Below are 115,343 nucleotides of genomic sequence, written 5' to 3' on the forward strand. Positions count from 1 at the left end.
CTGGGCGTACTGCTCGAACTCCTCGCCGACTTCCACGGCGTCGACGCCGACGCACTCGCCGAGGCGGCGCTGCCCGTGGTGCGCGAGGCGATCGGCCGGGGGATTCTGTACGAGGCGACGTGACTCAGGCCGGGAAGGTCGCGTCCAGCGCCGCGGCGAGATCCGCGATGAGATCGTCGGCGTCTTCCAGCCCGACGGAGAACCGCAGATGTCCCCACTCGCGGAACGGTTCGGGGTAGGCCGCGACCCGTGGGCCGTCGGTGCCGACATGGACGATGAGTGACTCGTCGTGTCCCAACGACACCGCCGAGGTGATCGTCGTCAGCGCCGCGACGAATCGGTTCTGGGTGGCCGGATCGCCGCGCACCGCGAACGCGATCATGGCCCCGAAGCCGCGGCCGCCGAACTGTCGTGCCGCGAGGTCGTGTTCGGGATGCGACGCCAGACCCGGGTACCGCACGTAGGTGATGCGCGGGTCGTCGTCGAGGAAGGCCGCGACCCGCTCGGCATTGCGTTGATGCTGGGCGAACCGGAGCGGCAGGGTGATCGCGCCGCGGGCGATCAGCCATGCGTTGAACGGCGAGATGACGCCGCCGACGTCGACCATCGCCTGTTCCCGGATCTGCGACATGAGCTCCGACCGGCCGAGCACGGCACCGCCCATGGCGTCGCCGTGCCCGTTGATGTACTTGGTCAGCGAATGGACGACGAGGTCCGCGCCGTCGGCGAGCGGACGGTACAGAGTGGGCGGCGTGAAGGTGGCGTCGACGAGCAGCAGGGCCTCGGCGTCGGCGGCGATCTGCGCCAGCGCGCCGATGTCGGCGACCTTCGTCGTCGGATTGGCGATCGTCTCGGCGATCAGCATGCGGGTGCCGGGGCGCAGGGCGGCCCGGGTGGCGTCGAGATCGCCGACATCGACGAAGGTCGCCTCGATCCCGTACTTGGTCGGCAGCAGTTCCGACCAGAGCTTCCAGGTGGCCTCGTAGGTGGTGTCGGACACCACCACGTGGTCCCCGGCGGACAGGAATGTGAAGAACACCGCGTGCAGCGCGGCCACGCCCGAGGCCAGGACGACGGCGTCGTCGGCCTCCTCCAGCGCGGCCAACTTGTTCTGCAGCGCAACCTGATTGGCGCCGGTGTTGCGTGTGTAGAACAGTTGCTCGGTGCCCGACCAGCTCATCGCCTCGGGTTCGGGCGGGAGGTGATACGAGTTCGCCATCGTGATCGGCGTCCGCACCGACGGGCCCGACGAGTCGTTCCCGGCGTGCACGCTGCGTGTCATCTCACCCGTCACGGATGAACTCCCATCGGCTCGGTCGCACGTGTCCCGGCCGGTGCTGTTCCGGCCCGGACTGGCCCGTCTCGTTCTGGCCCGTCTCCGGCTGTCCCGGTCCGGTCGACGCCGGGCAGGTCGTCGACGACCGGTCCGGGTTCCCGGGTGACGTCCGAGCTCTCCGGGGTGGGGACGCCGGGCTCGGGGCCGAGGACGATGTCGGGTCGATGCGGACGCACGAGCCGGACCATCCGCAGCGGTAGTTTGTGCAGTTTGTCGACGTGCGCGAAGTACCGGAACTCGGCCCACCCCCAGCAGGCGGCGAACACCAGGAGCGCGACGGCGTCCATCGTGACGGTGTTCCAGGGGCGGTGTGCGATGTGGATCGGCACCACGACGAGGGCAATCGCCTGGATGACGTAGGAGTCGAGACTGCGGGTGCCGGCCATGACCAGTGGACGCAGCCAGTCGTGATGCCACCACCTGAGCAACAGTCGGAAGATCCCGTAGACGGCCGGGATGGCCAGATAGGCGCCGATCGCGCGGGCCGGGCGGAAGTCGAGTTTGTCGGCGACCGCCGGTTCGAGATGGGCCCACGGCCCGTAGTCGATGCCGAAGTGGAAGAACAGTGCCACCGCGAGCGCGACGGCGACGATCGCGATGATCCAGCGGTCGACGAACTCCGGCACACGCCACTGCGACCAGTTCCAGCCGATCACCAGTGCCGGGACGAACATGATCTGCCAGCCGGCGACGTTCTGGATGTGCGGTGCCGCCTGGTAGGCGCTCAGATAGAACCAGTCGGGGGAGTGGACCAGCGAGATCAGGTACAGGGCGATCGAACCGGCGAGCACCCAGCGCCACCAGCCCTGACGCAGGAGGGAGAACAGCCCGAACGCGGAGATGAGCAAGACCATGTACAGCAGCAGGATGTTGCCCCCGCTGGGCAGATAGTCCATGGTCAGCGCCAGGCGCAGGCCGTCACCCCACCCGTCGACCGGCAGCAGGAGCGTTAGCCATCGGTGACCGGCCAGGGCGGCCGCGACCGCGACGAGGGCGATCGCCAGCTGGCACAGATAGAGGACGACGATCCGCTTGGCAAGACGCTTGTAGGCGAAGGCCAGCCCATGGCGAGCGACCCACCGTTGATAGACCAGACCCAGCACGACGCCCGAGAGCATCACGAACGCGGACATGCCGTCGACGTACGGAAAGGCGTGGGTCGGGGTGGCCAGCACGGACTCATGCGCGAAGTGCGCGGTGATCATGCTCCAGATGGCCACCCCGCGGGTGGCATCGATGGCCAGGTCTCGTTTCATTGACTTGCACGATAGACAGCGCCGCGGCCCGGGGGCATCCCGGGCCGCGGCGAGTCGTGAAGAGAGATCCGCTCAGGTGTAGAGGTCGGCGATCGCTTCCTTGTGCGCGTCGTGGATGACGTTGCGCTTGAGCTTCATGGTCGGGGTGAGCTCACCGGTGTCGATGGTGAAATCGGTGTCCAGGATCGAGAACTTCTTGATCGCCTCGGCGTTGGAGACCTTGGTGTTCGCCTCCTTCACCGCGGCGTCGATCTCGGCCTTGAGATCGGCGTTGTCGACGAGGTCCGAGATCGGGGTGTCGGCGGGCAGGTCATGACGGTCCAACCAACCGGGCACGGCCTCGGGGTCGATCGTGATCAGCGCGGCGATGAACGGCTTGTTGTCGCCGACGACGAGGCACTGGCTCACCATCGGGTGCGCCCGGATGGTGTCCTCGAGCTGCGCCGGCGAGACGTTCTTGCCGCCCGCGGTGACGATCAGTTCCTTCTTGCGGCCGGTGATGAAGAGGTAGCCGTCGTCGAGGGTGCCGATGTCACCGGTGTGGAACCACCCGTCGCGGATCGCGTCGTCGGTGGCGGCCTGGTTCTTCCAGTACCCACCGAACACGACCGGCCCCTTGAGCAGGACCTCGCCGTCCTCGGCGATGGCGACGGTGACGCCGGGGATCGGGCGTCCGACCGAACCGACCTTCTGGTTCTCCTCGTTGTTGGCCGTCACCGCGGCCGTGGTCTCCGACAGTCCGTAGCCCTCGTACACCGGGATGCCGACGCCGCGGAAGAAGTGGCCGAGGCGCGCACCGAGCGGAGCGCCACCGGAGATCGCTCCCTCGCACTGGCCGCCGAGGGCGTCGCGCAGCTTTCCGTACACGAGCTTGTCGAAGACGGCGTGCCGGAGCTTCAGGCCGAGGCCGACCTTGCCGGCCGCCGTCGCCTTGCTGTATTCGATCGCCGTGTCGGTGGCCTTGTCGAAGATCGACCCCTTGCCGCCGTCGTAGGCCTTCTGCTTGGCCGAGTTGTACACCTTCTCGAACACGCGCGGCACCGACAGCACGTAGTTCGGCTTGAACACGCCCAGGTCCGCGACGAGGTTCGTCAGGTCGTTGGTGTGGCCGAGGATCACGCCGTTCTCGACGCAGCCGACGGCGACGACGCGGGCGAAGATGTGCGCCAGCGGCAGGAAGAGCAGCGTCGACTTGCCCTCCCGCATACCGGCGCCGACCGCGTCGCGGGTCGCGGCCGTCTCGGCGAGGAAATTCGCGTGCGTCAGGACGACGCCCTTCGGCCGTCCGGTGGTGCCCGAGGTGTAGATCAGCGTGGCGGCATCCGACGACAACGCATTCGCCTGACGCTGGTCGAGGTCCGCGTCGGCGGTCTTCGCGCCGCGCTTGGTGACCGTGGGGAGCGCGTGGTCGTCGATGACCAGGGTCTCCTTGAGGGTGGGCGTCTCGTCGATGACCCGGAGATGGCGGGTGTAGTGCTCATGGTTCTCGACGAACAGGAGCTTGGCGCCGGAGTCCTCGAGAATCCACTGGACCTGGTCGGGGGCGGACGTCTCGTAGATCGCGACGGTGCACGCCCCGGCGCGCCAGATCGCGTAGTCCAGCACGGTCCACTCGTAGCGCGTCGACGACAGGATCGCGACGCGGTCGCCGGCCTGCACACCCGAGGCGATCAGACCCTTCGCGACCGCGTCCACCTCGTCGGTGAAGTGCTTGGCGGTGACGTTGACCCACTGGTTGTGCGAGCGCTTGCGGAAGAGCGGCATCGTGGGGCGCTCCGCGCGGTAGCGCAGGATCGTGTCGACGGTCGTCGCCTTGTCGTCGATCGTCAGATCGGACGGGGTGGCGTACTGCTGCTGCATGGCACTCCTGAGACGAGAGAACAAATGGACATTCCGGACATCGGTGTGCGTGTGACCGGGACCGATGGCCGGATGAGTGGCACTGACAGTACCAGTATTCGTTAGATGCATCACACCGGTGACCGAACGTGGCTCGTGCCCTGCTCAGGGGGCTGATGCGACCCCGCCCGGGCGTGATGCCGACTTTCTGGTGGACGGCCATTACAGTTGAGGGCGATGAATGAGACTTCCGCCGCATGAGTACCTCGAATCACGGCGAGCACGACGCCCCCGCCGACCCGCAGGTCGGCTCGTTCGACGACCTCGAGATCGACCCGCGGGTACGCGCGGCCATCACCGACGTCGGCTATGAAACCCCGTCGCCCATCCAGGCGGCGACCATCCCGCCGCTCATGGACGGACGCGATGTCGTCGGCCTCGCGCAGACCGGTACCGGCAAGACCGCCGCGTTCGCCATCCCGATCCTGTCCCGCCTCGACACCTCCGCGCGTACCCCGCAGGCGCTGATCCTCGCGCCGACGCGAGAGCTGGCACTGCAGGTCTCCGAGGCCTTCGGCAAGTATTCGGCGCACATGCCCGAGGTGAAGGTGCTGCCGATCTACGGCGGGCAGTCCTACGGCGTCCAACTCGCGGGTCTGCGTCGCGGCGCGCAGGTCATCGTCGGCACACCCGGTCGGGTCATCGACCACCTCGATCGCAAGACCCTCGACATCTCCGGTCTGGAGTTCCTGGTCCTCGACGAAGCCGACGAGATGCTGACGATGGGCTTCGCCGAGGACGTCGAGCGCATCCTCGCCGAGACCCCGGACACCAAGCAGGTCGCGCTGTTCTCGGCGACCATGCCCAGTGCCATCCGGCGCCTCGCGCAGAAGTACCTGAACTCGCCGCAGGAGATCACGGTCAAGTCCAAGACCGCGACCGCGCAGAACATCACGCAGCGCTATCTCCAGGTTTCCCACCAGCGCAAGCTGGACGCGCTGACACGCTTCCTCGAGGTCGAGACCTTCGACGCGATGATCGTGTTCGTCCGCACCAAGCAGGCGACGGAAGAACTCGCCGAGAAGCTGCGCTCGCGCGGGTTCTCCGCGGTCGCCATCAACGGCGACCTCGCGCAGGCGCAGCGGGAACGGACCATCAACCAGCTGAAGAACGGCTCGATCGACATCCTCGTCGCGACCGATGTCGCGGCCCGCGGGCTCGACGTCGACCGCATCTCGCATGTCGTGAACTACGACATCCCGCACGACACCGAGTCCTACGTGCACCGCATCGGCCGTACCGGGCGCGCCGGCCGCTCGGGCAACGCGCTGCTGTTCGTCTCGCCGCGCGAACGCCACCTGCTGCGTGCGATCGAGCGCGCCACGCGGCAGACGCTGACCGAGATCGGCCTGCCCAGCGTGGACGATGTCAACGCACAGCGGGTCGCGAAGTTCGCCGACTCGATCACCCAGAACCTGTCCTCGGACAACCTGGATCTGTTCCGCGGGCTGATCGAGAACTACGCGCGGGACAACGACGTCGCGATGGCCGACATCGCGGCCGCGCTGGCGCTCGAGACACGAGACGGCGGTTTCCTGATGACGCCGGACCCGCCGCAGTCGGAGAAGCGCCCCGAGCGTGAGCGTGCTCCGCGGCGCCCGGGCGCGAGCTTCGCGACGTACCGCATCGCCGTCGGCCGCAAGCACAAGGTGTCGCCCGGTGCGATCGTCGGTGCCATCGCCAACGAGGGCGGCCTGACCCGTGCCGACTTCGGCAACATCAGCATCCGCGACGACTTCAGCCTCGTCGAGCTTCCCGATGATCTCGACAATGAGACCCTCTCGTCGCTGCGGCATACCAAGATCGGGAAGAACCCGATCGACATCCGCAAGGACATGGGCGCACCGCGCACGCGCGGGGGCGCCAAGCGCGGAGCCGGCGGGCACGGCGGCGGGCGGGACGGTCGTCGTGGCGACAATTGGGGTAAGCGTCCGTCCCCGCGTGTCGCGGGCCGCGGTCGCCATTCCTGACCCTGACGGTTCCGCTGCGGCTCGTCTAGCAGAGGGAGCGCATGAATGCGCCCTTCTGAGAGCTGTGTGAGAAAACTTGTCAATTCGAGATCGTTCCGTAACCTGGTCGACGGGGGTCATTCACGCCACGGCCGTCACCCGATGGCCGTCGCGAACGCATGAACACGGACAAATTCGAGCAACAGGATTGGTGAGTCACCGGTGTCAGTGGTGAATTCGATTTCGGCAGTCGAGGCAATGAATCACAGCCGCGAGGGGAACGCGGTCGTCGTCGACGCACGGCCCCAGGTGGTCCGGCATCAGGGGAGTCTGCCCGGTGCCCTCGTGGTTGACCCGACCGAGGTGCCGAAGCGGTTCACCCCGACTCCGTCGGGCACCTTCCCGGTGATCCGCGACCGCGACACCGAGATCGCCGTGGTGTCGGTCCGTTCGGAGGCCCCGCGGATCGCCGAACAGATCGCCGAGTGCGGATACACCAACGTGCGCTATGTCGACGGCGGATACCGCGCGCTGCGTTCGAGTTCCGTCGGCTGACCGGCCCGGTGTCGGGAATCCGGCCGACCCGCGCGGCGGCACGGAGTTCCTCTGACCAGCGTCTTGTAGCGTAGGAGTCGCCGGCGACGAGAGGAACACATCGGTATGCAGGATGACACGCGCGAGACGTTGCGCGATCAGGTCACCCGACTGATGACGTTTCTGGCCGATCTCGTCCGGTCTCGCTCCGGTGACGTCCACGACATCTCCGACCACCCCGGCCATGTCTGGGTCGGTCCGTCCACCGCCGTCGCCGTACGGTCGAACGCGGTGCCGGGCCAGGTCGTGGTGGAGGTCGGCCCGGACGATCCCGACGCCGCTCGGGCCGGCGCGGTCCACGCCGAACTCGCCGCGTTGGTCGACGCGCTCGGCGCGGAGCCCGAAGAACTCGAACTCGTCATCGCGTCCGCACTGGTCACGGTGCGGGACGCAACAGACGCGGACGCCGACCCGATGGTCCGCGAACACCTCCTCAGTCAGGTTCTGGTCGCCGACCGCGACGCGGACGACACGATCCGGTTGACGCTCGGGGCGGGCTCGTCTCCCGCGGTTCGCGACACTCATCTGCTCGCTGCTCTCGACGGTCTCGATCTCGCGGGTGCTGTCGGGATCCGCGGCAAGCTGTCCGCGCAGACCTCGGTGCTGTCGCCGAAGACCGCCGAGCTGACGGGCGAATGGCGCGAGGCGATCGAGGTCGACGCCGAGCGTGTGTCGTTGACGGTGGAGAGTCGGCCCGCGGTGGTCCTCCGTCGCCGCGGGGTGGAGAGTTCCCTCGCGTTCTACGACGCCATCATCGACGACCTGCGGGACGAGGAGTCGGAGGTACCGGTCGGGCTGACCCAGCTCGTCCGCCCGATCGAGGCTCCCGACCGTCTCGCCGCCCTCCGCGCCCCCGGCGTCCTCGATCCAGCGGACCTGGTCGCCGATGCGCTGTTCCCGTTGCCGTCCAATGCCGAACAGCGCGATGTGCTCGCCCGGCTCGGGTCCGACACCGGTGTGGTGGTCGAGGGTCCGCCCGGAACCGGCAAGACCCACACCATCGCCAACGTGACCTCGGCCTTGCTGGCGAAAGGACAGCGCGTCCTGGTCGTCAGCGAGAAAGCCCATGCGCTCCACGTGCTCCGGGACATGCTGCCGCCCGCTCTGCGGGCGCTCACCGTGTCGATCGCCGACGTGTCCCAGGACAGTTCCGAGGGCATCGTCGATGCGGTGACCGAGCTCGCCGAACGCAAGGCGTCGTTCACGCCGGGGGTCGCCGACGCGGAGATCGCCGACCTGGCCGCGCGCCGCGATCACGCTCTGCGACAACGGGATCAGCTGCTCCGCGAACTCTGGGAACTGCGTGCGGAAGAGACCGAGGTCCACGAATGGGTCGCGGGGGACTATCGGGGATCCCCGGCGGAGATCGTCCGCCGGGTGCGGGCGGACGCCGCCGCGTTCGACTGGATGCCCGGGCCGGTCCACGGCGCGGTGCCCCCGCTGGACTCGGCCGAGTTCGTCCGGCTGGCGGACCTGCTCGCGAGCACCGGTGGCTCCGGATCGCGTCTCGCGCAACGGTTCGTCGACCTCGACCACCACCTGCCCGAGCCGGGGGAGATGGACTCCGTCTGCACCCGGATCGCCGCGCGGCCCCGCGAGCCGATGGCCGGCGCCGGGACGCTGCTGTCCGTGCTCGACGGGGTCGACAGTGACCGGTTGGTCCGGATCAAGGACATCTGCGACGAACTCGCCGTCGCCTCCGGCGAGGTGGCGTCGTACCCGGAGCCGATCGTCGACATGGCGGATCGGCTGCTCGCCGGACGCGCCGCGCACCTCTGGTCGCGGGTGACGACGCTGTCACCGGTCATCGCCGAGGCCGCTCGTCGGGACCGTGACCTGGGCGCGCACGCGGTCGTCGTCGACGGGGCGCGGCCCGGCGACGCCGCGTTGTTCGACGCCGCCGCCGACTTCCTGCGGGACGGCGGTCAGTGGCGGGGACGGTTGCGGCGTTCGCCCGAGCAGCGCGCGGTCGAGGAGTCGCCGGTGCGGGCCACCGTGGACGGGCGGCCTCCTCGCGACGAGGCCTCGTTGCGCCGGGTCGCCGATCACCTCACCGTCATCGACGCGGTACATCAGGTGCATCGCATCCTGGCGGACCTGCACGTCCCGGTGGACGCGTCGGGGTCGCGGTCGGCGCAGCTCGACCACCTCGTCCGCCTGGACAACCAACTGGCGTGGATCTCGAGGCTGCTCACCGGCCGGGAGCATCTCGTCCGTGAACTCGAGGCGATCAGCCCCGGCGGCCCGAGACCACGTACCGTCGCCGAGGCAGCCGAGGTGGCCCATCAGGCGCGATCGGTGGCGGCCGCCAACGACGCGGTCCTCGCCGAACAGGAACTCGCCGACCGCGTGTACGGCCTGACGACCGAACTCGAACAGGGGCCGTCGCCGGAGGGTGACGCGCTGCTCTCGGCACTCGCCACGGCCGACCCGGTCGCGATCCGAGACGCGCGGCGCGCGTTCGCGGCCGCCGCAGCCGAGGCCGACGAGCAGAATGCCCTGGAGCTTCTCGGGCTCCGATTGCGCAGCCGGGCACCCGAACTCGCGAAGACGATGTGGTCGAGCGCGCAGGACCCGATCTGGACCGAACGCGCCCGGGACATGGGCGCGGCGTGGGCGTGGCGGTTCGCCCACACCTGGGCGGAGGAACGCAGCGATCCGTTTGCCGAGGACCGGCTGCAGTCCGACCTCGACGCCGTCGAGGTCGACATCGCGGCCCTCACCACCCGGCTCGCCTCTGCGCGCGCCGTCCGCGAGGTGCTGGCGCGCACCACGGCCGGCGAGTTGCAGGCCGTGCAGTCCTACCGCGACCACATGATCAACCTGGGCAAGGGATCGGGCAAACATGCCAATCGTTTCCGACGCGCGGCGCGCGAGGCCATGGCCGAGGCGCGCAACGCCGTGCCCGCCTGGATCATGTCGATCAGCCAGGTGGCCGAGACCCTCCCACCGCGCCGCAACTCCTTCGACGTCGTCATCGTCGACGAGGCGTCCCAGGCCGACATCACCAGTGCGTTCCTTCTCTGGCTGGCCCCGCGCGTGATCGTCGTCGGTGACGACAAGCAGTGCGCGCCCGTCGGTCTCAGCGGCACCAGCCTCGATTCCGCGTTCGCCGAACTCGATGCCACGCTGCCCGACCTCCCGACATACCTACGCGACGGGTTGACGCCGCGGTCCAGCCTGTTCTCGTTGTTGCGCAGCCGTTTCGGCAACGTCGTGGGACTGCGGGAACACTTCCGGTCCATGCCCGAGATCATCGAGTTCTCGTCGCGCCAGTTCTACGGGTCCGCGCCGCTGATCCCGGTGCGCCAGTACGGTTCCGACCGGCTCGAACCATTGCGGACGGTCGCGGTCGACGGAACGGCCACCGGGACCGGCAACGGCATCAGCAACGAGGCCGAGGCGGCCGCCATCGTCGACGCCCTCCGGGGGTGTCTGGCCGATCCGGCATACGACGATCTGGACTTCGGTGTGATCGCGTTGCAGGGCGTCAAGCAGGTGGAGACGATCGAGAAGGCGCTGCGCGCCGCGATCGACACCGAGACCTGGCGCTCGCGTCGTATCCGCGTCGGCTCACCCCCGGACTTCCAGGGAGACGAGCGGCGCGTGGTCTTCCTGTCGATGGTCGTCTCGGACGCCGGTGCGATCTCCGCGCTGACCCGCGCGGAGTCCCAACGCCGGGTCAACGTGGCGGCCACCCGGGCCATGGACCAGTTGTGGCTGTTCCATTCGATCGGACTCGACGAGTTGCGCCCCAACGACCTTCGTGCCTCGCTGCTGTCCTATGTGTCCGCCAACGAGGGTCCGTCGATCGGGGCCATGCCGTCCGACGTGCCCGACGATCGACGCGTGAGCCCGTTCGACAACCTCCTCGAACAGCGCGTGTTCAACCGTCTCGCGGCGCTCGGCTATCACGTGACCCCGAAGGTCACGGTCAACAACCGGATCGTCGACCTGGTCGTGTTGGGGGCCGATGCGCGCATGGCCGTCGAGTGTGATGCCGACGAGTTCGCCGGGACCGGGCAGCAGGCTCGGTCGGATCTGGAGCGCGAGCGTGAATTGCGCCGTTGCGGTTGGGAATTCGTCCGCGTGCGCGAGTCGGAGTTCGAACTCGATCCCGACCGCGTGCTCGATCATGTCGCCGCCGTGCTCGACGAGCGCGGGTGCAAGCCGGGGTCGCTCGTCGCGGTTCAGACGACGGACGACGTCGGGAGATGGCAGCCGATCGACCTCACCGCGGGGGAGTGACGCCGCACCTCGTCAGCCGAGTGACGCGAGCAACGCCGGCAGACCGACGGCGGCGGGCATCCGCAGACTGTGGGTCACGATGTCGGACAGCGCGGACGGCGACGGGTTGAACTCGATGACCGGGATGCCCGCACGCACCGCGCGTTCGGGTAGCGCGGCTGCCGGGTAGACGATCCCGCTGGTGCCCACGACGAGCACCACCTCGGCCGCACGGAACGCCTGATCCGCTCGCTGCCAATCCGATTCGGGCAGTGCTTCGCCGAACCACACGATGCCGGGCCGTACCCTCCCGCCGCAGCGCGGACACGTGGGCGGGTCGACGCGCGGGTCATCCGGCGCGGTACCGGTGTCGCCGGGATCGGGGAATGCGCCGGGGCCGTCGTACGGGGTCCCACAGACCGAACACCGGGGGGCGAACAGGCTGCCGTGCAGGTGGCTGACGACGTCGCCGCCGGCCCTCTCGTGGAGATCGTCGACATTCTGCGTCACGATCATGACGGTGCGGCTCGTGGCGAGTTCGGCGAGCGCGCGGTGGCCCGCATTGGGCTGCGCGGCAAGCACTTCGCGGGCGCGCCAGCGGTACCACCCCCAGACCAGTGCGGGGTCGCGCGCCCACGCTTCCGGGGTGGCGAGTTCGGCGGGATCGAACTTCTCCCACAAACCGGTCTGGGCGTCCCGGAAGGTGGCGATGCCGCTCTCGGCCGACATACCCGCGCCGCTGAACACCGTGATCCACTCCGCGCGACGCACGAGGTCGGCCACCGCGTCCGGAATCCGGGTCCCGGCCCCGGTGTCCGGGTCGGGCTCGCCGGCGAAGGTCATCCGACGGACTCGATCCCGGCGCGCACCGCAGCCGCGGTCTCGTCGGGGTCGGGGTCGCGGCGGACGAGGAAGCCCTTGGCGAAACTCAGCTTGTCCCCGTCGTGTCTGGGGACGACGTGCAGGTGGGTGTGGAAGACGGTCTGGAAGGCCGCGCGGCCGTCGTTCAGTGCCAGGTTGACCCCGTCGGCGGACACCGGTCCGGTCTTCATCGCGGTGGCGACTCGTTGGCCGGCGCGGAAGAGAGCGGCGCCGAGGGTGGGGTCGAGGTCGTCGAGCCCGGAGGAGTGGACCCGGGGCACGAGGAGGGTGTGCCCGCGGGTCACGGGCCGGATGTCGAGGAACCCGAGGACGTCGTCGTCGGAGTAGACGATGCGACCCGGGGAGGTGCCCGCGATGATGGCGCAGAAGATGCAACTGCTCATGCGGCCGACTCTAGTGGGGTGTCTCGATGGCACTCGGCCTGCGGCTCGGCTGGACCGCGACGCGCAGTGGTGCCCCACATCACATAACGGTTTGATAACGGTTGACCGAGCGAGAGTTCGGGCGCACGCGTACCCCTGGGTATGTTGCCTGGCCTGGCGGTTTTCCGACGCTTCCCATGGTGGTTGACACGGTGCCGAAAGTTACCCGCGCGGTTACTGGTCGGTATACCGACAGGTCACCGACAAACATGAGGGTTCCCTCACTTTCGTGTGTCATCATAGGTGTCATGTTCACGCCGACGCCGGCTCCGGACAAAACCGGTGCGCGCCAATGTTGTTGTGCGGCAGGCGTGTTCCTTTGTTGTACCAGCTAGTTCGATCCGGCGGTGTCGCCACCGCGGCCGGTCGTGCGCGACGGCGGCGAGACCGATCACGTCAGCGCACGGAAAGGCCGCTGCCGACAGCGTTTCTCGCGCCGCCGCGACTCGCAGACCAACCGCACAACACCCATAGACATCTACTGCACCGCACCTACGCACTCCGCAAATCCACACTCTGAGACCGACCACCACAGAGGAGTATCCGTGACCGTCGACCAGTTCCGCTCCGGCTCGCAGGGCGCCGCCAACGCAGAACGGCCCACCACCACGCTCATCGAGCGGCTCACGCAGGGCGAGCCCTACGCGATCAGCTTCGGCGGGCAGGGCGGCGCATGGCTGCCCACACTGACCGAGCTGGTCGTCGACGCCGACCTGGAACACCGGGTCGCCACCATCGTCGATTCCGCCGAACGGCTCGTCGAGCCGGTTGCCGACGAACTCGTCGTGGCACGGGTGTCCGGATTCCACCCGCTCACCTGGGTGCACGCGCACGACGCAGGCGAAGACGTGCCCGCCGAGGCCACTCTCGCCGACTTCACCCTCTCGGGTCCGGGTGTGCTGCTCACCCAGCTCGCCGCCGTGGAGGCACTCCGCAAGCAGGGCCTGGACACCGCCGTGCTCCCGCCGAAGGCCGTGGTCGGGCATTCCCAGGGCTCGCTGGCCACCGATGCGGTGGGCGCCGACGGCCGGATCGCCGAGTCCGGTCAGGGCCTGCTGCTGGCCGTCGCGCACCTCATCGGCGCCGCCGGTTCGTTGACCGCGCGTCGCCGCGGGCTGGGCGTCACCACCGACGGCACGCCGATGCTCGCACTGACCAACGTCAGCCCGGCTCGCGTCGACGAGATCCTGGCGCAGTACCGCGCCGGCCTGTCCGACAACGATCTGACGACCGCCCCGGTGGTCGCCATCAAGAACAGCCGCACCGCCGTCGTGCTGTCCGGGGCACCGCGGCACCTCGCCGCGTTCGCCGCCCTCTGTGAGCGGGTCGCCGCGACCGAGGCCGACGAGCGCAAGCGCAAGCGCACCGGCGGGGCGCCGTTCGCGCCGAAGTTCGACCACCTGCAGGTGTCGGTGGCCTTCCACCACCCGGCGATGGCCGAGGCTGTAGAGCTGGTCGGCCAGTGGGCCGACCGCTGCGGCATCGACCGTGACCTCGCCACCCGCCACGCCCACGACATCCTCGTCGGGCACGTCGACTGGGTCGCCTCGGTCGACTCGATCGTCGCCGGCGGCGCCAAGTGGGTCCTGGACTTCGGTCCCGGGGACATCGCGACCCGTCTCACCGCATCACTGGTCCGCGGGCAGGGTGTCGGCCTGGTGCCCGCCGCGCTGCGCGTCGGACAGCGCAACCTGTTCAGCCCCGGCGGCGTGCCCGAGGTCGCGACCCCGTGGTCGCAGTTCGCGCCGACCCTCGTCGAGCTGCCCGACGGCCGTACCGTCGTCGAGACCTCCTTCACCCGCCTCACGGGACGTTCGCCGATGCTGCTCGCCGGCATGACGCCGACGACCGTCGACCCGGCCATCGTCGCCGCCGCGGCCAACGCCGGACACTGGGCCGAGCTGGCCGGTGGCGGTCAGGTCACCGAGGAGATCTTCGCGCGCAACATCGCCACGCTCACCGATCTGCTCGAGCCGGGACGCGAGGCGCAGTTCAACGCGTTGTTCCTCGACCCCTACCTGTGGAAGCTGCAGCTCGGCGGCAAGCGCATCGTGCAGAAGGCCCGCGCGCAGGGAGCCCCGCTCGACGGCGTCATCGTCTCGGCGGGCATACCCGAACTCGAGGACGCGGTCGCGCTCGTCGACGAGTTCGTCGAGGCCGGACTCCGGTTCGTCGCCTTCAAACCCGGCACCGTGGAGCAGATCCGGTCCGTCGTGCGCATCGCGGCCGAGGTTCCGCATCACCCGATCATCGTGCAGATCGAGGGCGGCCGCGCCGGTGGCCACCACTCGTGGGAAGACCTCGACGACCTGCTGCTCGCGACCTACGGCGAGCTCCGCGCCCGCCCGAACGTCGTGATCTGCGTCGGCGGTGGCATCGGCACGCCCGAGCGCGCCAGTGAATACCTCACCGGCAGCTGGTCGGCCGGCTACGGCTACCCGACGATGCCGCTCGACGGCATCCTCATCGGCACCGCCGCCATGGCGGCCAAGGAAGCGACGACGACCCCCGAGGTCAAGCAGCTCCTCGTCGACACCGCCGGCATCGACGAGTGGATCGGTGCCGGTCACGCCACCGCCGGAATGGCCTCCGGCCGTTCGCAGCTCGGCGCCGACATCCACGAGGTCGACAACACCGCGTCGCGCTGCGGCCGGTTGCTCGACGAGGTCGCCGGTGACGCCGACGCCGTGGCCGCCCGCCGCGACGAGATCATCGCCGCGATGGCCGACACCGCGAAGCCGTACTTCGGCGACGTCGCCACCATGACCTACCGCGAGTGGCTCGACCGGTACGCCGCGCTGGCCGTCGGTGACGCTCGGGGCGAGCAGGCCCCGTGGGCCGACATCACCTGGCAGCAGCGCTTCGTGGAGATGCTGCAGCGCACCGAGGCGCGCATGCACCCGCAGGACTCCGGGCCCATCCCGACGATGTTCGCCGAGGTCACCGCCGCCGCCGATGCGTATGCCGCAATCGACGCGCTCGGCAGCGTGTACCCCGAGATCGACACCGACATCCTGCATCCCGCGGACGTCGCGTTCTTCCTGGAGCTGTGCCGCACCCCGGGCAAGCCCGTCAACTTCGTGCCGGTGATCGACAAGGACGTACGCCGCTGGTGGCGCAGTGACTCCCTGTGGCAGGCCCACGATCCGCGCTACGGCGCCGACGCGGTCTGCGTCATCCCGGGGCCGGTCGCCGTCGCGGGCATCACCCGCGTCGACGAGCCCGTGGGTGAACTGCTCGATCGGTTCGAGGCCCGTGTCGCGTCCGATCTGCAGGCCTCCGGGGAGCGCCCGGTCGCCGTCGCCTCCCGGCACCGGGCCGGGCTGGCCGAGGAAGCCGGCGTGCTGACCTCGGTGCTGGAGTCCGACGACGTCAGCTGGGCCGGCCGGATCGTGGCGAGCCCGATCGCGCTGCTCGGCGATCGCGACGCCTGGACCGTGGTCGGACCCGAGCGGGCCGAACACGCCGTCAGCGGCGCCGTCCTGGAGCAGGTCTCCGCCGACTCCGACGCCACCCGTTTCGACCTCGTCGTCCCCATCTCGGGCGCTTCCGTGCGTATCCCGCTGCTGGCCGGCGAGAGCCTGCGCGACGGTGGTTCGCCGCTGGTGGGCCTCGACGACGCGTCGACCGCGATGCGCGAGATCCTTACCGTGGCCGCCGGCGGCAGCCTGGCCGAGGTGACCGATGGCGTGTCGGTCACGACCGTCTCCTGGCAGCCGGACTCGGTCGCCGATCACGCTGCGGTGACCGGGTTCTCCCTGCCGCCGCACCTGCGTCCGACCACCCCGACCGACCCGTTCGGTTTCGCCGTGCCCGACACCCTGGTCGGCGCGTGCTGGCCGAGCGTGTTCAGCGTCATCGGCGCCGCCCGCACCGATTCCGGTGACCCGGTCGTCGAGGGTCTGCTCGACCTGGTCCACCTCGATCACGCGATCGCGCCGGCCGGCGAGATCCCCGCCACCGCGGCCGACCTGACCGTCACCGCGCGGACCGGCGCGGTCCGGGATGCCGACGTCGGTCGTGTCGTCGAGGTCACGGTGGAGATCGCCGGACCAGCCGGCCCGGTCGCGACGCTCGAGGAGCGTTTCGCGATCCGTGGACGTCTGGGCGCCGCCGAGCTCACCGACCCGGCCCGGGCCGGCGGTGCACCCGCCGCCGAACAGTCGGCCACCCGCAAGCTGCTCCGGACGGCCACCATCACCGCGCCGAACCGGATGACCGGTTTCGCCGTCGTGTCCGGTGACCGCAACCCCATCCACACCGACGCCGCAGCCGCCAAGCTGGCCGGTCTCGGCGACCCGATCGTCCACGGGATGTGGCTGTCGGCCGCCGCGCAGCAGGTCGTCACCGCGACCGACGCGAAGAATCCGACGCCGTCGCCGCGTCCGCTGATCGGCTGGACCGCACGCTATCTCGGCATGGTCCGGCTCGGTGACCGCATCTCGGTGCGCGTCGACCGCGTGGGTCTCGACAACGGCCGCGAGGTCGTCGAGGTCAGCGCCAAGGTCGGCGACAACCTCGTGATGAGCGCGACCGGCCTGCTCGCCGCGCCGCGGACCGTCTACGCGTTCCCCGGCCAGGGCATCCAGAGCAAGGGCATGGGACTCGACGCCCGCTCGCGGTCGAAGGCCGCCCGCAAGATCTGGGATCGTGCCGACAAGCACACCCGTGCGGCGTTGGGCTTCTCGATCCTCGCCGTCGTCCGCGACAACCCGACGACGCTCGTCGCCAACGGGACCACCTATAACCACCCCGACGGCGTGCTGTACCTGACGCAGTTCACCCAGGTCGCCATGGCGACGCTCGGTGTCGCGCAGATCGCCGAGCTCAAGGAGTCCGGTGGCTTCGTCGAGGGTGCCATCACGTGTGGCCACTCGGTCGGTGAGTACAACGCGCTCGCCGCATGCGCCGGCGTCCTCCCGCTCGAGGCCGTCCTCGAAGTCGTGTTCCAGCGCGGCGAGGCCATGCATCACCTCGTCCCGCGAGATGAGCAGGGGCGCAGTGACTATCGGATGGCCGCCATCCGGCCGAGCCAGTTCGGTCTGGCCGACGCCGAGGTCACCGACTTCGTGTCCGGCGTGGGCGCCGCGGGCGGCGAGTTCCTCGAGGTCGTCAACCTCAACCTCCTCGGCTCGCAGTACGCGATCGCCGGCACGGTTCGCGGTCTCGAACTGCTCGAGGCCGAGATCGACCGGCGGCGTGCGGAGTTCGGGGGCAAGCGCGCGTTCATCCTGATCCCGGGCATCGACGTCCCGTTCCACTCGAGCGTGCTGCGCGCCGGGGTCCCGGAGTTCCGCGGTAAGCTCGCCGAGCTGCTGCCCGCCGACATCGACATCGACATCCTGATCGGTCGGTACATCCCCAACCTGGTGCCGCGCCTGTTTAACCTCGGACGCGACTTCGTGGAGGAGATCGCGGCGCTGGTGCCGTCGGATCCGCTGAACGAGGTCCTCGCCGACTGGGACGCCTGGGAGGCGACCCCGAACGAACTGGCCCGGGTGATCCTGATCGAGCTGCTCGCCTGGCAGTTCGCCAGCCCGGTGCGGTGGATCGAGACCCAGGAACTGCTGTTCAGCGGTCCCGAGCGGAACGGGCTGGGAGTCCAGCGCTTCGTCGAGATCGGTCTGAAGGGCGCCCCGACGCTGTCGGGTCTGGCCACCAACACCCTCAAGCTCGACGACTACGCCGCGGCCACCACCGAGGTGCTCAACGTCGAGCGCGACACCGACACGATCCTGGCCAAGGACGCCGGGCACGAGCCCGACGAGGACGAGCTCGACGTTCCCGCAGCGGCCGAGACGTCGGCGGCGGACGCGGCTCCGGCCGCCGCGGCGGCGCCCGCGCCTGCTGCTCCCGCGGCACCGGCGGCACCCGCCGCCGGCCCGCGTCCCGACGACATCGCGTTCACGCCGTCGGATGCGGTGAAGTCCGTGATCGCGCTGTGGACCAAGATGCGCGTCGACCAGATCGGGTCCGCGGACACGATCGAGGCGCTCTGCGACGGTGTGTCGTCGCGTCGTAACCAGCTGCTCCTCGACATCGGCGGCGAGCTCGGACTCGGCGCCATCGACGGTGCCGCCGAAGCCGACATGACCGCGCTGTCGTCGACCGTGGAGACCCTCGCCCGTGGCTACCGGCCGCTGGGTGCGGTGCTCACCGATGCGGTCAGCGACCAGTTCCGCAAGGTGCTCGGCCCGCTGGGTAAGCGCCAGAACTACATCACCGACCGCGTGTCGGGTGTGTGGCAGCTGGGTCCGGGGTGGGGTCTGCACACCACCGTCGCGCTGGCGCTGGGCACCAGGGACGGCGCGTCCGTCCGCGGCGAGGCGCTGGGCAATCTGCTCGACGGCCCGCTGACGAACACCGATTCCCTCGACGCCCTCATCGACAAGGCCGTGTCCGCGGTGGGTGCGGTCAAGGGCATCCCGGTCGGCAAGCCGGCCGCCGAATCCGGTGGTGGCGCAACGGTCGACGCCGCGGCGCTGGGAGAGTTCACCGAGCAGATCACCGGCCGGTCCGGCGCGCTGGCCTCGGCCGCGTACACCCTGCTGGACAAGCTCGGACTCGCCGAGGTCGCCGATCTCGCCGAGGCCGCGGCCGACCCGAACGCCGAGCTCGCCGAGCTGGTCAGCGCCGAACTCGGGTCGGACTGGGCCCGTACGGTGGCGCCGGCCTTCGACGCGGCCAAGGTCGTCCTCATCGACGACCGGTGGGCAACCGCCCGTGAGGATCTCGTCCGACTCTGGCTGACCGACGAGCAGGACCTCGACGCCGACTTCGACACCATCGTCGGCGGGTTCGCCGGAGCCGGTGACACCGTCGCCGACCACGCCACCTGGTGGCAGGGCAAGGCCCTCGCGAACGGAAACGCCGTGCACGGCCGCGTCTTCGGCGCGATCGCGCACGCTGCGGAGAATCCCGAGAAGGGTGCCTACAGCCGCGAGATCGCCGTGGTGACCGGTGCCAGCAAGGGTTCGATCGCCGCCGGCGTGGTCGCCGGGCTGCTGGCCGGCGGCGCGACCGTGGTCGCCACGACGTCGCGCCTGAACTCCGACCGTCTCGCCTTCTACAAGAAGCTGTACCGCGAGAACGCCCGGGCCGGTGCCGCGCTGTGGATCGCCCCGGCGAACATGGCGTCGTACGCCGATGTCGACGACCTCGTCGGCTGGCTCGCGGGGGAGCAGACGGAGAACCTCGGTGGCACAACGGCAGTGGTGAAGCCGGCGATGAAGCCGACGCTGCTGTTCCCGTTCGCCGCACCTCGGGTCGCCGGTGATCTCACCGACGCCGGCGGTCGCGCCGAGCTGGAGATGAAGGTGCTCCTCTGGTCGGTGGAGCGGCTCATCGGCGGTCTCGCCGATGTCCATTCCGATCACGACATCGCCGCCCGCGTGCACGTCGTGTTGCCCGGTTCGCCGAACCGCGGCATGTTCGGCGGCGACGGTGCCTACGGCGAGAGCAAGGCCTCGCTCGACGCGCTCGTACAGCGCTGGTCGGCCGAGGAGTCCTGGGGTTCCAAGACGACGCTCGCCCACGCACTGATCGGCTGGGTGCGCGGCACCGGGCTGATGGGTCACAACGACGGGATGGTCGACGCGGTCGAGGCGGCGGGTGTGCGCACCTGGAGCACCGACGAGATGGCGGCGAACCTGCTCACCCTGTGCCGCCCCGAGCAGCGGTCGGCCGCGGTGAGTGCGCCGATCCTGGCCGACTTCACCGGCGGCCTGGACAGCTCGACCGACCTCAAGGCGCTCGCGGCCACCGCGGCGGCGGCCGCCGAGGAGTCCGCGGACACCGACGAGGAGTCGGCGACGACCGTCGCGGCGCTGCCGGCACCGGCGCGCGCCCCGAAGGCGATGCGTCCGCAGTGGCCGTCGATCGACGCCCGACCCGAGGACCTCGTGGTCATCGTGGGTGCCGGCGAGCTCGGTCCCTTCGGTTCGGCCCGCACCCGCTTCGAGATGGAGGTCGACGAGAAGCTGTCGGCCGCAGGCGTTCTCGAGCTTGCCTGGAACACCGGACTGGTGCACTGGGATTCGGCGCCGAAGCCGGGCTGGTACGACACCGCGTCCGGAGACCCGGTGCCGGAGAGCGAGATCGCCGAGCGGTACCACGACGAGGTCGTCGCCCGCTGCGGTATCCGCCGCTACGCCGACGACGGGGCGATGGTCGACAACACCTCTCCGCTGCTGACCTCGGTCTTCGTCGACGAGGACCTGACCTTCACGGTCAACTCCGAGGCCGAGGCGCGAGCATTCGCCAGTGCCAACCCGGAGAAGACCCGGGTCACGCAGAACGCCGACGGTGACTGGCAGGTCACCCGGTTGGCGGGCACCGAGATCCGCGTTCCGCGCCAGTTCGCGCTGACCCGGACCGTGGGCGGGCAGATCCCGACCGGTTTCGACCCGACCCGCTGGGGCGTCAGCCCCGACATGGTCGAGTCGATCGACCGGGTCGCCCTGTGGAACCTGGTGGCCACGGTCGACGCCTTCCTGTCGTCGGGCTTCACGCCGAGCGAACTGATGCGCTGGGTGCACCCCGGTCTGGTCGCCAACACACAGGGCACCGGTATGGGCGGCATGACCTCCATGCGCGACCTGTACGTCAACACCCTGCTGGGCGAGGCCAACGCCAACGACATCCTGCAGGAGGCCCTGCCGAACATCGTTGCGGCACACGTGGTCCAGTCGTATGTCGGTAGCTACGGCGCGATGATCCACCCGGTGGCGGCATGTGCGACCGCAGCTGTGTCGGTCGAGGAGGGCGTCGACAAGATCCGCCTCGGCAAGGCGCTGTTCGCGGTGGCGGGCGGCTTCGACGACCTGGGTATCGAGGGCATCGTCGGCTTCGGCGCGATGTCGGCGACCGCCGACTCGGCGAAGATGACCGCGCGCGGCATCGACGATCGCCGGTTCTCGCGTGCCAACGATCGCCGACGCGGCGGGTTCGTCGAGTCGGCCGGCGGCGGCACGATCCTGCTCGCCCGCGGTGATGTCGCGGCCGAGATGGGTCTGCCGGTGCTCGGTGTGGTCGCGTGGGCGCAGAGCTTCGGCGACGGTGTGCACACCTCGATCCCGGCTCCGGGTCTCGGTGCCCTGGGCGCGGCTCGCGGGTCGCTGTCCTCGCCGCTGGCACGTGCGCTCGGTTCGCTCGGCGTCAGCGCCGACGACGTGGCGGTCGTGTCCAAGCACGACACCTCCACCAAGGCGAACGATCCGAACGAGTCCGAACTGCACGAGCGGCTCGCGGCGGCCATCGGCCGCGGCAAGGGCGCACCGCTGTTCGTGGTGTCGCAGAAGTCGCTGACCGGTCACGCCAAGGGCGGCGCGGCGGCCTTCCAGCTCATCGGCCTGTGTCAGATCCTGCGTGACGGCGTGATCCCGCCCAACCGCAGCCTCGACTGTGTCGACGACAAGATGGCGGAGTACCCGCACCTGGTGTGGCCGCGGGAGACGCTGCAGCTCGGCGAGCGGTTCCCGCTCAAGGCCGGCCTGCTGACCAGCCTCGGCTTCGGTCACGTGTCCGGACTGATCGCGGTGGTGCACCCGGAGGCGTTCATCGCCTCGCTGAACCCGGCGGAGCGCGACGCCTACCGTCAGCGCGCCGACGAGCGGACCCGCCAGGGCAGTCAGCGCTTCCTGCAGTCGATCTGCGGTGGCGAGCCGGCCTACCAGCGTCCGCCGAACCGTCGCTTCGACGAGTCGGTCGACGAGCACGACGCCGAGGCGGGCATGCTCCTCGACCCGCAGACCCGTCTGGACGGCGCCGACGTCTACGTCGCCGGTGAGCCGGTGGCGGGTGGTCGGTGACACCCGGTGAGGCGAATGGCGCGAGCGACTCCCAAGGGATGAGCGTTCTCGGTGTGGGCATCGACATCGTGTCGATCCCGGAGTTCGGCGAGCAGCTCCGGCAGCCGGGTACGACGTTCGCCGACCGGTTCACGGTCGGCGAACGTCGGGACTCGGCCGCCGGGACCGGCGACGACGCCCGGCATCTGGCCGCCCGCTGGGCGGCCAAGGAGGCGGTCGTGAAGGCGTGGTCGGTGAGCCGCTTCTCGCGGTCGCCGCTGCTGCCGCTGATCCGACACAGCGACATCGAGGTCGTGACCGACACGTGGGGCCGCCCGGCCATCCGGCTGTCGGGCGAGATCGGCGAGCATCTGCGCGACACGACCGTCCATGTGTCGCTGACCCACGACGGGGACACCGCTGCGGCGGTGGCCATCCTCGAGGGCAGGTAGCCCAGCACGGCCCTCAGACCGTCGTCGACTCCTCGAGCAGCAGATAGCCCGCGAGCATCCGCTTGAGTTCGGCGACGGTCTCGTCGTGGTCGTGGCCGTCCTGTACAGAGAAGCTCAGGAGTGAGTAGGCCGTGTGGACGAGCACCTGGGACATCATCTCGCGGCGTTCGCGCTGCGACGGCGTGAGCGGCGCGATGATCCGCGCGACCTGTTCGGCGAGCACCCGCTCGTTCAGCGATGCCGTGGCGCGGGTCGCCGGCGTCGACTGGACGGCCAGCCAGACCGCCCGCCGCGACGGGTCGGTGCGCCAGAGGGCCGCCAGGTGGTCGAGGAACTTCTCGAGCAGGCTGGGCCACTCCAGGGACGGCACCTCCGAGGAGAACGCCGTGAGTTCCTCGCGGACGTCGACGGTGTCCTGCCGGTCCAGTTCACACACGATGACGTACTTGTTCGCGAAGTACTGGTACAGGGTCCCGATCGGCACCTCGGCCCGCGTCGCGATCTCCTCGCAGGTCAGCGATTCGAACCCGACGTCGATCAACAGCTCGCGGGCCGATTCGAGCATCGCCTGGAACTTGCGCTTGCTGCGTTCCTGAGTGGGCCGCTTGCGCGGCACCAGCGGTTCGGCGGACTCGGGCATCGGTGCCGGCTCAGACGGACAGGTCGCGGCGCAGCTTGGCGACGTGTCCGGTGGCCCGGACGTTGTACTGCGCGAGTTCGATCGTGCCGTCGGCGTCGACCAGGAACGTCGACCGGATGACGCCGGTGACGGTCTTGCCGTACATCTTCTTCTCCCCGAATGCGCCCCACTCGGTGAGCACCTTCTTCTCCGGGTCGCTGAGCAACGGGAACGTCAGGCCCTCGGCCTCGACGAACTTCGCCAGCTTCGCGGGCTTGTCGGGGGAGATGCCGAGGACCGCGATCCCGGCCTCGTTCAGCTCGCCGAGGTTGTCGCGGAAATCGCACGCCTGCTTGGTGCACCCCGGGGTGGCCGCTGCGGGATAGAAGTAGACGACGACCTTGCGGCCGGCGTAGTCCGACAACGAGACCGGGTCGCCGTTCGCGTCGGGCAGCGTGAACGACGGCGCCGTGTCGCCCACGGACAGTCGGGTGGTGGTCTCAGCCATGAGAGCCAGGCTAGTGCATGGCGACATGCCCGGATGCCGGGATGTCGTAGCATCGAGACGCTGCCATCTGGCGGTTCGTCCCCGGCGCCGAGAGGTCGTGCGGCGGCCGGGAAGTGAGAAGACCAACGAGAAGCGCCGGAAGGATGCAACGTGGCCGGAGATACCGAACGTATCGAGCAGGACATCGCCAAGGCCCGTGAGGACCTCGCCAGTACGCTCGACGCGCTGGCCGAGCGTGCCAACCCCCAGCGGCTCGCCGACGACGCCAAGTCGAAGGCTCTCGCGACACTGCAGACGCCTGCGGTGAAGTACGCACTCGCCGGGGTCGGCGCCCTGGTCCTGCTCGTCGTCGTCCGCAAGGTCGCCTCGAGATGACCCGCTGATCCAGCAATCGGCGGCGCGAGCTCGCCCGCACGGGCCCGTCGAACGGCAGAAGCCGCTCCGACCAGGCGATTTCACTTCTGCCGCGGGGGTCCTGTAAGGTTCCATCTCGCACCGCCAAGCGCCATTAGCTCAATTGGCAGAGCAGCTGACTCTTAATCAGCGGGTTCGGGGTTCGAGTCCCTGATGGCGCACAGAGTACTCAAGACGCCTCGCATCGAGCGAGGCGTCTTGTGGCGTCTCAGACGGTTTCGACCGCGGCCGGTGGTCGATGAACGGCAGGTGAACGTTCGGCGTTTCGGGTGCGCAACACGCCGCTCGAATGGATGACGGCCGAAGCGTTCGGTCCGATTTCTCGTACACTGGTCCGCGACATCGGGGTTCGGAATGTCCGTTTCGGATTCGGGGTGTGCAGTGTTCTCAAGGTTGCGGGGCAGCGTGACCGACCGGTTCGGGGTCGGGGCGTCGACAGGCGGGAGTGAGATGGGGATCGGTCGTACTCGGCGGATGCCGCTGATCGTCAGCGGTGTGATGTTGGCAATCGTCGCGCTGGTGACGTCGTGCACGCAGGAGGCGTCGTACTCCGACAACGTCAGCAGTTCGAGTCTCTTCGACGACCTGCTCAAGCCGGGTCTCGAGATCACCGAGTGGGCCGAACGTCCCCTGAACGACAACGCCGTCGGCGTGCAGCCGGGTGCGCCCATTAAGGTGAAGACCAGTGAGGGCACCATCAGCCGGGTGCTGATCAAGAAGTCCGACGGCACCCCCGTCAAGGGCACCCTCGCCGACAACGACACGGTGTGGGTCAGCAACGAGGCCCTCGGCTACAACCGCACCTACACCCTGGAGACCGACGCGGTGGGCATCGGTGGTGCGGTCACCAAGAAGGTCACCTTCACCACGAGCAGCCCCAACAACCTGACGCAGGCGTATCTGACACCGAGTCCCGGCGAGACCGTCGGTATCGGACAGCCGGTCGCGGTGAAGTTCGACGAACCGATCGCGGATCGTCGTGCGGCGCAGCGCGCCATCCGGATCACCACCGACCCTCCGGTCGAGGGCGCCTTCTACTGGATCAGCCCGAGCGAGGTCCGGTGGCGGCCGGCGGAGTACTGGAAGCCGGGCACCAAGGTGCGGGTCGCGGTCAACACCTACGGCATCGACCTGGGTGACGGACTCTTCGGCCAGGAGAACGTGCGGACCAACTTCACCGTCGGACGCTCGATGATCGTCACGGCCGACGACAACACCAAGCAGGTCGTCTTCGAACGCGACGGCAAGGTCATCCGGACCATGCCGACGTCGATGGGCAAGGCCGGCGACGAGACCGACAACGGCATCTACCTGGTCTCGGACAAGCACGACCACATCATCATGGACTCGTCGACCTACGGCGTGCCGGTCAACTCGTCGAACGGTTACCGCACCCCGGTCGACTACGCGACCCGGATGTCCTACAGCGGCATCTTCTTCCACTCCGCACCATGGTCGGTGTGGGCGCAGGGCAACACCAATACGAGTCACGGCTGCCTGAACCTGAGTCCGGAGAACGCTCTCTGGGTCATGGAGAACACCCTCCGCGGCGACCCGGTCATCGTGAAGAACACCACGGGCGGAACATTGTCAGGCACCGATGGTCTCGGCGACTGGAACATCCCATGGTCGGTGTGGCGCAAGGGCAACGCCGACAACGCCTGACGCTCAGCACGCCTTAGGACGCCACCGAACCGCAGCGCGGTCGGTGGCGTCCGTGCGTCAGCGGGACCCGACGCGGAACGTGCGACTCGTCCCAGAGACGGGCCTCGTCGACCCGTTCGCATCGCGGCGGTCCCCGAAGTAGCGGATGCGGTACATCCCGGACGCGTCCGTCGGCGACCGCCAGGTGATCGTGATCCGCGACGTGTCGGTGCTGCCGGCCGGGCGCGCCCACCGGAACTCCGTGGACCAGTCGTTGTCGTCGGCGACCGTCGTCCACTCGCTGCCGGTACGCCGCTGCACCTCGAGATAGGTCCGGCCGTGCCGGAAGTCGTTGTTGGGATGCGCGCCGACGAACTGCACGGTCACGATCGAACCGGGGCGGTACGTGGCGTCGGGTTCACGCAGGACGTCGCCGTAGCGTCGGCCCGGTATCGGACGGTCGGCGGGGACCGGGGGCACCAGGTCGGGTTGCAGTCCGGACTTGTCGACCGGCGCCGGACCACGGCCGATCCGGCGTCCGGACGACATGGCCGCGGCGAGCGCGGCGAACTCTTGCAGGTAGGCGGACAGGGTGTATCGCCCGAATTGGGTCTCGCCGCCTTCGTAGTGCTGCAGGTCGTATTCCTCGGGCGTCGTGACGTACTGGGTGTAGGCGTTCGCGAACCCCTGCACGAGGACGTTGTCGACGTCGGTCCGCAGTTCGTCGGCGACCACCTGACGCAGCCGCAGGCCCGCGACGACGGTGACCTCGGCGGGTACGGCGACGAGCACGAGTTCGCCGATGCGCATGAGCTGCAGCGGCACCACCGACGGGATCCAGCCCGAGGGCGGCAGCAGACCGAGCGGGAACGCGATCAGCTTGGGCGCCTGCATGTCTCGCATCCACGGCGCGATCGGCGGGACGCGGTCTCCGCCGAGCGCGGTGACGAGGGGATTGGTCATGCCCTCGACGAGGAAGGGGAGCGGTTTCTCGTAGTTGTCCTCGCTGCTCGTGGCCACTGCGCCGGCACCCATCATCGCGGGGGTGGTCGACGCCGGTCGGCCGTCGGGTGTGTAGGTACCGGAGATCCGGACCGCCGACATGTCGACGTACCGCACGATGGAGTCGACGCCGCCCCGGGTCATCGGCCGGGCCGCCTCGAAACCCCGTCGCCCGGCGACGTACTGACGCTCGCCGATGAGTTCGCAGTTGCGTCTGTTGTCCGATGTCGGTCCGCGCGGATCGAACTGCGCGAGTGCGAGATTGGGCGTCATGTCGCCGGAGTTGGTCTGTGGGAACGCGGCCACGAACCCGGGCTGGGTGCGGTCCCACAGGTGGCTCGCGTAGCCCTTGTTGTCGCCGGCGATGAGGACGTTGCGGTCGGTGAGAGACGTGCCGTGTGTCGGGAACCAGGTGATGGCACCGACATCCCGGCCGCCGGAGGTGTCGTGCTGCCGCAGTCGTAGCACCGTGACCTGCGGGTCGATCGCATCGGGGAAGTGCCGCTTGTCGGCCGTCGGGTTCGCGTCGAAGGCGACCCGGGATCGATTCCGGCTGGCGTCGTGCAGTTCCTCGCGGCCGATCGTGACGCTGCCGGGCGCGAGATTCTCGTGCGCGCGAACGATCGCGGCGAACATGCCGTCGATCTCGGCGTCGTAGGAGTTCTTCTTGAACCCGAACGCGGCGAGCGAATACGCGTAGTCCCAGGACGTGCCACCGCAGGAGGCGTGCGTGTGCTGTGCGTTCAGATTCACGTTCGATTCGGTGTACAAGGAGCCGAATCGGTTGCGCAGTCTGGCCATCAGGCCCATGTGGTGCGACTGGAACAGGCACGCGAGGTCGGCGGTCAGGAAGACGACGCGCCGCCCGGTGGCGGGATCGACGATGATGTAGGCCCGCGCCCAGCAACGCTGCAGGAGCCCGGCCGCGACCTGCTCTGGATTCGAATACCCCATCATGCCCTGGCCGACGACCGCGCCGGTGACATCTCCGATGCCGCAGCCGACGAGGTAACTCGTCGACTCGGAGGGCGACGCGCCGGCCGGGGCAGCGGACAGGCCGGAGCCGAGCCCGGCCGCGGCGGCGGTCGCGGCGGCACCGGCCATCAACTGTCTGCGCGTGAGGTCCACGTGCCGTCCTTCCGGGCGTCGGACGACACCGGCAGACGTGCGATGTCATCGCGGCACACACCCTGACGGCGCGGCCGTGTGGTCGAGATCAGTTCAGGCGTCGAACTCAGTCGTTGTCGTCGCCGCCCGGGATCCCGATGATGAACCCGATCCCGATGATGATGCACGAGATCAGGGCAACGGCAGGCATGACCCAGTAGGAAGGCATGTGGTGAACGTTACTGCGAGGCATGCCCATGCGCCCGGCTTCGAGGACTTTCGGGGACGAAGGTCCCCGGTGGTGTCGAGGCCGAAGTCTGCCGGTCAGACATCCAGCCCGGACAGGGCGTCGGCGAGATAGTCGTCCTCGGCGCCGTTGCCGGGTAGTTCGAGCGCGCGGCGGTACGCGATCGCCGCGCCGCGGTCGTCGCCCAGTTCGCTCAGCGTGAGGGCGCGGGCGATGTGAAAGGGCCGGAACCGGTCGAGCTGTGTGTCCGACTGCAACTGATCGAGCATCGCGATACCGCGCGCCGGGCCGTACGCGCGTCCGACGGCGACTGCGCGACCGACGCGCACGACGGGTCCGGGATCGTGCACTTCGAGTAGTCGGTACAGGACGGCGATCTGGGTCCAGTCGGTCTCGTCCGCGGTGGCTGCCTCGGCGTGCACGGCCGCGATCGCCGCCTGAATCGTGTACAGGCCGGCGCCTGCTTGTGCCGCAGCGTGTTCGGCAAGCGCGATGCCCTCGCCGACGAGCGCCTGGTCCCAGAGCCGGCGGTCCTGGTCATCCAGCGGAACCGGTCGGCCGTCGGAGTCGAGCCGAGCCGGCCGGCGGGACTGGGTGAGCAACAGAAGGGCGAGCAGTCCGGTCGTCTCGGCGTTGGGGAGCAGTGCGCGCAAGGTCCGCGCGAGGGCGACGGCCTCGTCGGTGAGGTCGTCGCGGATGTGCGCGTCCCCGGTGGAGCGCGCGAACCCCTCGGAGAACAGCAGGTAGATGACCCGCAGGACCCCGCCGAGCCGACGCGGGAGATCGCCCTCGCGCGGCGGCGCGAACGGAACACCCAGCGCGCCGATCCGCTTCTTGGCGCGCACGATTCGCTGCTGGGTCGTCGGTACCGGGATCAGCAGCGCATGCGCGACCTCCGCGGTGGTCAGCCCGGCGACGAACCGAAGGGTGAGCGCGATCCGGTCCTCGGCGCGTAGCACGGGATGGGTGCAGGCGAAGAACATGCCGAGGCGTTCGTCCGGCAACCCCGGTGGCGGCTCCTCAGCCGGGTCTGCGAACTCCGCAGGCGTGGAGGCACGTTCGGTCTCGGTGTGCAGGCGGGCCAGTTTCCCGGCGAGGACGGACTCACGCCGCACCACGTCGAGCGCCTTGCGTTTGGCCGTCGTCGTCAGCCATGCCTCCGGTGAATCCGGGACTCCGGTACGCGACCAGGTGATCAGGGCCTGCGCGATCGCGTCCTGCAACGCGTCCTCCGCGAGGTCGAGATCGCCGAACTTCTTCGTGAGCGTGGCGAGTACACGAGAACGGACGTCGCGATCGACGGCCGACACCGCCCGGCGGGCCACGGACCCTGCGGAATCCGTGGCCGCCGAACGGTGTGAATTGTTCGTCATCGCTCAGTACGGTGCGAGCGGCCGAATCTCGACATGGCCGCCGGGTGCCGAACCGGGGCTGCGGCGGGCCCACTCGATCGCCTCGTCGACATCGGCGACGTCGATGACATAGACCCCGCCGACGAACTCCCGGACTTCCGCGAACGGCCCGGACGACGCGACCACCCGCTCGCCGCTGTCGTCGGTGTGCACCACCGCGCGCTCGTCCTCCAGCGCGAAGGAGTTGACGACGACACCGGCTTTGGTGATCTCCTCGTCGAAGGCGAAGAACTCTTCGGGGCTGGCGCCACCGTCCTCACCACAGGCCGGATCGTTGACATGTCCCATGAGCAGCAATGCGTACTTCATCGTTCCTCCAGTCTCGGCCGACTGATGTGGCCATGATGCCGAACCGGATCGGTCCGACACCATGGTGACGTACGGCGATTCCGGATATCGACAGCGCTGCGAAAAGAGATTCGGGACATGAGACGTAGCGCGCGAACGACGTCAACGACATGGTCCTGTGGGAGCAGACAAACGCCGAATGAGATTGACGAACAACTCGGTCGAGGAACCCACACCGGGCGACGGCGCGGACTACGATCCACAGATCGACACCGCAGCCGACGACGCACCGCCCACCCTTCCGCCCCCGGGCGAGCCGTCCTCTACTCATTCCGGAGGCGCCCCGCTCGGCGGCCCCACCCACGAAGACGCCGCCCAACTCGAACAGGTGCTCAACGACGACTTCGAGTTCGATCTGACCGGCGATGAGCTAGAAGCGGTCAGACGCTGGCAGGGTACGGACCGCTTCTACCAGCGCGTACAGATGCGGATGCGCGAACAACTTGGGGAGTTCGACGACGACGAAGCCGATCACGTGGGGTTCACGGACCCCGGCAGCGCCCCGGTGCTCCTGCGAGTGCTAGCCACACGAGGAACACGAGCCCTGTGGGTGCCACCGGTGGGCCACCCGGAGCTTGCGAATCAGCGAGAACTCCTGCTTGGAGCGTCCGCGCTGTACATTGTGGGTGTACAGGCCACTGAAGAAGGACTGACCGAAGTGACCGTGGAAGTGAGGTGAGCGTGATGTCCAAGGAACGACTCTGGGACGATTCCGCGTTCACCCCTGTCGGACGAACCCCGCAGCCTCCCGCCTCACTGGACGCGCTCCTCGCCGACCTCGGCCTGGGACGCGCCGACGAGCGCGAACGCCGCCACGCTCTGAGTGACTGGCTCGCGAACCATGAACCGTCGAAGCGCCTCGTCCGAAGTTTCGAGCGTCGCGGGTACGGCGACCTCATAAGCGGCTGAGACCTTCTCCCACGCGCGCAACCCAGCGGGTGCGTGCGTCGAACGTCGATGTTGGGGATACCGTGCGGCAGCTACGGCGGCCATCACCCAGACGCTGGTCCACCGGGTGCCGGGAATCTTAGAACCAGGCCCACGTGTGGTGTCATCCGGATCGCTCTGATGCACAGCGTGTTGCATCACGGCCACGAAAAAGCCCCGCCTGCGGATCGCAGACCGGGGCTTCGTCGGGGTGGATGACGGGACTCGAACCCGCGACAGCCAGGATCACAACCTGGTGCTCTACCAACTGAACTACATCCACCATCGGCGTCGGAAACCTGGGCGTCAGCGCCGGGTCTCAGAGCCATCAACACTCTAGCGGGTCGGTGCCGCAGAACTCCAATCGGTTACCCGACCTGCGTGTTCAGGCGGGGCCGAGGTCCTTGACGATCTCGGCGAGGGCATCGGTGTCCGGGCCGGGGGCGGGCACGAACGCCGCGGCGCGGTAGTAGCGGAGTTCCCGGATCGACTCGCGGATGTCCGCGAGGGCCCGGTGCGCGAGCCCCTTCTCGGGCTGGCCGAAATAGACCTTGGGGTACCAGCGCCGGCACAATTCCTTGATCGAGCTGACGTCGACCATGCGGTAGTGCAGGTAGGCGTCGAGTTCGGGCATGTCCCGCGTGATGAATCCACGGTCGGTACCGATCGAGTTGCCCGCGAGGGGGACCGCGCCGGCGGTGGTCACATGCTTGCGGATGTAGTCGAGCACCAGCTTCTCGGCTTCGGCGAGGGTGACGGTGGACGCCCGCACCTCCTCGGTGAGACCCGAGGCCGCATGCATCTTGGTCACCACGTCGGGCATCGACGCCAGCGACTCGTCGTCGGCGTGGATCACGACATCGACACCGTCGCCGAGGATGTTGAGGTCGCCGTCGGTCACCAGGGCCGCGATCTCGATGAGTTTGTCCGACTCGAGTCGGAGTCCGGTCATCTCGCAGTCGATCCACACCAGTTTGTCCTGCACCCGACAACCTTAGCCAACCTCGCGCGCGAATCCGCGGGACATCGGCCCCCGAGGTCTATCGTGTGCTCGTGACCGAAGCCTCCAGTCCGGCGCAGCACATCGCCGCCGGATACGCGTTCAGCACCGCCGCACTCGAACTGGGCGCCGTCTCGGTGGCGGGGCAGGTGGATCCCGCGGCGAAGGTCCGAATCCCGCTGTCGATGATGAACCGGCACGGTCTCGTTGCCGGCGCGACCGGGACGGGAAAGACCAAGACGCTGCAGCTCATCGCCGAGCAACTGTCGAGCAACGGCGTTCCTGTCGTCATGGCCGACATCAAGGGCGACCTGTCCGGACTCAGCCGAGCGGGCGTGGGCAACGACAAGATCGCCGAACGCTCCCACCAGACCGGCGACGACTGGCAACCGGCAGCGCACCCGGTCGAGTTCGTCTCGCTGGGTGCGGAGGGAATCGGGGTACCGATCCGTGCGACCATCACCTCGTTCGGGCCGATCCTGCTCAGTAAGGTGTTGGGGCTCAACGCCACCCAGGAGTCGACGCTGGGCCTCATCTTCCACTGGGCGGACAAGAAGGCCTTGCCGCTTCTCGATCTGAAGGATCTGCGGTCGGTCATCGCCTTCCTCACCAGCGACGAGGGCAAGGCCGAACTGAAGGGGATCGGCGGGGTGTCGCGGCAGACCGCCGGCGTGATCCTGCGGGCGCTGTCGAATCTCGAGGCCGACGGCGGTGACACGTTCTTCGGCGAACCCGAGATCGATCCCGCCGACCTCATCCGGACGGCGCCCGACGGACGCGGCATCATCACGTTGTTCGAGCTCGGTACCCAGGCGGCCCGCCCCGCGCTCTTCTCGACCTTCCTCATGTGGATTCTGGCCGATCTGTTCGAGTTCCTGCCGGAGGTGGGCGACCTCGACAAACCGAAGCTGGTCTTCATCTTCGACGAATCGCATCTGCTGTTCGACGACGCGTCGAAAGCCTTCGTGGACCAGGTCGTGCAGACGGTGAAACTGATCCGGTCGAAGGGCGTCGGCGTGTTCTTCTGCTCCCAGCTGCCGACGGACATCCCGAAAGAAGTGTTGTCCCAGCTGGGTGCCCGGATCCAGCACGCGCTGCGCGCCTTCACCCCCGACGACCAGAAGGCGCTGCGTACGACGGTCAAGACCTACCCCGTGTCGGAGGTCTACGACCTCGAGCAGGTGCTGACCTCTCTCGGTACGGGCGAGGCGGTCGTGACCGTGCTGTCCGAGCGCGGTGCGCCGACCCCGGTGGCGTGGACGGTGGTCCGAGCGCCCCGGTCGGCGATGGAGGCGATCGGCGCCGACGCTGTCACCTCGGCGGCGAAAGCCGGGCCGTTGTACGCGAAGTACGGCACGCCCATCGACCGCGAGTCGGCGTACGAGATCCTGGCCGCCAACACCCTCGCACCGGGGGAGCCCGCCGACGCACCGGCACCCGTGCCGCCGACGCCGGCCCCGGAGCCGATGCCGGAGGAGCCAGGGCTCCTGACCGAGGTGCTCACGAGCAAGCCGATGCAGAGTTTCCTGCGATCGGCGGCGAGCGCGGCCGGACGTGAATTCAGTCGCGCGATCTTCGGCACGGGGCGTCGCCGGCGGCGCTGAACGGCGCCCGGACGACTCCTACTCCGCGCTGAACTTGCGGTAGAACCCACCGACGATCGGGGCCACCACCCCGCGCGGTGTGTACCCGCCGGCCACCGACATCGCCTTGGACAGGGTGCCTGGCACGACGCGCATCTTGTTGTGCGCCAAGGCATCCAAGCTCATCTCGGCGACCTTGGCCGAGGAGTGCCACAGGAAGTCCGGGACGACCTTGTCGACGATGGACGCCTCGTCCGGGGTGGGAGTGTGCGTACGCACCGGGCCGGGCGCGAGCAGGGTGACGTGCACGCCCTGCCCGCACACCTCGCCGCGCAGGGACTCGCTGAAGCTGTTCACGAAGGCTTTCGATGCCGCGTACGTCGCGTTGTTGGGAATCGGCATGTTTCCGGCGGCCGACCCGACCATCAGGATGCCGCCCGAGCCGCGCCTGACCATGTGCGGGAGCACCGCCAGGGTGAGGTCGTGGACCGCGTTGACGTTGAGCCGAACCTGCGCGCGTTCGTAGTCGGCGTCGAGGTCGGCGACCGGCCCGAAGGTCGCGATGCCCGCGTTGTTGCAGAGGATCGAGATCTCGCGGCCCGCGAACTCGGCGGCGAGCACTTCCACCTTCGTCGGGTCCGACAGGTCGACCGCGCGGACCTCGACCGAGACCTCGTGTGCCGTGCGGAGTTCGCCGGCTAGTTCCTCGAGAAGGTCGCCCCGACGGGCGACGAGGATGACCGAATGACCCCGGGCGGCCAGCGCGCGTGCGAGTTCCCGTCCGATCCCGGACGAGGCCCCGGTGACGACGGCACGGGCGGTGGCGGAGGGCGGCGGTACCGGCATGTCGCAATGGTAGCCGCCGCCTCTCGCGCCGAGACCGAGCGTCAGTCGATGCCGGCGGCGACCTCGGTGCCCTGCCGGATCGCGCGCTTGGCGTCGAGCTCGCCGGCGTAATCGGCCCCGCCGATCACATGCGTCGTGACCCCGGCCAGCGTCAACGGATCGACCAGATCGCGTACCGACTCCTGGCCCGCGCAGATCACCACGTTGTCGACCTCGAGCACGCGGGTGTCGGTGACGTTGCCCTCGTCGTCGCGGAAGCTCAGATGCAGCCCCTGGTCGTCGATCTTGTCGTAGGTGGCGCCGCTGATCTGCTCGACGCCCTTCATCTTCATCGTCGCGCGATGGACCCAGCCGGTGGTCTTGCCGAGGGACTTGCCCTGCTTACCGACCTTGCGCTGGACCAGGTAGACCTGACGCACCGGCGGAAGCGGCCGCGGCTTGGTGACGAAGCCGGGCTTCTCCGGATCCTCCGTCACGCCCCATTCCTGTTCCCACTCTTTGAGATTCATCGTCGGCGACTCGTCGGTGGTGAGGAACTCGCTGACGTCGAAACCGATGCCGCCGGCACCGATCACGGCCACGCGCTTGCCGATCTCCCGATGTCCGAGCACGGCGTCGGCGTACGACATCGCCATCGGGTGATCGACGCCGGGGAAGCTCGGGATGCGCGGCACGACGCCGGTCGCGACGATCACGTCGTCGAACTTCTCGGCGATGATCTGCTCGGCGTCGGCGCGGGTGTTCAGCCGGACCTCGATACCGAGCACCTCGATCTGACGGGTGAAGTAGCGGATCGTCTCGCTGAACTCCTCCTTGCCGGGAATGCGTGCGGCGATGGAGAACTGGCCGCCGATGGAGTCGCCGCCCTCGAACAGGGTGACCTTGTGGCCGCGCTTGGCGCCGGCGACGGCGGACGACAGGCCGGCCGGGCCCGCGCCGATCACGGCGAGGCGCTTGGCCTTTCGTGTCGGACCCAGGATGAGCGTGGTCTCGCGTCCCGCGATGGGGTTCACCAGGCACGACACGTGTTTGCCCACGAAGGCGTGGTCAAGGCAGGCCTGGTTGCAGCCGATGCAGGTGTTGATCTCGTCGGAACGACCCTCGCGGGCCTTGTTCGCCAGGTGGGGATCGGCAAGGAACGGCCGGGCCATCTGGATGGCGTCGACGCGTCCGTTCGCGAGGATCTCCTCGCCGAGTTCCGGGGTGTTGATGCGGTTGGCCGCGATCAGCGGGATCGAGACCTCGTCGCGGAGCCGTTCGGTGAACTTCACAAATGCCCCGCGCGGCACCGAGGTGACGATGGTGGGAACCTGGGCCTCGTGCCAGCCGATGTCGGTGTTGATGGCGTCGACGCCGTACTGCTCGGCCTTGCGAGCCATCAGCGCGACCTCGTCCCAGGTCTGTCCCTTGCGGATCAGGTCGGCGATCGACTGACGCAGGATCACCGGGTAGTCGCGGGGGACCTGACGGCGGATCTCCTTGATGACCTCGACCAGGAAACGCTGGCGGTTCTCGGTGTTGCCGCCCCATTTGTCGGTGCGGTCGTTGGTGTGAGGGCAGAGGAACTGGTTGATGAGGTAGCCCTCGCCGCCCATGATCTCGATGGCGTCGTAGCCGGCCTTGCGTGCCAGCTTGGCGGACTGCCCGAACGACCTGATGACGTGGCGGATGATCGGCTCGGTCATCTTCAGATGCTTGAAGGGGTGTATCGGCGACGGATCGGTGCCGGGAGCGACCTTGAACGGCGTGTATCCGTAGCGGCCGGCGTGGATCAGCTGCATCGCGATCTTGCCGCCTTCGTCGTGCACGGCCTTGGTCACGCGCTTGTGGCGGGTCATGTCGACGACGTTGGTCATCTTGCCGCCGGCGAAGGCGAGCAAACCCGTCCGGCTGGTGCCGAAGCCGCCGGTGATAATCAGTCCCGCACCGCCTTTGGCGCGTTCGGCGAAGTACGCGGCCAGCTTGTCGGTGTCCCAGAACCGGTCCTCGAGACCGGTGTGCATCGAACCCATGACCAGTCGGTTCTCGATGGTCATGCCGCCGATCTGCAGGGGCGTGAACAGGTGCGGATAGTGCTGGTTCGGTTGTGCCGTCGGGGCTGACATGGCGCGACCTTTCATCTCGGTGAACCTGGGTGGACGGATTTGGCGGTTTCGAAGGTGTTGCGGGACTGGCTAACTCAGCTCTCGGTCAATTCCCGTTCGAGTCCGTGGATGACCTCGTCGCACCATTCGATGTATCCCTGCTCCTGGCGGATGCCGCCGCGGAGGACGAGGTACTGGTGCAGCTTGCGGCCGGTGAGCGTGTCGGGATCGGGGTAGTAGTCGGCCTGGAAGCCGGTGTAGAGCTTCAGTTGCGCGAGGTGCTCGTCGCGGTGGGCCTTGAGTTCGCCGACGATGGCGGCGAGGTCGCCGAACTCCGCGGCCCGCAGCTTCACGCCGATGTCGCTGCGGAGCGGTTGCAGTGGGGTCGGACTCATCGCCCAGTCGGCCAGGGCGTCGCGCCCGGCATCGGAGATCGTGTAGACCTTCTTGTCCGGACGACCGTCCTGACTGATCGACTCGACGCTGACCAGTTCGTCGTCGAGGAGCTTCTTCAGCGTCCGGTAGATCTGCTGATGCGTGGCCGACCAGAAGTAGCCGATGCTGCGGTCGAATTGCTGACCGATCTCATAGCCCGTTCCCGGTCGCTCGGCCAGCGACACCAGAATCGCGTGTTCGAGCGCCATGAGAGCAAGCTAACACTGCAACAACGCACTATGCAACAAGGTATATATGAGTCGAGTTGCATATCGGCGGCGGCGACGCCGACCGAGGAAGACCCGAAGTGAGGCGTCGTCAGCATCCGTGCCGCACACTGTTCGGCATGGGTGAACCGGAGACGAGGTCTCGGAATCTGCTGTCCTGGAAGCTGACCGACAACGCGGTCGTGGCACCGGAGGAACGGCTGACCTGGCCGCGGACGGTCAGCATCGGTCTGCAGCATGTGGTCGCCATGTTCGGCGCGACCTTCCTCGTCCCGGTGCTGACCGGATTCCCGCCGTCGACGACGCTGTTCTTCTCCGGCGTCGGCACGATTCTGTTCCTGCTGATCACCCGCAACCGCCTGCCCAGTTACCTGGGTTCGAGTTTCGCCATCATCGCGCCGGTGACAGCCGCCGTCGCCTCCGACGGGGCGTCGTCGGCGCTCGGGGGACTCGTGGCGGTCGGCGCACTGCTCGTCGTCATCGGGCTCATCAGTCATTTCGCGGGTGTGCGATGGATCGAGACCCTGATGCCACCTGTCGTGACCGGCGCGATCGTCGCCTTGATCGGGCTCAATCTGGCGCCGGCGGCCAAGAACAACTTCGTCGCCGATCCCGTCCTGGCGACGATCGTGCTGGTGCTGCTGGTGGCCTCCGCGGTGCTGTTCCGCGGGCTGCTCGGTCGCCTGGCGATCTTCCTGAGCGTCGTGGCCGGATATGTCCTCGCGCTGATCCTCGACCGGATCGACAGCGACAACGACTACATCGACACCTCCGCCATCGGCGACGCTGCCTGGATCGGACTGCCCGACTTCCAGACGCCCACGTTCGACCTGGGTGTCCTGCCGTTGTTCCTGCCCGTGGTGCTGGTGCTCGTCGTCGAGAACATCGGCCACGTGAAGTCGGTCGCGATGATGACCGGCAAGGACTACGACGCGACCATGGGTCGGGCGCTGGCCGCGGACGGCGTGGCCACGATGCTGGCCGGCAGCGGCGGTGGGTCGGCCACGACGACCTACGCCGAGAACATCGGTGTGATGTCGGCGACCAAGGTGTACTCGACGGCGGCCTACTGGGTGGCCGGCGGCGCGGCGATCCTGCTCGGACTGTCGCCCAAGGTCGGCGCCGTGATCGCCGCGATCCCCCCTGGCGTGCTCGGCGGTGTCACGACCGCGCTCTACGGTCTGGTCGGTGTCATCGGCGTCCAGATCTGGGTGACCAACAAGGTCGACTTCTCCAAGCCGATAAACCAGTTCACCGCGGCGATCCCACTCATCATCGGCATTGCCGACTACACCTGGCAGGTCGGCGACCTCGTGTTCGCCGGCATCTCGCTGGGCTCGGTCGCGGCACTGGTCATCTATCACTCCATGCGCCTCATCGGCGGGTGGCGGGGGACGGTGGACGTCGGCCGGACGGGCACTCACCACGGCGACGCATAGGTGTCCGACCGACGAACCTCAACTCGACTGATGGACTTCGATCGAGGTCCAGGAGTCGAGTTGAGGTTCGCAGGTGGACGGTCGCGAGGGGACCGGGATGGAACAGACGACTACTCGGAAGCCTGGCGTGTGTTCGAGTCGCGGCTCACCACGGCAGCCGTAGCGGGATGTCGGGAATCGGCCCCGGCAGGTCGATGTCCCCGTCGGCGCGATCGTTGACGAGATAGAGCCACCACAGGGGAGCGGGTGCGCCGACCGGTGGCGGGAGTTCGGCGACGTCGGGCTTGCGAGGGACGTAGAGGTCGGGTTCGGCGCCGACGATGACCTTCACCATGTTCTGGAAGGCCGTGGATTCCGTGTCGTTCCAATAAGCACCGTGGGTGACCAGACCCCCGTCGACTGTGCGCTCGTCGAGCTCGACTGTGCCGGTGTCGAGCCTGATCACGCCGGGCGCGGTGTCGGGGTCGTGGCCGTGCGGGTTCCCGGGAAAGGACTGGACGTAGTGGATCGGGTCGCCCGGGAAGGTCAGCGAGTATCGATCCACGCCGTCGGGATGCGGCGTGTCGTAGATGCCGGTGCCCGCCGACGACGCGTAGATGACGCGGTCGGGGGACAGGCCGAGTTGTTCGGCCGATCCCACGACCGACCCGCCGTAGCTGTGACCGATGTAGGTGGTGGTCGCACCGGGAGCGAGGTGCACGATCTCGGCGTCGAGTTCGGAACCGAACAACTCCAGGCGGTGCGCCATGGCTACGGCGAAGCTCGGACTCGCCGCCGCGCGGAGGTCGGGCGGGAGGTCGCCGTCGAGGTAGAGGAACACCGGTCCGCCGGTGCGTGCCGCGAGTTCGGCTGCGGCCGTGCGGTTGTGGCCGACCACGGTGTCGAGGTTCGTGCCGGTCCCGGGCACGTAAATCGCCGTGTTAGGAGCACCGGGCCGCAGCGACCCGATCATCTCGACGATTCGTCCGCGCGGAGTGTTGACGAAGGTGATGAAGGTCCGCTCGACGAGTCCGTCGTCGCCGCGGGGTGTCTCGTCGGCGATCGGGTCGGGGCGGGGCTCGAGGAGTCCGCGCAGGGTCCGAGCTCTTCGGCCGTGCCCGCGGCCGGCCGACATCTCGTCGAGAAGTGCGTTGCGGATGTTGATTTCGTTGGCCTGGGCGCGGATCGCGAACGGGACACCCGGTAGGTTCCCGATGACATGCGGGTCGGCCTGCACCAGACGTCGGACGTCGTCGGCACCCATCTGTTCGATGACGTCGCGGACCTGGGTCGGCGTGAGCGTCTCCAGCATGCGGACGGCCTGATCCGCGTCCATCTCGGCGCCCCCGGGCAGTGTGACGTCGGGTTGACCCGCCGTCATCGACGCGAGGTCGGCCGCGAACGTCTCGAGTCGTGCACCGTAGCGCTCGTCGAGGGCGTCGACGGTGTCGAGAGCCTCGGCGATGGATTCCGCGAGAAGGGCGGCCTGACCGTCGAAGTCACGCTCAGGATGGGTCACCTCGCCGTCGTCGAAGACGGTGAAGCCCAGCCCCTCTGCTCCCCGGACGACACCAAGTGCGAAGTCGCGGGCGTAGCCGAGGTCGGCGGCGGCATCGGTGGCCTCGTCGGCGATCATCTGCACCACGTTGCGGACCTCGCCGGCATGATCGTGTTCCGCCCAGATGGCCTGGTGCGCAGCATCATGCGTGGCGCCCGACCACGTCGAGGCGTCGTCGAAGGCACGCACCGCGCGACCGATGCCGGTGTCGATGCACTCGGCCAGCGTCGAGGCAGCGGACCCGGTGGCGGCGATCGACTGCGGATCCCACGCGCGCAACTGCGAGAGGGTGGGTCGCATCAGCGGTTCCGAAGCGAGCGGAACCGGGTGCCCGACCGCGCGTCGGCGTCTGCCGTCGTCGCGTCGAACGTCCGCAGCATCAGGCTCATCGTCGTCAGGCGTTCACCGATGGAGTCCACCGCCGACCGTGCGGGTCCGATCGTGGCGGCGAGGGCACGCACGACGCGACTCGAGGGTCCGAGCGCCGCGCCGACGGCCTCGACATCCGCGGCGTGGATCGCGATCGCGGCGGCCCGCCAGGTGCGCGCGATGCCCTCGACCTCGGCGGGATCGACACCGAACAGCGATGTCTCTGAGTGATTGTGGGTTCGCCGGCCAGGTGACAGCGGCGGGAAACCGGACAAGGAGCGGGGGAGCGTCATGATCCTCCAGGGAGTCGCGACCCACCGAGGTGTGGGGCAGGACTATGACGCACGGCGTGCCCTGAACGGTTCCCGATCCACTTCGAGCGGTCGGCGACAGGCACATGACGTGCCCCCGGCAGGACTCGAACCTGCGACCTAGGGATTAGAAGGCCCTTGCTCTATCCACCTGAGCTACGGAGGCTGACCGGCGAGCGTGACGTGGCGCACGAGCGGCCGGGCAGAGAGAGTCTACGACACCGTCGTCGCTATGCCGTGCGCCACGGCGGGCCACGTCGAATTGGGATCACGTCAGTGGCCGGTCCTACAGTTGGAGGATGACCCGCACGTCGACGCCCGCCTCCGCGGAGCAGCATCGCGACGCGATGAACGAACCGCGCGGCGTCGTCACCGCGATCCTGTGGGCATCGGGTTGGCTCGCCGCGATCGTCGCCGTCGCCGTCACCGCGATCTCCGCGGCGTCGGCGCTCCGGTTGACCGGTGTGCCCGATCCGGGGCCGCTGACCACCTACGGCGCACCTGCTCTGACCGCGATCGGCGAGTTCGCCGCGGCGATCGCGCTCGGGTCGGCCGTGTTCGCCGCGTTCTTCGTGCCGCCCCAGGCGAGCGGCGTCCTCGACGTCGGGGGTTACCGCGCCATCCGGATCGCGGCGGCGAGCGCGCTGACGTGGTCGGTCTCCGCTCTGCTGTCGATGCCGTTCTCGGCGTCGGAGGTCAGTGGGGCGCCGCTGGCGGAGGCGATCCGCCCGGCGAACCTGCTGACCGCCTACGGCCAGGTCGCGGAGGTGCGCACCTGGTTCTGGACCGCGGTGTTCGCACTGGTCGCGGCCATCATCGCCCGGATGACCCTGCACTGGGGTCCGACCATCGCGGTCATCGCGTTCTCCGTGTTCAGCCTGATGCCGTCCGCGCTCGCGGGCCACTCCTCGTCGGGTGGCAACCACGACGTCGCCACCAACAGCCTGATCCTGCACATCATCGGCGCGACCCTGTGGCTCGGCGGTCTCGCCGCGGTCGTGGTCTACGCCCTCGCCGACGGACGATGGCGTGCCCTGGCGGTGCGCCGGTTCTCGCGCGTCGCGTTCTGGTGCATCCTCGTCGTGGGGGCCAGCGGTGTCGTCAACGCCCTGGTGCGGGTGCCGCTCGGCGACCTGTTCACCGACACCTACGGCCGTCTGGTCGTGGCCAAGGTGGTGGCCCTGGTCGTGCTCGGCGGACTCGGCGCGTGGCATCGTCGTGTCACCATCGCCCAACTGGACGCCGACGACAAGCCGTCGCTGTTCGTCCGCTTCGGACTGGTCGAACTCGCCGTGTTCGCCGCGACCTTCGGCCTGGCCGTCGGCCTGAGCCGTACGCCGCCTCCACTCGTGGACACCACCCAGATCTCGGCGACCGAGAACGCGATCGGTTACGACCTCGACGGGCCGCCGACGTTCGTCCGCCTTCTCACCGAGTGGCGCTTCGACCTGATCTTCGGGCTCGCGGCGATCGTGCTCGCCGTCGTGTATCTCCGGGGAGTCATCCGCCTGAGGCGCCGGGGTGATGCCTGGCCGGTCGGTCGCACCGTCGCGTGGCTCCTCGGGTGTCTGCTGCTGTTGCTGGCGACGTCATCGGGATTGGGCCGCTACGCCCCGGCGATGTTCAGCATCCACATGATCGCGCACATGCTGCTGTCGATGATGGTGCCGGTCCTGCTGGTGCTTGGTGGCCCGGTCACGCTCGCCCTGCGGGCACTGCCGCCGGCCGGTCGGGGCAATCCGCCGGGCCCGCGCGAGTGGATTCAGCTGGGCGTGCACTCGGCGCCGTCCCGGATCCTGACGCATCCGCTGATCGCCGCGGTCATGTTCGTCGGCAGCTTCTACGTTCTCTATCTCGGCGGTCTGTACGAGTCCGTGGTTCAGTACCACGCGGCGCACCTGTTGATGAATCTGCACTTCCTGATCAGCGGCTACATCTTCTACTGGCTGGTGATCGGCATCGACCCGGCCCCGCGTCAGGTGTCACCCGTGGCAAAGCTGGGCCTCGTGATGGCCTCGATCCCGTTCCACGCGTTCTTCGGCATCGCCCTCATGATGACGACCGCGGTCATCGCCGAGACCTACTACCGCGGGCTCAATCTCCCGTGGAACTACGGCCTCTTCGACGACCAACGTGTCGGGGGCGGAATAGCCTGGGCCGCAGGCGAGATCCCCCTGGTGGTGGTCCTGCTCGCGCTGTTCGTGCAGTGGCAGCGCAGCGATACGAAGCTGGCGCGACGCTTCGACCGCAACGCGGACCGCGACCACGACGCGGACCTCGGCAGCTACAACGAGATGTTGAAGGAACTCAACAAGCGCGGTTGAGCGGCAACAGGTCTCAGCCGGACCCCGTCGACACCGTGCATACCGACGACCCGGCCTGGATCAAGGCGCCGGTGTGCAGGGGATCGAAGCCGAAATCGGCAGCGGTGCGGCCGGTCGCAGTGATCAGCTCTGGGGGACACCGGAAGCTCGTCACGAGTTCGCCTGCGGCGGCAAGCTGGTCGACGATGGCCACGGTGAACTCGTTGATCGCGGTCCGGACCGGACCGAGATCGGACGTCGCAGGTGGAGCAGTCTGCCCAGGCAGCCGCCACTGCGCAAACAGTCCGCGTTGGACGGTCTTGCTAGCCTCGATCTGATTGCGGAACACACCGCGTACGTAGGCGGGGTCGAGACCGCGGTCGGTGGCCAGCTGCGACACGGTGTCGAGGACCACCTGTTCGCGCGCCGGGTCGTCGATGGCCGCGCCGGACGCCCATTTCGTCGCGGCGACGGTGTCAGCCAGTGCGAGCCGGCCCGCGATCGCCTCGGTCAGACCGGTCAATGTCGGCGAAGCGACCGGCGCAGCGCCTGCGAGGGGCGGGGCAACCAGCATTGTTGCCGCTGAGATGAGACCTACCAGGAGCCTTCGGATGCGCACCCTGCGAAGTGTATGGGCGGCGAGCGTCAGGTGCATCGCGATCTGTGGGTAACCCGTCGAGTTCTCCACAGTCGTGCGGCCTCGACGGTTGACGGCCCCGCTGCGGGTGATGCTGGTGCGGCCACACCTTCCCGTGGCCGACAACCGTAGGAGACGACCATGTTTGAGACGTACACGACCGTCATCGGAACCGTAGTGTCCGATCCCCGTCGGCGGCAGACGACCACCGGGGAGGACGTGATCTCCTTCCGCGTGGCGTGCACCTCGCGGCGGATCGACAAGAACACCGGCGAGTGGTCGGACGGACCCACGTTGTACCTGACGGTCAGCTGCTGGCGGCGCCTGCTGACCGGGGTCGGCCTGGCGATCGCCAAGGGTCGACCGGTGATCGCGCACGGTCAGATCAAGACCAACGAGTACCCGTCGGCGGACGGCTCACGTCGCTCCGATCTCGAGATGACGGCCGTGGCCGTCGGACTCGACCTGAGTCGCTGCGTCGTCACTTATCGGGGCACGCCCGCCCAGGGGCGCGCGGCCGACGCGCCGGTCGTCGCAACCGCGCCCGAGACCCGCGAGTCGGCGGCGTGAACGCACGATCGTGGGGTTGAGCCGATTACGACTCAGTCCGAACGGTTCCGGACCAGTCGCCAGTGGTTCTTGCCGTCGGCACGACGATAGGCGAGTTCGTCGAGGACGTTGATCGCGATGGCCAGGCCGCGGCCACGCTCGGCGAAGTCGTCGGGCAGGTTCACGGCGTCGAGATCGACGCGGGCGGGACTGCCGTCGTCGGAGTAGCGGGCTTCGATCCGGTCCGGTGCGACCTCCAGCTCGAGGCGCAGGGTGACGGTTGCGCCGTCCCCGGCGTGTTCGATGATGTTGGCGCCGATCTCGGCCACGGCGAGCTCGAACTGCATCGCGTCCATGTCGTCGATGGGGCACTCCGCGAGGAGATCGGCGAGGAGTGCGTGGATGTGGTCCATGGTCTCGAGCGAGGTGATCTCCTCGAGGGTGCGGGTCGCGGTGTTCTCGGTCATCGCCGGGTCCTCGATCTCTGGGTGAGTGGGACGGGTCCCGTCAGGCCCCGTCGAAGGCGTCGTCGGCCGACGGGTGGACGCGCAGAACGCGATTGAGATTGGTCAACTCCAGGACGGTGACCACCTGCGGCGTCGGGGCCGCGATCCGGAGGTCGCCGCCGGCCTGGCGTGCCACCTTCAACCCGGAGACGAGTGCGCCCAGGCCCGAGGAATCGATGAAGTCGGTGCCGGACAGGTCGACGACGATCCGGGCCGAACCGGACCCGACCAACTCGTGCAACTGGTCTCGGAGTCGCGGGGCGACAACCATGTTGAGCCGGCCCTCGGGCCGGATCGCCACGGCGCCGCCGTCGACGCTACGTGTTGCGAAATTCGCCATCACTGCCCTTCCTCATCGGGACCGCGGTACCGCACCGCGGTGATGACAACGCTCAGGATCACCAGATCGAACACTACCCAGAACAGGTTCACGCCGACGCCGAGAACGGAGACGGCGCCCCGGTACAGCTGCACGACACCGATGACCGAGGCCACCACGAGCAACGCCATCGCGATCAGCTGTGGCCGAACGATGTGCCAGGGCAACGCATCCTGCGACTGCTTGGTCTTCGGGGTCACCGCGAAACCGAGTGGACGGTTCATGTAGACGTTGCGAAATGCGGTGGTGCACGCCTTGATCCAGACGGGGAACAGAGCGAGGCTGTACTGCTGGCCGCGCCACGTCGGCGTGCCTCGTGCCACCACCAGGAACAGTATCTGGTTGACCACCAGGAACGGGATCAGCCGCAGGAAGAAGTCCCAGCTGTAGGCCTCGACCGGCAGGATGCCCAGCACCAGGTAGACCACCGGTGCCGCGATGTAGGCGATGGCCGCGAAACCGGCGAGGTAGCTCCACATCGTCGCCCAGTACATGAGTCGCTGGGTGAGGGTGAGGCCCTTCTGTACCAGCGGGTTCTCCCGCAGCATCACCTGGATCGTGCCCTGCGCCCACCTAAGCCGTTGCGTCACCATGGTTTTCAGGTCCTCCGGCGCCAGGCCGAAGGCAAGATTCTCGTGATGGTAGGCGGAGTTCCAGCCGAGGGCGTGCAACCGCATACAGGTCGCCATGTCCTCGGTCACCGAGATGGTGGCCAGGGGCAGCATGGGCTGGGCCTCGTCGGATCGCCCGACGTCGACCGCCGCGACCATGGCGCGGATGGATTCGATGGCGCCGAGCGGCGACCACTCGCGCTCGGCGAGGACCGCGAGTGCGTCGTAGTCGACGGCGCCGGCACCGGCTTCCTGCTCGCTCAGCTCGGTGAGCGCCTCGATGGCCTCGAGGTCGGCGCGCATGGCCTCGACGTCGGCGTCGACGAGCCCGCGTGCCGCCTCGTCGACGCGCGCCTGGAAGCGATAGGTGATCTCGGCCAGTGGCTCTTTCTTCTTCAGCTGCGCGCGAGCGTCTTTCACGGCCTCGTCGACGGCGTCGAGCGCGGCCGAGGCGGTGGGGTTGTCTTTCCCGACCTGCTTGCGCGTCGACTTGAGGACAGAACGCGCGGTGCGCAGGGCGCGATCGATGCCGTCGGAGACGGCGGAGACGTACTGGGTGATGCCGAGCTGCATCAGCGCCTCCCGGCGCAGCACGGCGTTGGATCCGCAGAAGAACGCGGCGTTCCACCCGTCCTTGCCCTGCTGGATCGGCCCGTAGAACAGCGGAGCCTGGCTGCCGAGCGGGTCCCCGGGCGGCACGTTCACGAAATACTGCGGCGTCTGGACGAGGGCCATCTTGTCGTCGTGGAAGTAGCCGAGCGTGCGGTCGAGGATCTGCGGTTCGGGGATCTGATCGGCGTCGAGGATGAGGAGGAACTCGCCGTCGGTCTGCATCAGGGCGTTGTTCAGGTTGCCGGCCTTGGCGTGTCGTGGTTTGTCGAGCCAGTTCGACGATCGCGTGATGTACCCGATGCCTGCCTGGGCCGCGGCCTCGGCGAGCTCGGGTCGATCACCGTCGTCGAGGATCCACGTGGTGTGCGGGTAGGTGATCGCCTTCGCCGCGACGGCGGTCTTCATCACCAGATCCAGGGGTTCGTTGTAGGTGGTGATGAAGACGTCGACGGTGGCGCCCTCGGGCGGGGGAGGCGGGTCGGGGCGATGCTGCAGTCGCCACATCGTCAGCCCGAACAGCAATGAGTCGATCAGGCTGTACGTTTCGGCGACGACCAGGGGAACCGCGATCCACCAGGCGTCCCAGTTCACCGACGCCAGCCAGCGCCACACGATGTAGTTGATCCCGAGGATCGCGGCGGCGACGATCAGCAGTCGCAGCCATGGCGACGGAGCCGTGCGCGCGAGGGTGGCCTCCTCGACGCTCTCGCTCATCCGGCGTCGTCTCGACAAATGGCCACGACGGTCACATCGTCGATCGGCGGCCGTGAGGCGACCAGTTCGCTCACCATCGAGCACACCTCCGACGGGGTCGAGGTGTCGGCGAAGAGTGCCCGCAACGCCGACTCGTCACCAGACGGTAGGAGGTCGAGCAACCCGTCGGAGGTGATGACGACCATGTCCCCGGGATCGAGGTGGGCCCGGGCGGAGTCCCAGGTGTCGTCGCGCAGGATGCCGATCGGCAGACCGCCCCCGGGGAGCGACTCCACATCTCCGGCGGCCCGGCGGACGATCGACAGGCCATGGCCGGCGTCCACGTACTCGAGCTGCCCCTCGTCGGTGTGCAGGCGTGCATGGAACGCGGTCGCGAACGTCTCGGTGCCGGCGAAGTCGTCGGCGAGCTGATCGGCCACCGTCCCGACCACCTTCGCGAGGTCGGCGTCGGCCGCACCATGTCCGGCGGCGTCGAGTGCGCGGGATGCGGCTCGGATCGCCGACCGGACCGTCGCCGTGAGGATCGCCGCGCCGAGTCCCTTCCCCATGACGTCGGCGACGGTGAACACCAGGCCGTCGCTCCAGGGGTAGTGATCGTAGAAGTCCCCGCCGACGGCGAAGGCGGGCAGGCACATCGCCGCGATCGACCATCCGGGGACGACTCCGAGGGGCGGCGGCAGCAATTGACGCTGCACCAGTGCCGCGCGTTCCAGGTCGTCGCTGTTCGCGATCTCCCGCTGCGCCCATGCGGCGAGCTCGCGGAACGCCGCCTCCTGATCGGTGGTGAGTTCCCGCGGCCGGGTGTCATAGAGACAGAAGGTCCCCACGGGATGTCCGCCGGGGCCGTACAGCGGATATCCCGCGTAGAAGCGGATTCCGTCGTCGGCGGCGATCTGCGGGATCGCGGCGAAGGCCGGGACCTTCGAGACGTCGGGGATGATCAGCGCCGGATCGTCGGGGTGGTCATAGGCGCGCGCGACCGTCACCTGGCAGACCGTCTGTTCCCGCGGCAGGTTCTGCAGCTCGATGCCGTCGACCGCCTTGAACCACTGCCGGTCTCGGTCGAGTAGCGACACCGTCGACATCGGTACGCCGAACACGGCTTTCGCCATCCGGGTGATCTGCGCGAACCGATCCTCCGGGGGCGAGTCGAGGACGTTCAACTGCTGCATCGAATGCAGTCGTGCCTCTTCGATGTCGGCATCGATGTGCGCGTCCACCAGGGTCACCTCAGTCCCGCTTTCTCGAGTGCGTGCGCCATCGCGGCGCCCGCTGCTGCCGTGCTGCCCAATCTCCAGTCCGCTTCTTTGTCGTGGTCGAACCAGACAAAGCCGGTAACGTCGTCGGCGTCGTCGAGGTAGGTCACCAGGTCGGCGATCCAGTCGGCTTTGGAACCACCGGCTTCTGTCGACCCGACCTCTGTGACGAGTATCGGTTTCTCGGAGGACAAGTTACGAAGCTGTGCAAACGAATCGGCGAACAACTCCGCCGGCGGAGTCCATCGGTGGCCGGGCACCGCGCCCCAGTTGTAGCCGTCGATCCCCAGGACGTCGACGTAGGTGTCGCCCGGGTACCAGCGTGACAGCGGAGCGTCGTCGGAAAGGGGGACATTCGGGGCCCACACCCACTTCACGTTGGTCGCGTTCTTGGACGCGAAGAGGTCGTGGACATGGCGCCACGCGGCGATGTACAGCTCGGGGGAGGTCCCGCCGGCGGGGCTCCACGGGTACCAGTCGCCGTTCGGCTCGTGCGCGAACCGGAGGTAGACGATCCCGCCCCAGGCGACGAGTTCGTCGGCCCAGCGGTACAGGTAGTCGTCGTGGGCTCCGGCCACGATCGACGACATCGTGAACGCGCCCCAGTCGTAGTCGTCACCGCCGAGGTGGCGCCACGGCTCCCAGGTGACCACCGGTTCGGCACCCGAGGCGACCACGGCGTCGAGTGCGGCGATCGGGGGGATCGCGGTGAAGTCCTCGAAGAACAGGTTGACGGTCGGCCGGACCCCGACGAGGTCGGTGACCGCGGCGACCTCGGCCGGGCGGAGCGGGCCGCTCGGGGTGCTGACACCGAACCGCAGGCAGTCCCCGGCCGGGCCGTGCAGGGGAGAGATGGTCGGCGGACACTCGCGCGGCGCCGGCTCGCAGGCGACGACGCCCATCGACCCGACCATGACACCCAGGACCACGGACACGATCGTCCATCTGGGTACCGCACCCATCGACCGCTCCCATCGCCTCGCCGCCGCACACCGGCACGGCGCTCACCCATTCCCCCGTTCTCGTCCCCACGACATTCTCTCGGCAAACCTGCCCACCCGCGCGTCAACCGCGAAAGACGGTGCACCGAACCGGCGCAGACGCACCGGACCGTCGCCCGGCATGCGACGGCGACTAGGCTTGTCCCCATTGTGTGTGCGCCCGGGCGCACACCCCCCGCGTCCGCGGCAGACAGATCACACGGCATCGAGCAGGTCCGAAGGAGTTTTCACGTGGCTGAGTTCATCTACACGATGAAGAAGGTTCGCAAGGCGCACGGCGACAAGGTCATCCTCGACGACGTCACCATGTCCTTCTACCCGGGCGCCAAGATCGGCGTCGTGGGACCCAACGGCGCGGGCAAGTCGTCGATCCTGAAGATCATGGCCGGCCTGGACCAGCCGTCGAACGGCGAGGCGTTCCTCGACCCCGACGCAACCGTCGGCATCCTCCTGCAGGAGCCGCCCCTCAACGAGGAGAAGACGGTCAAGGAGAACGTCGAGGAGGGCATGGGTGAGATCAAGGTCAAGCTCGACCGCTTCAACGAGATCGCCGAACAGCTCGCGACGGACTACTCCGACGAGCTGATGGAAGAGATGGGCAAGCTCCAGGAGGACCTGGACAACAACGACGCCTGGGACCTCGACTCCCAGCTCGAGCAGGCGATGGATGCGCTGCGCTGCCCGCCGGCCGATTCGCCGGTCACCCACCTGTCCGGTGGTGAACGTCGCCGCGTCGCACTGTGCAAACTGCTGCTGCAGAAGCCCGACCTCCTGCTGCTCGACGAGCCGACAAACCACCTCGACGCCGAGTCGGTGCTGTGGCTGGAGCAGTTCCTCGCGAACTACTCGGGAGCAGTGCTGGCCGTGACCCACGACCGGTACTTCCTCGATCACGTCGCGCAGTGGATCTGTGAGGTCGACCGCGGCAAGCTGCACCCCTACGAGGGCAACTACTCGACCTACCTGGAGAAGAAGGCCGAGCGTCTCGAGGTCCAGGGCAAGAAGGACCAGAAGCTGCAGAAGCGGCTCAAGGAAGAGCTCGCCTGGGTCCGCTCCGGCGCCAAGGCCCGCCAGACCAAGAACAAGGCCCGCCTCGCACGCTACGAGGAGATGGCGGCCGAAGCGGAGAAGACCCGCAAGCTCGACTTCGAGGAGATCCAGATCCCGACGCCGCCGCGCCTGGGCGACGTCGTGGTCGAGGTCTCGCACCTGGACAAGGGCTTCGAGGGCCGGGTTCTCATCAAGGACCTGTCGTTCACCCTGCCGCGCAACGGCATCGTCGGTGTGATCGGTCCGAACGGCGTCGGCAAGACGACCCTGTTCAAGACGATCGTCGGCCTCGAGCAGCCCGATTCGGGCACGGTGAAGGTCGGCGAGACGGTCAAGCTGAGTTACGTCGACCAGAGCCGCGCCAACATCGACCCCAAGAAGACGGTGTGGGAGGTCGTCTCCGACGGGCTCGACTACATCGAGGTCGGCCAGAACGAGATGCCCTCGCGCGCCTACGTCAGCGCCTTCGGGTTCAAGGGCCCTGACCAGCAGAAGCGCTCGGAGGTGCTCTCCGGTGGTGAGCGCAACCGCCTGAACCTCGCGCTCACCCTGAAAGAGGGCGGCAACCTGATCCTTCTCGACGAGCCGACCAACGACCTCGACGTCGAGACCCTGGGCTCGCTGGAGAACGCGCTGGAGCAGTTCCCCGGGTGTGCCGTGGTCATCAGCCACGACCGCTGGTTCCTCGACCGCACCTGTACCCACATCCTGGCGTGGGAAGGCAACGTCGAAGAGGGGCAGTGGTTCTGGTTCGAGGGCAACTTCGAGGCCTACGAGGCCAACAAAGTGGATCGCCTCGGCGCCGACGCCGCCCGCCCGCACCGGGTCACGCACCGCAAACTGACTCGCGATTAATCCCGGTTCCGCCCGGCGCGGGTGACTAGCATCGGCAGATGTGACGTCACTCGTTCCGGACGCGGTGGACCACTACTTCAGGTCGCGGACCGACGGGTCGGCAGGTGAGTCGGCCGCCGACCGGGTGCGCAGACATCTCGATGACGCGCGGGTCCGCCGCCGCGGAGAGGCGCTCGTCGGAGTGACCGCGGGCGAGGGCGGCACCGTCGAGATCCTCGTCGTCAACGACGACATGCCGATGCTCGTCGAAGCCGTCCTGGCCACGGTCGAGGCGCACGACCTCACCGTCGATCGCATGGACCACCCGGTGATACCCGTTCAGCGGGACCCCGACGGCACACTCGTCGCCGTCGACTCCGGCGAGACGACCCCGGAGTCCTGGATCGCGGTCTGCGGCCTCGCACGTCACCCGGGCATCGATCCTGAACCGCTGCGCGACGACCTCCGCGAGGTCGTCTCGCGGGTCATCGACGTCGACGCCGATGCGTCGGCGATGCGCTCTCGGATGGCCGAGTGCGCCGCCGGGATGGCCGAGGCGCCGCTGCCGGGGGCCGGAGTCTCCGACGCCGACCGTGGTGAGTACGCCGCACTGCTCGAGTGGTTCGCCGGCAACCACTTCCACCCGCTGGGCCATGTGCGGGTGGGCGGGGACGGGCCCGCCGGGGACGCCGCCCGTCTCGGTGTGTGGCGAACCGACTCCGTCAGCCGCGACTTCCCGTCGGTGACTGATCGTCCGCTGGTCCCGCGGGTCAGCCGGGTGTTCGTGGCGACCGGCATCCAGCGCACCAATTTCCCTGTGCTCGTGCAGGTTCCGACGTTCGATGCGAATGGCGAACACGACGGCGAGCATCGTTTCCTGGGTACCCTCACCTCCGCCGGCAATCATCAGGCGGTGCTCGACGTCCCGGTCCTGCGCGCCAAGGTGCACGACGTCCTCGCGCAGGCGGGCGTCGAGGAGGATTCCTTCGCCGGTCAGTCCATGATCGAGCTGCTGCAGAACTATCCGCTGGTGGAGATGTTCTCGTCCACCGAGGACGAGCTCGAACGCCGCCTGACCGAGATGCTGGACGCGGTGGCGACGCGGTCGCTGCGGCTGTTCCTGCGCACCAACTTCGACGGACGCACCGCCGTCGCCCTCATCTACCTGCCCCGGGACCGCTACAACACGTCCACCCGTCTCGCCCTCGAGCGCGCGCTCGTCGCCGAGGTGGACGGGACCGGGCTGGAGTACACGGCGCGTGTCAGCGAGATGCCGTTGGCACTGTTGCAGGTGCTGGTCTGTATCGACCCGACGACGGCGGCCGAACTCGGCTCGGTCGACACCGGATCACCGGCCCACGCACGCGTGCAGGCGGCGCTGGTCGCCGCCATCCGCGGTTGGGACGAGCGGGTGCGCGAACTGGCTGTCGCAGAAGACGTCCCGGCACTCGACGGCGGCCCGGACGTGCTGCTGCGCCAGTTGTCCTCGTTGTCGGAGGACTACAAGGAGCTCCGCGAGCCGCATGCGGCCCTCGCCGACCTCATCCGCGTCGTCGGTCTGGAACCGGGTGAGATCGACGTGACCCTCGACGCCGCCGAGACGGCGACCGACGGGCGCGAGCCGGACCGGTGGATCTTCACGCTGTACCTCTGCGGTGCGTCGGCGACACTGACCGATGTCCTGCCGGTGTTGCACAGTCTCGGTCTCGATGTCCTCGAGGAGCACCCGTACGAGATCCATCGGCTCGACGACACCGTCTGCTGGGCCTACGAATTCAGCGTCCAACTCGCGGCCGGGATGACCGTCGACCTCGACCACGCCGACGACCTCGCCGATCGGTTCACCGAGGCGTTCCGCCGGATCTGGCTCGCCGGTGCGGACGTCGACGCCTACAACGAACTCGTCATCAGGTCGGGCCTGGACTGGCGGTCGGCGGCGATGCTGCGCGCCTACGGGCAGTACCTGCGCCAATGCGGGTTCTCGTACAGTTCGGCCCACGTCGCCAGCGTCCTCGGCCAACACCTCGCCATCACCCGCGGCCTCGTCGACCTGTTCGTCGCGTCGTTCGATCCCGACACCGCCGACGAACAGCGCCGAAAGCGGGTACGCGACAAGCTCGACGAGGAGATCGGACTCGTGTTGGGCCTCGATGCCGACCGCATCGTCTCCGCGTTCGCGGCGGTGCTGTCGGCGACCGACCGCACGAACTACTTCGTCGACGGCGGGTCGTCGGACTCCGATCACTGTCCGGTCATCTCGTTCAAACTCCGTCCGCGCGACATCCCGCAGACCCCTAAACCCCGTCCGCTGCACGAGATCTTCGTCTACTCACCGCGCGTAGAGGGGGTGCACCTCCGATTCGGCTCGGTCGCCCGTGGCGGCCTGCGCTGGTCGGACCGCCGGGAGGATTTCCGCACCGAGATCCTCGGCCTGGTCAAGGCGCAGGCGGTGAAGAACGCGGTGATCGTGCCGCTCGGCGCCAAGGGCGGTTTCGTGGTCAAACAGCCGCCGCCGCCGACCGGTTACGCCGCGCGGGACCGGGAGGCGCAGCGGGAGGAAGGGATCGCGTGCTACCGGCAGTTCATCGCCGGCCTGCTCGACGTGACCGACAACATCGACCTCGCGACCGGGGAGGTCATCCCCGCCCGCGGGGTCGTCCGGCTCGACTCCGACGACACCTACCTGGTGGTGGCGGCCGACAAGGGCACCGCCTCGTTCTCCGACATCGCCAACGACGTGTCGAAGTCGTACGGGTTCTGGCTCGGCGACGCCTTCGCCTCCGGCGGGTCGGCCGGGTACGACCACAAGGCCATGGGTATCACTGCCCGGGGCGCGTGGGAGTCGGTCAAGCGGCATTTCCGCGAGATGGGGACCGACACGCAGTCGCAGGACTTCACCGTCGTCGGGATCGGCGACATGAGCGGCGACGTGTTCGGCAACGGGATGCTGCTCAGCGAGCATATCCGGCTCGTCGCCGCGTTCGATCACCGGCACATCTTCGTCGACCCCGATCCGGAGGCGGCGGCGTCGTTCACCGAACGGAAGCGGTTGTTCGGCCTCCCGCGGTCGTCGTGGGCGGACTACGACACCGACCTCATCAGTGCCGGCGGCGGGGTGTGGGAGCGCGACCGCAAGTCGATCCCGATCACCCCCGAGATGGTGGACGCGCTGGGCATGGAAGACGGCACGACAGAACTCTCACCACCCGAATTGATACGCGCGATCCTGCTCGCTCCGGTCGACCTCCTGTGGAACGGCGGCATCGGGACCTACGTGAAGGCGTCGACCGAATCACATGCGAGTGTCGGCGACAAGTCCAACGACGCGATCCGCGTCGACGGAAACGAGTTGCGTGCCAGGGTGATCGGAGAGGGCGGCAACCTCGGGGTCACCGAACGCGGGCGCATCGAGTTCGACCTCGCCGGGGGCCGGATCAACACCGACGCCCTCGACAACTCGGCCGGGGTCGACTGTTCCGACCACGAGGTGAACATCAAGATCCTGCTCGACGCGGCGGTCTCGGCGGGCGGCCTCGACGCCGACGAACGCGACCCCCTACTGGAGTCGATGACCGACGAGGTCGCCGAACTCGTTCTCGCCGACAACATCTCGCAGAACTCCGAGCTCGGATTCTGCCGCACATTCGAGCTGCTGCGAGTGGAGGTGCACGCCCGCATGCTCGAACACCTCGCCGCCAAACGGGGCGTCGACCTACGCCTGGAAGCGCTGCCCGAGCCGCGCGAGCTGCGCAAGCGGGTCGGCAGTGAGCTCCACCGCGGTCTCACGTCGCCCGAGTTCGCCACGCTCATGGCGCACGTCAAGCTCGAGTCCAAATCCGACCTGCTCGCCACCGACCTCCCCGACAACGACGTGTTCGCACCCCGCGTCGCGCGCTACTTCCCGGACGCGGTGCGCACCGAGCATTCCGACGCGATCAGCGGACACCGGTTGCGGCGTCAGATCGTGGCGACGACCCTCGTCAACGACGTGATCGACCACGCCGGGATGACCCACCTGTTCCGGTTGAGCGAGGGGAGCAGCTGCAGTACCGAGGAGGGCGTCCGCGCGTATGTGGTGTCCAACAAGGTCTTCGGCATGAACGAGGTGTTCGAGGGCATTCGGCATGCACCGGCTCCGGTCGAGGCCGTCGACGAGATGATGCTGTACGCGCGCCGTCTGCTGTTCCGCGCCTCGCGGTGGCTGCTCGCCTTCCGGCCGCAACCATTGGCCATGGCCGCCGAGATCACCCGCTACGGCGAGCGGGTGGCAGCACTGTCCGAGGTCATCGACGACTGGTACGGGCCGAGTTCGGCACGCGATGTCGCCGAGCGCGCCGACACCTACATCGAGCACGGCGTTCCCGAGGACCTCGCCCACACCGTCGCGGCTAGCCTGCACCGCTTCTGTCTGCTCGACATCATCGACGCGGCCGAGATCGCCGACCGGGACGCCGGCGAGGTCGGCGACCTCTACTTCGGGGTGATGGAGCACTTCGGTCTCGAACAGCTGCTCACGGCGGTGTCGGGACTCGAATTCGGCGATCGATGGCATGCGCTGGCCCGGTTGGCAGTGCGTGACGACATGCACGGTGCGCTCCGTGCGCTGACCCTGCGGATCCTGGAGGTCAGCGAACCCGGGGAGAGCACGGCCGACAAGATCGCCGAGTGGGAGTCCTCGCGGTCGAACCGGCTGAGCCGGGTACGTAGCGTGCTCCGGGAGATCGAGGAGACCGGGACCGCGGACCTGGCCACGCTCTCCGTCGCGGCCCGGCAGCTGCGGAGCGTGATCCGCTGATGCGCAGGCGACGGCTGCCGTCGTCGAATCCGTCGCAGTCAGGTGTGCCGAGCGCCTAGCCTGAGCACATGACCCGAACCGCACCGCGCATCTGCCCGCTCTGCGAGGCCACCTGCGGTCTGACCCTCACCATCGGCCGGGACCGCACGACCGGCGGCGAGATCGTCACCGCCGCGCGCGGTGACGCCGACGACGTGTTCAGTGCCGGCTACCTGTGTCCGAAGGGTGCGAGTTTCGCCCAGCTCGACAACGATCCCGATCGTCTCGACCGTCCGCTCATCCGGCGCGATGGTCGGCTCGTCGAAACCGATTGGGACACAGCGCTCACCGCTGCGGTCGACGGGCTGCGCGAGGTGATCTCGACCTCCGGCGGCGAGTCGATCGGCTTCTACCTCGGCAATCCGTCCGCGCACACCGTCGCCGGCACGATGTACGCGCCCTTGCTCATCCGGGCACTCGGTACCCGCAACGTGTTCAGCGCCAGCACCCTCGACCAGATGCCGAAGCAGGCGGCCACCGGTTACCTCGTCGGTCATGCGGGGACTTTTGCCGTCCCGGACCTCGACCGCACCGATCATCTCGTGATCATCGGAGCGAACCCGGTGGTCTCCAACGGCAGTGTGACCACCGCCGCCGACTTCCCCGGGAAACTGACCGCGCTGCGCCGCCGGGGCGGGCGCCTGACCGTCATCGACCCGGCACGCACCCGCACGGCGAAGTTGGCGGACACCCACATCGCGCCGCGGCCCGGAACGGATGCGGCGCTGCTGTGCGCGGTGGTGCAGTGCCTGTTCGACGAGGACCTCGTCGCCGCCGACCTCGGCGGGATCGCCACGCATGTCACCGGCGTGGAGGCGCTGCGCGACGAGCTGAGCGGTTTCACTCCCGAACGGGTCGCCTCGTTCTGTGGTGTGGCGGCCGCCGACATCCGGGCTCTCGCCCGGTCGATCGCCGCGTCGGAATCGGCCGCCGTCTACGGCCGGATGGGCACCACCACAGTGCAATTCGGGACCATCGGCAGTTGGCTCATCGACGTGGTGAACATCCTCACCGGCAACTTCGACCGGCCCGGGGGAGTGATGTTCCCGCTCGCACCGACCGCTCCGTCGCCCCGCCCGGCCCGTGCGGGCCGGGGGTTCCGTACCGGGCGGTGGCGCAGCCGGGTTTCCGGTCACGCGGAGGTCGGCGGTGAGCTCCCCGCCGTCGCGATGGCCGAGGAGTTCGAGACGCCCGGCGAGGGGCGGTTGCGGGCGCTGGTGACGGTGTCGGGTAACCCCGTCCTGTCCGCGCCGAACGGCGCACGACTGGGACGCGCACTCGACGACGCACAGTTCGTGGTCTGCGTCGACCCCTATCTGAACGAGACGACGCGGCACGCACACGTCGTGCTGCCGCCGCCGCGCCCGTCGCAGAGTCCGCATTTCGATGCCATCCTGAACAACCTGGCGGTCCGGGCCACCGCCCGCTACTCGCCGCCCGTGTTACCGCTGCCGGCAGGCCGTCCCGACGAGATCGAGATCGTGTGCCGGCTGATCATGGGCCTGTCCGGGGCCGGGGTCGACGCCGACCCGGGGCTCGTCGACGAACAGGTCATCGCGGCGACTCTGTCGAAGGAGGTCGCCGACCCCTATTCGCCCGTTGCCGGCCGTGACGTCGCCTCGCTCGTCGCGAAGTTGCCCGACGCGCCCGGGCACCAGCGTCGGCTGGACATGCTGTTCCGCCTCGGGGCGTACGGCGACGCCTTCGGCGCGCGCAACGGCCTCACGTTCGCGGATGTGCTGGCCGCGCCGCACGGCATCGACCTGGGGCCGATGCGGCCGCGCCTGCCCGGGGTGCTCCGCACGGCATCCGGCAAGATCGAACTCGCTCCCGACCCGCTCATCGGCGACCTCGCACGCCTGAGCGCAGCGGTGGACGCCGGGGGCGACCCGGCGCCGGCCGCCGACGGCAGCCTGCTGCTGGTCGGCCGCCGCCACCTGCGTTCGAACAACAGCTGGATGCACAATCTCCCGGCCCTCACCGGCGGTACCAATCGCTGCACCCTGCTCATGCATCCCGACGATGCCGACCGACTCGGCATCTCCGACGTCGCCAAGGTCCGTGGTGCGGGCGGTTCGCTGACCGTTCCCGTCGAGATCACCACCGACATCCGGCCCGGGGTCGCGTCGCTGCCGCACGGGTGGGGTCATGATGTCGACGGCATCAGACTGGGCGTCGCTGCCGCCGAGCCGGGTGCGAACGTGAACGACCTGAACGACGGCGCCCTGCTGGACCCGCTCTCGGGGACCGTCGTCCTCAACGGTCTGCCGGTGGAGATCGCGCCTGCTTGACCGGGTCGGGTAGTGCGTAGGGTTGGGCCGGGGTGGCCGCGCTGGCCGCCCGCCGACACCGATCTGACAGGGGATGACGCACGTGCTCAACGAGGACGCCGGGACCACGACCGCTGACGGATACCTGGTCAAGGTGCCGGTGCGCTGGTCGGACATGGATGTCTACGCGCACATCAACCACGCCCGGATGGTGACGTTGCTCGAAGAGGCGCGCATTCCCTGGCTCTTCTACGACGGCCGACCGACCGCGCCCCTGCGCGACGGCTGCCTCGTCGCCGACCTACACGTGAGATATCAAGCGCAGCTGCGTCATTCCGAGGGACCGATCGAGGTCACCATGTTCGTCGAACGCCTGCGGGCCGTCGACTTCACCGTCGGCTACGAAGTGCGCGCGGCGGGTGCCGACCCCGCCTCTCGCCCCGCCGTGGTCGCCAGCACACAGCTCGTCGCCTTCGACGTGGCGGCCCAGCGCATCGCCCGGCTCACCCCGGAACAGAAGGTCTACCTCGCCGGATTCCGCCGCCCTGCCGGGGAATCGGCCACACGCGGCGGGCCGAGTTGATGGAGCGGTTCATCGAGTTCGCGTCCTCGGACCGATCGAACGCCCTCGCGTTCCTCTCGCACGCAGTACGTCTCGACGATGCCGCCGTCGTCCGGGTGGTCGCGCGTTCGGACGGTCTGGTGGCCTTGTGGGCACATACCGGGTTCGACGTCCTCGCCACCCGGTCGGTGACCGGACGAATCGCGCCGACCGACATCGTGTGCGACGCTTCGACACTGCGTGCGACCGTCGAATCGGCCGGCCCGGGCACCGCGGTCGATCCCGGCTTCTCACTCGACAGTGCCTGGCGCGGAGCGCTTCCCGCTGCGGTCGGGTTCCGGCACATCGACGACGTACCCGCCCGCAGCGTGGTCGAACTGTCCCGAGAAGGCGCCCGGGTGGCGCGCGAGGAGGGGAGCGGGCACGGTCCCGCAACGGGTCTGCTCGATCAGGATGTCCTCGAGGTCACGTCGGAGGAGGGTGCGCTGCGGGCCGCGGTGAGCATGCGATCGGTCTTCGCCCTGACCGGCATGGGATTCATCCGCGACGCGGACGGACGAGCGGTCACCGAGACCTCCGACACCGGGGCGATCGCAGCCGACGAACCGGTACGAATCCGGATGTCGGCGGCGTGGATTCGGATCGATGCACGCTTCGGCTCGGTGTATCAGCGCCGGCACCGCGATCTCGCGGTCACCGTCCTGAACTAAACGGTGTGTCTCACGATGATCTCTCTTGTCGCCTGAGCTCCAGCCATGGTGATTCGCACTGGCCGCCACGCAGACACGATTATCTCGAAGTCGGAGGCCTGTCAGTACGTCGTGGTTCGATTTGTAGGACGTCCGGGACTTGGAAATGTGATGTATCGGGTCTTCGGTGACAGTTCTGAATCAGGACTTCGGTGACAGTTGGTGTGTCAGGACTTCGGTGACGGTCCGGTCTTCTTGGTGGGACGTGGGCCGCGCGGTCGGCTGTTGCCGACGTAGGTGATGCCGGGAGCGGGCCGGGGGTGTTCGACAATGACTTCTTGTTCGGTGCTGGCGATGACGATTACGTCCTCGTCGATGCCGACGAGGACCTGGTCGAAGGCGTGGTCCACATCGACCATGTAGGTGACTGAGTCCACGCTGATGGTGCCGGAAGTGCTGACAGTTCGTACCAGGACGCCCTCGGGCAGATCGGCGGGTGGGCGCGGCGCCGGCCGCGGGCGCGGTGTAGGTCGGTCGAACACTGACCCACCGGCTATCGGGTGTGGCGCATCGGCTTTCGGTGTGGCTTGCCACGCGGCCAGTGGTGTGACCCGCCCCGGCAGGCCCTGGTGAGGCCGTTGGGTGTTGTAGATGTGATCGAACGCGTCAACCTGGGCCTGCAACTCGGCCAGGGTGTCAGCCAATGGCTGCTTGTCCAGATACCGGAACAGCGTCTGATGGAATCGCTCGTTCTTTCCCTGCGTGGTCGGCTTGTAGGGCTTGCCGGTGATCGTTTCCACCCCGAGCACGCGGACGTGCTCGACGAGCTGGCCGAGACGTCCGCGCCGGGAGGGGTTGAGCGCGGGCCCATTGTCGGTGAGGAGTCGTTGAGGTACTCCGTGGGCGCTCACTGCTTTGTCGAACACGGCGATCGCAGCCTCAGCGGTTTCACCGTCGGCCACATGTGAGCCCACGGCGTAGCGCGAGTGATCGTCGATGAGCTGCAGGATGACGCACCTGCGGCCACCGGTCAGGACGTACTCGGTGCCATCGAGTTGCCAGCACGCATTCGGCGCCGGGTAGACGAACCGCCGCCACGCCGAGCGGGGCTTCTTCTTCGGCTCACGGCGAGCGACACCGGCTTCGCGGAAGATCCGGGCCAGCGAGGCCGTCGAAGGCACCTGCGTCAACCCCATCGACTGCATCTTGTCGTGCACGCTGATCGGCCCGTGATCCAGACCGGATGCTTCCAACGCGGCGCGCACGGCCACCGCCTGCGCTTTGACCTCCTCATTGAGCGCTGACGGGCTCGATTTCGGGCGGCGGGTACGGGGTTCCAGGACCGCCGCCGGCCCATCCACTCGTGCTCGTTTACGCAACTCGTAGAACGACTTCCGCGAAATCCCGTGTTCGGCGCAGAATGTCGAGACCGCTCCGCGGGGTGCATCATCAGGCCACTGCGAGATCGCCAGCCGCACGACAGGATCGATAGGTTCGTTAACTGCCACCGCCTGAGCGTCGAGTGCTCGCAGCGTGAACCGAAGACCAGGGTGCCGGCTTGGCTGCAGCCCATCGGGCATGTCACACCCGCTGAACGGAATCGACGCCTTGTCGCTTGCATTGACGTATGTCAATATTGACGAGTGTCGAATAAGAATCTTCTGCTGCCACCGGGCCGCGGCCTCAGTGGTGACCAGACCGGGGCCCTCACCCCACTGTTGAAGGCGCTTGCGGATCCGGTTCGGTTGCGGTTGTTGTCGGAGGTTGCCGCGCATCCGGGAGGCGAAGCCTGCGTGTGCGACATTTCCGGACCCTTCGAGTTGTCGCAGCCGACGATCTCACATCACCTGAAGGTGCTGCGCGAAGCGGGCTTGGTGACCAGTGAGCGCCGCGCGACGTGGGTGTACTACCGGGTGAACGCTGAAGCGCTGCAGCAACTGTCGGATCTGCTGGGCGATCTCGCTACGGTCGTGGGGGAAACACGCTCGTGTGAGGCCGACCGGTGACCGCCCCTGACACCGCGGTCGCGGGCAAGCTGTCGACGCTGGACCGGTTTCTGCCGGTGTGGATCGGCGCAGCGATGGTCGCCGGACTGCTGCTCGGGCGTATTGTTCCAGGCCTGGGTGACACGTTGGCCGCGGTCGAGGTCGATGGCATCTCGCTGCCGATCGCTCTCGGGTTGCTGATCATGATGTATCCGGTGCTGGCCAAGGTGCGCTACGACAAGCTGGACTCGGTCACCGGCGACCGCCGCCTGCTCCTCGGGTCGCTTCTGCTGAATTGGGTCCTTGGCCCGGCGTTGATGTTCGCGCTGGCCTGGCTGCTGCTCCCGGACTTGCCGGAGTACCGGACCGGACTGATCATCGTCGGGCTGGCCCGATGTATCGCGATGGTCATCATCTGGAACGACCTGGCGTGCGGTGACCGCGAAGCCGCTGCCGTCCTGGTCGCCCTGAACTCGGTGTTTCAGGTGGTGATGTTCGCCGTGCTCGGGTGGTTCTACCTCTCGGTGCTGCCCGGCTGGCTCGGCCTGGAACAGACGACCATCGACGCCTCGCCCTGGCAGATCGCGAAGTCGGTGCTGATTTTCCTCGGCATCCCTTTGGTCGCAGGCTATCTGACCCGCCGGATTGGTGAACGCACCAAGGGTCGTGAGTGGTACGAGTCGTCGTTCTTGCCGCGCCTGGGGCCGTGGGCGCTCTACGGATTGTTGTTCACGATCGTCATCCTGTTCGCGTTGCAGGGTGAGCAGATCACCTCGCAGCCCTGGGATGTCGTGCGGATCGCTCTGCCGCTGCTGATCTACTTTGCGGTGATGTGGGGCGGTGGGTTCGCGCTCGGCGCCGCGATGGGTTTGGGGTATGCGCGCACCACCACGCTGGCATTCACTGCCGCGGGCAACAACTTCGAACTCGCCATCGCGGTTGCGATCGCCACCTACGGTGCGACCTCCGGGCAGGCCCTGGCCGGGGTCATCGGACCGCTCATCGAGGTTCCCGTCCTCGTGGCCTTGGTCTATGTGTCCCTCGCGTTGCGGAAGCGCCTCACCGGCCCGACCGCCGCTGCCAGTTCCAGCCCAGACGGGGTGAAGGAGACCGCTCGCGATGTCTGAGTACATGTTGGACGAACGTCTGAGGCGCGGTGAACACCGCGCCCAACCTGAACTGTTGATGCCCCATACCGTGCTTGCCCGCACGGCCGCTGACCTGGCCGCAAAGTACGAGGGGGTGGTGTCTCGGCAGACGGTCGAACGCTGTGTCTTCGAGTCGTACACCGCGTTACGGCGCACCTCGCGGGTGCATGCGCACCTGACGACTCTCGCCGGCCGGTTCGCTGCCGATCGGTTACGCGCCCTGGCCCAGGCCGAGGGTTCAGTGCCCAAGGATGTGCCCGAGGTGTTGTTCATCTGCGTGCAGAACGCCGGGCGCTCGCAGATGGCTGCCGGACTGCTAACCCATCACGCCGCCGGGCGAGTGCATGTGCGCTCGGCCGGATCGGTGCCGGCTCATTCGATCAACCCGACCGTCGTGGAGGCGATGTCTGAGATCGGTGTCGATCTGGGGACCGAGTACCCCAAGCCGCTCACCGACGATGTGGTCGCCGCCGCTGACGTGGTGGTATCGATGGGTTGCGGCGACGCGTGCCCGATCTATCTCGGCAAGCGTTACCTGGACTGGACGGTCTCTGATCCGCAGGGCCGCCCCCTCAACGAGGTTCGCGCGATCCGCGACGATCTCGATACCCGAGTTCGCGAGCTCTTGGTCGAGCTCGCGACCGAACGTGTGTGACTTTCCCGAGCTTCCACCATCCCCGAAAGGGCTTGTCTGTCATGTCTTCCTCTCGACCCAGCGTGCTGTTCGTGTGCGTCCACAACGCGGGCCGCTCGCAGATGGCCGCCGGTTTCCTCACCGCACTCGGCCACGACAGCGTCGAGGTCCGCTCCGCCGGATCCACACCCGCCGACTCGATCAACCCTGCTGCCATCGAGGCGATGGCTGAAGTTGGTATCGACATCTCTGACCAGTCACCCAAGATCCTCACCCCCGACGCCGTCGAATCCTCCGACGTCGTGATCACCATGGGCTGTGGCGATGCGTGCCCGGTATTCCCCGGCATCAGCTACCGCGACTGGGCCCTCGACGACCCAGCAGGTCAAGGCATTGACGCGGTCCGCCCGATCCGCGACCAGATCCGCAGGCTCGTCGAGGATCTGCTCGACGAACTCGCACCCGCCGACCAGCAGGCCGGCCGATGAACACGCCACCGCAGGTGCTGTTCGTGTGCGTGTCCAACCGCGGAAAATCGGTGATGGCCGAATATCTCACGCCCACGGTCACCCACGAGATCGCAGCATCATCGGCTGGAACCAGTGCGAAGATCGGCGGGCAGGTCAACGAACTGTCTGCCCAGGTGCTCGCCGAAGTCGGCGCCGATGTCGCCGGCCACCAGCCGCGGCAACTGACCGACGAACTGATGCAGGCTGCGGATCTCGTCGTGGTGGTCGGCACCGCCGAGGTCACGCCCCCGCCTGGTGTGGTCCTCGAAGTGTGGGACACCGATGAGCCCTCGCAGCGGGGCATCGACGGCGTCGAGCGGATGCGGCTGATCCGCGACGACATCACTCACCGCATTCGCGCTCTCGCCGACCGACTCACGCGGTAGGCGAGAACGCGACCCGCGGCTCGTCAGCAGCAGGCTGTGCGTGCCTCGGCCGGGTTGGCGGCGCTGCCGCCGCAGCACACCGAACCCGGTTCGGTGTCCTCAGTGGTGGTCTGTTCCAACAGTTTCGGGCTGGTCCCGAACGTGTCGGAATCAGCGAGCACGGTGTAGACCTCCCACTTCTCCTGCGCCGGGCCGGTCACCCACACCTTGTCCTGCGTCGCGAAACAACAGGTCGAGTTGATCTCCTCCTGGGTGAACAGGCCCTCCCCGGACAGCCGGGCGATCTCGGCGTGCACCTTCTCGCTGGATTCGACCTCGACACCGAGGTGGTTGATGGTGCCGCCCTGGCCCGGATTCTCCAGCAGCACCAGCTTCAACGGCGGCTCGACGACTGCGAAGTTGGCGTATCCCGGCTTGCGTTTGGCCGGGGTGGTGTTGAACAGCTTGGAGTAGAACTCGATTGCGGTATCGAGATCATCAACATTGAGCGCGAGCTGCATACGGGACATGGCCATCACCTTCACCTGTGAGACATATATCGAACTACGGTCACCCTGCAGGGTGCCTACCTTTTCGACATATGTCAAGTGACAGGGTATGGTCGGGGCATGCCGAAGACGTTGCCGATGGTCGACATCAGTGCCCCGATCTGCTGCGCCCCGGTATCGGCAGCCCCGCTCGATGACGACACCGCGCTCGAGATCGCGTTGCGGCTCAAGGCTCTTGCCGATCCCGTGCGCATCAAGCTCGTGTCGATCCTGCTCGCCGACACCGGTGACGGAATCTGCACCTGCGATCTCGCGACCGCGGTCGGCCTCACCGAGGCGACGACCAGCCATCACCTGGGTCAGCTCCGTAAGGCCGGCATGGTGAGCCCTGACCGCCGAGGAATGAACGTCTACTACCGCGCACAACCCGACTCGCTAGAAGCACTGCGCAACGTCCTCAGCGCCACCACCGGGTGCTGCTGAACCGGTGCAGACGTTGACGTCGCGGCATTCCACTAGCACCGCCAGAGCCCTGGACTGACGGGCGGGCTGAGGAAGTCACGACCACATAGCTTGCGTCAGGTCAGTCTCTCGCATAGGCGAGCGCGCACCCACCACCCTTGTGCACAACCGGACCGAGCCCACCAACAGTGCGGTGCCGCGACAGGCGGACATTGCACAGATGATCGGCTCCTCGACTGTCGTTCACAGCGAAGTGTCACCACCAAGACCACTCACACTGTCACCGATGTCCTGATGCGGAAGTGTCACCGATGTCCTGCGAGATAACATCCGGGACTTGGAAAAATCAAGCCTTGACTCGAACATATTTTCGAGTACGATGGTGTCATGTCATCGGGGGCGGGGGCCGGATCCACGGCGGTGGACCCATCACAGGAGTCCGTCGAACCGCGCTTTCGTCCCGACCATGAACTCTCCGCATCCGAACTCGTCGAGGTCCTCAACCACTGCGCGGGCTTGGCGGCAGCGTCCGCGCATCGAATGATGGTCGTTGCCAGCCTCATTCACGATGAACGCGAGATGGATTACGCGCAGCGCCGCGCCGAGACGCACAGCGGCGAACTCGACTCCATCGAAGCCTTCGAGCACCTATCAGCGCGAGTGGCCGCCGGCGAGAACCCCTACGAGCAGTTCGGGCCCAACGGTCTCGAACAAGCCATCGCCGAAGTCGGCGCCACCCTCACCGTGACACCGGCCGAGGCGAAAGACCTCATCGAGGCCGGCGACGCACTGCGCTACCGACTCTCCTTCACCGGGCACGCACTGGCGTGCGGTCGAATCGACAAGCGCCGCTTCCTCATCGCTCTCAAGCGCACCGATCTCATCACCGACGACGAAGAGATGCAGACCGTCGACGCCCATCTCGCCGAAGCGATCTTCGCCCGCCCACCGATGTCGACGGCCCGGTTCACCGCCATGGTCGATTCGATCGTCGCCAAGTGGGCACCCGACGCGATCCGCCGACGCAAGGAGCGAGTGAAGTCCGACCGCAAGGTGACGGTCACCCCCGATCGGTTCACGCCGGGGCAGTCCCGGATCTCCGGGACGCTGCCCGATGCTGATGCCGCCGAGTTCGACGCCCGCCTGACGGCGATGGCCACCGCGGTCCACGCCGGTGACCCTCGAAAGTTGGCCAATCGCCGGGTCGATGCCCTCAAAGCACTTTCGCGCGGCGAAGCCGCCATCACCTGCCTATGCGACGACTGTCGACCTGCCGCAACCGAACCCGACACAGCACCAGATTTCGACCCAGCGACAGTGGATACCGCCGAGCCGCCTGCACCAGCTGCTGAGATGGTGGATGCGGACACCTTCGTCGACCCGTCAGCCCCCGACACCGCTGCCGATGACCCGGCCGCGCCGACCGACTCGGCGTCGGACTCGCTGGCGCCGCGCGCGACCTTTCACATCGTGGTGAACCTGTCGACCCTGATCGGTCTCGACGACGATCCCGCGTTCCTCGACCGCCATGGCATCATCGACGCCGACACCGCGCGAGAACTCCTCGCCGAAGCGCGACGCACCTACATCCATCCCGCACCGACCCCCGCCGCGCCACTGGCATCGGCTCCCGAGGCAGACAGTTCGACAACGCGGTACACCCCGTCGAAGAAGCTGCAGGCGCTGGTGCGTGCCGGCGAACTGTGCTGCACCTTCCCCGGCTGCAACGCCCCGGTCTGGCAGATCGACCTCGACCACACCGAACCCTTCGATCACACCGACCCGCGGCGCGGTGGCCCGACCGATGCGCGCAACCTCAAACCGCTGTGCCGCTTCCATCACCGCATCAAGACCTTCACCAGCTGGCAGGACCACCAAGACGAATCCCGCACCGCCTGGTTCACCACACCCACCGGGCACATGTTCGTCGGCAACGCCTTCAGCGGACGCGACCTGTTCAACAAGCTCTTCCCCAGACGATCACCCGATCACCCCGCCCGCGACAGACTCACCAAGCAGCGCGACAACGACTTCCGACGCCACCAACGCGCCGAGAAGCGCTGGAACGACGCCAACCCGCCGCCCTTCTAGCAGCGTTTCACGATTGTCTTGCTTGCTATCGACGGCGGTGAGGTGCCTGCGTGCCCCTCACGTGGTCCGCGGCCGGCTGCCCGAGTTCAGTCACACCAGCCAGGCCGCTGCGTCCGGCGCCAGCATCCCGTCGACGAGAGGTGAACTGACGAGCAGCAATTCGCCGGGCGGAAGGGGCACCGGCTCATCGCCGGCGTTCAGCGCACAGACCAGCTGACCCTCGGAACGACGGAACGCCAGGCATCCCTCCGGCGCGCCGTACCACTCGAGGTGCTCACCGGTGAACTCCGGACGGGTCACCCTCAGGTCGAGGGCTGCGCGGTACAGCGACAGCATCGACCCCACGTCCTCGAGCTGGGCTTCGACAGTGAGCGCGCGCCACGAATCCGGGATCGGCAGCCAGGTCTCGGACGTCGCACTGAATCCGAAGGGCGGCTCGGTCCCCTCCCAGGGGATCGGGACGCGGCAGCCGTCCCGCCCGCGTTCGGTGCGTCCGGACCGTTCCCACACCGGGTCCTGGAGTGCGTCGTCGGGCAGGTCGTCGACGTTCGGCAGTCCCAGTTCGCTGCCGTTGTAGAGGAAAACCGTTCCGGGCAGCGCCATTTCGACGACGAGCATCGCTCTTGCGCGCCTCGTGCCGCGCTCGAGGTCGAGTGCCCCGGTCTCCGGGTCGGCGACGGCGTATCGCGTGACCTCGCGGGCGACATCGTGATTGGACAGCGTCCACGTCGGAGTACCGGACACCGACAACACCGCGTCGAGTGAGTTCTCGATGGCCTCCCTGATCGCACCGGATTCGAACGGCGCCTTGGCGAGCCGGAAGTTGAACCCGAGGTGCAGTTCGTCGGGACGCAGGTACTCGGCGAATCGCTCGTTGTCGCTGACCCAGATCTCACCGACGTTGGCTGCCCCGGGATACTCGTCGAGGACCTTGCGGATCTTGCGGTGGATCTCGTGCACCGCATAGTTGTTGAAACGAGGGTCGTCGTCGGAGTTCTGCAGCAATTTGGTCGCCGACAGATCCATGTCGGGCAGGTCCGCGGGTTTGGCCATGCCGTGCGCGACGTCGATGCGGAAGCCGTCGACACCCCGATCCAGCCAGAAGCGCAGCGTCTTCTCGAGATCGGCGAAGACGTCCGGGTTCTCCCAGTTCAGGTCCGGCTGCTCCTTGGCGAAGATGTGCAGGTACCACTGTCCCGGCGAGCCGTCGGCCTCGGTGACCCGGGTCCAGGCAGGTCCGCCGAAGATGCTGTGCCAGTTGTTCGGCGGCTCGTCGCCGTCGTCACCGAGGCCGTCCCGGAAGATGTACCGCTCGCGTTCGGGACTGCCGGGGGCCGCGGCCAGCGCGGCCTGGAACCACTCGTGCTGGTCACTCGTGTGGTTGGGGACGAGGTCCATCGTCACCCGGATGTCGCGTTCGTGGGCCTCGGCGATGAGCTCGTCGAAGACGTCGAGGTCGCCGAAGAGGGGATCGACGTCCCGGGGATCGGAGACGTCGTAACCGTGATCTGCCATGGGAGAGGCCATGATCGGACTGAGCCAGATCGCATCGATCCCGAGGAGTTCGAGATAGCCGAGTTTGTCGATGACACCGGCGAGATCGCCGACGCCGTCACCGCTGACATCGGAGAACGAGCGCGGATAGATCTGATAGAACACCGCGGACTTCCACCACGTGGTGTCAGCCGGATCCAGCTGCGACACAACGGGTGGTGCGACCGGTGCGTCGGCGGCGACGACGGCCTCGCCGGCAGCCGGCTCCTCGAGCGCATCGACGTCGGACTCGATCGCGCCGTCGTCGAACGCGACGTCGGACTCGATCGCGCCGTCGTCGAACGCGACGTCGGACTCGATCGCGCCGTCGTCGAACGCGACGTCGTCGGGCTGACCCCCGTCGGATGGCTCGGCGGGGACGACCTCTGGTGTCTCATCGCTCACCGTGGTCATTGTGCCCTACCTGAGTTTTCTCGGAGAAATCCAGGTCAGTCGGCGAGTCGGGCGGCGTGTCGGGACAGAAAACGCTCTCAGATGGGTGAATTCATCATCGATTGCGCAGCCATCTCCATGTAGTCGATCAGCGCCTGGCGGTGGGGTGCGTCGAGCGTGTCGTCGTCGATGGAGGCGATTGCGGTGTGCATACAGCGCAGCCACGCGTCCCGCTCGATGGGACCGACGCGGAAGGGGTTGTGACGCATGCGGAGTCGGGGGTGGCCGCGCTCATCGGAGTAGGTTCGCGGGCCGCCCCAGTACTGTTCGAGGAACATCCGCATCCGACGCTCGGCCGGACCCAGGTCCTCCTCGGGATACAGCGGGCGCAGCACCTCGTCGCGCGCCACCTCGCGATAGAACACAGCCGTGAGTCGCCGGAACGTCTCGGCACCGCCGACCTCGTCGTAGAAGGTCCGCGCGGGGGTTGCCGGCGCCGGTGCGGTCGGAGGGGATGTGTTGGGTTCGCCAGTCACCCTCGCCATTGTCCTCACCCGGGCGCGGTGTCTCAACGTCGACGCCGGGTCGGCCCCGTGAGCTGGCCGGACACCGTGAAACAGCTGTCACGGGGACCGCCACCGTGGTGGACTTGTGCTCGGCGGGGTGGCGGGAGGCGAGATGACGCACAGATCACACGCGAAGACGGGACGCGGGCAGATCCGTCCCGCTCCCGGCGCCGGGGCCTGGACACGCCGCCGGGTGCTGCTCCTCAACGCCACGTACGAGCCGCTGACGGCCGTGACGGTCCGGCGTGCGGTCGTCCTCATCCTCCGTGATCGCGCCGATCTGGTGCACGCCGACGAACAGGGCGAGGCGGTGCACTCCGTGGGTGGTGCGGTCCCGGTTCCGACCGTGATCCGCCTCCGCAGATACGTCCACGTGCCGTACCGGGCGACCGTGCCGATGACCCGGGCCGCTCTGATGCGTCGTGACCTGAACGGGTGCGGCTACTGCGGTGCACGGGCGACGACGATCGACCACGTGGTCCCGCGGAGTCGGGGCGGGACGCACACCTGGGAGAACTGCGTGGCGTGCTGTGCCTCGTGCAATCACCGGAAGGCGGATCGTCTGCTCGGGGAGCTGGGGTGGACGCTGCGGACGGTTCCGACCGTGCCGAAGGGCAGGCACTGGCGTGTGCTGGCCACCATCAAGGACATCGATCCGGCGTGGCTGCAGTACCTCGATGCCGGCGCCGCGTGAGGGGCATGATCCGGTCGCACGGGGTCGCCTCACACGTCTACGACGCGCTGTAGGCCCCCGTGGGCCGGGCGGCGGCCAGTGGGTTAGATTGATCAACGATGACCTGCGCCGACAACCGGGCGGGTCCGGCGCGACCATCGAAAGGGTGACATGGACGTCGACAGCCTGATCGTCCCCATCGGAGTGCCAGTCACGATTCTCACGGTGCTTGCTGTTCTGCTCTGTGTTGTCGCGATGGTGTTCTCCTCCGGGGTCAAGTACCCGAAGGTCGAGGAATACACCCTCGACCAGCAGTGGGAACACGCACCGCTTCTCTTCAGTGCCACCGACATCGAACCGATGGCACTTCCGCGGCATGCGGAACCCGGCGACGTCGATGGGAGCTCGGCCAGTGGCAAATGGTGAGGTTACGCACGCAAATGTGAGCGCCGAGGTCGCGGCCCGGTCGGCCGCCGAACTGCCGCTGGGCGCCGTCTTCACCAACAGCGGTCGCATTTCCGCGGCACGCTACCCGGCCGACGCTCCGACGACGCCGCCGTTCAGCAAGAAGGATCTGATCGCGCTCGACGAGACGCTCAAGGCCGCCAGCGAGAAGGCCCTCGTGCGCTTCTCGGTCTACATCGGCGACCTCGACGGTGAGCTGGAGACCAGCGCCCGTGCGATCCTCGCGAAATCGCCCGAGCCCGCGTACGGCACCCTCATCGCCGTCTCGCCGAACTCGCGTGACGTGGTCATCGTCTCCGGCAACAAGGTGTCCACCCGCGTGAACGATCGCGTCGCGGCTCTCGGTGTCACCGCCGCGGTCACCGGCTTCCGCCAGGGCAATCTGATCGACGGGCTGATCGCCTCGCTGCGCGTGATGGCCACCGCCGCCGCCGGCGGCTGATCGCTCGCACACCCCGGACGTACGAAAGGCCGCCCCACCATTCCGGTGGGGCGGCCTTCGTCGTCGCGGGTCGTCAGTGGGTGAGGACCTTCTCGTGGGCTCCGCGACCGGTGGGGTCGTCGTCGAGTTCGTCGTCGACCATGTTGCTCTCGTCGAACGGATCCCGGCCGGACAGCACGTCGTCGATGCGCTGCTTGTCGATGGTGCTGGTCCACGAGCCGACGAGCAGCGTCGCGACCGCGTTGCCGGAGAAGTTGGTGACCGCGCGGGCCTCCGACATGAACCGGTCGATGCCGACGATGAGGCCGACGCCGTCGAGCATGTCGGGGCGATGGGCCTGCAATCCGCCGGCGAGGGTGGCCAAGCCCGCACCGCTGACGCCGGCGGCGCCCTTGGACGCGATGATCATGAACGCGAGCAGGCCGATCTGCTCACCGACCGACAGTGGGTCGCCCATCGCGTCGGCGATGAAAATCGACGCCATCGTGAGGTAGATGGCGGTGCCGTCGAGGTTGAACGAGTACCCGGTCGGCACCACGACGCCGACAGTGGTCTTCTCCACGCCGAGGTGCTCCATCTTCGCGATCAGGCGAGGCAGCGCGGACTCCGAGGACGACGTCGCGAAGATCAGGATGTACTCGCGGGTGAGGTACTTGACGAGTTTGAAGATCGAGACGCCCGACACGGTGCGCAGCAGCACTCCGAGCACGCCGAACACGAACACCAGGCAGGTCAGATAGAACGCGAGCATCAGCGTCAGCAGCTGCTGGACCGCGGCCCAGCCGGTCTGTCCCACGACGCTGGCGATGGCGCCGAACGCGCCGATCGGGGCCACCCAGAGCACCATGGTGAGCACCTTGAAGACGAGCTTCTGGAAGTAGGAGACCGCGGTGAGGATCGGTTCGCCGGTGCGGCCCATCGCCTGGATCGCGAACCCCACGAGCAGCGCGACGAACAGCGCCTGCAAGACGCTGCCCTCGGTCAGCGCGGACAGCATCGATTCCGGGATGATGCCCTGGATGAAGTCGAGGGTTCCGCCGGACTCGTGTGCGTCCTCGGCGAGTTCCTGGCCCTTGCCCGACACCGAATCGATGTTCAGGCCGTCGCCCGGCTGGATGATGTTGCCGACGACCAGGCCGATGGCCAGCGCGACCGTCGACATAGCCAGGAAGTAGACGAACGCGAGTCCGCCGACCTTGCCGACCGTCGCCGCCTTGCGAACCGGCCGATGCCCAACACGATCGTGCAGAAGATGACCGGGGCGATCATCATCTTGATGAGGCTGACGAACATGGTCCCCAGCACTCCGAGGTCCTTGCCGACGCCCGGCGCGACGAGCCCGACCACGACGCCCGCGATCACCGCGATGATGACACCGATGTACAGCCAATGGGTGCGGTCGCGCTTCGCCTTGGATGGCGTGACGGCCGTATCGTCGGGCGTGGTCGCGATGGGATCGGAACCGTCCCCGGCCGGTGAGTCGCCGGACCTGCCTCGAATGTTCATCGGTGATTCTCTCCTCGTACACCTCGGACAACAGTGATGAGGATTGTGGCCCGATGTGGTGACGCGGGTCACGATTGTGTTCATTACGTTCATATTCAGCACGTCCGGAGTCCTCACTTCGGACAGGAACGAGGTCGGCAGGGATGCGGTGGTACCCGCGCACGCTCGCCGGACAGGTCGCCGCGCTCGCATTGGCGGTCTTCGCGGTGGTCGTCGTCGCCGAGAGCGTTCTGGCGGCCGTCGACGCCCGCATCGACGCGGACCGCGCGGCCCGGGCCGAGGTGACAGCGGTGGCCGTCAGCCTGGCGGAGTCGCCGTCGACCGTCGCCGCCCTCACATCTCCGGATCCCAGCGCGGTGCTGCAGCCGGTCACCGAGCGGGTGCGCGCGGCAACCGGGATCGCGTTCATCACCGTGCTGGCGCCCGACCGGACCCGCTACACCCACACCGACCCTGCGCGAATCGGCGAGCCGTATCTGGGGAGCATCGACGCGGCACTGCGCGGGCAGACCGTGACCGAGAACTACACCGGCACGCTGGGCCCGTCGATCCGGACGATCGTCCCCGTCCGTGATGCCGACGGCCGGGTGGTGGGGATGGTCGCCGCCGGGATCACCCAGCGCTCGCTGACGTCGGCGTGGCGTGGCCAGCTGCCGATGATCGCCCTCGCCGCGTTCGCGGCACTGCTCACCGCCGTCGGCGGCGTGTGGTGGATCCGGCGACGACTGCTGCGACAGACCGGTGGACTCGCGCCCGACGAGTTACGGCTGATGTACGACCACCACGATGCCGTGTTGCGCTCCGTGCGTGAGGGATTGGTCGTCGTAGAAAACGGACGACCGGCGCTCGTCAACTCCGAGGCGCACCGCCTGCTCGAGATCGGACCCGACACGGCCCCCGCGGACCTGCCCGCCTTCCTCACCGACGGTGACGAGGAGACAGACGTGACCTACGCCGACCGCGGCCGGGTGCTGCTGGTGAGTCGTTCCCCGGTGGCCGGCCGACGCGCGTCGTCGGTGGTCACCATCCGTGACCGCACCGAGCTCTCGGAGGCGATGGGCGAACTCGACTCGATGACGCGGCTCGCCGAGGCCCTCCGATCGCAGGCGCACGAGGCCGCCAACCGGTTGCACACGATCGTCGCCCTCGTGGAGATGGGCCGGCCCGACGAGGCGATCCGGCTGGCGACGACCGAGTTCGAGCTCTCCCAGCACCTCATCGACCGGATGACCCAGGCGGTGGCCGAGCCCGCGCTTGTCGCCCTCCTGCTGGGGAAGACGGCGCAGGCGGCCGAACGCGGGATTGCGCTGTCCCTGACCGAGGAATCGCAGGTGAGTGACGCCGCCACCGGGCTCCTCACGCCCGGTGAGATGATCACGGTCGTGGGCAACCTGATCGACAACGCCCTGGACGCCTGCGACCCCGCGGACCCGTGGGTGGAGGTGACGGTCGTCGGGGACGACCGCGTGCTCGACATCGTCGTCGCCGACAGCGGCAGCGGCATGGATGCCGACCTGCTCGCACTGGCGACCACTCGGGGTTACTCGACGAAGCCCGGAGGTGACGCCGCCGGGCGCGGCCTCGGTCTCGCCCTCGTCGCCCAGGTCGTCGCCCGTCGGCACGGGACGATGAGCGCCGAGAACACCTACGGCTCGGTCATCTCGGTACGCGTGCGCGACGACGCGGGGGAGCGCGGACGATGATCCGCGTCCTGATCGTCGAGGACGAACCCGTGATCGCCGAGGCGCATCGCGATTATCTCGTCCGGCTGGGCGGATTCGAGGTCGTCGGTGCCGTGTCCACCGCGCAGGAGGCGCTGCGGATGGCCACCGCCGGACCGGTGGATCTGGTGCTGCTCGACCTGGGTCTGCCCGACGCACGTGGCGTGGACCTCGCCTCGGCGCTGTCGGGTGTCCGCCCGGCGCCCGACGTCATCGCGATCACCGCCCAGCGCGACCTCGCCACCGTCCGGAGCGCGATGTCGCGCGGGGTGCTGCTCTACCTGCTGAAACCCTTCACCTTCGCCGCGTTCCGGGAGAAGATCGAGCAGTACCTGCGCTACCGCGAAGCCCTCACCGGCGACGCCGACGCGGTCAGTCAGCGCGACGTCGACCGGGCGCTCGCCGAGCTGCGCACGAGCGACACCCGTCGATCGGCGAAGAAGGGCGCTGCGCCGCAGACCGAGGACGCGGTCAGCCGGGCGGTCCGTGACAGCCCCGACGGGCTGACCGCCTCGGAAGTGGCGCGCGCCCTCGGATCGTCGCGGGTCACCGCCTGGCGCTACCTCGAGCGGCTCGCCGACGACCACGTACTCGAACGCGATACCGAGTACGGCTCGGCGGGCCGCCCGCAGGTGCGCTACCGGTGGCGACGGCGCTGAACCCGGCGTCCGCGGGGTTCAGCTCTCCTGCGCGTCGTAGGCGCGCGCCCGCAGCGAGCGGGCGACGCCGTCGCGGCCCTCGGAGATCAGCCGCTTAAGCGCGGACGGATGGTCCCCGGACAGGAAGTCCTCGGCGAGGTCGAGGGCCTGCTGCGACATCGCCCAACTCGGGTACAGGCCGATGACGACGGTCTGCGCGACCTCGCTCGACCGGCGTGCCCACACCTTCGGGACCGCCTCGAAGTACTTCTCCACGTAGGGCTCGAGGAGTTCGCCCTGGCCGGGACGGGCGAATCCGCCGATCATCGTGCGGGTGTACACGTTCGACAGCGTGTCGTCCTCGGTGGCGCGAGTCCAGGTGTCCGCCTTGGCCTCTGCCAGCGGACGCGCCGCCCGCGCCAGCGCCGCCGAACGCGTGCCGGTGGCGGTGTTGTCCCGCTCGGCCTCGGCGTCGATGACCGGGGTCGACTCCGGATCGGTGTCGATCGCCCCGGCGGTGGCCAGCGCGGTCACCAGCTTCCACCGCAGGTCCGTGTCGACGGCGAGACCCTCGAGCCCGTGGTCGGCGGGATCCGCGCCCTCGAGCAGCGCCCGGGCCACCTCGGTCTGGTCGTCGTTGATCCGGCCGCCGAGCCAGGTGTTGACGAACGCCAGCTGATGGTCGGAACCCGGCTCGGCCGCGCGGGCGAGTTCGAGCGTGCGCGAGCTGAATCCGGGACGGCCCGTGGTGGCCGCCCACTCCGGGTCGGCATAGGATTCGATGGCGGTCGTCGCCTGCAGCAGAACTCGTTGCACCACACCGATTTCCGACTCCCCGGCGATGCCCTGCCGAACGAGTTCGACGAAGTCACGGGCACGCATCTCGGCCTGACGGGTCATCTCCCACGCCGCCGACCAGACCAGGGTGCGCGGCATCGGATCGCTGATGTCGCCGATCCGGGCGGTCGCCGTCGCCAGCGACTCCGGATCGAGCCGGACCGAGGCGTAGGTGAGGTCACCGTCGTTGAGCAGCACCAGATCTCCACGATGCACACCGACGAGGTCGGCGACGTCGGTGCGCTCGCCCTCGATGTCGAGTTCGACACTGTGCGTCTGCTCGATGGCACCGGATCCGTTATCGGCGTAGACACCGACGCGCAGTCGGTGTACCCGGGTCTCGCCGGCGCCCGGGGCGGCGCCGTCCTGGACGATGGTGAACCGCGTGAAGGCGCCGGAGTCGTCGACCTCGAAGTCGGGCCGGATGACGTTGATGCCCGTGGTGCGCAACCACTGGTCGCCCCAGTCCGACAGGTCCCGGCCCGACGACTTCTCCAATGCGCCGAGGAGATCGGCGAAGGTGGCGTTGCCGAACTGGTGCGCGGCGAAGTAGCTGCGCAAACCGGCGAGGAAGTCTTCGAGGCCCACGTACGCGACGAGCTGCTTGAGGACCGACGCGCCCTTCGCATAGGTGATGCCGTCGAAGTTGACCTCGACGGCCGCGATGTCGGGGATGTCGGCCGCGACCGGGTGGGTCGAGGGCAGCTGGTCCTGCCGGTAGGCCCAGGACTTCTCGACGTTGGCGAATGTCGTCCAGGCGCTGGCGTATTCGGTCGCCTCGGCCTGGCACAGCACGGACGCGAAGGTCGCGAACGACTCGTTGAGCCACAGATCATCCCACCACTGCATGGTGACCAGGTCGCCGAACCACATGTGGGCCATCTCGTGCAGGACGGTCTCGGCGCGACGCTCGTAGAGGTACTTGGTCACGCGGGACCGGAAGACGTAGTCCTCGAGGAAGGTCACGGCGCCGGCGTTCTCCATCGCGCCGGCATTGAACTCGGGGACGAACAGCTGGTCGTATTTGCCGAAGGCGTACGGGATCCCGAAGTTCTGGTGGTAGAAGCCGAAGCCCTGTTTGGTCTCGGTGAACAGGCGCTCGGCGTCCATGTGCTCGGCGAGCGATGCGCGGCAGTAGATGCCGAGCGGGATGTCACCGTGCTCGTCGGAGTAGACGTCGGTCCACTCCGCATACGGCCCCGCGATGAGCGCGACGAGGTAGGTGCTCATCGGTACTGTTTCCCGGAAGCGGTGCACCACAGCGGATGTGGAGCCGTCCGGTTCGCCAGGGGCCTCCGCGTGCGCGGCGTTGGAGATGACCTTCCAGTCCGCGGGAGCGGTGACGGTCACCGTGTAGGTCGCCTTGAGATCGGGCTGATCGAAGCAGGCGAACATCCGCTTGGCGTCGGCCGTCTCGAACTGTGAGTACAGGTACACCGAATTGTCGGACTGGTCGACGAACCGGTGCAATCCTTCGCCGGTGTTGGAGTACGCGCAGTCGGCGACCACGGTGAGCGTGTTGTCGGCGGCGAGGCCCGGCAACGGGATTCCGACCGACTCGTCGAATCCGGACACGTCGAGATCGACACCGTTGAGGGTCGCCGAGATCAGGGTGGGTGCGACGAGGTCGACGAACGTCTCGCTGCCCTCCGTCGCGGTGAACCGCACCGTCGTCGTGGATCGGAAGGTCGTGGTCCCGGGAGCGCCGGAACCATCGGTGAGGTCGAGCTCGATCTGGTAGTTCGACACGTCGAGAATCGCTGCGCGGTCGCGGGCCTGGTCTCTGGTGAGGTTCGGAGCAGTCACGCAGGCCAGCTTATCCAGGTCAGGACTCCGGCGGTGCTCCACGCAGTCCGGCGGGGTTCAGGATCGCCCGTGCGATCGTCTCGAGTTCGGCGGCGACCCCGGGCCGGGACCGCAGCTGCGGCGACTCGATGATCTCGCACGTGTAGCCGAACAACGCCTGGGCGAGCGCATTCGCGTCGGCCGCGGTCAGCAGTGGGTTACGGGACCGGATCGCGTCGATCCATTCGGCCCGGTAATCCATCTGCGCGTTCCGGAGCTGCGTCTGCTCGGTGTCCGGCAGATACATGAGGTCACTGGTGAAGACGGGCATGATGCGGCCGTGGACGTCGAGTGCGTACTCGACGAATACGCGGATGAGCACGTCGAGCGGGTCGTCGGAACCGGCGCGGCTCAACGCATGGGCGGTGACGTAGAGGATGCCCTGCACGCCGCGCCACAGAACGGCCAGCAGGAGATCGGATTTGCCCGACACCTCCTGATAGAGCGTCGCGATCGAGACGTCGGCCGTGCGGGCGATCTCGTCGATCCGGACGTCGGGGAACCCCCGCTCGGAGAACAACTGGGTGGCGGCGTCGAGAATGCGCTCGCGACGGGAGGCGGGGCGACGGTGCGCGGGCGCGCGCTCGGCATCGGGGTCCGGCTCCGGTGGCCCCGGCAGCCGGCACGCGAGGATGGAGTCCGCCACGGCGCGCTGGACCTCCATGAGGCGGGCGGGCGACAACGAGCCCCGCATCTCGGAGGTGTTGGAGTACACGCTGAGTGCAGCGGCACCCAGCATCGCCGCCTCCGACGGCACGACGTCGGGACGCGCCGCGGCGATGAGTGAGGCGAAGTGTTCGCTCAGCTGGCCGAAATAGCTTCTCATCACATCGAGTTCGGCCGGCTGCAGATGGCGTTGCTCGCGACGCCACAGCGTCGACACGTCCCGATGGGCGGTGAGGTCACCGAGCCCGTCGAGCAGAAGTGCGAGCTGCTCGACCGGCGAGCGGCCGTGCTCCTCGGCGTCGGCCATGAGTGTCGCGACGAGCTCCACCTGCGTCGTCAGCGCTTGCGAGAGGATGTCGTGTTTGCCGGGGAAATGTCGGTACACCGCCGGCCCGGTGAGACCGACCGCGGCGCCGATCTGCTCGATGCTGACGTTTCGGAATCCCGCGTCCTGGAACAGTCTTGTGGCGGCCCGGACGATCTGTGCCGAGCGCTGTCCGAGAGACCGGGGTTCGAGCGGCCGGAGACGCGCGACCACCCGGGCGGGTTCTTCCGGATCGGACGGTGGCGACGACGGCATCCCGGGTCCTCTTCCTCGGCGGTTCTTGCACCATCTCACACCGTGCCCGGACCGGGCCCCGCGAATCCACAGCGACGGCGACTGCTCCGCGCATCGGGAACAGTTCGAACCGCCGGGGTGTTGAGCCGTCCGACGGCGCCACCGGCCGATCGTCGGCGGCACGTGTTCAATGTCGACTCTCGAGAGGATGTTCCATGTCAGAGCAGGCCCAGCCCACCGATCGCGTCGATTTCTGGTTCGACCCGCTCTGCCCGTGGTGCTGGATCACCTCACGCTGGATCCTCGAGGCCGAGAAGGTCCGGCCGATCGAGGTCAACTTCCACATCATGAGCCTCGCCGTCCTCAACGAGGGCAAGGACATCCCCGAGGAGTACCGCGAGGGCCTCAAGCACGCCTGGCGTCCGGTCCGGGTCATCGCCGCCGCCGCGGCGCAGAAGGGTGACGAGATCCTGGCGCCGCTCTACACGGCGATGGGGACCCGCATCCACAACCAGGGCATCAAGGATTTCGACGAGGTCATCGCGGGCGCGCTCGAGGAGGTCGGCCTCGACGCCTCACTCGCCGAGGCCGCCGACGGTACCGAGTTCGACGAGGTCATCCGCGAGAGCCACCACGGCGGAATGGACAAGGTGGGCGACGATGTCGGGACGCCTACCATCCACGTCAACGACGTCGCCTTCTTCGGCCCCGTGTTGTCGCGGATCCCGCGTGGTGAGGACGCCGGGACGGTGTGGGACGGTGCGCGCGCACTCGCGTCCTACCCCCACTTCTTCGAGCTCAAGCGGACGCGCAACGAGGATCCGCAGTTCGACTGATCGGGTTCGGTTGCGCGACAGCGGTTCCGTACGTCAGAAGCGTGGTGGCGGTTCGATGCCGTTGGGCAGTCCGTCGGGCGCGAGCGTCGCCGGATGGGGAGGCGGCGGCACCGCCACCACGTTTCCGCTCCCGACGCCCCGGACGATCTGGCTCGGACGCAGCAGCATCGCCCCCGCGCGGGTCCGGTCGCGAAGTGCGGCTGCCCGCCAGGTCAGCACCGGATGCGACGACATCGCGTTGGTCAGAAAGGTGAAGAACCCGCGCTCGTGGGTCGCCCGGTCGGCGAACTGGTCGAAGTCCACCGCCGAGAGCATGTACTTGCCGGCGGCCAGGACACCCATCGCCCCGGGCGCCCCACCGGGTCTGGCGTAGTACCCGTAGTTGTCCGCGCTGTACTCCTGCGCGCGGGACAGGGCGGCGCCGAGCACCGGGATGTTCATGCCGACGATCGTCGACAGCTGTCGCCAGTACGAGGTGTGCCCGGCGGCGATGTGCCCGACCTCGTGGCCGATGATGAACTCGAGCGCCTGCGGGTCCCGGGCGGCGCCGCCCACCTCGAACAGGTCGGAGTACACGACGACGAATCGCCGGAACCCGTGCCCGGAGGCGAATGCGTTGATCGCTCCGTTGCCGAGGACGACGTAGGCATCCGGCACGTACTCCAGTCCGAAGCGGGCTGCGGCTTCGACGACCATCCGGTGTCCGGCGGGGAACTGGGTCGGCGTCATCTGTACGCCGTTGACCCGCGGTGATGCATAGGTCAGGCCGCGGATCACGAACAGCAGGAGCGGAAACAGCAACGCGCCCAACAGGAGTTGATCGAGGGTGCCCAGCGCCACGAGGACGATGATCGCCGCGTACCCGAGCACCGTCGCGAGGATCACCAGCACGAGGGTGGGGATCTCCCAGGGGTGCAGCCGCGGCCGCGCGGCGTAGTGCGCCGGGCGCAGCCACCGTCGACCGGGATCGGCCGGCGCGGGTGGCGGCGGGTCGGCGACACCGGGCACGTTGGGGATCGGCGCCCCGGAGGCGGGTGTGCCGGCGGCCGGCTCGCGGGGGACGGGCAGGGGCGTGTCCACGCCCTCAATCTATAGTGACGCCATGCGTGTCTACCTCGGTGCCGACCATGCCGGATTCGAACTCAAGAACCAGATCGCAGACCACCTCCAGGCCACCGGCCACGAGGTCGTGGACTGCGGTGCCCACGAGATGGACCCCGCCGACGACTACCCGGCGTTCTGCATCGCCGCCGCGGCCAAGACCGTCGCCGACCCCGGCAGCCTTGGAATCGTCCTCGGCGGCAGCGGCAACGGCGAACAGATCGCCGCGAACAAGGTCCCCGGCGCGCGCTGCGCACTCGCCTGGAGCGTCGAGACCGCCCAGCTCGCCCGTCAGCACAACAACGCACAGCTCATCGGCATCGGCGGCCGGATGCACAGCACCGCCGAGGCGCTGGCCATCGTCGACGCGTTCCTGGCCACCCCGTGGTCGGAAGAGGCGCGGCACCAGCGGCGCATCGACATCCTCGCGGAGTACGAGCGCACCGGCGAGGCTCCCGAGGTGCCGGGGGCCCCGGCCCAGTAGGTCTCGGCCGAGTCCGTGCCCGAGGGCCACACTCTCCATCGACTGGCCCGCCGGCAGCAGCGACTGTTCGGCGGGCAGCGGGTTCGCGTCAGCAGCCCGCAGGGTCGCTTCGCCGACGGTGCAGCGATGGTGGACGGACTCACCTTCCACGCGGCCGAGGCCTGGGGCAAGCATCTCGTCCATCGTTACCGGGACGGGCGTGCCGAACGAATGGTGCACATCCACCTCGGGCTGTACGGCTCGTTCACCGAACTCGCGGTGCCCGTGCCGGAACCGGTCGGGCAGGTTCGACTCCGCATCGAGACCGAGACCGCCGGAACGGACCTTCGGGGTCCGACGGCGTGTGAGATCTACCACCCCGCCGATCTCGAGGCGTTGGTCGCCCGACTCGGTCCGGATCCGCTGAGACGCGACGCCGACCCCGGCTGGGCATGGTCGGCGATCTCGCGGTCCGCGCGGCCCGTCGGCGCCCTGCTGATGGACCAGAAGGTCATCGCCGGGATCGGCAACGTGTATCGCGCCGAGATCCTCTTCCGCGCGGGCATCGATCCGATGAGACCCGGAAAGCGTGTTCTCCGAGACGAATTCGACGCTCTGTGGTCCGACCTGGTGACTCTCATGAAGATCGGCGTGCGTCGTGGACGCATTCACGTGATCCGGCCCGAAGACGATTCCGGGGCGCCGTCCTACGCCCCGAACCGTCCGCGGACCTACGTGTACCGGCGGGCGGGCGAGCCATGCCGGATCTGCCGGACACCCGTCCTGATCGCCGATCTGGAGGCCCGAAAACTGTATTGGTGTCCCGTCTGCCAGACCTGACAGGTTACTGCCCGGTCGGTGTGGATAGCCGAACCTTAGTAGCATGTGCGGAGCCGTGAGGTTCTTACTCATGCGAACGGTCGGGGAGACAAGAGGGGGCAGTGTGACAATCAGCGAAAGCATCCGGTCTCATGCCGGACTGATCTCGCGGGGCGAGGTGTCCCCACTCCGAGACGTACCTTTCCACGGCGCGGCCGACGCGCCGATCACCCGTCGTGTGCTGGCCGGTGGGGACCTTTTCCCGGAGGCCGAGAAACGCGTCGTGGCACATGAGATGCGGGCCGTCTCGGCGGCTTCACGTGACTACTGCGAGCCGCACGTGCACGACTGCCCGGAGATCAACATCCTGCTGTCGCTCGACCGTCTGGTCTACGAGATCACGCTCGGGGACGAGGTCTATGAGGTCGAGGCGCCCGCGAGCATCTACATACCGGCCGGCCTGGTGCACAGCGCCAATGTGATCGAGGGCAGCGGTTTCTTCGTGGCGATCATCGAGACCGCCGACTACGTCGCCAAACCGCCACCGGCGCAAGCGTCCTGATCGGTCACGGCTGCGAGGTGTGGGCCGCGGCGCCGTGACACGGTCGAGGTGGGAATCTCAGGGAGCCCTCAGCGCTCCTGCGGGCGGTTCACACATCCGGGACCCACCATGGGTGAGGTGCAGCATGTCAAAACCCCGCCACGGCCCGGCGGGACACCGCCGATCACTGTCTTCGTGGTCGGCGGGACGGGGGAGTCGTATCCCGGTGACCCACGGACCGAGGTGTCCGGGCTCCTCACCGGAGTGGCCGACGAACTCGATGACCGCTTCGACTGTCGGTGGATCGGATACCCCGCGAGCTATGGTCCCGCCCCGCGTCCGGGCGGGATGAGTTTCGTCGAGAGCGTCGGGATCGGTGCGGGCCGACTGCGGGCGGCCATCCGCGCCACGGCAGGACCGGTCGCGCTGGTGGGTTACTCGCAGGGGGCCGTGGTCATCCGATCCGCGGTCGCCGATCTGGCGACCGGAGATGCCGAGAGTGCGTCCGACCTGGACCGGGTGCTCGGTGTCGGGCTGGTCGCCGACCCGCACCAGCCGCCGGGCGTGGTGCCCGGTTGCGACGGGTGGGGAGTCGCCGGCCCGGGAGCGGATCTACCGACCGGGCTGCCCGTGTACTGGGTGGGCGCGTCCCAGGATGTGATCTGCAACGCCGACGCGGACTCGCTTGTCCGCGACGTCGCCGACCTCACCGGCTCGATGACGCTGGCCGGGCTCGGCCGATGGGGGAGGAGTGCGTGGGATGTGTTGCGCGCCAACGACTTGCAGAACGCACGGCGGACGTCGGTCCGGCCGGCGCAGTGGCGGCGCGACCCCGGGCGGATGCTGGCGGCGTGGCGTGAGGTCAGGTGCTACCTCCCGTCGCGCATCCGGGTGGGTGGTGTGTGGCTGACCAACGCCGTGGGTGGCCGGCACACGTCGTATCGGAGCGACCCCTATCGGCGGACCTCGGTCACCGATCCGGCGTCCACCGGTTGTCAGGTCATCGCCCAGTGGCTTCAGGTCCAGGCGACGTTCGCCGACCAGGCCGCCACCTGGTCACACGACAGAGGGCCGGTCACCTGACGGTGACCGGCCCTCGTAGTCTGCTCGAGACTAGGTGTTCTGATACTTCCCACCGATGGTGTTGCGCACCACGATCGGGGTGTTGCGGGGAACGTTGTCGTAGACCCACTTGGCGTGATCGTTGGTGACGTTGATGCAGCCGTGGCTCACGTTGCTGCGACCCTGCTGATTGACCGACCAGGGGGCGCCGTGGATGAAGATGCCGTCCCACGACATCCGGGTCGCGTACTCGACGTAGGTGCGGTAGCCCTCGGCGGAGTCGACCGGGACGCCGTACGTGGACGAGTCCATGTACATGTCGCGGTACTTCTCCTTGGTGTAGTACACGCCGTTCGAGGTGGGGTTCTTGTCCGAACCCATCGAGATCGGCATCGTCCGGACGACCTTGCCGTTGTGCCACCAGGTGATGGTGTGGGTGTTGTCGTCGGCCAGGGCGATGTAACCGGTCTCGGTCTTGACGTTCGGGATGACCGGCCCGGCCGGCTTCTCCTCGGTCGTCGACGGCGGCGGCTGCGGAGCTTCGGGGGTGGTCGGCGCCGGCGGGGTCGGCAGACCGGGGACCGCGGGGATCTCGACCGGCGGCAGGCCGGGGATCACGGTGACCGGGACGGCGTTGGCGACGCCGGGAAGTGCGAGGGTCATGGCCAGGACGCCGAAGACGACAGCCGCGAGTCGTCGAGCCGAACGGCGGCGCGAGGCGCGCGGGGTCGGCAGGTGAGAGTTCAACACAGGTCGTACCTTCGGTTCGATGGTTCGTTCGCGCATCGGCCTGAGCGCGGAACCATCGTTACACAACCGTTGCCTTGGGTCCAAGGAGCGGGTCACGCCGAATGACGCCGCCATCGCGAACCCTCAGTACGACGTGGCAAAACCCGAGGTAGCGTCGTTGTCGACACCGCGTGTGACGGTCGTCACATTCGAGGTCGCGCATACGCAGCGGGTTCCGGCGTGGACTCATTGTGGCCGCTGGACCCTCGTATGCAACAGGATCGTTTGTCCCACTGGGGACTGCTCGTTCGGGGCGCCGTGTTCCCGCTCAGGCGGGTTGTGGATGTTCGGTGCGAAGGTGTTGCGCAGGTTGCGAACACGCCTCGTCCCGGCAGACGAGCATCACGTCGACGCGACCGATGCCGGCCTCGGACTCGGTCACGTCTCGGCGGACGTACAGGGGTGCGCCGCAGGATCCGCACCGGCGTTGGGTTTTCGTGTGGCTGGAGGACATGGGTCAACGGTACGCCAGGTGTGGCGTGGATCACAGGACGAGTCCGGACCGGCGGGATGTGGTCCGGTTGGGTGACTTGGGCGGGGGTCTGTGACATCGCCGACCCGAATCGCATGTGGTTCGCAGACAGCGGAGGAACGTGAGGGAAACGCCAGGCCAGTTCGCGCCCTGCCCACCACCGATCGTCTCGACCGGCCCCGGCGATTCGTCGGCACCCGGGCACCCGGAGGAGGAGGCGACTCCCGAGATCGTCTACGAGTACGCGCCCCTGCCGTTGCCGTGGAACAAGCCGTCGGAGCCGCCCAACTAGGCGCACGGAGTAGCCCGGACCGACGAAAAAGGCTCGGAGATAGTGTCTCCGAGCCGGTGGAGCGGGTGACGGGAATCGAACCCGCGTAGCTAGTTTGGAAGACTAGGGCTCTACCATTGAGCTACACCCGCGTTGCTCGCGGTGACCGTCGAGATCCCGGCGTCGCGTGCGATGAGTGACTGTACCGGCAGCGGCGCCGGAACCGAAATCGGGGTGGATGCGACGAGGTGGCATCCGACGGACGACCATCGGTTCCGGCGTCGCCGCGGCACCCGTGCGCGGGCCCGGCCGCGGTGGCACGTACTATCTCTTGTTGGCCCTGATGCGCGGTCGCCCTCCGGGGTTCCCTCGCGTGTTCGGACCCCGGGATGTGGCGCAGCTTGGTAGCGCATCCGCTTTGGGAGCGGAGGGTCGCAGGTTCAAATCCTGTCATCCCGACTTGATCGATGTGGCCCGACCGGTCACCCGGTGCACGGCCCGCGAACGACCGAACTTCCACCACCGTAGATATAAGGAGTATTCAGGCGTGAAGAGCACTGTCGAGCAACTCACCCCGACCCGGGTCAAGCTCAACGTCGAGGTCCCGTTCGAGGAGCTGTCGGCAGACTTCGACCGGGCCTACCGGTCGTTGGCCCAGCAGATCCGGATCCCCGGATTCCGTCCGGGCAAGGCGCCCGCGAAGCTGATCGAGGCCCGTGTCGGCCGCGATTCGATTCTCGCGCAGGTCGTGAACGACGCCATCCCGGCCAAGTACTCCGAGGCCGTCGCCGAGACCGAGACCAAGGCCATCGGCCAGCCCGAGATCGACCTGTCCGAGCTGAAGTACGGCGAGTCGGTCACCTTCACGGCCGAGGTCGACGTCCGTCCCGAGATCACCCTGCCCGACTACTCGACCCTGTCGGTCGAGGTCGACGCGATCGAGGTCGACGAGGCGGCGGTCGACGAGCAGCTCGAAGGCCTGCGCGCCCGCTTCGGCACCCTCAAGGGCGTCGAGCGCGGCGTGGAGAACGGCGACTTCGTGTCGATCGACCTGGCCGCGACCGTCGACGGCGAGGCCGTCGAGGAGGCCACCACGGAGGGGCTGTCCCATGAGGTCGGCTCCGGCCAGCTCATCGACGGACTCGACGAGGCGCTCATCGGCCTGAAGGCCGGCGAGGACAAAGAGTTCACGACCAAGCTCGTCGCCGGCGATCACGCGGGCGAGGAGGCCCTCGTGAAGGTGACCGTGCAGTCGGTCAAGGAGCGCGAGCTGCCCGAGGTCGACGATGAGTTCGCCCAGATGGCCAGCGAGTTCGACACCGTCGAGGAGCTGCGCGCCAGCCTCGCCGAGCGGGTCGAGCAGTCCGCGAAGCTGGAGCAGGCCAACAAGATCCGCGACGCGGTGCTCGACAAGCTCCTCGAGACCGTCGAGATCCCGCTGCCGGAGAAGGTCGTCGACGAAGAGGTCGAGGGTCAGCAGCACCAGGTCATCCACGCGCTCGGACACGACGACGAGCAGGTCGCCAAATTCCTCGAGGCGCAGGGTAAGACCCGCGAGGAGTGGGATGCCGAGTCCCGTGCTGAGGCGGAGAAGTCGGTCAAGCAGCAGCTGCTGCTCGACGCGATCGCCGATCAGCAGGACACCGAGGTCAGCCAGGACGAGCTGACCCAGCAGATCATCTTCACCGCCCAGCGCTACGGCATGCAGCCGCAGGAGTTCATCCAGCAGCTGACGCAGGCCAACCAGGTCGGTGCGGTCTACGCCGACGTCCGGCGCGGCAAGTCGCTGGCGAGCATCGTCGGCGACGTGACCGTCACCGACACCAAGGGCGCCACCGTCGACACCGCCGAGTACTTCGGCGGCAATGACGACGCCGACGAGTCCGCTGCGGACGAGTCCGACTCCGACAACTGATCGGGCTCCCGCGGTCCAGCACAGCCCGCACGTTTCCTCCGCGATCGCCGGTCCTCGAAGTACGAGGGCCGGCGATCGCCGTCGGTCCACCATCACGCACGGGCCGTTCACGGTGCCGAAGGCCGTTCTGCTCTCAGCGAAGAGGCGTGTCCTCGGGAGTGTCCGCGGGTGTCGATTGGTTAGTGTCGGTGAGGACGTCATCAGAGAAGCATTCGATGTGCGTGCGCGTCACCCGCGGGTGACGCGCAGGTCATGACAACAAGGCAAAGGTAGGAACCCGTGAGTGAGCCGACCATCCACACACCCACGATGAGTTCGGGTGTGGCTGGGTTGAACCTGACCGATTCGGTGTTCGAGCGTCTGCTGCGCGAGCGCATCATCTTCCTGGGCACCCAGGTCGACGACGACATCGCGAACCGGCTGTGCGCGCAGATCCTGCTGCTCTCGGCCGAGGACCCGCAGAAGGACATCCACCTCTACATCAATTCGCCCGGTGGGTCGGTGACCGCCGGAATGGCGATCTTCGACACCATGCAGCTCGCGGAATGCGACGTCGCGACGTACGCGATGGGTATGGCGGCGTCGATGGGGCAGTTCCTGCTCGCCGCCGGCGCCAAGGGCAAGCGACATGCACTGCCGCACGCGCGCATCATGATGCATCAGCCGTCCGCCGGCATCGGTGGTACCGCGGCCGACATCGCCATCCAGGCAGAGCAATTCGCGCTCACCAAGAAGGAGATGAACCGGCTCAACGCCGAGTTCAGCGGTCAGCCGCTCGAGAAGATCGAGGCCGACGCCGACCGCGACAAGTGGTTCACCGCGGAAGAGGCCAAGGAGTACGGCTTCGTCGACAAGGTGATCGCGCGCCCGGGTCGGTGAGACCCCGGTCCGACGACCGCTCCCGTACCCACCGCCGAGCCACCTCTACCCAATGGAGCAACAGATGACCAACTCCCTTTCCTTCGACGGCATGCCCGCCGAGGTCGCCGCCGGCATCCCCGCGTCGGCCCTGGCGCTGAAGAACATCGAAGCGCGGTACATCCTGCCGTCGTTCATCGAGCACACCCCGAACGGCCAGCGACAGTACGACCCGTACGCGAAGCTGTTCGAAGAGCGGATCGTGTTCGTCGGCACGCCGATCGACCAGGTCGTGTCCAACGACGTCATGGCGCAGCTGCTCGTCCTCGAATCGCAGGACCCCGACCGCGACATCACCATGTACATCAACTCGCCCGGTGGCAGCGTGCCCGACATGCTCGCCATTTACGACACGATGCAGTACGTGCACTGTGACATCGTGACCGTCTGCCTCGGTGAGGCGGCCTCGGCGGCGGCGATCCTTCTCGCCGGCGGAACCCCGGGCAAGCGTGCGGCGTTGCCGAACGCTACGGTCCTGATCCACCAGCCGCGCACCGGCGGCGCCTACCAGGGTCAGGTCTCCGACCTCGAGATCCAGGCCGCCGAGATCGAGCGCATCCGCGATCGCCTCGACGAGATCCTGGCCAGCCACACCGGTCAGGACAAGGAGAAGATCCGCAAGGACACCGACCGCGACAACATCCTGACCGCGGCCGCGGCCAAGGAGTACGGCATCGTCGACGAGGTCTTCGAGTACCGCAAGAAGTCGATGAAGAAGTAGTCCTGGCCAAGAAGTAGTTGTGGCAGTGCAGAAGTCCCGGTGATTTTCTGCCGCGACATTTGGCCTTATCGGTCGAAGTTCGAGCGACACGCGGGTACCGTCGGGTTACTGGGCATTCGAGTGTCGATCAAATGACCCATGCCCGGCTGCGTGCGACGCGACGGACCAGACACGACAGTCCGGCAACGAGGAAGTAGGTACAGCGCGAGATGGCACGAATCGGAGACGGCGGCGACCTGCTCAAGTGCTCTTTTTGCGGCAAGAGCCAGAAGCAGGTGAAGAAGCTCATCGCCGGCCCCGGCGTGTACATCTGCGATGAGTGCATCGACCTGTGCAACGAGATCATCGAAGAGGAACTGGCCGAGAACGGCGACGTCAAGCTCGACGAGCTGCCGAAGCCGACCGAGATCCGTGACTTCCTCGAGAAGTACGTCATCGGCCAGGACACGGCGAAGCGGACGCTCGCGGTGGCGGTCTACAACCACTACAAGCGCATCCAGGCGGGCGAGAAGAAGGACGCCCGGACGGGTGAGACCGTCGAGCTGATGAAGTCGAACATCCTGATGCTCGGCCCCACCGGATGCGGCAAGACGTACCTGGCGCAGACCCTGGCGAAGATGCTCAACGTGCCGTTCGCGATCGCCGACGCAACCGCGCTGACCGAGGCCGGATATGTCGGCGAGGACGTCGAGAACATCCTGCTCAAGCTGATCCAGGCCGCCGACTACGACGTCAAGCGTGCCGAGACCGGCATCATCTACATCGACGAGGTCGACAAGATCGCCCGCAAGAGCGAGAACCCGTCGATCACGCGCGATGTGTCCGGTGAGGGAGTCCAGCAGGCGCTGCTGAAGATCCTCGAGGGCACGCAGGCGTCGGTGCCGCCGCAGGGTGGACGCAAGCATCCGCATCAGGAGTTCATCCAGATCGACACGACGAACGTGCTGTTCATCGTGGCCGGCGCGTTCGCCGGTCTGGAGAAGATCGTGTCCGAGCGGATCGGCAAGCGCGGTCTCGGCTTCGGCAACGAAGTGGCGAGCAAGGACGAGGTGGACACCTCGGATCAGTTCGCCGACGTCATGCCGGAGGACCTGATCAAGTTCGGCCTGATCCCGGAGTTCATCGGCCGTCTGCCGGTCGTCGCGTCGGTGACGAACCTGGACAAGGACTCGCTGGTGAGCATCCTGTCGGAGCCGAAGAACGCGCTGGTGAAGCAGTACACCCGGCTGTTCGACATGGACAATGTCGAGCTGGAGTTCACCAAGGACGCCCTCGAGGCGGTCGCCGATCAGGCAATTCACCGCGGCACCGGTGCCCGCGGCCTGCGGGCCATCATGGAAGAGGTCCTGCTGCCGGTGATGTACGACATCCCGAGCCGCGACGACGTCGAGAAGGTCGTCGTGACCGGGGAGACAGTCCGCGACAACGTCCTCCCGACCATCGTGCCCCGCAAGGCCTCCAGCGACGAGCGTCGCGACAAGAGCGCCTGACGCGCACGACTGACGACGAGAAAGCCCCGCCCGGGTAGACCCGGGCGGGGCTTTCTCTTGTCCATCTCGCCCCGCGGCGGTGCCGCATCGAGCACACTGAGCGATGTGACTCAACACGGATCGGATACCTCGGTGCTCGCCGGCCTGGTGCTGGCGGGTGGACGTTCGCGACGGATGGGCAGCGACAAGGCCGCGCTCGACTGGGACGGTGAACCCATGCTCGCGCGAGTGGTGCGGGTGGTGTCCCAGCGCTGCGATCCGGTGCTGGTCGTCGCGGGCGAGACGTCTGCGGCATTCCGCGGCGTCGACGACATCCGCGACCGGGCGGCGCCGGGGATCGATTCGTCGAAGGTGCACTGGGTGACCGACGAACAGGAGGGGACGGGTCCGCTCGGCGGGCTCGTCGCGGGCCTGTCCGCGGCGGCTGCCGCGGGTGCCGAGTTCGCGTTCGTCTGTGCCACGGACATGCCGCTGATCGCGCCGGAACTGATCGACGAGCTGAGGCTGGGGCTGACCGACTCGACGCAGGCGGTCATCGCCCACGACGCCCAGCGGGATCATCCGATGGCGGGGATCTACCGCACGGATGCCGCGGCGATGATCGCGGATGTCGTCGCCGGCGGCGAACGGCGCATGCTGGGCGCGATCGAGGCGCTCAACACCCATCGGGTGGGGATCTCCGATCCGGACTGGCTGGTCAACGTCAACGCGCCTGAGGACCTGCACAGATTGCGCGTCTCCGCGGGTTAGCACGAAGCGCTCGGGCGCGGACGGGTCCCGGGCGAGGTCCGGCCCGGCGAAAACATAGAATAGCGGCCGTGACATCACCCGACCAGACATCCGCGTTGCCCGAGACAGCGTCGCCCCGGACTGCCGTACCCGAGACCGGGTTGCCGAAGTCCTGGGACCCCGCTGAGCACGAGGCGTCGCTCTACCAGGGCTGGGTGGACGCCGGGTACTTCACCGCGGACGCGGCGAGTGACAAGCCGCCGTTCTCCATCGTGATCCCGCCGCCGAATGTCAATGGCTCGCTGCACATGGGCCACGCCTACGAGCACGTCCTGATGGACGCGCTCTCGCGTCGTCGTCGGATGCAGGGCTACGAGGTGCTGTGGCTCCCCGGCATGGACCACGCGGCGATCGCGATGCAGACGATGGTCGAGCGAAAACTCGCCACCGAGGGCAAGACGCGCGACGACCTCGGCCGGGAAGCGTTCATCGACCGCGTGTGGGCCGAGAAGGCCGAGATCAGCGGCAACATCGGCGAGCAGATGCGCCGGCTCGGCGACAGTGTCGACTGGTCGCGCGAACGCTTCACGATGGACGAGGGTCTGTCGCGCGCGGTGCACACCGTCTTCAAGAAGATGTTCGACGACGGGCTGATCTATCAGGCCGAGCGCCTCGTCAACTGGTCGCCGGTCCTCAAGACCGCCGTCAGCGACATCGAGGTGAGTTACGCCGACGTCGAGGGCGAGCTCGTCAGCTTCCGCTACGGGTCACTCGACGACACCGAGCCTCACATCGTCGTCGCGACGACCCGACTCGAGACGATGCTCGGCGACACCGCGATCGCGGTGCACCCCGACGACGAACGGTATGCCCACCTGGTCGGCACCGCACTGCCGCACCCCTTTGTCGACCGGATGATCCCGATCGTCGCCGATGATTACGTCGACCCCGAATTCGGCAGCGGCGCAGTCAAGATCACGCCGGCACACGACCCCAACGACTTCGCGCTCGGGCAGCGACACAACTTGCCGATGCCGACGATCATGGACGAATCGGCCCGGATCGCCGACACCGGAACCGAATTCGACGGCATGGACCGCTTCGAGGCGCGTGTCAAGGTGCGCGAGGCGCTGGCCGAACAGGGCCGGATCGTGAAAGAGGTGCGTCCGTACCTGCACAGCGTCGGGCATTCGGAGCGCACCGGCGAGCCGATCGAACCGCGCCTGTCGATGCAGTGGTGGGTGGCGGTCTCCACGCTGGCCGCGGCGGCCGGCGACGCGGTGCGGGACGGGTCCACGGTGATCCACCCGAAGTCGATGGAGCCGCGCTGGTTCAGCTGGGTCGACGACATGCACGACTGGTGTATCTCGCGTCAGCTGTGGTGGGGTCACCGCATCCCGATCTGGTACGGACCCGACGGCGAGGTGGTGTGCGTCGGACCCGACGAGCAGGCCCCCGAGGGTTACGTCCAGGAGACCGACGTCCTCGACACCTGGTTCTCCTCCGGGCTGTGGCCGTTCTCCACGATGGGCTGGCCCGATCAGACCGCGGATCTCGAGAAGTTCTATCCCACCTCGGTTCTCGTCACCGGGTACGACATCCTGTTCTTCTGGGTGGCCCGCATGATGATGTTCGGCACCTATGTGGGCAAGGATCTGGGTCCGGGCAACGAGATCCCGTTCCACAACCTGTTCCTGCACGGCCTGGTGCGCGACGAGCACGGCCGCAAGATGTCGAAGTCGAAGGGCAACGGCATCGACCCGCTCGACTGGGTGGAGCGCTTCGGGGCCGACGCCCTGCGCTTCACGCTCGCCCGCGGTGCCAACCCCGGTTCGGACATCTCGGTCGGCGAGGACCACGCCCAGTCGTCGCGCAACTTCGCCACCAAGCTCTACAACGCCACCAAGTTCGCGTTGATGAACGGCGCGAAGGTCGGCGAGCTCCCCGACGCCGAGACGCTGACCGACGCCGACCGGTGGATCCTCGGCCGGCTCGACGAGGTGCTCGCCGAGATCGACGCCGGGTTCGAGTCCTACGAGTTCTCGAAGGCATGCGAGGCGCTCTACCACTTCGCGTGGGACGAGGTCTGCGACTGGTACCTCGAACTCGCGAAGGTGCAGTTCGCCGAGAACGACGAGAAGCGTTCGGAAGCAACGTCGCTCGTGCTGGGCGCGGTCCTAGAGCCGTTGCTGCGCGCGCTGTCGCCGGTGATGCCGTTCGTCACCGAGGTGCTGTGGAAGGCGCTCACCGGGGGTGAATCGCTCGTGGTCGCCCCCTGGCCGACCACTTCCGGACGCGATTGGTCGTCGGATTCGGCCGCCCGCGTGGACGATCTGCAGCGACTGATCACCGAGGTGCGGCGTTTCCGCAGCGATCAGGGTCTCCGTCCGGGCCAGCGCGTCGCCGTGCAGTTCGACGGACTCGGCGAAGCCGGGCTCGAACACCTGCTGCCGTACGTGACCTCCCTCGCGCGCCTGGACCCGGCCGGTCCCGACTTCGGCGCGACCGCGACCATCGAGGTCCGCCTGAGCGTGGCCACCGTGGTCGTCGCGATCGACACCTCGGGCACCGTCGACGTCGAAGCCGAACGCAAGCGGCTCGCCAAGGACCTGGCGGTGGCCGAGAAGGAACTGTCGACGACCTCGGCGAAACTGGGCAACGAACAGTTCCTGTCCAAGGCGCCCGACCACGTGGTCGCCAAGATCCGGGACCGTCAGCGGATCGCGACCGAAGAGGTCGAACGGTTGAACGCGAAGCTGGCGAGTCTGGCCGGCGCGTGAGCGACGACACCGGTTTCCCCGAAGAGGATCCAGCCGTCCTGGGAATGGATGCGGCAGGCGACCCCCTGGGTCTCTCGGCGATCCTGGGGGAGGACGAACCCGATCCGGATGCCGAGCCGGCGCGGCTGCGCGTCACTGACAGCGCCGACGATCTCGCCGAACTCGCCGAGGTCGAGGCCGAGCTCGACACCCGGTGGCCCGAGACCAAGATCGAGCCGTCGCTGACCCGCATCGCGACGCTCATGGATCTGCTCGGATCCCCCCAGCACGGATACCCCGCGATCCACATCGCCGGGACGAACGGCAAGACGTCGGTCACCAGGATGGTCGACGCGTTGCTGTCCGCGCTGCACCGGCGCACGGGCCGGATCACGAGTCCGCACCTGCAGCGCGTCACCGAGCGGATCTCGGTCGACGGCAAGCCGATTCCGGCACGCACCTACATCGACACCTATCGGGAACTCGAGCCGTACATCACCATGGTCGACGATTCGTCGACAGCGGCGGGTGGACCCCGGATGAGTAAGTTCGAGGTGCTGACCGCGATGGCGTATGCGGTCTTCGCCGAGGCGCCGGTGGACGTCGCCGTCGTCGAGACGGGCATGGGCGGTCGATGGGACGCGACCAACGTCATCGACGGCACGGTCTCGGTCATCACACCGATCGCGATGGACCACGCGGACTATCTCGGCGACACCCTGACCGCCATCGCGGGGGAGAAGGCCGGCATCATCAAGCCCGCCGAACCCGATGCGGCCGGCACCGTCGATCCCGTCACGGTGATCGCCGAACAGAGCCCCGAGGTGATGGACGTCCTGCTGCGCGCGGCCGTCGATGCGGGCACCATCGTCGCCCGCCAGGGATCGGAGTTCGCGGTCCTCGACTCGGTCATCGCCGTCGGTGGGCAGATGCTCACCATCCAGGGCCTCGGCGGTGTCTACGACGAGATCTTCGTGCCGCTGCACGGTGCACATCAGGCGGCCAACGCGGCGCTGGCGCTCGCGGCGGTGGAGGCGTTCTTCGGTGCGGGCGCCGATCGTCAGCTCGACATCGACGCGGTGCGTACGGGTTTCGCGTCCGTCGCCAACCCCGGACGGCTCGAGCGACTGCGCAGCGCCCCGACGGTGTTCGCCGACGCGGCGCACAATCCCCACGGAGCCGCGGCGCTGGCGCAGGCGCTGGCCGAGGAGTTCGACTTCCGTCGACTCGTCGGCGTCATCGGCGTGCTGGGTGACAAGGACGCCCGCGGAGTCCTCGAAGCCCTCGAGCCGGTGCTCGACGCGGTCGTCGTCACCGACAACGGGTCGCCACGGGCCCTGGAGCCCGAGACGCTCGCGGAGTACGCGCGGGAGGTGTTCGGCGAGGACCGCGTGGTCGTCAAACCCTTCCTGCCCGACGCCGTCGAGGAGGCCATCGCACTGGCCGAGGAAGCCGACGGCGAACGCGTGTCCGGTGCGGGCGTGGTCATCACCGGGTCCGTCGTGACCGCCGGTGCCGCGCGAACACTCTTCGGTAAGGAACCCTCATGACCCGGTACACCCCACCCACGAACGATCCGTGGAAGGGGCTCCGCGGCGTGATGGCCGGCACGATGATCCTGGAGGTCATCGTCGTGATCCTGGCGTTCCCGATCGTGTGGCGCCTCGGCGACGGGCTGACCTGGTTGTCCGGCGGATACCTCACGCTCGTCGTCATCGCGATGATCCTGGCCGCCGGGATGCAGGGTCGGCCGTACGCGATCAACCTCGATCTGGGCCTGCAGGTCGTGCTGATCATCGGGGGGCTCTTCCACTGGTCGATCGCGGTGGTGGGAGTCGTCTTCGGGTCGGTCTGGCTGTACATCCGCTACATCAAGGCCGACGTCGAGAAGCGGGTCGAACGCGGGATGCTGCCCGGCCAGGAGCCGATCGAGTAATCGGTCCGGCGGCCACGGCCGTCTCGCCGCCGGCTGTCCGACCAGCGGTGTTTTCGTTGCTCAGGGCGGGGTTTGGTGGCCGCAAGACCTGTGGCCGGACCGTTATCGCCGAACCCGGGCGGCCAGGTGGGCTTGCTGTAACAATGGCCCATGCCGCGGGGGCCGACAAGTCGATCCTCGCAGCTTGTCGAACCCCTTCTCGAGACACCCGATGTGAGGACATACGTGCAGTTCCAGCTCTTCCGGACCACCTCCGTCCGAACCCGACGCCCCGTGCTCCCCGTTGTCGTCCTCGCGGGCGCGGCGCTCGCACTGACCGTCCCGGCCACGGCGGCGGCCGAACCGGAGCGGGACCAGGCACCGATCGGGATCGTGAACTTCATACCCGCAGCGGACGCACCCGTTCCAGTCGGGCCGGGGGAGTACAGCTATGTCGCCACCCACGAGATCACCCAGCGTGCCGCGACCATGAAGGCGCCCGAGGCCATCGCCAGCCTCCCGGTGCCCGCCCAGTACCGGCCCGCGAATCTCGGTCTGGCGCAACAGTTCGATCTCGCGCTCGCCGGCGCGCTCGCCTCGCCCGGCGGCTGTGTGCAGGTGGTCGTCGATCCGCGCTCGCGCACCGGCAGCCTTTTCGACTACGGCTTCTTCCCGGTCGCCGGTGAGTACTGCTCCTGACCGGTACGTGACCGTAGCCGGTCGATAGGGTGTCAGTCGTGACTGAACGCACTCTCGTACTCATCAAGCCGGACGGCGTCGAACGCAACCTCGTCGGCGACATCATCAGCCGTATCGAGCGCAAGGGCTTGACCCTGGTGGCTCTCGAACTCAAGACCGCGAGCGACGAGGTCGCTCGCGGGCACTACGCCGAGCACGAGGGCAAGCCGTTCCACCCCTCGCTGCTCGAGTTCATCACGTCCGGTCCGCTGGTCGCGGCCGTTCTCGAGGGGCCCCGCGCGGTGGCGGCGTTTCGCCAGATCGCCGGCGGTACCGACCCGGTCGAGAAGGCCGTGCCCGGAACGATCCGTGCCGACTTCGCGCTCGACACCCAGTACAACCTGGTCCACGGGTCCGATTCGCCCGAATCGGCGCAGCGCGAGATCGCACTCTGGTTCCCCGGACTCGAGGGCTGAACGCGAGCGCCTCGGCTCGACGCGCAACGTCAAACGCTCATCCTTTGCGGTCATCCGACCGCGGTGTGGGATACTTGCACAGTTATCGCCGACACACTTTGTCGACGACGACCGGATGACGCGCCCCGATACCGGCGCGTCGCGGTGCGGCACTGACGCACCGCGACGCCACGGAACCGCAGCTGACCCCACCGAGTTCGCCCTGCTGCCAGCGGGCGAACACTCAGGTTCCGCCTGTGCCCGGTGGCGTGGAAAGCGATCAGGGACGCGGTCATCGACACAGCAAGAGCGTCGTCGGACGATCCGTGAGACGGACCGCCGCGACGACGCGCAGACCACACAACACCGGTCCGACGAGGACCGGGACACAGAGCAGACCCTCGCGTGGCCGCGTCAGCCCGACGCGCCCGGGGGTTCGAGGAGACTGAGTGACCGACAACGGGTCGCCGGCTGACGCGAACGCAGCGTCGGAATCGGCGGAAGAATTTCCCAGCAAACTTCGTGTGCACGCCCTGGCTCGCTTCCTGGGCCTGACGAGTCGACAGGTACTGGCTCACCTGGCGAATCTCGGCGTGCAGACCCGGAGCCCGCAGTCCAGCGTCGATCGTGACCTGGCGAAAGCCGTGGCCGAACGGGTGCGTTCCGGCGTCGACGAGACCGGCGAGACACCTCCGCAAGCCGTCCCGGCCGGCGACGCGGCTCTGCCTGACGCCGCTGCCGACACGACCCCGGCCGAGGCCCCTGCCGACACCCCGCCGACGGACACCGCACAGGCCGAGGCCGCATCCGTCGAAACAGCGCCGACCGAGGCGGTGTCCGCCGAAGCGGCGCCCGCCGACGACGCACCGACGGCCGACGTCGCATCGACCGAGGATGCTGCACCGACCACCGCCGACGACTCGCCCGCGGCACCGGCCGCGGCCGAGGCCCCGACGTTGTTCTCGGCCGCCCAGTACGACGCACCGGTGCCGGCCCCGGCCGCGGAGACCGACGCCTCGACCGGCGCGCAGCCGCTGTTCCTGCAGCCTCAGGCCCCGGCCGACAAGCCCCGCGCCGCCCGCTCGGGTCGTGCGAAGACCCGCGCTGAGACGGGCGCGAAGGACGAGTCGGCGGACACCCCGGCAGACGAGTCCGTCGCTGCCGAGACCGCGACCTCGACATCGGCGGACGCGCCCGCCCGTTCGGACAGGTCGAGGGCCGATGATTCGACCACAGCTGACCGGGACGCCGACGTCTCGAGCCCGGACGACTCCGGCGCCGAGGACGCCGACGATTCCAGCACCGATGATTTCAGCACCGATGATTTCAACGCTGATGATTCCGGGTCGGGTCGGAGTCGCCGGCGTCGACGCGGGCGTCGTGGACGCGGGCGCGGTAGGGGAGACCAGGGGGGCGACTCTGATTCGGACACGGATGAGTCCGACGCCGAGGCGTCCGATGCCGACGAGTCGACCGGTGACGGGGCAACCGATGCCGACACGGACTCGGAGGACACCACGTCCGACGAGTCGGCCGAGGACTCGCGCTCGGAGGAGGGCCGTCCGTCGGGCAAACGCACCCGCCGCCGCAGCCGTCGTTCGGGTGCGGACAATGCGGAGGACTCCGAGGCGTCCGGCGCCGCGGGCGACCGCGCCGACGAGTCCGGCGACGATGCCGACACGGCCGACGCCGAGGATGCATCCGATGACGACGACTCCGGTGATTCCTCGTCGACTCGCCGCCGCCGTCGCCGGCGCCGTCGCAAAGGTGGCGGCGAACCCGATGAGGCGTCTCCCGACGATCCGCCGAACACGGTGGTGCACGAGCGCGAGCCGCGCAGCAAGCGGGCACGCGACGAGGTGCAGGGCATCTCGGGGTCGACCCGACTCGAAGCCAAGCGTCAGCGCCGGCGCGACGGGCGCGATGCCGGCCGGCGTCGTCCGCCGATCCTGACCGAGTCGGAGTTCCTGGCGCGCCGTGAGGCGGTCGACCGCGTCATGGTCGTCCGAGAGCGCAGCGCGAACAGCCGCATCTCCGGCAACGACGGGCACGAACACGCCGCGGTCGAGGACTACACGCAGGTCGCGGTCCTCGAGGACGGTGTCCTCGTCGAGCACTTCGTGACGACCGCGACGTCGTCGTCGATGGTCGGCAACATCTACCTCGGACGCGTCCAGAACGTCCTTCCGGGTATGGAAGCCGCGTTCGTCGACATCGGTCGCGGACGCAACGGCGTGCTCTACGCCGGTGAGGTCAACTGGGACGCTGCCGGACTCGACGGCGGTTCGCGCAAGATCGAGCAGGCGCTCAAGCCCGGCGACAACGTGCTCGTCCAGGTCAGCAAGGACCCGGTGGGTCACAAGGGCGCCCGTCTGACCACGCAGATCTCCCTCGCCGGCCGCTACCTGGTGTACGTGCCCGGCGGTTCGTCGACCGGGATCAGCCGCAAGCTGCCCGACGTCGAGCGCAAACGTCTCAAGCAGATCCTGGCGAAGCTCGTCCCCGACGAGGCCGGGGTCATCATCCGCACCGCGTCGGAGGGCGTCAGCGCCGAGGAACTCGGTGCCGACATCGCCCGCCTCGAGTCGCAGTGGAAGTCCATCGACGAGGCGGTGACCCAGGCCAAGAAGGGCGGGTCGTCGAGCCCGAAGCCGCTGTACGAGGAGCCCGACCTCCTGGTGCGCGTCGTCCGTGACCTGTTCAACGAGGACTTCAAGAAGCTCGTCGTCGAAGGTGACAAGGCCTGGAACCTGGTCGAGGGTTACGTCAGCTCGGTGGCCTCGGATCTCATGGAGCGGGTCGAGAAATTCGACAAGCCGCACGCCGACGCGCCGGATTCGTTCGTCGTGCACCGCATCGACGAGCAGCTCGCGAAGGCGCTCGACCGCAAGGTGTGGCTGCCCTCCGGCGGCACGCTGATCATCGAGCACACCGAGGCGATGACCGTCGTCGACGTCAACACCGGCAAGTTCACCGGCTCGGGTGGCAACCTCGAGGAGACGGTGACGCGCAACAACCTCGAAGCCGCCGAGGAGATCGTGCGGCAGATGCGGTTGCGCGACATCGGCGGGATGATCATCGTCGACTTCATCGACATGGTGCTCGAGTCGAACCGGGATCTGGTGCTCCGCAGGCTCACCGAGGCGCTCGCTCGTGATCGCACCCGTCACCAGGTGTCCGAGGTGACCTCGCTGGGCCTCGTCCAGATGACACGTAAACGTCTGGGAACCGGTCTGCTGGAAGCGTTCTCGACCACCTGCACCGCCTGCAGCGGTCGAGGCATCATCGTGCACGCGAATCCCGTCGAGGTGAAGACCGACGACTCTTCGCGTGGCGACGGTGCCGGCTCGAAGCGGCCCCGTCGAGGCAAGAAGAAGGCCGACGCGCAACCGGAGGCAGTCGCCCCGGCCGTCGCGCCCGCTCACAAGCCGGCCGAGCACCCGATGTTCCGGGCGATGGCGGCGCACGCGCACGACGACGAACACGGCGAGGAGTCCGGCGCGACCACCGACGGTGACACCACGAGTCGGGTCGAGGATGCGCCGAAACCCGTCGTCGAGGGTTCGTCGCCGCAGCAGACGGCCGACAGCCGGGTGGACACCGCTGTTACCGAGCCGACCGAGACCCTGCCGTATCCGGTGGCGACGGAACCGGCTGAGATGGATTCGGCTGGGACGGAATCGGCTGAATCCGAGCCTGCGGGGGTCGAGACGGTGCCCGAGCCGGCCGGTTCGGCCACCGACGGACAGGCCCCGGCGGCCGCACGGCGTCGTCGGCGGGTCGTCCGTCGTCCGGCGCAGACGACCACTCCGCCCGACACCGTGGTGATGACCGCGGCGGATGTCGTGGCGGAGACGCCGGTGACGACCTCGGGTCCGGTCTCCGCCGCTAACTCGGAGGCGGCGGTCGCGGTACGGCGCCGGCCGCGCAAGCGCAGCGCGGGCCGTCCCGCGGGACCGCCACCGGCCGACGACTGACCCGGGTGACCGGGCCGCGCCGGACCCGGGTCGGGCGAGTTTGACCCGACCGCCGACGTTCCCGTAACCTTGGAAAGTCGCCTCCCGCGGAGGGTCTGCGCTGTTCTGCCCGCTTCGGCACAGCAACGGTGCGTAGTCCGTCGGCAGGCCCTCTGGTGCGAACCGCAGCTTCCCCGGCCACATGCTGGGTGCCCTGTGGCCCGCCCCGGCACGCACAACACAAACGCCCAAGGAGCGCTCGCGCCCCCAGGGTCCGAGTAGACGAGTAAGAGGAATACTTCGATGGCAACGTACGCGATCGTCAAGACCGGCGGTAAGCAGTACAAGGTCGCTGAAGGCGACACTGTGAAGGTCGAGAAGATCGACGGAGAGATCGGCAGCACGGTGAGCCTGCCGGTCGCGTTGGTCGTCGACGGGTCGAACCTGACCACCGATGCCGACAAGCTGGCCAAGATCTCGGTCACCGGCGAGGTCGTCGACCACGTCAAGGGCCCCAAGATCCGCATCCACAAGTTCAAGAACAAGACCGGCTACCACAAGCGCCAGGGTCACCGTCAGAAGCTGACGGTCCTCAAGGTCACCGGCATCAAGTAGTTCGACCCGCTTCGAGAAGACCTCAGGAGGACTGACACATGGCACACAAGAAGGGCGCGTCCAGCTCGCGCAACGGTCGCGATTCCAACGCCCAGCGACTCGGCGTGAAGCGCTTCGGCGGCCAGCAGGTGAGCGCGGGCGAGATCCTGGTCCGCCAGCGCGGCACCAAGTTCCATCCCGGCGTCAACGTCGGTCGCGGTGGCGACGACACCCTGTTCGCGCTCGCCGCGGGCGCGGTGGAGTTCGGCTCCAAGCGTGGCCGCAAGACGGTCAACATCGTCCCGGAAACCGCTTCGGTCTGACCTGAGCAACCGGCACGACAAGCTCTTACACAGGGCGGGCAGGGTCATCGCGTACCCCGCCCGCCCTGTTCTTTTTTGACGGAAGAAGGATTTCGATGTCTCGGTTCGTCGACCGCGTGACCATCCACGTCGCCGCGGGGAACGGCGGCCACGGCTGCGCGTCGGTCCATCGCGAGAAGTTCAAGCCTCTCGGCGGACCCGACGGCGGAAACGGCGGCAACGGCGGGTCCGTGCGGCTCGTCGTCGACCCCCAGGTGCACACGCTCCTCGACTTCCACTTCCACCCGCACGCGAAGGCCTCGAACGGCAAGCCCGGGGCCGGCGACAACCGCGACGGCGCCACCGGCGGCGACCTCGTCCTCAAGGTTCCCGACGGCACGGTCGTCCTCGACGAGCGCGGCACGATCCTCGCCGATCTGGTCGGCGAGGGGACGGTCTTCGAGGCCGCGCAGGGGGGCCGCGGCGGGCTGGGGAACGCGGCGCTCGCGTCGAAGGCGCGCAAGGCCCCCGGCTTCGCCCTGCTGGGCGAAGAGGGGCAGCAGCGTTCGCTAGTTCTGGAACTCAAGTCGGTCGCCGACGTCGGGCTCGTCGGTTTCCCGTCGGCCGGCAAGTCGTCGCTGGTGTCGGTGCTCTCGGCCGCCAAGCCGAAGATCGCGGACTACCCGTTCACCACGCTGGTCCCGAACCTCGGGGTCGTGCAGACCGCGGGCGACGTGTTCACCATCGCCGACGTCCCCGGTCTGATCCCGGGCGCCTCGACCGGCCGCGGGCTCGGACTCGAGTTCCTCCGCCACCTCGAGCGCTGCGCGGTGCTCGCGCATGTCGTCGACTGCGCCACACTGGAACCCGGGCGCGACCCGATCTCCGACATCGATGCGCTCGAAGCCGAGCTGGCCGCGTACGTCCCGGCACTCGACGACGACCACGGACTCGGCGACCTCGCCTCCCGCCCCCGCGTGGTGATCCTCAACAAGCTGGACGTACCCGACGCCGCCGAGCTCGCCGACCTCGTCGAACCCGAACTGGCCGAACGTGGTTGGCCCGTATTCCGGATCTCGGCGGTCGCCCACGAAGGTCTGCGCGAGCTCACCTTCGCACTGGCGCGGATGGTGCGCGAATACCGAGATGCCCAGCCCGCCAAGGTCGCCCGGCGCGCGATCATCCGCCCCAAGGCCGTCGACGACACCGGATTCACGATCGAGACCGACCCGGACAACGAGGGCGGCTTCATCGTCCGCGGTTCCCGCCCGGAGCGGTGGATCGCGCAGACGCAGTTCGACAACGACGAGGCCGTCGGTTACCTCGCCGATCGGCTCAACCGGCTCGGCGTCGAAGACGAACTGGTGAAGCGCGGTGCACAGCCTGGCGCGCCCGTCACCATCGGTGCGGTCACGTTCGACTGGGAACCGTCTACGCCGATGGGCGACGACGTCCCGATCACCGGGCGCGGCACCGACATCCGGCTCGATCGCTCCGATCGCGTCGGCGCCGCCGAACGCAAACAGGCTCGTCGTCTGCGGCGCGGGCTGCCGGACGAGGACGGCGGGGAGCGGGACCTCCCGTGAGCACCGGTTCCGCCGACCGCGTTCACGAGGGGTCGGTACGCGACCGGATCGCGCACGCGCGCAGCGTGGTCGTGAAGATCGGGTCGTCGGCACTCACCGACCTCACCGAGGGACTCGACCGCAACCGCCTCGACGCACTGGCCGACGCCCTCGAGGCCCGGATGCGGGCCGGGTCGGATGTGATCGTCGTGTCCTCGGGGGCCATCGGGGCCGGGATCGCCCCGCTCGGACTCAAGAAGCGGCCCACGGATCTCGCCACCAAGCAGGCGGCGGCAAGCGTCGGACAGCTCGCCCTCGCGCATGCGTGGGGTACGTCGTTCGCGCGCTACGGCCGCACGGTGGGGCAGGTACTGCTCACCGCCGACGACATCTCCAACCGCGGTCACCACGCGAATGCCCAACGGACACTTGACCGTCTGCGTTCACTCGGCGCCGTGGCGGTGGTGAACGAGAACGACACCGTGGCCACCAACGAGATCCGTTTCGGGGACAACGACCGGCTGGCCGCGCTCGTCGCCCACCTGTCGGGTGCCGATGCGCTCATCCTGCTCTCCGACGTCGACGGCCTCTACGACGGTGATCCGCGCCGGGTCGACGTCGACGGCCGTCGCGCCCGGTTGATTCCCGAGGTCAACGGCCCTGAGGATCTCGACGGGGTGATCGCCGGCTCCGGCGGCGCGCTGGGTACGGGTGGCATGGCCTCCAAGCTGGCCGCGGCCCGCTTGTCGGCCGATGCCGGCGTGCCCGTACTGCTGGCGGCCGCCTCCTCGGCGGCGCAGGCGCTGGCCGACGCCTCGGTGGGCACGGTGTTCGCCGCGCGGCCCGAGCGGCTGTCCGCGCGTCGGTTCTGGGTGCGTCACGCCGCCGACGCGCGGGGTCGGATCGTGCTCGACGACGGCGCCGTGGACGCGGTGTCGCGCAAGCGGCGTTCACTGCTCGCCGCGGGGATCGTCGGGGTCACCGGCAGGTTCTACGAGGGCGACGTCGTCGAACTCGTCGACCAGTACGACACGGTGCGGGCCAGGGGAGTCGCGGCCTACGGCGTCGACGACATCGCGTCGATGGTCGGCCGCTCCACCGGCGATCTTCCGCCCGAACTACAGCGCCCGGTGGTGCACGCCGACGATCTGGTGGTCGTGGGCCGCTGACCAGAGGTCAGAACGTCGCCAGCGCCGGGAGCACGAACCCGGCCTCGTGATCGATCTTCAGGGTCGCGATCTCGTCGGCACGGGTGACCCCGCGGTTCACGATGATCAGCGGCTTGCCGGCGCGGTGCGCGCGCCGCGCGAATCGCAGGCCGGACATGACGGTGAGCGACGACCCGACGACCATCAGTGCGTCGGCCTCGTCGACCACTGAATATGCCTCGTCCACAACGTCTTTCGTGACCGTCTCGCCGAAGTAGACGATGTCGGGCTTCAGGATGCCGCCGCAGTTCGGGCAGTCGATCATCACGAAGTCGGACGTGTCGGACAGGGTGGCGTCGGCGTCCGGGGCGACCTCGATGGCACCGCGGCCGTTGACCCGGCGCGCGAACTCGGTGTTGATCTCCTCGAGCTGCTCGGCGAGCCGGTGACGGGAGATACGCCAGTCGCAGTTCAGGCAGCGGACACGGCCGTAGCATCCGTGGAGTTCGATGACCCCGCGGGTGCCGGCCTTGGTGTGCAGCATGTCGACGTTCTGGGTGAGCACCCGCGACATCCATCCGCGCTGCTGGAGTTCGGTGAGCGCCAGGTGGGCTCGGTTGGGGACCGCGGCGTCCATGTGCCGCCAGCCGAGGTGGTTGCGCGCCCAGTAGTGGCGTCGGAAGTCCGCCGACGAGAGGAACATCTCGAGGGTCATCGGCGTCCGCGGCGGCGAGCCGGGACTTCGGTAGTCGGGGATGCCGGAGTCAGTGGAGATGCCGGCGCCGGTCAGAACCGCGAAACGGCGTCCGGCGAGGATGTCGGCGGCCAGCGCGATCCGATCCGCGACGTCATCGTCGAGGGGCGTGTGTTCGGCCGGGGCGGAGCCGAGCTGGAGACGAGTACGCACCCTGCCCAGGATAGGCAGGGTGCGTACTCGAGGTGTCTGCGAGAGCCGTCAGGTGACGGGCGTCTCCGCGTGCTTGCCGGCCGGCTGCGGCACGGTCACCAGCGGGTACACGCCGTTCTCGTCGTGGACTTCGGTGCCCACGACAGGCGGGTTGAACACGCACAGCATGCGCATCTCGGTGTCGGCGGTGACGGTGTGCCGCTCGTGGCCGTTCAGCAGGTACATCGTGCCCGGCGCGAGCGGATAGGTCTCGCCGGTCTCTCGGTCGAGGAGTGTGCCGGTGCCTTCGACGAGCCAGACGGCCTCGACATGGTTGGCGTAGTGGAACTCGTTGACCGAGCCGGCCTTGATCGTGGTCTCGTGGAACGAGAATCCCACATTGTCGCCGCCGAGGATGATGCGCTTGGAGACCCAGTTGCCCTTGGGGTCGGCGACGTCGCGGTCGGTCCCGGTGATTTCTTCAGTGGTTCGGACGATCATCCGATCACCTCCTTGACTGCATCGGACAGGATGGACAGGCCGCGGTCGAGGTCCTCGCGCGAGATGGTCAGCGGCGGGAGCAGCTTCACCACCTCGTCGGACGGGCCCGACGTCTCGGCCAGGAGTCCCGCGCCGAAGGCCTGCGCGCAGACCTTGCCCGCGGCGGTATGGTCCTCGAACGCGAGTCCGCGCACCATGCCACGCCCACGGGTGGAGATGCCGTCGTAGCGGTTGCACAGGTCGGTGAAGACCTCGTGGATCCGCTCGCCCTTGGCATGGATGTCGCGGGTCAGTGCGTCGTCGGCCCAGTAGGTCTCGATCGCCTTGGCGGCGGTCACGAAGGCCGGGTTGTTCCCGCGGAAGGTGCCGTTGTGCTCGCCGGGGGTCCACACGTCGAGCTCGGGCTTGAACAGGGTCAGCGCGAACGGCAGCCCGTAGCCGCTGATCGACTTCGACAGGGTGACGATGTCGGGCTTGATGCCGGCTTCCTCGAACGAGAAGAACTCGCCGGTGCGGCCACAGCCCATCTGGACATCGTCGACGATCAGCAGGATGTCGCGACGCTGGCACAGGTCGGAGAGGGCCCGCAGCCACTCGGCACGAGCGACGTTCACGCCGCCCTCGCCCTGGACGGTCTCGACGATGACCGCCGCCGGGCGGTTCAGGCCGCTGCCGGAGTCGTCGAGCACACGCTCGAACCAGGCGAAGTCCTCCATGACGCCGCCGAAGTAGTTGTCGAAGGGCATGGGCGTCGCGTGGACGAGCGGGATACCGGCGCCGGCACGCTTCATCGAGTTACCGGTCACCGACAGCGATCCGAGCGTCATGCCATGGAAGGCGTTGGTGAAGCTGATGATCGACTCGCGACCGGTCACCTTGCGCGCCAGCTTGAGTGCCGACTCGACGGCATTGGTACCCGTCGGGCCGGGGAACTGGATCTTGTAGTCGAGTCCGCGCGGCTCGAGGATGTGGCCGGTGAACTTCTCGATGAAGTTCCCCTTGGCGACGGTCGCCATGTCGAGACCGTGGGTGATGCCGTCGGACTCGATGTACTCCAGGAGGGCCTTCTTCAGGACCGGGTTGTTGTGGCCGTAGTTCAAGGACCCGGCGCCCGCGAAGAAGTCGAGGTATTCGCGGCCGTCCTGATCGGTGATGTAGGAGCCCTTGGCGGTGGTGAACACAGCCGGCCAGTTACGGCAGTAGCTGCGCACCTCGGATTCGTGGGCGGTGAAGACTGAATCGTCCATGTGGGTGTCGAGAAGTGGCATGTCGTGTGCTTCCTTCTGGTGTGACAACGTGGGGTTCATGTGCCCGGCTCGGGGTCGCGTCATCGCGATCGCCGGGTTCGGCTGAGCCCCACGGGCTGGGGTCGGCCTTTGGTCGGGATGTTATGCGGGACAACCGATTACGGGTCGGCAAGATGGAAACGCCGCGCGCGTGCCGCATCTGAGGCGTCGGCCCGGTGGTCCAAGACGACGATCGGAGTCGCGCCGGACTCAGGGCTCGGGGATCTCCGGCTCGAGCATGTAGAGATCTTCCGGCTCGTGGGAGTCGGGGAATGTGTTCGCCGCGAACAGGTCTCGACGTTCGAAACGAAGTCCGCGGACCTTGGCCACCGAGGCGAACAGGCGTTGGGACGGGACGTTGTCCGGGCTGATCGTCGTGTGCATGGCGACCATGCCGTGACGGTTGACGCGGTCGAACAGCTCGTGCAGCATGGTCGCCGCGATGCCGTGTCCGCGCACCTCGTCGTCGACGGCGACCTGCCAGACCATCAGGGTGGAGGGGTCGCTCTGCCGCCGGTATCCGGTGACGAAACCGACTGCGCGGCCGTCGACTTCGGCGACGATCGAGGTGGTGGCGAAATCGTGGCACCACAGCACATAGGAGTAGCTCGAGTTGACGTCGAGAACCTGTGAGTCCGAAGCGATTTCCCAGAGGCGGATACCGTCGTCGACCGTGGGAACCCGGTAATCGACGGTGAGGGTTGTTGTCGGGGCCGTTCTTGTTTGGGAAGGGCTCATAACGCACTCGACGTTAACAATGCGTGTCGTAGAAGTCATGTACCTGCGGAAATTGGTCCGCGGAACGCCTACCTTGTCCCTGTTCAGGCATACAATGTGAAGCGGGTCACAAAGACGTGATTCCGGATTGGTTCGGGTGGCTTCCGGGGTTGCAGAATGGCCCCATGACGAGGATCATCGCCGGCCGGCTGGGTGGGCGCCGACTGCGTGTTCCGGGCGAGGGTACCCGGCCCACTTCCGACCGGGTTCGCGAATCGGTGTTCAACATATTGGCCGCCCGATCCGATCTGGACGGACTCTGGGTCCTCGACCTGTACGCGGGATCGGGGGCGCTGGGTCTCGAGGCGATCTCGCGTGGTGCCGCGGGGGCGACGTTCGTGGACTCCGGGCGCCGGGCCGCCGTCACGATAGCCGCCAACGTGCGGGCCTGTGGGGTGGGCCCGAACGCCACCGTACATACGCGCACGGTGTCGGCCTACCTCGCCGGCGCCGCGGAACGGCGGTTCGGCCTCGTCTTCTCCGATCCGCCGTACGACCTCCGGGCCGACCGGATCACCGCGGACCTGGAGCTGCTGCGGTCACACCTGGACGACGACGCGCTGATCGTCGTCGAACGCTCGACGCGGTCCACCGGCGACATCTGGCCATCTGAGTACGAGGTGGTCGTCGACAAGTCCTATGGCGACACCCGGGTGGAGATCGCCCGCCTGGTCTGACCGGTAAGTTCGGGCCATGACGACGGCAGTGTGTCCCGGTTCCTTCGATCCCTTCACCCTCGGTCACCGATACGTGGTGGAACGCGCTGCGGCGTGTTTCGACGAGGTCGTGATCACCGTGGTGGTCAACCCCAACAAGCGCGGCATGTTCGGTGTGGACGAGCGGATCGAACTCATCGAAGAGGACTGTGCGGACCTGGCGAATGTGCGGGTCGACCGGTGGGAGGGCCTGCTCGTCGACTACCTGCGGCAGGAGTCGATCCACACCATCGTGAAGGGGCTGCGCTCCGCCGTCGACTTCGACTACGAGGTGCCGATGGCGCAGATGAACCGCGAGCTCGCCGATGTGGAGACGGTCTTCCTGCTCACCGACCCACGATTCGCCCACGTCTCGAGCTCGCTGGTGAAGGAGGTGGCGAAGTTGGGTGGAGACGTGACGCCCTTCTTGTCCGCACATGTCCACAAGAGCCTGATGAGCCGGTTGTCCGGCGAGCTCTCGGCCTGACCCATCGGTCGGGCGCGACACACCCCACGCGCTTCACGAGTCACAAGCGCAACATTCGGCACAATAGTCACAGAATCACCAACTGTTGCAACCAGGCAAGCGCCGGATTGGGGTGGCTGTGTACCGGGTATTTGAGGCTCTCGACGAGCTGGTCGCGATCGTCGAAGAGGCGCGGAGTGTGCCGATGACCGCCGGGTGCGTCGTGCCGCGCGGCGACGTGCTGGAACTCCTCGACGACATCAAGGACTCCATCCCCGGCGAACTCGACGACGCGCAGGACGTCCTCGACCAGCGTGACACCCTGATCGGGGATGCCCGCGAGCACGCCGAGACGACGGTGTCCAAGGCGGATTCCGAGTCCGAGGCGGTCCTCGCGCACGCTCGCGCCGAGGCCGACCGGATCCTCTCCGAGGCGAAGGCGCAGGCCGACCGTATGGTCGACGAGGCGAGCGCGCACTCGGGCTCGCTGGTGGAGGACGCCGCCGAGGAGGCACACCGTCTGCAGACCAGCGCGGCGCGCGAATTCGAGGCCGTCACCGGCCGGGCGCGGGCCGAGGCGCAGCGCACCATCGACGCCGCCAACAACTCCTACGACAAGTCGGTGGCCGACGGTATCGCCGAGCAGCAGCGCCTCGTCTCCGAGACCGAGGTCGTCGGTGCGGCGAAGTCCGAGGCCGAGCGGATCATCGACGCCGCGCACGCCGAGGCCGACCGCCTGCGCGGTGACTGCGACGTCTACGTGGACGAGAAGCTCGCCCAGTTCGAAGAGATCCTGACCGGCACGCTGCGATCGGTGAACCGGGGTCGGCACCAGCTGCGGACCGGCGCCGGCATGCACGACTATGTCGAGTACCCCCGCGGTGTCGACGAGTCCGGGCGAGGCGACGGTGCGCGTTCGCGCGAGTCCCGCGGCGACGATCCCCGCTCGCGCGAGACCTCGGCCCGCCACACCTACGACCGCGACCACGGTTCGCCGCTCGCGGTGTGACACGCTCGTCGACCCGGCTGTCCACACGCCGCCGGCGTCGGTCGATCATTCCCGGGTGCGAGCGTATGGTGGGCGTTTGTGGCTGATCATGCTGTGACATCAGAGCCGTCGCACGGTCCCGGTTCTACTCCCAGGCGCGAGCCCTTCGTGCTGGATGTGCGTTCGATGGGACGCCGCCCGGGCACGATGTCGGAGGTGCACCGTACTGTCCGGACACCCGAACGGTTGGGCGTCGAGATGGTCGGGATCCCAGCGGATTCCGATGTCGACCTCGACCTCCGTCTGGAGGCGGTGTCCGAGGGAATCCTGGTGACCGGGACGGTGTGCGGTGAAACCGTCGGTCAGTGCTCACGCTGCCTCGAGCCGATCGACGGCACGGTGACGGTCTTCCTCACCGAGTTGTTCGCCTACCCGGACAGCGCGACCGAGCAGACCACCGACGCCGACGACATCCATCGCATCGCCGACGACCGTATCGACCTCGAACAGTCGATCATCGACGCCGTGGCACTCGAACTGCCGATGTCGCCCCTCTGTTCGTCGGACTGCGAGGGTCTGTGCCAGACCTGCGGGGTGCGTCTGGCCATCGCCGAACCGGGTCACTCCCACGAGGTCATCGACCCGCGCTGGGCCGGACTCGCCGACAAGTTCGCCGACCTCGGGAAGGACGATACGCCGACGGACGGTGCCGCAACCGATCCCGACCCGGAACGACATCGTGACTGAGGCCGTGCGTGCGGACGGTCCGCGTGCGGCCCTGCTCGACGCGCTGGACACCGACATTCCCGACGACCTGCTGACGCTGGCACTGACCCATCGTTCCTACGCGTATGAACACGGCGGTCTGCCGACCAACGAGCGCCTGGAGTTCCTCGGGGACTCGGTGCTCGGTGTCGTCATCACCCAGCGTCTCTACCTGCGTTATCCCGATCGACCCGAGGGCGAGCTGGCGAAGATCCGGGCCAGCGTCGTCAACATGCATGCGCTCGCCGACGTCGCGCGTGGTCTCGGGGACGAGGGCGGTCTGGGCAAGTACCTGTTCCTCGGCCGCGGCGAGGAGATGACCGGCGGGCGCGACAAGGACTCGATCCTGGCCGATGGTCTGGAGTCGCTGTTCGGCGCGGTCTTCCTCAGTCACGGACTCGAGACCTCGCAGCGCGTCATCCTGCGTCTGTTCGACGAGCGCCTCGAACGTGCCGGCAACCTCGGCGCAGGGCTGGACTGGAAGACGTCGCTGCAGGAGTTGAGTTCGGAGCGCGGGTTCGGTCCGCCGCAGTATCAGATCAGCGCGACCGGTCCCGACCACAACAAGGAGTTCACCGCGACCGCGCTGGTCGCCGGCGAGAGCCTCGGCGAGGGTGTCGGCCGGACCAAGAAGGAAGCGGAGCAGCAGGCCGCCGCACACGCCTGGAAAGTGCTGACCGAGCGCGCGTCGGCGTCGTGAACCCTTCTGTCAGCCGGCTTTTCGCGATCTGCGATGCCTGAACTCCCCGAGGTCGAGACCGTCCGCATCGGTCTCGAGACCCATCTCGTCGGTCGGGTGGTGGCCTCGACCGAGGTCCTTCATCCGCGCGCGGTCCGTCGTCACGCCGGCGGTGAGCCGGATCTGATCGGTCGGCTCGCCGGCAAGCGGGTGACCGGCGTCCGGCGCCGCGGCAAGTACCTGTGGATCGATGTCGCCGACTCCGCCGACCGTGCGGCGCTCGTCGTCCACCTCGGGATGAGTGGCCAGATGCTGATCGCCCGGACCGGAACCCCCGACCACACGCACCTGCGTATCCGCGCGGTCCTCGACGACGAGAACGAACTCCGCTTCGTCGATCAGCGGACCTTCGGCGGCTGGCATCTCGACGACTACACACCCGATGTGTACGCGCCCCCGGGGAATACGGAGACGACCGACCCGTCGCCCGCCGACATCCCGGTCTCGGTGGCACACATCGCGACCGATCCGTTCGACCCGGCCTTCGATCCCGTCCGCGTGGTGGATCGCATGCGCGCCAAACACTCCGAGATCAAACGGGTCCTGCTGGATCAGACGGTGATCTCCGGCGTCGGCAACATCTACGCCGACGAGGCGCTGTGGCGCGCACGTCTGCACGGCTCGCGGATCGCCGAGACGATCAGTCGCAAGAAACTGCGCGAACTCATCGATGCCGTCACCGACGTGATGGCGGATGCGCTGAAGGTCGGCGGTACCTCGTTCGACGCGCTCTACGTGAACGTCAACGGACAGTCCGGCTACTTCGAGCGGTCCCTGAACGCCTACGGGCGGGCGGGGGAGCCGTGTCGCCGATGCGGCGCGATCATGCGCCGCGAGCAGTTCATGAACCGTGGCTCGTTCTCGTGTCCGCGGTGCCAACGGCCGCCGAAGGCGAACCCGGGCTGACGCGCAGGCGGAGCCGCGCCGGGAACAATCGACGTGCCGGGGCTCTTACTATTGGTCGCGATGCCGGCGGCGCCGGCCGACAACATCTTGAGAGGACCCGCCTCGATGACCACCGAAGCAACTGCCCCCGCCTCCGGGGTTCCCGCCGACCAGGCCCACACCGATCTGTGGGTCGAGCGAACCGGCACACGCCGGTACACCGGTCGCAGCTCGCGCGGCGCGGAGGTGCTGATCGGCTCGCAGGACGTCGAGGGCGTCTTCACCCCGGGTGAACTTCTCAAGATCGCGCTGGCCGCCTGCACCGGCATGTCATCGGACCGGCCGCTGGCGCGACGCCTCGGTGACGACTACGACGCGACGATCCGCGTCAGCGGCGACGCCGACCGCGAGAACGAGGTGTACCCGCGCATCGAGGAGATCCTCGAGATCGACCTGTCCGAACTCGAGCCCGACGCCGCGGCCCGGTTGCTCGTCGTCGTCGAACGCGCCATCGACGCGGTGTGCACGGTCGGACGCACCGTCAAAGCCGGTGCCCAGGTGGACCTGCGGATCGAGACGGACTGACCGTCATGAGCGCGCACAGCACCGACCCCATCCGGCTCACCGCGCACGTCCACGGGCACGTGCAGGGCGTGGGCTTCCGGTGGTGGACCAGAGCGCGTGCTCTCGAACTCGGGCTCGTCGGCTACGCGTCGAACCAGGCCGACGGCCGGGTGCTGGTCGTTGCCGAGGGGCCACGGGACAAGGCCCGCGCCCTGCTCGACGCGCTCCGGTCGGGAACCACGCCCGGACGGGTGGACCTGGTGGTCGAGCGTGTGGATGAACCGCGCGGGGACCTCGACGGCTTCGTCGAACGGTGAGGAGAGCCGAAACACGTCGCGATGGTGAGTAGTCTGTACCGTCGTGCACCTCAAAAGCCTGACCCTGAAGGGCTTCAAGTCGTTCGCCTCGGCGACGACCCTGCGCTTCGAGCCGGGTATCACGTGCGTCGTCGGTCCCAACGGCTCCGGTAAGTCGAACGTCGTCGACGCCCTGACCTGGGTGATGGGCGAGCAGGGAGCGAAAGCGCTGCGCGGCGGGAAGATGCAGGACGTCATCTTCGCCGGCACCTCGGGCCGTCCTCCGCTGGGCCGCGCCGAGGTCACCCTCACCATCGACAACGCCGACGGTGCGCTGCCGATCGAGTACTCCGAGGTGTCCATCACGCGCCGGATGTTCCGCGACGGCGCCGGCGAGTACGAGATCAACGGCAGTTCCTGTCGCCTGATGGACGTGCAGGAGCTGCTGTCGGACTCCGGTATCGGTCGCGAGATGCACGTGATCGTCGGCCAGGGGCGGTTGTCGGCGATCCTCGAGTCCCGGCCCGAGGACCGCCGCGCGTTCATCGAAGAGGCGGCCGGGGTCCTCAAACACCGCAAGCGCAAGGAAAAAGCGGTCCGCAAGCTCGACGCGATGCAGGCCAACCTGGCGCGTCTGAACGATCTGACGGCCGAACTCCGTCGCCAGCTCAAACCGCTGGGACGCCAGGCCGAGGTCGCCCGCCGGGCCCAGACCGTCCAGGCCGATCTCCGCGACGCCCGGTTGCGCCTGGCCGCCGACGACCTCGTCACCCGCCGCGCCGAGATGGCCGAACACGCCGCCGTCGAGGACGAGGTCCGGCGTCGGCAGGACGAGGTGGCCGCCGAACTCGACCGTGCGAACGCGGAAGTGGCCGAACACGAACAGCATCTCGCCGAGATCACGCCCGCCGCGGCCGCGGCCAACCGCGCCTGGTTCCGGTTGTCGGCGCTCGCCGAGCGCGTCGACGCGACCCGCCGGGTGGCCGCCGAACGCAGCCGGTACCTCAGCGAGCCGTCGAGCGAGGCGTCCGGGCCCGACCCGGAGGAGCTCGACGAGCAGGCCCTCGAGGCCGCCGAACTCGAAGCCGAGCTGACCGAGGGTGTCGAGATCGCCGCCGAACAGCTCGAGAGCGCCCGCGAGGTGCTCGGCGAACGCGAGTCGATCGCGGAGGCGGCCGAGGCGGCTCACCTCGCGGCCGTCCGGGCCATCGCCGACCGTCGCGAGGGTCTGGCGCGCCTCGAAGGGCAGGTGGACAACCTGCGGACGCGTTCGGAGTCGGTCGACGCCGAGGCGCAGCGCCTCACCGCGGCCATCTCGGCCGCCACCGAACGCGCAGAAGTCGCAGTCACGCAACAGGATTCGGCGGCAAGCGAGTTGGCGCAGCTGGAAGCCGCCGAACAGGCGCTCGACGAACACCACGAACGATGCGTGGCCGCGCTGAACCTGTCCAACGAGCGCGTGGCCACCCTGCAGGCCGCACACCGCGACGCCGAGCACGCCATCGCCTCCTTGTCGGCCCGGGCGGACGCACTCGCCATGGGACTCGAGCGCGGCGACGGCGGCGCATGGCTCCTGGAGAACGCGCCCGACGGCCTGCTTGGACCGATGTCGGAGCTGGTCACGGTCGAAGCGGGTTTCGAGACGGCCATCGCCGGGGCGCTCGGACCCGCCGTGGACGGCATCGTCACCGTGGACGGGATCGCGGCGGTGCGGGCGCTGGCGGCCCTGAAGTCGGGCGACGGGGGACGGGCCGCGCTGATCTGCGGCGGACTCACCG

95 protein-coding genes, 5 tRNA genes and 2 pseudogenes (2 of these 102 only partly in view) are annotated in these 115,343 nt (G+C 68.1%); 63 read left to right on the forward strand and 39 right to left on the reverse strand.

What is annotated here, in order from left to right; translation table 11 throughout:
• Positions 1–123: the end of a methyltransferase gene (locus tag GR168_RS09330; RefSeq protein WP_159370594.1), read on the forward strand. The gene continues 1,431 nt to the left of window position 1, outside the view; only the last 123 of its 1,554 coding nucleotides appear in the window; its start codon lies off the left edge, out of view; the stop codon is at positions 121–123.
• Position 124: 1 nt separating this feature from the next.
• On the opposite strand, the gene GR168_RS09335 is transcribed toward GR168_RS09330, so the two are convergent.
• The 3 genes from GR168_RS09335 to GR168_RS09345 form a co-directional block, all read right to left on the reverse strand.
• Positions 125–1,282 carry an aminotransferase class I/II-fold pyridoxal phosphate-dependent enzyme gene (locus GR168_RS09335; RefSeq protein ID WP_068971349.1) on the reverse strand — a complete coding sequence of 386 codons (1,158 nt, stop codon included), beginning with the start codon at positions 1,280–1,282 and terminating at the stop codon, positions 125–127.
• An 8-nt stretch (positions 1,283–1,290) separates the two neighbouring features.
• Complete coding sequence (opgC, locus tag GR168_RS09340) at positions 1,291–2,592, reverse strand: OpgC domain-containing protein (RefSeq protein ID WP_159370595.1); 1,302 nt, start codon at positions 2,590–2,592, stop codon at positions 1,291–1,293.
• 72 nt (positions 2,593–2,664) lie between these two features.
• Positions 2,665–4,452, reverse strand: coding sequence for a long-chain fatty acid--CoA ligase (locus tag GR168_RS09345; RefSeq protein ID WP_159370596.1), 1,788 nt, complete (start codon positions 4,450–4,452; stop codon positions 2,665–2,667).
• Between the two features lie 236 nt (positions 4,453–4,688).
• Between GR168_RS09345 and GR168_RS09350 the strand changes: the two genes are divergently transcribed.
• The 3 genes from GR168_RS09350 (at position 4,689) to GR168_RS09360 (ending at position 11,282) form a co-directional block, all read left to right on the forward strand.
• A complete protein-coding gene (locus tag GR168_RS09350) occupies positions 4,689–6,461 on the forward strand; it encodes a DEAD/DEAH box helicase (protein WP_065629041.1) in 1,773 nt (590 codons plus the stop codon).
• Between the two features lie 201 nt (positions 6,462–6,662).
• Entirely contained in the window at positions 6,663–6,995 is a 333-nt protein-coding gene (locus GR168_RS09355; RefSeq protein WP_058250009.1) for a rhodanese-like domain-containing protein, read from the forward strand.
• A 105-nt stretch (positions 6,996–7,100) separates the two neighbouring features.
• Complete coding sequence (locus GR168_RS09360) at positions 7,101–11,282, forward strand: AAA domain-containing protein (protein ID WP_137809292.1); 4,182 nt, start codon at positions 7,101–7,103, stop codon at positions 11,280–11,282.
• Between the two features lie 12 nt (positions 11,283–11,294).
• On the opposite strand, the gene GR168_RS09365 is transcribed toward GR168_RS09360, so the two are convergent.
• Positions 11,295–12,104, reverse strand: coding sequence for an NAD-dependent deacylase (locus tag GR168_RS09365; protein WP_137809293.1), 810 nt, complete (start codon positions 12,102–12,104; stop codon positions 11,295–11,297).
• Positions 12,101–12,526 carry an HIT family protein gene (locus GR168_RS09370; protein WP_065629038.1) on the reverse strand — a complete coding sequence of 142 codons (426 nt, stop codon included), beginning with the start codon at positions 12,524–12,526 and terminating at the stop codon, positions 12,101–12,103. The genes GR168_RS09365 and GR168_RS09370 overlap by 4 nt, the downstream gene beginning before the upstream one ends.
• 584 nt (positions 12,527–13,110) lie before the next feature.
• Between GR168_RS09370 and GR168_RS09375 the strand changes: the two genes are divergently transcribed.
• Positions 13,111–22,374, forward strand: coding sequence for a type I polyketide synthase (locus tag GR168_RS09375; RefSeq protein WP_159370597.1), 9,264 nt, complete (start codon positions 13,111–13,113; stop codon positions 22,372–22,374).
• Positions 22,375–22,412: 38 nt separating this feature from the next.
• Positions 22,413–22,805: a holo-ACP synthase gene (locus GR168_RS09380; protein WP_055474732.1), complete on the forward strand. Its 393-nt coding sequence runs from the start codon at positions 22,413–22,415 to the stop codon at positions 22,803–22,805.
• Between the two features lie 13 nt (positions 22,806–22,818).
• Here GR168_RS09380 and GR168_RS09385 read toward each other — a convergent pair whose 3' ends face one another.
• Both GR168_RS09385 and bcp read right to left on the reverse strand, forming a co-directional pair.
• On the reverse strand, positions 22,819–23,445 hold the full coding sequence (locus GR168_RS09385) for a TetR family transcriptional regulator (RefSeq protein ID WP_033203516.1): 627 nt from the start codon (positions 23,443–23,445) through the stop codon (positions 22,819–22,821).
• 10 nt (positions 23,446–23,455) lie between these two features.
• Positions 23,456–23,932, reverse strand: coding sequence for a thioredoxin-dependent thiol peroxidase (gene bcp, locus GR168_RS09390; RefSeq protein WP_055474734.1), 477 nt, complete (start codon positions 23,930–23,932; stop codon positions 23,456–23,458).
• Between the two features lie 150 nt (positions 23,933–24,082).
• On the opposite strand from bcp, the gene GR168_RS09395 reads away from it, so the two are divergent.
• The 3 genes from GR168_RS09395 (at position 24,083) to GR168_RS09405 (ending at position 26,011) form a co-directional block, all read left to right on the forward strand.
• Entirely contained in the window at positions 24,083–24,307 is a 225-nt protein-coding gene (locus tag GR168_RS09395; RefSeq protein WP_058250014.1) for a DUF3618 domain-containing protein, read from the forward strand.
• A 127-nt stretch (positions 24,308–24,434) separates the two neighbouring features.
• Positions 24,435–24,507: transfer RNA gene (locus GR168_RS09400), tRNA-Lys, on the forward strand.
• A 313-nt stretch (positions 24,508–24,820) separates the two neighbouring features.
• Complete coding sequence (locus GR168_RS09405) at positions 24,821–26,011, forward strand: Ig-like domain-containing protein (protein WP_159371885.1); 1,191 nt, start codon at positions 24,821–24,823, stop codon at positions 26,009–26,011.
• 57 nt (positions 26,012–26,068) lie between these two features.
• Here the strand turns inward: GR168_RS09405 and GR168_RS09410 are convergent, their stop codons facing one another.
• The 3 genes from GR168_RS09410 to GR168_RS09420 all read right to left on the reverse strand — a co-directional run bounded on the left by GR168_RS09410 (position 26,069) and on the right by GR168_RS09420 (position 30,067).
• Positions 26,069–28,120 carry a neutral/alkaline ceramidase gene (locus tag GR168_RS09410; protein WP_159370598.1) on the reverse strand — a complete coding sequence of 684 codons (2,052 nt, stop codon included), beginning with the start codon at positions 28,118–28,120 and terminating at the stop codon, positions 26,069–26,071.
• 303 nt (positions 28,121–28,423) lie between these two features.
• Complete coding sequence (locus tag GR168_RS09415; protein ID WP_159370599.1) at positions 28,424–29,719, reverse strand: DUF6596 domain-containing protein; 1,296 nt, start codon at positions 29,717–29,719, stop codon at positions 28,424–28,426.
• 3 nt (positions 29,720–29,722) lie between these two features.
• Positions 29,723–30,067: a YciI family protein gene (locus GR168_RS09420; RefSeq protein ID WP_137809297.1), complete on the reverse strand. Its 345-nt coding sequence runs from the start codon at positions 30,065–30,067 to the stop codon at positions 29,723–29,725.
• A gap of 178 nt (positions 30,068–30,245) precedes the next feature.
• Between GR168_RS09420 and GR168_RS09425 the strand changes: the two genes are divergently transcribed.
• Both GR168_RS09425 and GR168_RS09430 read left to right on the forward strand, forming a co-directional pair.
• Positions 30,246–30,785, forward strand: a complete 540-nt coding sequence (locus GR168_RS09425) for a hypothetical protein (protein WP_159370600.1) — start codon at positions 30,246–30,248, stop codon at positions 30,783–30,785.
• 5 nt (positions 30,786–30,790) lie between these two features.
• Positions 30,791–31,015 (forward strand): hypothetical protein, encoded by a 225-nt coding sequence (locus tag GR168_RS09430; RefSeq protein ID WP_159370601.1) that lies wholly within the window; start codon positions 30,791–30,793, stop codon positions 31,013–31,015.
• 228 nt (positions 31,016–31,243) lie between these two features.
• Here GR168_RS09430 and GR168_RS09435 read toward each other — a convergent pair.
• A tRNA-His gene (locus GR168_RS09435) sits at positions 31,244–31,316 on the reverse strand.
• Positions 31,317–31,418: 102 nt separating this feature from the next.
• Positions 31,419–32,018 (reverse strand): oligoribonuclease, encoded by a 600-nt coding sequence (orn, locus tag GR168_RS09440; protein ID WP_065629033.1) that lies wholly within the window; start codon positions 32,016–32,018, stop codon positions 31,419–31,421.
• A gap of 68 nt (positions 32,019–32,086) precedes the next feature.
• On the opposite strand from orn, the gene GR168_RS09445 reads away from it, so the two are divergent.
• Entirely contained in the window at positions 32,087–33,637 is a 1,551-nt protein-coding gene (locus tag GR168_RS09445) for a helicase HerA-like domain-containing protein (protein ID WP_159370602.1), read from the forward strand.
• 18 nt (positions 33,638–33,655) lie between these two features.
• Here the strand turns inward: GR168_RS09445 and cmrA are convergent, their stop codons facing one another.
• The 3 genes from cmrA to GR168_RS09460 all read right to left on the reverse strand — a co-directional run bounded on the left by cmrA (position 33,656) and on the right by GR168_RS09460 (position 37,190).
• Positions 33,656–34,462, reverse strand: a complete 807-nt coding sequence (gene cmrA, locus GR168_RS09450; RefSeq protein WP_065629032.1) for a mycolate reductase — start codon at positions 34,460–34,462, stop codon at positions 33,656–33,658.
• A 41-nt stretch (positions 34,463–34,503) separates the two neighbouring features.
• A complete protein-coding gene (locus tag GR168_RS09455) occupies positions 34,504–36,567 on the reverse strand; it encodes an NADPH-dependent 2,4-dienoyl-CoA reductase (RefSeq protein ID WP_065629094.1) in 2,064 nt (687 codons plus the stop codon).
• A gap of 74 nt (positions 36,568–36,641) precedes the next feature.
• Complete coding sequence (locus tag GR168_RS09460) at positions 36,642–37,190, reverse strand: PadR family transcriptional regulator (protein ID WP_159370603.1); 549 nt, start codon at positions 37,188–37,190, stop codon at positions 36,642–36,644.
• Positions 37,191–37,327: 137 nt separating this feature from the next.
• On the opposite strand from GR168_RS09460, the gene GR168_RS09465 reads away from it, so the two are divergent.
• Positions 37,328–38,647: a solute carrier family 23 protein gene (locus tag GR168_RS09465; RefSeq protein WP_137809305.1), complete on the forward strand. Its 1,320-nt coding sequence runs from the start codon at positions 37,328–37,330 to the stop codon at positions 38,645–38,647.
• 145 nt (positions 38,648–38,792) lie between these two features.
• Here GR168_RS09465 and GR168_RS09470 read toward each other — a convergent pair whose 3' ends face one another.
• The 3 genes from GR168_RS09470 to GR168_RS09480 form a co-directional block, all read right to left on the reverse strand.
• Positions 38,793–40,484, reverse strand: coding sequence for a hypothetical protein (locus GR168_RS09470; protein WP_159370604.1), 1,692 nt, complete (start codon positions 40,482–40,484; stop codon positions 38,793–38,795).
• Positions 40,484–40,846: a hypothetical protein gene (locus tag GR168_RS09475; protein ID WP_159370605.1), complete on the reverse strand. Its 363-nt coding sequence runs from the start codon at positions 40,844–40,846 to the stop codon at positions 40,484–40,486. Before GR168_RS09475 ends, GR168_RS09470 begins: the two co-directional genes overlap by 1 nt.
• Before the next feature lie 110 nt (positions 40,847–40,956).
• A tRNA-Arg gene (locus GR168_RS09480) sits at positions 40,957–41,030 on the reverse strand.
• 133 nt (positions 41,031–41,163) lie between these two features.
• Between GR168_RS09480 and GR168_RS09485 the strand changes: the two genes are divergently transcribed.
• A complete protein-coding gene (locus tag GR168_RS09485) occupies positions 41,164–43,188 on the forward strand; it encodes a cytochrome c oxidase assembly protein (RefSeq protein WP_137809308.1) in 2,025 nt (674 codons plus the stop codon).
• A 13-nt stretch (positions 43,189–43,201) separates the two neighbouring features.
• Here the strand turns inward: GR168_RS09485 and GR168_RS09490 are convergent, their stop codons facing one another.
• The gene (locus GR168_RS09490) at positions 43,202–43,786 is read right to left on the reverse strand and encodes a chorismate mutase (protein ID WP_137809309.1); all 585 of its coding nucleotides are present in this window, start codon (positions 43,784–43,786) and stop codon (positions 43,202–43,204) included.
• A 159-nt stretch (positions 43,787–43,945) separates the two neighbouring features.
• Between GR168_RS09490 and GR168_RS09495 the strand changes: the two genes are divergently transcribed.
• Positions 43,946–44,374 (forward strand): single-stranded DNA-binding protein, encoded by a 429-nt coding sequence (locus GR168_RS09495; RefSeq protein ID WP_058250025.1) that lies wholly within the window; start codon positions 43,946–43,948, stop codon positions 44,372–44,374.
• Between the two features lie 32 nt (positions 44,375–44,406).
• Here GR168_RS09495 and GR168_RS09500 read toward each other — a convergent pair whose 3' ends face one another.
• Genes GR168_RS09500 through GR168_RS09520 form a run of 5 tightly spaced genes read right to left on the reverse strand, consistent with a single transcriptional unit; the run spans position 44,407 to position 49,393 of the window.
• Positions 44,407–44,820 carry an ATP-binding protein gene (locus GR168_RS09500; RefSeq protein WP_159370606.1) on the reverse strand — a complete coding sequence of 138 codons (414 nt, stop codon included), beginning with the start codon at positions 44,818–44,820 and terminating at the stop codon, positions 44,407–44,409.
• 40 nt (positions 44,821–44,860) lie between these two features.
• Positions 44,861–45,199: an STAS domain-containing protein gene (locus GR168_RS09505; protein ID WP_058250027.1), complete on the reverse strand. Its 339-nt coding sequence runs from the start codon at positions 45,197–45,199 to the stop codon at positions 44,861–44,863.
• Complete coding sequence (locus GR168_RS09510) at positions 45,199–47,175, reverse strand: glycosyltransferase family 2 protein (protein ID WP_159370607.1); 1,977 nt, start codon at positions 47,173–47,175, stop codon at positions 45,199–45,201. The genes GR168_RS09505 and GR168_RS09510 overlap by 1 nt, the downstream gene beginning before the upstream one ends.
• A complete protein-coding gene (locus GR168_RS09515) occupies positions 47,172–48,404 on the reverse strand; it encodes a SpoIIE family protein phosphatase (protein ID WP_159370608.1) in 1,233 nt (410 codons plus the stop codon). The genes GR168_RS09510 and GR168_RS09515 overlap by 4 nt, the downstream gene beginning before the upstream one ends.
• Complete coding sequence (locus GR168_RS09520) at positions 48,401–49,393, reverse strand: glycosyl hydrolase (protein ID WP_159370609.1); 993 nt, start codon at positions 49,391–49,393, stop codon at positions 48,401–48,403. Before GR168_RS09520 ends, GR168_RS09515 begins: the two co-directional genes overlap by 4 nt.
• Before the next feature lie 270 nt (positions 49,394–49,663).
• Between GR168_RS09520 and ettA the strand changes: the two genes are divergently transcribed.
• From ettA to GR168_RS09545, 5 genes are all read left to right on the forward strand, one after another.
• Positions 49,664–51,337: an energy-dependent translational throttle protein EttA gene (gene ettA / locus GR168_RS09525; RefSeq protein ID WP_065629023.1), complete on the forward strand. Its 1,674-nt coding sequence runs from the start codon at positions 49,664–49,666 to the stop codon at positions 51,335–51,337.
• 40 nt (positions 51,338–51,377) lie between these two features.
• Entirely contained in the window at positions 51,378–56,111 is a 4,734-nt protein-coding gene (locus tag GR168_RS09530) for an NAD-glutamate dehydrogenase (RefSeq protein WP_159370610.1), read from the forward strand.
• 68 nt (positions 56,112–56,179) lie between these two features.
• A complete protein-coding gene (locus tag GR168_RS09535; RefSeq protein ID WP_159370611.1) occupies positions 56,180–58,441 on the forward strand; it encodes a molybdopterin-dependent oxidoreductase in 2,262 nt (753 codons plus the stop codon).
• A gap of 73 nt (positions 58,442–58,514) precedes the next feature.
• Complete coding sequence (locus GR168_RS09540; protein WP_065629020.1) at positions 58,515–59,003, forward strand: thioesterase family protein; 489 nt, start codon at positions 58,515–58,517, stop codon at positions 59,001–59,003.
• A complete protein-coding gene (locus GR168_RS09545) occupies positions 59,003–59,692 on the forward strand; it encodes a hypothetical protein (protein ID WP_058250035.1) in 690 nt (229 codons plus the stop codon). Before GR168_RS09540 ends, GR168_RS09545 begins: the two co-directional genes overlap by 1 nt.
• Before the next feature lie 180 nt (positions 59,693–59,872).
• On the opposite strand, the pseudogene GR168_RS09550 reads toward GR168_RS09545, so the two are convergent.
• Positions 59,873–61,161 (reverse strand): annotated as a pseudogene (locus GR168_RS09550) (IS481 family transposase).
• Positions 61,162–61,314: 153 nt separating this feature from the next.
• Here GR168_RS09550 and GR168_RS09555 point away from each other — a divergent pair.
• The 5 genes from GR168_RS09555 to GR168_RS09575 are packed head-to-tail and all read left to right on the forward strand — an operon-like array spanning position 61,315 to position 64,333.
• Positions 61,315–61,677 (forward strand): metalloregulator ArsR/SmtB family transcription factor, encoded by a 363-nt coding sequence (locus tag GR168_RS09555; RefSeq protein WP_137811031.1) that lies wholly within the window; start codon positions 61,315–61,317, stop codon positions 61,675–61,677.
• The gene (arsB, locus tag GR168_RS09560; protein WP_137811030.1) at positions 61,674–62,783 is read left to right on the forward strand and encodes an ACR3 family arsenite efflux transporter; all 1,110 of its coding nucleotides are present in this window, start codon (positions 61,674–61,676) and stop codon (positions 62,781–62,783) included. The genes GR168_RS09555 and arsB overlap by 4 nt, the downstream gene beginning before the upstream one ends.
• Positions 62,776–63,459: an arsenate reductase ArsC gene (locus GR168_RS09565; protein ID WP_137811029.1), complete on the forward strand. Its 684-nt coding sequence runs from the start codon at positions 62,776–62,778 to the stop codon at positions 63,457–63,459. Before arsB ends, GR168_RS09565 begins: the two co-directional genes overlap by 8 nt.
• 41 nt (positions 63,460–63,500) lie before the next feature.
• A complete protein-coding gene (locus tag GR168_RS09570; protein WP_137811028.1) occupies positions 63,501–63,926 on the forward strand; it encodes an arsenate reductase ArsC in 426 nt (141 codons plus the stop codon).
• The gene (locus tag GR168_RS09575) at positions 63,923–64,333 is read left to right on the forward strand and encodes a low molecular weight phosphatase family protein (protein WP_137811027.1); all 411 of its coding nucleotides are present in this window, start codon (positions 63,923–63,925) and stop codon (positions 64,331–64,333) included. The genes GR168_RS09570 and GR168_RS09575 overlap by 4 nt, the downstream gene beginning before the upstream one ends.
• A 23-nt stretch (positions 64,334–64,356) precedes the next feature.
• Here the strand turns inward: GR168_RS09575 and GR168_RS09580 are convergent, their stop codons facing one another.
• On the reverse strand, positions 64,357–64,842 hold the full coding sequence (locus GR168_RS09580; protein WP_171011717.1) for an ArsI/CadI family heavy metal resistance metalloenzyme: 486 nt from the start codon (positions 64,840–64,842) through the stop codon (positions 64,357–64,359).
• 99 nt (positions 64,843–64,941) lie between these two features.
• On the opposite strand from GR168_RS09580, the gene GR168_RS09585 reads away from it, so the two are divergent.
• Positions 64,942–65,304 (forward strand): Rv2640c family ArsR-like transcriptional regulator, encoded by a 363-nt coding sequence (locus tag GR168_RS09585; RefSeq protein ID WP_137811025.1) that lies wholly within the window; start codon positions 64,942–64,944, stop codon positions 65,302–65,304.
• 366 nt (positions 65,305–65,670) lie between these two features.
• Positions 65,671–67,374 (forward strand): HNH endonuclease signature motif containing protein, encoded by a 1,704-nt coding sequence (locus GR168_RS09590; protein ID WP_068972481.1) that lies wholly within the window; start codon positions 65,671–65,673, stop codon positions 67,372–67,374.
• A 90-nt stretch (positions 67,375–67,464) separates the two neighbouring features.
• Here GR168_RS09590 and GR168_RS09595 read toward each other — a convergent pair whose 3' ends face one another.
• Together GR168_RS09595 and GR168_RS09600 are read right to left on the reverse strand one after the other, a co-directional pair.
• On the reverse strand, positions 67,465–69,321 hold the full coding sequence (locus tag GR168_RS09595; protein WP_159370612.1) for a glycoside hydrolase family 13 protein: 1,857 nt from the start codon (positions 69,319–69,321) through the stop codon (positions 67,465–67,467).
• A 77-nt stretch (positions 69,322–69,398) separates the two neighbouring features.
• Positions 69,399–69,845 (reverse strand): globin, encoded by a 447-nt coding sequence (locus GR168_RS09600; protein ID WP_223259061.1) that lies wholly within the window; start codon positions 69,843–69,845, stop codon positions 69,399–69,401.
• 133 nt (positions 69,846–69,978) lie between these two features.
• On the opposite strand from GR168_RS09600, the gene GR168_RS09605 reads away from it, so the two are divergent.
• The 3 genes from GR168_RS09605 to GR168_RS09615 all read left to right on the forward strand — a co-directional run bounded on the left by GR168_RS09605 (position 69,979) and on the right by GR168_RS09615 (position 71,446).
• Positions 69,979–70,560, forward strand: a complete 582-nt coding sequence (locus GR168_RS09605) for an HNH endonuclease (protein ID WP_058250289.1) — start codon at positions 69,979–69,981, stop codon at positions 70,558–70,560.
• Positions 70,561–70,710: 150 nt separating this feature from the next.
• The gene (locus GR168_RS09610; RefSeq protein ID WP_058250036.1) at positions 70,711–70,965 is read left to right on the forward strand and encodes a hypothetical protein; all 255 of its coding nucleotides are present in this window, start codon (positions 70,711–70,713) and stop codon (positions 70,963–70,965) included.
• Entirely contained in the window at positions 70,952–71,446 is a 495-nt protein-coding gene (locus tag GR168_RS09615; RefSeq protein ID WP_171011575.1) for a DUF5130 family protein, read from the forward strand. The genes GR168_RS09610 and GR168_RS09615 overlap by 14 nt, the downstream gene beginning before the upstream one ends.
• A gap of 73 nt (positions 71,447–71,519) precedes the next feature.
• Here GR168_RS09615 and GR168_RS09620 read toward each other — a convergent pair.
• Positions 71,520–72,952, reverse strand: a pseudogene (locus GR168_RS09620) (cation:dicarboxylase symporter family transporter).
• A gap of 143 nt (positions 72,953–73,095) precedes the next feature.
• Between GR168_RS09620 and GR168_RS09625 the strand changes: the two are divergent.
• Positions 73,096–74,655: an ATP-binding protein gene (locus GR168_RS09625; RefSeq protein ID WP_159370613.1), complete on the forward strand. Its 1,560-nt coding sequence runs from the start codon at positions 73,096–73,098 to the stop codon at positions 74,653–74,655.
• Positions 74,652–75,332 carry a response regulator gene (locus GR168_RS09630; RefSeq protein ID WP_058250040.1) on the forward strand — a complete coding sequence of 227 codons (681 nt, stop codon included), beginning with the start codon at positions 74,652–74,654 and terminating at the stop codon, positions 75,330–75,332. Before GR168_RS09625 ends, GR168_RS09630 begins: the two co-directional genes overlap by 4 nt.
• Positions 75,333–75,350: 18 nt before the next feature.
• On the opposite strand, the gene pepN is transcribed toward GR168_RS09630, so the two are convergent.
• Complete coding sequence (gene pepN / locus GR168_RS09635) at positions 75,351–77,954, reverse strand: aminopeptidase N (protein WP_159370614.1); 2,604 nt, start codon at positions 77,952–77,954, stop codon at positions 75,351–75,353.
• Between the two features lie 19 nt (positions 77,955–77,973).
• Positions 77,974–79,239, reverse strand: coding sequence for a TetR/AcrR family transcriptional regulator (locus tag GR168_RS09640; protein WP_159370615.1), 1,266 nt, complete (start codon positions 79,237–79,239; stop codon positions 77,974–77,976).
• A gap of 194 nt (positions 79,240–79,433) precedes the next feature.
• On the opposite strand from GR168_RS09640, the gene GR168_RS09645 reads away from it, so the two are divergent.
• Positions 79,434–80,054 carry a DsbA family protein gene (locus GR168_RS09645; protein WP_159370616.1) on the forward strand — a complete coding sequence of 207 codons (621 nt, stop codon included), beginning with the start codon at positions 79,434–79,436 and terminating at the stop codon, positions 80,052–80,054.
• Between the two features lie 33 nt (positions 80,055–80,087).
• On the opposite strand, the gene GR168_RS09650 is transcribed toward GR168_RS09645, so the two are convergent.
• Positions 80,088–81,134, reverse strand: a complete 1,047-nt coding sequence (locus GR168_RS09650) for a M48 family metallopeptidase (RefSeq protein ID WP_159370617.1) — start codon at positions 81,132–81,134, stop codon at positions 80,088–80,090.
• Positions 81,135–81,156: 22 nt separating this feature from the next.
• Between GR168_RS09650 and GR168_RS09655 the strand changes: the two genes are divergently transcribed.
• The 4 genes from GR168_RS09655 to GR168_RS09670 all read left to right on the forward strand — a co-directional run bounded on the left by GR168_RS09655 (position 81,157) and on the right by GR168_RS09670 (position 84,061).
• Positions 81,157–81,639, forward strand: a complete 483-nt coding sequence (locus tag GR168_RS09655) for a ribose-5-phosphate isomerase (protein WP_137809326.1) — start codon at positions 81,157–81,159, stop codon at positions 81,637–81,639.
• A gap of 15 nt (positions 81,640–81,654) precedes the next feature.
• Positions 81,655–82,458, forward strand: a complete 804-nt coding sequence (locus tag GR168_RS09660; RefSeq protein ID WP_159370618.1) for a DNA-formamidopyrimidine glycosylase family protein — start codon at positions 81,655–81,657, stop codon at positions 82,456–82,458.
• A 103-nt stretch (positions 82,459–82,561) separates the two neighbouring features.
• Positions 82,562–82,999 (forward strand): homocitrate synthase, encoded by a 438-nt coding sequence (locus GR168_RS09665; RefSeq protein WP_078113594.1) that lies wholly within the window; start codon positions 82,562–82,564, stop codon positions 82,997–82,999.
• A 108-nt stretch (positions 83,000–83,107) separates the two neighbouring features.
• Positions 83,108–84,061, forward strand: a complete 954-nt coding sequence (locus tag GR168_RS09670; RefSeq protein ID WP_159370619.1) for a PE-PPE domain-containing protein — start codon at positions 83,108–83,110, stop codon at positions 84,059–84,061.
• A gap of 30 nt (positions 84,062–84,091) precedes the next feature.
• On the opposite strand, the gene GR168_RS09675 is transcribed toward GR168_RS09670, so the two are convergent.
• Positions 84,092–84,790 carry a L,D-transpeptidase gene (locus tag GR168_RS09675; RefSeq protein ID WP_065629088.1) on the reverse strand — a complete coding sequence of 233 codons (699 nt, stop codon included), beginning with the start codon at positions 84,788–84,790 and terminating at the stop codon, positions 84,092–84,094.
• A 307-nt stretch (positions 84,791–85,097) separates the two neighbouring features.
• A complete protein-coding gene (locus GR168_RS24240) occupies positions 85,098–85,283 on the reverse strand; it encodes a hypothetical protein (RefSeq protein ID WP_058250048.1) in 186 nt (61 codons plus the stop codon).
• A 139-nt stretch (positions 85,284–85,422) separates the two neighbouring features.
• On the opposite strand from GR168_RS24240, the gene GR168_RS09685 reads away from it, so the two are divergent.
• Positions 85,423–85,593: a hypothetical protein gene (locus GR168_RS09685; protein ID WP_159370620.1), complete on the forward strand. Its 171-nt coding sequence runs from the start codon at positions 85,423–85,425 to the stop codon at positions 85,591–85,593.
• A gap of 57 nt (positions 85,594–85,650) precedes the next feature.
• On the opposite strand, the gene GR168_RS09690 is transcribed toward GR168_RS09685, so the two are convergent.
• A tRNA-Gly gene (locus GR168_RS09690) sits at positions 85,651–85,724 on the reverse strand.
• 233 nt (positions 85,725–85,957) lie between these two features.
• Between GR168_RS09690 and GR168_RS09695 the strand changes: the two genes are divergently transcribed.
• The 16 genes from GR168_RS09695 (at position 85,958) to proB (ending at position 104,738) form a co-directional block, all read left to right on the forward strand.
• A tRNA-Pro gene (locus GR168_RS09695) sits at positions 85,958–86,031 on the forward strand.
• A gap of 88 nt (positions 86,032–86,119) precedes the next feature.
• Positions 86,120–87,487, forward strand: coding sequence for a trigger factor (gene tig, locus GR168_RS09700; protein ID WP_068972583.1), 1,368 nt, complete (start codon positions 86,120–86,122; stop codon positions 87,485–87,487).
• A 279-nt stretch (positions 87,488–87,766) separates the two neighbouring features.
• Positions 87,767–88,366, forward strand: a complete 600-nt coding sequence (locus GR168_RS09705; RefSeq protein WP_078113597.1) for an ATP-dependent Clp protease proteolytic subunit — start codon at positions 87,767–87,769, stop codon at positions 88,364–88,366.
• A 64-nt stretch (positions 88,367–88,430) separates the two neighbouring features.
• On the forward strand, positions 88,431–89,126 hold the full coding sequence (locus GR168_RS09710; protein WP_058250292.1) for an ATP-dependent Clp protease proteolytic subunit: 696 nt from the start codon (positions 88,431–88,433) through the stop codon (positions 89,124–89,126).
• A gap of 209 nt (positions 89,127–89,335) precedes the next feature.
• A complete protein-coding gene (gene clpX / locus GR168_RS09715) occupies positions 89,336–90,616 on the forward strand; it encodes an ATP-dependent Clp protease ATP-binding subunit ClpX (RefSeq protein WP_058250051.1) in 1,281 nt (426 codons plus the stop codon).
• Positions 90,617–90,721: 105 nt separating this feature from the next.
• On the forward strand, positions 90,722–91,366 hold the full coding sequence (locus GR168_RS09720) for a molybdenum cofactor guanylyltransferase (RefSeq protein ID WP_264186770.1): 645 nt from the start codon (positions 90,722–90,724) through the stop codon (positions 91,364–91,366).
• Between the two features lie 95 nt (positions 91,367–91,461).
• The gene (locus GR168_RS09725; protein ID WP_139104505.1) at positions 91,462–94,125 is read left to right on the forward strand and encodes a valine--tRNA ligase; all 2,664 of its coding nucleotides are present in this window, start codon (positions 91,462–91,464) and stop codon (positions 94,123–94,125) included.
• The gene (locus tag GR168_RS09730; protein WP_068972581.1) at positions 94,122–95,654 is read left to right on the forward strand and encodes a folylpolyglutamate synthase/dihydrofolate synthase family protein; all 1,533 of its coding nucleotides are present in this window, start codon (positions 94,122–94,124) and stop codon (positions 95,652–95,654) included. The genes GR168_RS09725 and GR168_RS09730 overlap by 4 nt, the downstream gene beginning before the upstream one ends.
• On the forward strand, positions 95,651–96,040 hold the full coding sequence (locus GR168_RS09735) for a DUF4233 domain-containing protein (RefSeq protein ID WP_058250055.1): 390 nt from the start codon (positions 95,651–95,653) through the stop codon (positions 96,038–96,040). The genes GR168_RS09730 and GR168_RS09735 overlap by 4 nt, the downstream gene beginning before the upstream one ends.
• Positions 96,041–96,265: 225 nt before the next feature.
• Positions 96,266–96,718, forward strand: coding sequence for a hypothetical protein (locus tag GR168_RS09740; RefSeq protein WP_159370621.1), 453 nt, complete (start codon positions 96,266–96,268; stop codon positions 96,716–96,718).
• A gap of 38 nt (positions 96,719–96,756) precedes the next feature.
• On the forward strand, positions 96,757–97,173 hold the full coding sequence (gene ndk, locus GR168_RS09745) for a nucleoside-diphosphate kinase (RefSeq protein WP_058250057.1): 417 nt from the start codon (positions 96,757–96,759) through the stop codon (positions 97,171–97,173).
• 428 nt (positions 97,174–97,601) lie between these two features.
• Positions 97,602–101,129, forward strand: a complete 3,528-nt coding sequence (locus tag GR168_RS09750) for a translation initiation factor IF-2 N-terminal domain-containing protein (protein ID WP_159370622.1) — start codon at positions 97,602–97,604, stop codon at positions 101,127–101,129.
• Between the two features lie 282 nt (positions 101,130–101,411).
• On the forward strand, positions 101,412–101,723 hold the full coding sequence (gene rplU / locus GR168_RS09755; RefSeq protein ID WP_004019625.1) for a 50S ribosomal protein L21: 312 nt from the start codon (positions 101,412–101,414) through the stop codon (positions 101,721–101,723).
• A gap of 38 nt (positions 101,724–101,761) precedes the next feature.
• Positions 101,762–102,025: a 50S ribosomal protein L27 gene (gene rpmA, locus GR168_RS09760; protein WP_004019626.1), complete on the forward strand. Its 264-nt coding sequence runs from the start codon at positions 101,762–101,764 to the stop codon at positions 102,023–102,025.
• 95 nt (positions 102,026–102,120) lie between these two features.
• Positions 102,121–103,590: a GTPase ObgE gene (obgE, locus tag GR168_RS09765; RefSeq protein WP_078112230.1), complete on the forward strand. Its 1,470-nt coding sequence runs from the start codon at positions 102,121–102,123 to the stop codon at positions 103,588–103,590.
• Positions 103,587–104,738 (forward strand): glutamate 5-kinase, encoded by a 1,152-nt coding sequence (proB, locus tag GR168_RS09770; RefSeq protein WP_159370623.1) that lies wholly within the window; start codon positions 103,587–103,589, stop codon positions 104,736–104,738. The genes obgE and proB overlap by 4 nt, the downstream gene beginning before the upstream one ends.
• A gap of 7 nt (positions 104,739–104,745) precedes the next feature.
• On the opposite strand, the gene GR168_RS09775 is transcribed toward proB, so the two are convergent.
• From GR168_RS09775 to ectA, 4 genes are all read right to left on the reverse strand, one after another.
• On the reverse strand, positions 104,746–105,624 hold the full coding sequence (locus tag GR168_RS09775) for a Sir2 family NAD-dependent protein deacetylase (RefSeq protein WP_159370624.1): 879 nt from the start codon (positions 105,622–105,624) through the stop codon (positions 104,746–104,748).
• A gap of 48 nt (positions 105,625–105,672) precedes the next feature.
• Positions 105,673–106,104, reverse strand: coding sequence for an ectoine synthase (locus tag GR168_RS09780; protein ID WP_058250063.1), 432 nt, complete (start codon positions 106,102–106,104; stop codon positions 105,673–105,675).
• Complete coding sequence (ectB, locus tag GR168_RS09785) at positions 106,101–107,372, reverse strand: diaminobutyrate--2-oxoglutarate transaminase (protein WP_159370625.1); 1,272 nt, start codon at positions 107,370–107,372, stop codon at positions 106,101–106,103. The genes GR168_RS09780 and ectB overlap by 4 nt, the downstream gene beginning before the upstream one ends.
• Before the next feature lie 228 nt (positions 107,373–107,600).
• Complete coding sequence (ectA, locus tag GR168_RS09790; RefSeq protein WP_159370626.1) at positions 107,601–108,128, reverse strand: diaminobutyrate acetyltransferase; 528 nt, start codon at positions 108,126–108,128, stop codon at positions 107,601–107,603.
• A gap of 164 nt (positions 108,129–108,292) precedes the next feature.
• Between ectA and rsmD the strand changes: the two genes are divergently transcribed.
• The 9 genes from rsmD to smc all read left to right on the forward strand — a co-directional run.
• Positions 108,293–108,844: a 16S rRNA (guanine(966)-N(2))-methyltransferase RsmD gene (gene rsmD, locus GR168_RS09795; protein ID WP_058250065.1), complete on the forward strand. Its 552-nt coding sequence runs from the start codon at positions 108,293–108,295 to the stop codon at positions 108,842–108,844.
• Between the two features lie 16 nt (positions 108,845–108,860).
• A complete protein-coding gene (gene coaD, locus GR168_RS09800; protein ID WP_058250066.1) occupies positions 108,861–109,349 on the forward strand; it encodes a pantetheine-phosphate adenylyltransferase in 489 nt (162 codons plus the stop codon).
• Between the two features lie 118 nt (positions 109,350–109,467).
• Complete coding sequence (locus GR168_RS09805) at positions 109,468–110,337, forward strand: DivIVA domain-containing protein (protein WP_058250067.1); 870 nt, start codon at positions 109,468–109,470, stop codon at positions 110,335–110,337.
• A gap of 93 nt (positions 110,338–110,430) precedes the next feature.
• Entirely contained in the window at positions 110,431–111,063 is a 633-nt protein-coding gene (locus GR168_RS09810) for a DUF177 domain-containing protein (RefSeq protein ID WP_203235943.1), read from the forward strand.
• Positions 111,056–111,781 carry a ribonuclease III gene (gene rnc, locus GR168_RS09815; protein ID WP_065628999.1) on the forward strand — a complete coding sequence of 242 codons (726 nt, stop codon included), beginning with the start codon at positions 111,056–111,058 and terminating at the stop codon, positions 111,779–111,781. The genes GR168_RS09810 and rnc overlap by 8 nt, the downstream gene beginning before the upstream one ends.
• A gap of 33 nt (positions 111,782–111,814) precedes the next feature.
• Positions 111,815–112,726 (forward strand): bifunctional DNA-formamidopyrimidine glycosylase/DNA-(apurinic or apyrimidinic site) lyase, encoded by a 912-nt coding sequence (gene mutM / locus GR168_RS09820; RefSeq protein WP_065628998.1) that lies wholly within the window; start codon positions 111,815–111,817, stop codon positions 112,724–112,726.
• 105 nt (positions 112,727–112,831) lie between these two features.
• Positions 112,832–113,290 (forward strand): OsmC family protein, encoded by a 459-nt coding sequence (locus GR168_RS09825; RefSeq protein WP_065629086.1) that lies wholly within the window; start codon positions 112,832–112,834, stop codon positions 113,288–113,290.
• Between the two features lie 5 nt (positions 113,291–113,295).
• The gene (locus tag GR168_RS09830; protein WP_065628997.1) at positions 113,296–113,586 is read left to right on the forward strand and encodes an acylphosphatase; all 291 of its coding nucleotides are present in this window, start codon (positions 113,296–113,298) and stop codon (positions 113,584–113,586) included.
• A gap of 43 nt (positions 113,587–113,629) precedes the next feature.
• On the forward strand, positions 113,630–115,343 hold the 5' end (the start) of the coding sequence (smc, locus tag GR168_RS09835) for a chromosome segregation protein SMC (protein ID WP_065628996.1). The gene runs 1,895 nt beyond the window's last position; the window shows 1,714 of its 3,609 coding nt (coding positions 1–1,714); the start codon lies at positions 113,630–113,632; its stop codon lies off the right edge, out of view.

Origin of the sequence: Gordonia sp. JH63 (genome assembly GCF_009856645.1) — a bacterium.
Classification (GTDB): domain Bacteria; phylum Actinomycetota; class Actinomycetes; order Mycobacteriales; family Mycobacteriaceae; genus Gordonia; species Gordonia hongkongensis.

Bases quoted from the DNA above. Each gene is read 5' to 3' on its own strand.
- mutM (WP_065628998.1), top strand. From the start codon at position 111,815: ATGCCTGAACTCCCCGAGGTCGAGACCGTCCGCATCGGTCTCGAGACC.
- coaD (WP_058250066.1), top strand. From the start codon at position 108,861: ATGACGACGGCAGTGTGTCCCGGTTCCTTCGATCCCTTCACCCTCGGT.
- GR168_RS09500 (WP_159370606.1), bottom strand. From the start codon at position 44,820: ATGACCGAGAACACCGCGACCCGCACCCTCGAGGAGATCACCTCGCTC.
- GR168_RS09415 (WP_159370599.1), bottom strand. From the start codon at position 29,719: ATGACGAACAATTCACACCGTTCGGCGGCCACGGATTCCGCAGGGTCC.
- GR168_RS09495 (WP_058250025.1), top strand. From the start codon at position 43,946: ATGTTTGAGACGTACACGACCGTCATCGGAACCGTAGTGTCCGATCCC.
- GR168_RS09610 (WP_058250036.1), top strand. From the start codon at position 70,711: ATGGACGTCGACAGCCTGATCGTCCCCATCGGAGTGCCAGTCACGATT.
- GR168_RS09605 (WP_058250289.1), top strand. From the start codon at position 69,979: ATGACGCACAGATCACACGCGAAGACGGGACGCGGGCAGATCCGTCCC.
- bcp (WP_055474734.1), bottom strand. From the start codon at position 23,932: ATGGCTGAGACCACCACCCGACTGTCCGTGGGCGACACGGCGCCGTCG.
- GR168_RS09655 (WP_137809326.1), top strand. From the start codon at position 81,157: ATGCGTGTCTACCTCGGTGCCGACCATGCCGGATTCGAACTCAAGAAC.
- GR168_RS09780 (WP_058250063.1), bottom strand. From the start codon at position 106,104: ATGATCGTCCGAACCACTGAAGAAATCACCGGGACCGACCGCGACGTC.
- GR168_RS09595 (WP_159370612.1), bottom strand. From the start codon at position 69,321: ATGACCACGGTGAGCGATGAGACACCAGAGGTCGTCCCCGCCGAGCCA.
- GR168_RS09825 (WP_065629086.1), top strand. From the start codon at position 112,832: ATGACCACCGAAGCAACTGCCCCCGCCTCCGGGGTTCCCGCCGACCAG.
- obgE (WP_078112230.1), top strand. From the start codon at position 102,121: ATGTCTCGGTTCGTCGACCGCGTGACCATCCACGTCGCCGCGGGGAAC.
- cmrA (WP_065629032.1), bottom strand. From the start codon at position 34,462: ATGCCGGTACCGCCGCCCTCCGCCACCGCCCGTGCCGTCGTCACCGGG.
- GR168_RS09465 (WP_137809305.1), top strand. From the start codon at position 37,328: ATGGGTGAACCGGAGACGAGGTCTCGGAATCTGCTGTCCTGGAAGCTG.
- GR168_RS09590 (WP_068972481.1), top strand. From the start codon at position 65,671: ATGTCATCGGGGGCGGGGGCCGGATCCACGGCGGTGGACCCATCACAG.
- GR168_RS09545 (WP_058250035.1), top strand. From the start codon at position 59,003: ATGGAGCGGTTCATCGAGTTCGCGTCCTCGGACCGATCGAACGCCCTC.
- GR168_RS09505 (WP_058250027.1), bottom strand. From the start codon at position 45,199: ATGGCGAATTTCGCAACACGTAGCGTCGACGGCGGCGCCGTGGCGATC.
- GR168_RS09600 (WP_223259061.1), bottom strand. From the start codon at position 69,845: ATGGCGAGGGTGACTGGCGAACCCAACACATCCCCTCCGACCGCACCG.
- GR168_RS09580 (WP_171011717.1), bottom strand. From the start codon at position 64,842: ATGTCCCGTATGCAGCTCGCGCTCAATGTTGATGATCTCGATACCGCA.
- rplU (WP_004019625.1), top strand. From the start codon at position 101,412: ATGGCAACGTACGCGATCGTCAAGACCGGCGGTAAGCAGTACAAGGTC.
- rsmD (WP_058250065.1), top strand. From the start codon at position 108,293: ATGACGAGGATCATCGCCGGCCGGCTGGGTGGGCGCCGACTGCGTGTT.
- GR168_RS09335 (WP_068971349.1), bottom strand. From the start codon at position 1,282: ATGACACGCAGCGTGCACGCCGGGAACGACTCGTCGGGCCCGTCGGTG.
- GR168_RS09365 (WP_137809293.1), bottom strand. From the start codon at position 12,104: ATGACCTTCGCCGGCGAGCCCGACCCGGACACCGGGGCCGGGACCCGG.
- GR168_RS09510 (WP_159370607.1), bottom strand. From the start codon at position 47,175: ATGAGCGAGAGCGTCGAGGAGGCCACCCTCGCGCGCACGGCTCCGTCG.
- GR168_RS09735 (WP_058250055.1), top strand. From the start codon at position 95,651: ATGACCCGGTACACCCCACCCACGAACGATCCGTGGAAGGGGCTCCGC.
- GR168_RS09575 (WP_137811027.1), top strand. From the start codon at position 63,923: ATGAACACGCCACCGCAGGTGCTGTTCGTGTGCGTGTCCAACCGCGGA.
- GR168_RS09670 (WP_159370619.1), top strand. From the start codon at position 83,108: ATGGGTGAGGTGCAGCATGTCAAAACCCCGCCACGGCCCGGCGGGACA.
- ectA (WP_159370626.1), bottom strand. From the start codon at position 108,128: ATGAGCCCTTCCCAAACAAGAACGGCCCCGACAACAACCCTCACCGTC.
- GR168_RS09420 (WP_137809297.1), bottom strand. From the start codon at position 30,067: ATGAAGTACGCATTGCTGCTCATGGGACATGTCAACGATCCGGCCTGT.
- clpX (WP_058250051.1), top strand. From the start codon at position 89,336: ATGGCACGAATCGGAGACGGCGGCGACCTGCTCAAGTGCTCTTTTTGC.
- GR168_RS09380 (WP_055474732.1), top strand. From the start codon at position 22,413: ATGAGCGTTCTCGGTGTGGGCATCGACATCGTGTCGATCCCGGAGTTC.
- GR168_RS09470 (WP_159370604.1), bottom strand. From the start codon at position 40,484: ATGCGACCCACCCTCTCGCAGTTGCGCGCGTGGGATCCGCAGTCGATC.
- GR168_RS09360 (WP_137809292.1), top strand. From the start codon at position 7,101: ATGCAGGATGACACGCGCGAGACGTTGCGCGATCAGGTCACCCGACTG.
- GR168_RS09370 (WP_065629038.1), bottom strand. From the start codon at position 12,526: ATGAGCAGTTGCATCTTCTGCGCCATCATCGCGGGCACCTCCCCGGGT.
- GR168_RS09645 (WP_159370616.1), top strand. From the start codon at position 79,434: ATGTCAGAGCAGGCCCAGCCCACCGATCGCGTCGATTTCTGGTTCGAC.
- GR168_RS09625 (WP_159370613.1), top strand. From the start codon at position 73,096: ATGCGGTGGTACCCGCGCACGCTCGCCGGACAGGTCGCCGCGCTCGCA.
- rpmA (WP_004019626.1), top strand. From the start codon at position 101,762: ATGGCACACAAGAAGGGCGCGTCCAGCTCGCGCAACGGTCGCGATTCC.
- GR168_RS09455 (WP_065629094.1), bottom strand. From the start codon at position 36,567: ATGTCAGCCCCGACGGCACAACCGAACCAGCACTATCCGCACCTGTTC.
- GR168_RS09640 (WP_159370615.1), bottom strand. From the start codon at position 79,239: ATGCCGTCGTCGCCACCGTCCGATCCGGAAGAACCCGCCCGGGTGGTC.
- GR168_RS09565 (WP_137811029.1), top strand. From the start codon at position 62,776: ATGTCTGAGTACATGTTGGACGAACGTCTGAGGCGCGGTGAACACCGC.
- GR168_RS09570 (WP_137811028.1), top strand. From the start codon at position 63,501: ATGTCTTCCTCTCGACCCAGCGTGCTGTTCGTGTGCGTCCACAACGCG.
- GR168_RS09405 (WP_159371885.1), top strand. From the start codon at position 24,821: ATGCCGCTGATCGTCAGCGGTGTGATGTTGGCAATCGTCGCGCTGGTG.
- GR168_RS09630 (WP_058250040.1), top strand. From the start codon at position 74,652: ATGATCCGCGTCCTGATCGTCGAGGACGAACCCGTGATCGCCGAGGCG.
- GR168_RS09350 (WP_065629041.1), top strand. From the start codon at position 4,689: ATGAGTACCTCGAATCACGGCGAGCACGACGCCCCCGCCGACCCGCAG.
- GR168_RS09430 (WP_159370601.1), top strand. From the start codon at position 30,791: ATGTCCAAGGAACGACTCTGGGACGATTCCGCGTTCACCCCTGTCGGA.
- GR168_RS09710 (WP_058250292.1), top strand. From the start codon at position 88,431: ATGACCAACTCCCTTTCCTTCGACGGCATGCCCGCCGAGGTCGCCGCC.
- ectB (WP_159370625.1), bottom strand. From the start codon at position 107,372: ATGCCACTTCTCGACACCCACATGGACGATTCAGTCTTCACCGCCCAC.
- GR168_RS09520 (WP_159370609.1), bottom strand. From the start codon at position 49,393: ATGGGTGCGGTACCCAGATGGACGATCGTGTCCGTGGTCCTGGGTGTC.
- GR168_RS24240 (WP_058250048.1), bottom strand. From the start codon at position 85,283: ATGTCCTCCAGCCACACGAAAACCCAACGCCGGTGCGGATCCTGCGGC.
- GR168_RS09385 (WP_033203516.1), bottom strand. From the start codon at position 23,445: ATGCCCGAGTCCGCCGAACCGCTGGTGCCGCGCAAGCGGCCCACTCAG.
- GR168_RS09540 (WP_065629020.1), top strand. From the start codon at position 58,515: ATGACGCACGTGCTCAACGAGGACGCCGGGACCACGACCGCTGACGGA.
- GR168_RS09460 (WP_159370603.1), bottom strand. From the start codon at position 37,190: ATGGCGCTCGAACACGCGATTCTGGTGTCGCTGGCCGAGCGACCGGGA.
- GR168_RS09485 (WP_137809308.1), top strand. From the start codon at position 41,164: ATGACCCGCACGTCGACGCCCGCCTCCGCGGAGCAGCATCGCGACGCG.
- GR168_RS09830 (WP_065628997.1), top strand. From the start codon at position 113,296: ATGAGCGCGCACAGCACCGACCCCATCCGGCTCACCGCGCACGTCCAC.
- GR168_RS09425 (WP_159370600.1), top strand. From the start codon at position 30,246: ATGAGATTGACGAACAACTCGGTCGAGGAACCCACACCGGGCGACGGC.
- GR168_RS09535 (WP_159370611.1), top strand. From the start codon at position 56,180: ATGACCCGAACCGCACCGCGCATCTGCCCGCTCTGCGAGGCCACCTGC.
- GR168_RS09475 (WP_159370605.1), bottom strand. From the start codon at position 40,846: ATGACGCTCCCCCGCTCCTTGTCCGGTTTCCCGCCGCTGTCACCTGGC.
- opgC (WP_159370595.1), bottom strand. From the start codon at position 2,592: ATGAAACGAGACCTGGCCATCGATGCCACCCGCGGGGTGGCCATCTGG.
- GR168_RS09585 (WP_137811025.1), top strand. From the start codon at position 64,942: ATGCCGAAGACGTTGCCGATGGTCGACATCAGTGCCCCGATCTGCTGC.
- GR168_RS09345 (WP_159370596.1), bottom strand. From the start codon at position 4,452: ATGCAGCAGCAGTACGCCACCCCGTCCGATCTGACGATCGACGACAAG.